The sequence below is a fragment of the Vibrio sp. Vb0349 genome (assembly GCF_033338975.1).
On record NZ_JAWOTS010000002.1, the window covers coordinates 1 to 115343 of the forward strand.

Here is a 115343-nt window from a genome sequence, read left to right on the forward strand (position 1 = left end):
CTTTAAAATACAAAACGCCCGATGAAGTACATCGAGCGTTTTAGTTAAAAAGTGTCAACCCATATCAGGACGGGTCATTCAAGATAATACTAGTTTGCTTCAACCATTGGTGTTTGGCCGACAGTATCACGCAACCTTTGCCAAATACTGCCCAAGTACTCATGCCAATAAAGCTCTGTTTGTTCTAAGTAACGCGCTTTAGGTGAGTATTTATCCCAAGGTTGACTGATTTCGCTAATAGCTAAGAAGTTGGTCGGAGCTGGGATTGGTTTAATGCCTGCTGCGTTGAACTCATACAATGCACGGCTCATGTGACTCGCAGAAGTGACTAACACAATCTCCTTTTGTTGAACGAATGCAGCCGCTTGACGCGCCTCTTCCCACGTATCTTTCGCATCTTCTAATAAAATGATATCGGATTTCGCGACTCCCAACGCAAGGGCAACGTTCGCCATCATTCGCGCGTGGCTAATTTCAGATCCGCCAGCATAGCCGGATAAGATTAATTTCGCGCCTGGATACATTCTTAAAATACGAATGCCCTCAGTTAAGCGCATTAATGCTGCACGGCTTAACTGCGAGGTGGGTGGAATTTCGTCATCGATAACATGACCATTCCCTAAAACCATCACGTAGTCGATGGTGCCAGAAACTGGCAAAAAGGCTTTATGCTCTCGCTCTAACGGCATAAGAAGCTTGGTTGAAACAGGTTGGAAGGCAACAAGAAAAATGCCAACAAAAGAGAATAGAACAACGAAGCAGCCAGTTTTACGTTTTGTAGTAAAACTAATGAGAGCAAGACCCAACAAGCCTATCAGCAGCAATGCCGGAAGGGGCATAAGCATGGCTGACACTACTTTTTTCAGCTCAAACATACATAAATAGTCCGAAAAAACATCAATTGATAATAAAAATGAGGGTATCCCTCTTTATTCCTGCTTTCCTTGTGCCAGAATAGCGGCACAATCCGTTATGATAACTCAGCAGAAGTGACAGAAGACCGCAATTTCGACGATATCGCCCACAAATTTGCAAAAAATATTTACGGCTCCGATAAAGGGGAGATCCGCCAAATCATTGTGTGGGAAGATTTTCTACAGATTCTAAGTGAATTAGATGCTGACCAGCAACCCCTAGAAGTGTTAGACGCTGGTGGTGGTTTGGCACAAATGTCGCAAAAGCTTGCTAAGCTCGGACATCGAATCGCTTTATGTGATCTATCTTCGGAAATGCTGCAGTTGGCTAAGCAGGATATTGAAAAAAACGGTTTGCTTGAGCAGTATCGCCTGATTCATTCGCCTGTCCAATCCATCGGTGAACATATGGATGGACGGGTCGATCTGGTTATGTTCCACGCTGTGATGGAGTGGCTGGTTGATCCTAAGGTCGCACTTGACACAGTTCTAGAACAAGTAAAACCGGGAGGCATCGCATCAGTCATGTTCTACAACCACCACGGTTTAGTCTATAAAAACGTGGTTTGTGGCAACATTCCTCATATATTAGACGGCATGCCTCACCGAAAAAGATTTAAACTACAGCCGCAAAAAGGCTTAAAACCTGAAGAAGTCTACCAGTGGATAGAAAATTCAGGTTTTAATATTTGTGGCAAATCTGGTATTCGCTCATTTAGTGATTACATAGGCAATATGGAATACATGGGTGATTACGAGTTTGAAGATGTGTTGGCGCTAGAAAAACAACTTTGTCGACAAGAGCCATACCTCTCATTAGGCCGCTACATTCATGTGTGGGCTAAAAAGAACGATAAACAGGAATAACAATGAGTGAGATGACTCTCAATGCTGCAGAGCAACCAATCGATGAGCTGGTTGGCTGGGTTAAGCAGCACGATTTCTCGTTGAACCTGACCACAGAGCGATTGGCATTTTTGATAGCCATTGCCGTACTGAGTAATGAAAGGTTCGATGAAGAACTGGGTGAAGGTGAACTGCATGATGCATTTGCCATCGTCACTCGACTATTTGATGAGACCGGCGAAGCCTCCGCTTTTCGTGCGAACAATGCGATCAACGAGATGGTTAAGCAGCGTCTTATGAGCCGTTTTGTCAGTGAGATTACTGACGGAGCGAGCATTTACCGCTTGTCGCCATTAGCGATAGGAATAACCGACTACTACGTGCGTCATCGTGAGTTCTCAAAACTGCGTCTATCTATCCAGCTATCCATGGTAGCGGATGAAATGGCGAAAGCGATTGAGGCAGCACAAAAAGGTGGCACACCGGGTCACTGGAAGAAAAACGTATACGGTGTTTTAAAATATTCTGTAGGCGAAATTTTCGATCAAATTGACCTCAACCAACGTGTTATGGATGAGCAGCAACAGTCAGTGAAACAACAGATTGCTGACCTGCTTAACAAAGACTGGCGCGAAGCGATCAACAACTGTGAAGCACTTCTGTCAGAAACATCAAGCACGTTGCGTGAACTTCAAGATACGCTGCAAGCCGCCAGTGATGAACTGCAAACTCAGATCCTCGATATTCAAGAAATTGTTTACGGTGACCCTGAGCTTGAGTTCATCGAAGAAGCCTTGTTTGGTCTGCAAATGAAGCTGGACCGAATCACAAGCTGGGGCCAGCAAGCGATCGACCTTTGGATTGGTTACGACCGACACGTACACAAGTTTATCCGTACTGCAATCGATATGGATAAGAACCGTGCGTTTAGCTCGCGTCTGCGTCAATCCGTCAAAGATTACTTCGATGCGCCTTGGTATCTGACTTATGCAGATGCGGAGAGGCTTTCTGACCTTCGTGATGAGGCCCTAGTACTGCGTGATGACGAGGTCACGGGTCAAGTTCCGATGGAAGTAGAATACGAAGAGTTTCAACAAGTCAATGATGAGCTGTCTGAGCGAATTGGTGACATGCTAAAAGCGCATAAAGATCAAGGCACACCAATCGATTTGAGTGTGGTACTGCGAGATTACCTTGCACAGCACCCTTACACTCATCATTTTGATTTAGCTCGCATTATCGTCGATCAAGCTGTACGTCTAGGGTATTCAGAATCGGATTACCAAGCGATTCAACCAGACTGGAAAGCAATCAACGAATTTGGGGCAAAGGTACAAGCGAATGTCATCGACCGATACTAATGAATACATGTCAGAGAATCTGGCAAAAGCAATTTCTAACCCTCTGTTCCCAGCGCTAGACAGCATGCTTCGAGCAGGGCGTCATATCTCAAGTGAAGATCTAGACAACCACGCGTTGCTGTCGGATTTCGAACTCGAGCTTTCTTCTTTCTACCAACGCTACAACACCGAATTAGTGAAAGCGCCAGAAGGTTTCTTCTATCTTCGTCCTCGTTCAACGTCTCTGATTGGCCGTAGTGTTCTTTCTGAACTGGATATGCTGGTGGGTAAGGTACTGTGTTTCCTTTATCTAAGCCCAGAGCGTCTTGCGCACGAAGGCATCTTCACTAACCAAGAGCTGTACGACGAACTGCTTGCTCTAGCAGATGAAAACAAGCTGATGAAGCTAGTGACGAACCGTGCGACTGGTTCTGACCTTGATAAAGAAAAGCTGTTTGAAAAAGTACGTACGTCACTTCGTCGTCTGCGCCGCCTAGGCATGATCATCAACATCGGTGAAACCGGTAAATTCAGCATCAGTGAAGCGGTATTCCGCTTTGGTGCCGATGTACGTATTGGCGATGACATACGTGAAGCGCAGCTTCGTCTAATCCGTGATGGTGAAGCAGTAGTGCACACCAAAGAGCCAAGCCAAGGCAGCTTATTGTCTGAAGAAGATCAAGACGACCAAGCCCAAGAAGAAACAACAGAAGAGGGTGAAGCATGAGCATGATTGAACGCGGTAAATACCAATCGCTGACCATGGTCAATTGGAACGGCTTCTTTGCCCGTACGTTTGACATCGATGGTCTGGTCACCACGCTATCAGGTGGTAACGGTGCAGGTAAATCAACTACAATGGCGGCGTTCATCACCGCATTGATTCCTGACCAAACGCTACTGCACTTCCGTAACACAACCGAAGCAGGCAGCAGCCAATCGTCTCGCGACAAAGGTTTGTACGGTAAGCTACAGCCGGGCGCATGTTATGCGGCGTTGGATGTGGTGAACTCACGTAACCAACGCCTATTGTTTGCAGTAAAACTGCAGCAAGTTGCGGGTCGTGATAAGAAAGTAGACATCAAACCGTTTGTTATCCAAGGTCTTCCAAGCCATGTGAAACCAACGGATATTTTGGTTGAAAGCGTATCTGCGACTCAAGCTCGTGTACGTCAAATCAACGAAGTAAAAGAATCGATCGCGGAATTTGAAGGCGTTCAGTTCAAAGCGTTCTCTTCTATCGTGGATTACCACGCACAAATGTTTGAATTCGGTGTGATTCCGAAGAAACTGCGTAACTCTGGTGACCGTTCTAAATTCTACCGCCTGATCGAAGCATCGCTTTACGGTGGTATCTCAAGTGCGATTACCCGTTCGCTACGTGACTACCTTCTGCCACAAAACGGCGGCGTGAAGAAAGCGTTCCAAGATATGGAATCGGCGCTGCGTGAAAACCGCATGACGCTAGAAGCGATCAAAACTACGCAAGCAGACCGTGACTTGTTCAAACACTTGATCACAGAGTCGACTAACTACGTGGCAGCGGACTATATGCGCCATGCTAACGAGCGTCGTAAAAAACTAGAACAGACATTGTCTTTGCGTTCAGAGTTATTTGGTTCTCGCGAGACCTTGATTGAGCAAAACAATCTGCTTAATCGCGTTCAAGAAGAGCTGGAACTGTTGATCGAGTCGGAATCGGCGCTAGAGCAAGATTACCAAGCGGCTTCGGATCACTTGCAACTGGTGCAAAACGCGCTGCGTCAGCAAGAGAAGATCGAACGCTACCAAGAAGATCTTGAAGAGCTGAGCGAGCGTCTTGAAGAACAAATGATGGTAGTGGAAGAAGCGCAAGAACGCGTGATTATGGCTGAAGAGCAAGCTACCGTTGCAGAAGAAGAGGTGGATAGCCTTAAGACGCAACTTGCTGATTACCAGCAAGCTCTTGACGTTCAGCAAACTCGCGCCCTTCAATATCAACAAGCAGTTCAAGCGCTGGAGAAAGCGAAGAAGCTACTTGGCGACGACAGCCTAACGGCGGAATCGGCTCAAGCGCTTGTCTCTGAGCTTAAGAGCAAAGAATCAGAAAACACCAATGCGTTGCTATCGGTTAAGCACAAACTGGACATGTCTTCTGCAGCGGCAGAGCAGTTTGAAACCGCGCTTAAACTGGTACAAAGCATCGTTGGTCAAGTTGAGCGCAAAGACGCGTCTGAACATGCGAAAACTGCAATTGCGAAAGCGCGTGAGTCACAACAAATTGCACAAAACGAACAGCAATGGCGAGCACAACACCGTGATCTCGAACGCAGCCTTAACCAGCAGCGTCAAGCACGTGAACTGGTTGCTGAGTACAAAAAGCAATATCACGTTGAACTAACCGATGAGATTACGTTTGAACAAGAACGTGAACGTCATGCGACGCAAATCGAATCACTAGAGATAGCTCAAGAAGAAGTTCGTGATCAGCGTGGTGAACAGCGCCGTCTAGAGCAAAACGCGGTGGCAGAAATCAGTAAGCTTGAAGCAATAGCACCAGCTTGGATTGCGGCGAACGATGCGCTAGAGAAACTGAGAGAGCAGAGCGGTGAAGAGCTTGAGGATCGCCATGCGGTAATGAACCACATGCAAGTTGTCCTTGAACAAGAAAGGGAGCTGTCTTTAGCTAAAGATAAGCTTGCTGAGCGCCGTAGCCAGCTAGACTCTGAGATTGAGCGTCTTGCTTCTCCTGGTGGTTCAAATGACCCTCGCCTGAAAGGTTTGGCAGATACGCTGGGCGGTGTATTGCTGTCTGAGATCTACGATGACATCACGATTGATGACGCGCCTTACTTCAGTGCGATGTACGGTCCGGCTCGTCACGCTATCGTTGTTTCTGACTTGTCAGGCATCGAAGAGAAACTGGTAGAGCTAGACGACTGTCCAGAAGACTTGTACATCATTGAAGGTGACATCGATGCCTTTGATGACAGCTCGTTCGATGCAGAAGAGTTAGAGGGCGCGGTTTGCGTTCGTATGAACGATCGCCAAATGCGTTACTCTCGCTTGCCTGAGATCCCATTGTTTGGCCGTGCGGCACGTGAGCAGCGTCTAGAGTTGCTGCGTAACGAACGAGAAGAAGTGGTAGAGAAACACGCAAAAGCGGCGTTTGATTCTCAGAAAATGCAGCGCTTGTACCAAGCGTTTAACCTATTTGTGTCTAACCACATTCAGGTTGCTTTTGACGCCGATCCAGAACAAGCACTGGCAACTATTCGTGATAAGCGTAACCAAATTGCTCGCGTGCTGGCGGATCTGGATGCGAAAGAGCAACAACAACGTTCTCAGCTTCAAACCAGCAAGCAAGCGTTGTCTTCTCTGGACAAGCTAGCGTCACACATGGTGCTTGTTGAAGATGAGTCATTGCAAGCGCGTTTTGATGAGCTAGAAGAGAAAATCGCTCAGCTTGCAGAGGCGAAGAACTTCTTAAGCAACCATGCAAAAGCCGTCGCGCAATTAGAGAATATTGCGTCTGCGCTTGATGCTGACCCAGAGCAATTCGATGCACTAGAAGCAGAATACAAAGCGGCAGACGAGCGGCTACAAGATCTTAAGAAGCAAATCTTTGCACTCTCGGATCTCGTTGAACGTCGTCACTACTTCGCTTACTCAGATTCAGTAGACCTACTGAACAAGAGTAGCGAACTGAGTGAGCAGCTAAAAGCTAAACTGGTTCAAGCTGAACAAATGCGTACACGCTCTCGTGAAGAGTTGAAACAGTCGCAAGGTCAAATGAACCAATACAACCAAGTATTGGCATCATTGAAGAGTTCACACCAAGCGAAACTGGAAACGGTTCAAGAGTTCAAACAAGAACTTCAAGAGTTTGGCGTGAACGCGGACGAAGGTGCAGAAGAACGTGCAATGCGTCGTCGTGACGAACTGCACGAGCGTCTACACACGTCTCGCAGTCGTAAGAGCGAATACGAGCGCACGATCACCTCTACTGAACTAGAGATGAAAGGCTTGGCGAAACGCCTGAAGAAAGTTCAGAAAGAATATGTTGAGTTGCGTACCTTCGTGGTTGCAGCGAAAGCTGGCTGGTGTTCAGTACTTCGTTTAGCGCGTGAGAACGATGTTGAGCGTCGTCTACACAAGCGTGAACTGGCTTACATGTCTGCGGATGAGCTGCGTTCTATGTCTGATAAATCATTGGGGGCGCTGCGTCTAGCGGTTGCGAACAATGACGACCTGCGTGATGCGCTGCGTCTATCAGAAGATAACGCACGTCCAGAGCGTAAAGTTCTGTTCTATATTGCTGTATACCAACATCTTCGCGAGCGCATTCGTCAGGATATCATCCGTACTGATGATCCAGTTGAAGCGATCGAAGAGATGGAAGTTGAGCTAGCGCGTCTAACGGAAGAGCTAACCCAACGTGAAAACCGCTTAGCGATCAGCTCTGAGTCAGTAGCGAGCATCATTAAGAAGACGATTCAGCGTGAGCAAAATCGTATTCGTATGCTGAACCAAGGCCTGTCGAATATTTCGTTCGGTCAGGTGAAGGGCGTACGTCTGAACGTGAAGATCCGCGAAAGTCACGAAGTGCTACTGAACGGTCTAGCGACACAGCAAGAGCAGCACAAAGACCTGTTTGAATCGACTCGCTTTACTTTCTCCGAAGCAATGGCGAAGCTGTTCCAACGTGTGAACCCACATATTGATATGGGTCAACGTTCTCCTCAGGTTCTGGGTGAAGAGCTACTGGATTACCGTAACTACCTAGAGCTAAGTGTAGAAGTGAACCGTGGTACAGATGGTTGGCTACAGGCTGAGTCTGGCGCACTATCAACAGGTGAAGCGATCGGTACTGGTCAGTCAATCCTTCTTATGGTTGTTCAAAGCTGGGAAGAAGAGTCTCGTCGTCTACGCAGCAAAGACATTGTGCCTTGTCGTCTGCTCTTCTTGGATGAAGCCGCGCGTCTGGATGCGAAATCGATCGCGACATTGTTCGAATTGTGTGACCGTCTGGATATGCAGCTTCTCATCGCGGCACCTGAAAACATCAGCCCAGAGAAAGGTACGACCTACAAACTGGTGCGTAAGGTGTTTAAAGACCACGAGCACGTACACGTAGTTGGTCTGCGTGGTTTTGGTCAAACGGATAAGCCTAAGACTGAAGCGCAAGAGATGATTGAAGAGTTTGAATCGTAAACTCCGAATCTAATAAAACGCCCGCAATGAACGCGGGCGTTTTTGTATCTATTTACGAGGTAGGCTTCGAACAACATAAGACAAGCCGAGACTGTAGGACGGCAGTCTCGGCTTATCAGCGGAACTTCACGAGGAAGCGACGTTTATTCCTCTGGAATATCGTCCCTGACTTCGATCATTTCAGCAAGCTCTTCGAGTGCTTGGACAGAAAGCTCAGACAAGCGTTGTAGGTGTTGGTCTAAGCTCTCTTGTTCTTCAAGCTCTGGTTCATCATTATTTGTTTCTTTTATTAGCATTTCCCAACCTCTCAAGTTGAGTAAGGGGAGCTCTCATCATACTCAAAAGGCAAAGTAGAAAAGAAACGATCTATGTTGATTTTGTTAGCTCGATCATTGATTCAACTTATATATGAGAAGGATGTGTTTAATAAGGAGAGTAAGTGCAAGGTTTTTGGATGCGGGAACAAAAACGCCAGTAATCATGACAATTACTGGCGAGTAATAACGAACATTATGTCGGAGGGTTAGAACAACGGCTTCACACCGAACTGCTCTGCCGCGTAAGCGACGCGTTCAATCGGTTTTGGATACTCAGCAGGTGTGCCAAGGCTCTCTATGTGTTTCAAACGAGGAAGTAAGCCTGCACCATTAGCGATTTGGATTGCCAGACCAGGGCGAGCGTTAAGCTCTAAAACCATAGGTCCTTCATCTTTATCCAGCACCATATCCGTACCCATGTATCCCAAACCTGTCATTTCCCAGGCACTTGACGCAAGCTCCAGCAAGCGCTCCCAATGCGGTACTTGAAGGGTCGAAAGGTCTTTACCTGTATCAGGGTGATGAGTCACTGGATGATCGAACTGCACCGCTCTGACGGCTTTACCTGTCGCGATGTCAATGCCTACTCCTACCGCACCTTGGTGAAGGTTTGCTTTGCCGTCGGAAGCCGCTGTAGAGCAGCGCATCATCGCCATAACTGGATAACCTTTAAATACGATGATCCGAACATCTGGTACGCCTTCATAACTGAAGCCATCAAAACAGTCATCAAACTTGATTAAGTTTTCAACCACAGCAACGTCATTTTTACCACCAAGAGAGAAAAGGCCAGCAAGCGCATTACTAATGTGACGCTCGACCTCATCCCTACCAATTGTAGAGCCGGAGGGTTTGGTATATACCCCGTTTTTATGAGACGTAACAACCAGAATGCCTTTACCGCCACTACCTTGTGCAGGTTTGATCACAAAACCAGGCCAGTTCTCAACCATTTTGTGGATAGTCTTAACTTCAGCTTGGTTATGAATGACACCGATCAGGGCAGGAACTGTTGCTCCTGCTGCCTGTGCAATAATTTTGGTCTTTAGCTTGTCATCGACAAGTGGGTATTTAGAACGATCATTGTAACGGCCAATATAGCTGTGGTTACGCTTGTTCATCCCCATAATGCCTTTATGGCGAAGCTTAGACGGCGAAGTAAAACTTTCGAACATCGTTTAGTCCTCCGCTAGTGGTTTGAAGCGTCGTAGCTCAGTGAGGCGGTAACCTGTGTAAGTACCTAGTAATAGAATACCGGCCAGAACAATCAACTGTAGACCAATGAAGTTAAAGGTTAAGTGTTGAATGTATGAGTTCGTCATTGCAAGGTAAACTAATACCGCTGTCAGCAATGAACCACCACCTTGCAGGGCAACTTCCTTCGCACCTTCTTCTTCCCATAGGATTGACATACGTTCAATCGTCCAAGACAAGATGATCATAGGGAAGAAGGTAATTGTTAGGCCTTCCGTTAAGCCCATCTTAAACGCAACAACGGTGAACACCGAGATGATCATAATAACGGTAATAATGACCGCAGATATCCTTGCTACCAGCAATAAGTTCAACCTAGACAAATAGCTTCGAATAATCAGGCCTGTACCTACAATTAGCAAGAAACCGACAATACCCGTTAATAGTTGAGTTTGAACAAAAGCAACGGCAATCAACACAGGCATGAAGGTACCGGATGTTTTCAGGCCGATAATCACACGCAAGAACACAACGATCAGAGCACCAATAGGGATGAGCATGATGGTTTTGAACATCGCTTGCTCTTCCAAAGGTAGGCTATGAATTGAAATATTCAGTAATCCATCTGCTTCTATTTTGTTGTTTGTAGCTTGTTGTGGTGTCATTTCTTGCTTAATCATCGAGAAATGCACTTGGCTATTTTTACCACCAACAAGGTCAAGTAAGGATACGTTTGATTCATCCCACACTAACAAGTTGGGTTTCACTGCTTTTTGTTCGGATTTTGGCGAAAACAGTACCCAATCTTTACCTGACCAAACCTGAACCATTGGTTGAATTGTTTGGCGTCGACGACCATCTTCTAGTTCGATAACACCGACGGTTTTGCTCTGTATACCTGCGGTAAGCAAAATATTATGCAGTGCATCAGTACGGCTGAAATCGTTCAGTAGTAGCGACGAGTTTTGGCTATCTGGGTCATTAAGCGCTTTGATAAGCTCACGAGTAAACGTCACATTATCGGCTGAGCGACTCATCGCACGTTCGATAAGGGCATTTGCCGCTGCTGCTTGTGGTGCTGATAGCGTTGGTGGCGTAATGTCTTCCGTTGGCGGTAAAGGAGTGACTTTAGCCTGAGGGTCTACTAAGAACTGGGCTTTGTAGTATATGGTTTGTGGCCCTTGAGCTTGGCGAATTGACCATTCTGCACGACGGCCTGAATCGTCATTGATGTAGGAAACGCCATAACCTGATGAGGAAGCAGATTCACCGATAAGTGTGTAACCACTTTGTGTATGAGGTGCTGCAAGTGACGCTTTTACTTCGTTGCCGTTAGCATTGAACTCAATACGAGCTTCTACATCCCATACCTGGCGAGTTTCGCCTGGCGTCCAAGGCACGCCGTAGTTTTCATGTCTGAAAACACTCAGAGCAATGCCCGCAATCACCAATAAGATGATAGAAAGGTAAAACGGTATTTTTGACGTCATAATCTACCTTATTATTTTTTATCTTCGTCCGTTTGGATATAGGTACGACTTACATCGACAAGTGCTATGTCGCGCATAAATTCTCTACCCAGTAAAATAGGATGGTTCATATGTGAGCGATCTGCCAACGTAAATTGCGCTTTTTCATGAATTTTTCCAACGCGCACCCAAAGTTCTACCACAGCGCGGCGTTCTAACTCTTCACTGGTAACCTGGCGGATTTTGACGTAGCGAATGACAGGAGCTTCGATCCAAGTACTTTTCTCTTCTTCGGATTTACTGGTGTCTGCTAAGTGGAATCGGACCCATTTTTTGCCATTTCTTTCGAACTCTTCAATATCAACGGCATTTAAAGACGACGTCGCGGCACCAGTGTCGATACGTGCATCAAAAGTTTGCTTAATCGACTCTACAGTGACCTTTTCGATAGAGCCAAGGACAATATCGTGAGTTGGGGTTGGTTCCACAGGAGCGGGAGATTGGACAATAATCGGCTCTTTCGGTTTTTTTACTTCTGCCATTGCTTCATCGCGAAATGTAAGAAGTTCAACCTGTAGTTTATCGACTTGTTCTTCAAGGCTGTCGATATAGTCCGATTGGTTGCTGAGCTGTAGCTCTAGGTTGGTAATGCGATTATTGACATTCGCTTCTGAATTTTGAATCGCCGCTAACGTTTCTTGGTGGTACTGTTCGCCTTTGGTTAGTGAGCATCCAGATAGTAAGGCGATGGCAACAATCGGGGTCAATCGTAATAACATTGAAAACCTTGGGATTGGATTAAGTTGTTTATTTTTTAGGAGTTTAGCTTATATCGATAAAGCCTCACAAGTAAGAATGTTTCTCTATTACTTATTGTTTGAGGAATAGTGATGAAAAGCCAAAAATCAAGGACATAAAAGCGCATCCTTATTTAGAGCGTGCTTATATTTTGACGTGAAAAATGGATTCAAAAAACAAACTCGCTCATTACGAGGAAAGAGGGTAATGTCTTAACTCGTAAAATGAGTTAAGACAATGTCAGGAATCTCAGCGAATTATGATTTGCGAGCGACAAGAACCGCTCGGCGAGGGGCAGGGTAGCCTTCTACAGTCTTGCTTGGGTCGTTCGGATCTAAGTAGTCAGGTAGAGAGTTATGCGTCATCCAATCTGTGGTACGTTGTTCATCTACGGATGTGATGTTTTCATCAACGATACGAACATCTTCAAAACCGACCAATTCTAACCACACTTTTAGGGCTTTTGCTGAAGGGAAGAAATAGACATTACGCATTTGCGCGTAACGAGAAGTCGGGACCAATACTGCATTCTCATCACCTTCAATCACGAGTGTTTCCAATACGAGTTCACCACCAGATACCAATTGATCTTTTAGTTGCACTAAATGATCGAGAGGCGAGCGGCGATGGTAAAGCACGCCCATGCTGAATACCGTATCGAACGCTTCTAACTTAGGTAGTTGTTCAATGCCCAATGGCAGTAGGTGTGCACGTTGGTCATCGCCCATTAGTTTACGAATTGCTTCGAACTGAATCAGGAACAGGTGAGATGGATCGATACCGACAGTTAAGCGTGCACCTTCGCCTAGCATGCGCCACATGTGGTAGCCGTTACCACAACCTACATCGAGTACGCTGCGATTCTTTAATGGTGAAATATGCGGAAGCACGCGGTCCCATTTCCAATCACTGCGCCACTCAGTATCAATATGGATGCCGTGTACGTGGTATGGGCCTTTGCGCCAAGGATGGAATGTACGAAGTAAGCTTTCTAGCTTTTTAAGTTCCCCTTGAGGCATCGGCTCATTGTTTGAAATCGTGACAGAATCAACAATGTCGATGTTGTCCGGTCTACCCGCTGGGATTTTGTTCAGGGCTTTCAACCAGCGACCAAAGTCACCGTGCTCTGCATTTTGCCAATCCGTTAGCTGTTGTGGAAGCACATTAAGCCAAGGTTGAAGACGGGTGTCTTGGGCAATCAATTGGTAGAAATTTGCAAAGTTAAACATAGTTAGTTAATCGCTGAGTTGATGGGTATAAATTATTAACAAAAGCCGAAATCGGTATGGTTCAGGCTTTGTATGCATGGTCTATTTAATCGCGAACATGGAGCCGAAGTTAAAGCATTGGAACCAAACATCGTAGCTAGAAAAGCCAATTTTAGCGAAACGCTCTTTATGTTCTTTCTTTGAATCTGGGCGCATTACGTTTTCTATCGCGCTGCGCTTTTGGCTGATTTCTAGTTCGCTATAACCATTCGCACGTTTAAAGTCGTGGTGAAGGTCAATTAACAGTTCGTTCGACACTTCATCTTCGAAGACGAACTTCTCCGATAGAATCAAAATGCCGCCTGGACGCAGGCCTGCGTAAATTTTCTCGAGCAAGGAGTAACGATCTTCTGGAGAGAGGAATTGCAAAGTGAAGTTCAACACCACCACTGACGCGTTTCCAATTTCGATATTGCGAATGTCTGCTTCTACTACATCCACAGGAGTGTCACTGCGGTAAGCGTTGACGTGAAGTTTACAACGCTCAACCATCGCAGGAGAGTTGTCCACTGCGATGATTTGGCAACCTTCTTGTTTGATATGGCGACGCATAGACAATGTTGCAGCACCCAAAGAACAGCCAAGGTCATAGATGTTTGAGTGAGGTTTTACAAAACGCTCTGCCAGCATACCGATTGCAGAAATGATATTGCTGTAACCCGGTACCGATCGTTGAATCATGTCAGGAAATACTTCCGCTACGCGTTCATCGAACGTGAAATCCCCAATTTTATCGATTGGAGCCGAAAAAATAGTATCTGGATTGCTCTTAGGGTTCATAACTAAGTCTCTGCATACAAGCCGCCTGAAAATGTCAGGCACCAAAAAAGGCGCGTATTTTATGGGAATTTCGCGCCTCTGTCATGTGTTGCGTTAGAACATCTGTAACTGCGAGTTGCCATCGTCAGCAGGGAAAGGCGCTAACTCAGGGATCGTGATACGCTTTTGTATGTCTTTATATAGGTTTGCGGCCAACTCTGGCGCAATTATATTGTCTGCAGTATGGATCATGACATATGGCTGCTTACCTTCGGCAATCCATTGTGGCAACTTGCTGAGCCATGGTTTAAAAAACTCGTAGTTTTGCTGTTCTTCTGGATGACCAATAAAGCGAATCAAAGGGTGTGAAGCGGTAGCAATGGCGTGAACAGGGACTCGTGGTTTTTTCATTTGTGCATCAATAATCGCCTCATTGTCGGGCTTAGCGGCAAAGACTGGGCGGCTATCCATAATAATGCGGTCAATATTATTCTCTACTAACCATTGGTTAAGTGCTCGCTCTTCTTCGCCTTTGGAGAAAAATGCCATATGGCGAACCTCAACACCGAGAGGGAAGCTAGGTGGAAAGCTCGCACAGAACTTTTTCAGTCGATCAAGGTGCTCAGGACCAAATGCGGCTGGTAATTGAATTGTCCATTGGCCCACACGGTCATGCAAAGGCTCCATGACCTTCATGAAGTCTCTCAGTTGTTCGCTGCAACCTCTTAGCATTTGCTCATGAGTGATGGCTTTAGGAAGTTTGAAAGTAAAGCGAAAATCATCGTGGGTTGCGGCTCTCCAGTTTTGCACTGTATTGAGCGTCGGTGTGGCATAAAATGTCGTGTTGCCTTCCACGGTATGAAACACTTGCGCATACCTTTCTAAACGTTCAGCGGGCTTTGTCCCGCTGCCGTAAAAACTTTGTTGCCATTGATTGTGCGACCACATCGTCAATCCAAGTCGAAGAGGTAAGTTATCCATTATTCTTTACTGCTTGCTACTCGTGTGAATACTTTACGAGAGTTTTGCTGAAATAGGTAATTTCACGCTATAATCCTCCCCAATTTTTTCGCTTTGGTGCGCTTTTGAACATTTGTTGTACTAAAAAGCACCAGTGAATGATAAAACACACGTAATTGTATGTTGAGTAGTCGATTTTCGTGGACATTCAGCGTATAACTGAATCTTTACTCTGCTTAGCAATGAGGCTGACAGAGCGTAGTTAACAACATTTGAGAGATTGGGAATTTCATTATGCGTACCCATTACTGTGGTCACCTGAACAAGTCCCTTGCAGGACAAACTGTAGAACTTTGCGGCTGGGTTAACCGTCGTCGTGATTTAGGCGGTCTTATTTTTATTGATATGCGAGATCGCGAAGGTATCGTTCAGGTAGTTGTTGATCCAGATATGGCGGATGCGTATGAAGTGGCGAACACACTTCGTAATGAATTCTGTATCAAACTAACGGGTGAAGTGCGCGTTCGCCCAGAGAGCCAAGCAAACAAAGACATGGCAACAGGTGAAGTCGAGATCCTTGCGAAAGGTCTTGAAATCATCAACCGTTCTGATGTTCTGCCTCTAGATTTCAACCAAAAGAACTCTGAAGAGCAACGCCTGAAGTACCGTTACCTAGATCTACGTCGTCCTGAAATGAGCGACCGCATCAAGCTACGCGCTAAAGCGTCTAGCTTTGTTCGTCGTTTCCTAGATGACAACGGCTTCCTAGACATCGAAACGCCAGTACTAACAAAAGCGACTCCAGAAGGCGCTCGTGACTACCTAGTACCTAGCCGTGTTCACAAAGGCAGCTTCTACGCGCTTCCTCAGTCTCCACAGCTATTCAAACAACTTCTAATGATGTCTGGTTTTGACCGTTACTACCAAATCGTTAAGTGTTTCCGTGATGAAGACTTGCGTGCTGACCGTCAACCAGAATTCACTCAGATCGATATCGAAACGTCATTCATGACGGCTGACCAAGTTCGTGCAACGACTGAGAAAATGGTTCGTGAAATGTGGCAAGAGCTACTAAACGTTGACCTAGGTGAATTCCCAGTAATGCCGTTCAGCGAAGCGATTCGTCGTTTCGGTTCGGACAAGCCAGACCTACGTAACCCACTGGAACTAGTAGACGTTGCTGACCTAGTGAAAGACGTTGAGTTCAAAGTATTCTCAGGTCCAGCAAACGACGAAAAAGGCCGCGTTGCCGTTATTCGCGTTCCAGGTGGCGCTTCTCTGACTCGTAAGCAAATTGATGGCTACGGTGAATTCGTTGGCATCTACGGTGCGAAAGGTCTAGCTTGGATGAAGGTTAATGACCGTGCAGCGGGCATGGAAGGTATCCAATCTCCAGTCGCTAAGTTCCTAAATGAAGACGTGATCAACGGCATTCTAGATCGTACTCAAGCGGAATCTGGTGACATTATCCTATTTGGCGCTGATAAAGCGGGCATCGTTGCAGAAGCAATGGGTGCGCTACGTTTGAAACTAGGTAAAGACCTAGAGCTAACGGATGAGTCTGCATGGGCTCCACTATGGGTTGTTGACTTTCCAATGTTCGAAGAAGATGACGAAGGCAACCTACACGCGATGCACCACCCATTCACATCGCCTCTAGGTGTGACTGCAGAAGAGCTAAAATCAAACCCTGCTGCGGCAAATTCTAACGCTTACGATATGGTTCTAAATGGCTACGAAGTGGGCGGCGGCTCTGTTCGTATCCACAACGCAGATATGCAAGAAGCCGTATTTGATATTCTAGGTATCACACCTGAAGAGCAACAGCTTAAGTTCGGCTTCCTGCTTGATGCGCTGAAATTCGGTACGCCTCCACATGCTGGTCTTGCATTTGGTCTAGACCGTCTAGTAATGCTGCTATGTGGCACAGAGAACATCCGTGATGTTATCGCGTTCCCTAAAACAACAGCAGCGGCGTGTCTACTAACAGACGCACCAAGTATTGCGAACCCAGCAGCGCTAGAAGAGCTAGCAATCGCAGTGACTGCAGCGAAAGAAAAAGACGTAGAATAAGCGCACAACATTTGAAGAAAACTCCCGCAACTGCGGGAGTTTTTGTTTAAATAAACCCAAGAAACTTCCAAAGCAATTTCCCAAGCAACGCTTTTAGAACATGTTTTGTTATTAAGCGTCAAAATACATTAAAAGGTGAATTATGGCTGGTCATAGTAAATGGGCGAATATTCGTCACCGTAAAGCAGCGCAAGATGCGAAGCGCGGCAAAATCTTTACTAAATTAATCCGTGAAATCGTTGTTGCGGCAAAAGAGGGGGGCGGTGAGCCAGAAAATAACCCACGTTTGCGAGCCGCAATTGATAAAGCACTGTCTAACAACATGACACGTGACACTGTCAATCGCGCTGTCAGCCGAGGTGCTGGTGGTGAAGGCGACGACAACATGGAAACCGTGATCTATGAAGGTTATGGTCCAGGTGGTACGGCGGTCATGGTCGAATGTATGACGGATAACCGAAATCGTACGGTATCTGGCGTACGCCATGCATTCTCAAAGTCAGGCGGTAATCTGGGGACGGATGGTAGCGTCAACTATCTTTTCGACAAGAAAGGCGTGATTTCATATGGCCCAGGTTTAGATGAGGATGCGGTAATGGAAGTAGCATTAGAAAGTGGTGCTGATGACATTGAAACGGCAGAAGATGGCTCGATTGATGTCTACACGGCCCCAGGCGATTTTGGACTCGTAAAAGATGCTCTTGATGCCGCAGGGTTTGAGGCAGAGAACGCTGAGGTGTCGCTGATCCCATCTACGAAAGCAGATTTGGACGCGGATACTGCGCCAAAACTACTTCGTTTGATTGACGCTTTGGAAGATCTGGACGACGTTCAAGAGGTTTATCACAATGGTGATATCTCTGACGACGTTGCGGCTACGCTAGATTAAACTCAAGGTGTCGGGAGCGGTATTTGCTCCGAAGTTAGCAAGTAATAATAAAAAGACTGAGGCCGAATTAGGCCTCATTTTTAGGAACATTCATGTCAATTATTTTGGGCATTGACCCAGGTTCGCGCATTACCGGCTATGGGGTCATTCGTCAAAATGGACGCCACTTGCAATACCTTGGTAGTGGCTGCATTCGTACTTCAGAAAAAGAACTTCCGGGTCGGCTTAAACAGATTTATGCAGGCGTCACGGAAATCATTACCCAGTTTCAACCGGACGTTTTCGCGATCGAGCAAGTGTTTATGGCCAAAAACGCGGATTCAGCGCTAAAACTTGGCCAAGCTCGTGGCAGTGCAATTGTTGCTGCGGTGAATGCGGAGTTGCCGGTATTTGAATATGCGGCTCGTCTTATTAAGCAAGCTGTCGTCGGCACTGGTGGCGCGGACAAAGCGCAAGTTCAGCATATGGTTCAGCAGATGCTTAAATTGCCCGCCAAGCCTCAAGCGGATGCAGCCGATGCTTTAGGTGTGGCGATTTGTCATGCCAATACTAACAAGACTCTCGTTGCGTTAGCGGGCAAAGCAACCAGTGCCAGAAAAGGGCGCTACCGTTAAAATTAACTGGATGTCTATCCAGTTCTTTATTATCCTGTCGCAAATTCATTTCCAAAGAGTATTTATAGTGATTGGACGTCTTCGTGGCATACTGATTGAAAAGCAACCACCTGAAGTATTAATTGAAGTTAATGGCATTGGCTATGAAGTCCAGATGCCAATGAGCTGTTTTTACGAACTGCCAAATGTTGGCGAAGAAGCCATTATTTATACTCACTTTGTTGTCCGTGAAGATGCGCAATTGCTATACGGTTTCAACACGGTAAAAGAACGAGCACTTTTCCGTGAAGTGATCAAAGCCAATGGCGTTGGTCCTAAACTCGGTCTTGGTATTCTCTCTGGTATGACAGCAACGCAATTCGTTACTTGTGTGGAACATGAAGACGTTTCTACGCTGGTTAAGCTTCCAGGCGTTGGCAAGAAAACCGCAGAGCGATTGGTTGTTGAAATGAAAGACCGCTTGAAAGGGTGGGGCGCTGGCGATCTATTTACACCATTTACGGATGCTGCTCCTGCGGATTCTGGTGCGACATCCAACAACGCGGAAGAAGAAGCAATCAGTGCGCTTCTAGCTCTAGGTTACAAGCCGACTCAAGCGTCGAAAGTGGTATCTCAGATCGCTAAACCGGACATGAGCAGTGAGCAAATGATCCGTGAAGCTCTAAAATCAATGGTGTAACGCTGGTTGCACAGTGAACATTTGTTCAAGATAACTCATTCTCTAAGGTTAATGCCAATCGCTTAACGATGTTTTTTTGTGTCATTCCAGCGAGCCTGGCGAGACTGGGAATCTAATAGCAGCACGCTGAGCGGTTAATGAAACAATTTGACCATAAATCGCTCGGATAGAAGATCCTGTATCACGCTCCTTCGTCGCTGTACAGGATGACGAGATATAGAAATATGCCACTTGCTGTTAAACGAGCGGCATTATTCTCTCAGGTAACCATTTTTCAAGGTAAAAAGATGATTGAAGCCGATCGTTTAATCGCGCCAGAAAACCCTGCCTTTCGTGATGAAGATGTCATTGATCGTGCTATTCGGCCAAAAAAATTAGCGGATTACCAAGGTCAGGACCATGTCCGTGACCAAATGGAGATCTTCATTAAAGCTGCTCAGTTACGTAGCGAAGCACTTGATCACCTTTTGATTTTTGGTCCCCCAGGTTTGGGTAAAACCACACTTGCGAACATCGTTGCCAATGAAATGGAAGTGAACATTCGCACTACTTCAGGCCCTGTACTTGAGAAAGCAGGCGATTTGGCCGCGCTGTTAACCAACCTCGAAGAAAACGATGTGTTGTTCATCGATGAGATTCACCGCTTGAGCCCGATGGTTGAAGAGGTGCTGTATCCGGCGATGGAAGATTATCAACTGGATATTATGATCGGTGAAGGTCCGGCCGCTCGTTCTATTAAGATCGATTTACCACCGTTTACGTTAATTGGTGCGACGACCCGAGCGGGCTCTTTGACGTCACCATTGCGCGATCGCTTTGGTATTACTCAGCGCCTTGAGTTTTATAAGATAAAAGACCTCCAAGATATTGTGCAGCGAAGCGCGGATTGTTTAGGTTTATCAATGGAACCTGAAGGTGCATTGGAAGTGGCAAGACGTGCGCGTGGTACACCACGTATTGCTAACCGTTTGCTACGCCGTGTTCGTGATTATGCGGAAGTAAAAGGCAATGGTCACATTTGTGCCGATGTTGCCGATAAGGCGTTGAATATGCTTGATGTGGACGCCGAAGGCTTCGATTACATGGACCGTAAGCTACTACTCGCGATTATGGAAAAATTTGGTGGTGGTCCTGTCGGGCTCGACAACATGGCAGCGGCGATAGGTGAAGAAAAGGACACTATTGAAGACGTTCTTGAACCTTATCTTATTCAGCAAGGTTATTTACAACGCACTCCGCGTGGAAGAATCGCGACAGATCGTGCGTATTTGCATTTCGGAATTGAAAAATAAGATTCCCTCGCTGGGCCTTTGTTGCCCAGCGCTTCATTAAAGTTGACCAAACTCACATTTTTTGAATTTTTTCTCATACTGGTTTAGTAAGTAAAAAGCATTGATTGTTAACTCGATGTTTGCTTGCAACTGGTTAATTTCTCTCCTGATTACTCTCTCTTAACATCCGTATCCAATACTGGTTGATCTAGATCAATGTGATGGATTTTTGTGCAAATTCCGCGCATAAACATTGATGTATATCAAAGCGCGTTACGGCTATAAACCTTTTGAAACAATCTGTTTTTACAAGTAATATTAGCCCCAGCTATATTAGCTGATGCTTAACAATTAACTAACCAATGAAGCACATTTTTGCAACAATGAGTTGTGATAATTCAACATTTTTCAAGTGTAAATAACACCTGAATATGGATTGCAATATGTAGAGAGTGTCATTCAGCCGACACATAGGAGTTACCATGATTGACGTAGTTGATCTATCGCGGTTGCAGTTTGCACTGACAGCGATGTATCACTTCCTATTCGTACCATTGACCCTTGGTATGGCCTTCCTTCTGGCCATTATGGAATCGATGTACGTAATGACGAACAAGCAAATCTATAAGGACATGACCAAGTTCTGGGGTAAGCTATTCGGTATTAACTTTGCACTTGGTGTGGCGACAGGCCTTACCATGGAGTTCCAGTTTGGTACGAACTGGTCTTACTACTCCCACTATGTAGGTGATATCTTCGGTGCACCGCTAGCGATCGAAGCACTTGTCGCATTCTTCCTGGAGTCAACTTTTGTTGGTCTATTCTTCTTCGGGTGGGATCGTCTATCTAAACGCCAACACTTAGCGGTTACCTGGCTTGTGGCACTAGGCTCTAACTTCTCTGCTCTTTGGATTCTTATCGCAAACGGCTGGATGCAAAACCCAGTAGGCGCAGATTTCAACTTCGAAACCATGCGAATGGAAATGGTGAGCTTCTCTGAGGTTGTACTAAACCCAGTTGCTCAGGTTAAGTTCGTGCATACGGTTGCTTCTGGTTACACTTGTGGCGCAATGTTTATTCTAGGCATCAGTTCATACTACCTATTAAAAGGTCGTGACATTGCGTTTGCTCGTCGTTCGTTTGCTATTGCTGCTTCTTTCGGTATTGCAGCTATCTTATCTACCATCGTTCTTGGTGACGAATCTGGCTACGAGCTTGGTGAAGTTCAAAAAGTGAAACTCGCTGCAATTGAAGCAGAGTGGCACACTGAACCTGCACCTGCCGCATTTACGTTATTTGGTGTTCCTAACCAGGAAACGATGCATACCGATTACGCAATTAAGATCCCTTACGTAATGGGTATTATCGCGACACGTTCTTTTGATGAGCAAGTAACAGGTCTTCGTGATTTACGTGATGAACACGTCGATCGTATTCGTGACGGCATGTACGCTTATGAACTTCTAGAGAAGCTTCGTGCGGGCGACAAGTCAGAAGAAAACATGACTGCGTTTGATGAAGTGAAAGGTGACCTAGGTTACGGTCTACTTCTAAAACGCTACACAGACAATGTTGTTGATGCAACAGAAGAGCAAATCCAAGCTGCTGCGGACGACTCAATCCCAACAGTATGGCCGCTATTCTGGTCATTCCGTATCATGGTTGCTTGTGGCTTCATCATGTTGTTTGTCTTTGGTGCGGCGTTTATCCAAACGTGTCGTCAGAAGATTGAACAGAAACAATGGATTCTAAAAGCTGCACTATTTAGCATTCCACTACCTTGGATTGCAATTGAAGCGGGTTGGTTCGTCGCTGAGTACGGCCGTCAGCCTTGGGCTGTAGGTGAAATTCTACCAGTGCATGTTGCAGCTTCTGCGCTAACTGCAGGTGAAATCTGGACTTCACTCTTCGCAATTCTGGCGCTATACACGGTATTCCTGATTGCAGAAGTTTACCTAATGTTGAAATTCGCTCGTAAAGGCCCAAGTAGCCTGAAAACGGGTCGCTACCACTTCGAGCAAAATGCTGACTCTGTTGAAGACAAAGTTAGTCGCCAAGTAGAAGCGTAAGGTAAGGAGATAACAAGATGTTTGATTACGAAATCTTGCGACTCATCTGGTGGGTACTAATCGGTGTTCTACTAGTTGGTTTTGCAGTAACAGACGGCTTCGATATGGGTGTAGGCGCGCTTGTACCTATCATCGGTAAAAACGACACGCAACGCCGTGTCATGATTAACTCAATTGCTCCTCACTGGGATGGTAACCAAGTTTGGCTTATCACTGCTGGTGGTGCACTGTTCGCAGCTTGGCCTTTGGTTTACGCAACGTCATTTTCAGGCTTCTACTTAGCGATGATTTTGACACTAGCAGCGCTATGGCTTCGTCCTCTGGGCCTAGACTACCGCTCTAAAATCGAAGATCAAAAATGGCGCAATACCTGGGATATCTGTATCTCAATCAGTGGTTTTGTTCCGCCAATCATCTTTGGTGTAGCGTTTGGCAACCTTCTACAAGGTGTACCATTCCAATTGAGTGAGTTCTTGATGCCAACATACCATGGCTCATTCTTTGGTCTACTAAACCCATTTGCACTGTTGTGTGGTCTAGTAAGCTTGTTCATGATTTTGATGCAAGGTTCTACTTGGCTACAAATGAAAACAACAGGCGAAGTGCATGTGCGTGCGCGCAACGTTTCTCAGTTGGCTGGTTTACTGACGGTTGCTGCGTTTGTAGCGGCTGGTTTCTGGATCCAAAATATCGATGGCTACGTCATTGTTGGCGGTATCGACACTAACGCTGCTTCTAACCCTCTAAACAAAGAGGTTATCCGTGAAGCTGGTGCGTGGATGAAGAACTTTGAAAACTACCCACTACTATGGGCTGCTCCTGTACTAGGTGTTGCAATGCCGCTTCTCGCTGTATTGGCATCTCGTCTTGAAAAATGTGCGATTTCGTTCATTACTTCAAGCTTGGGTGTTGCTGGTGTTATCTTTACTGCAGGTTTTGCGATGTTCCCATTCATCATGCCTTCAGACTTAATGCCAAGCCACAGCTTAACAATGTGGGATGCAACGTCATCTGAGCTGACTCTGAACCTAATGACAGGCGTTGCGTTTGTTATGGTGCCAATCATCCTTGGTTACACATCTTGGACTTACTACAAGATGTTTGGTCGCCTTGATGACCAGTACATTGAAGACAACAAAAACTCACTTTACTAAGGAGCATTTACTATGTGGTATTTCGCATGGATTCTAGGTGTACTACTTGCTTGTGCATTCGGTATCATCAACGCTCTTTGGCTAGAGCACTCAGAAATGATGGATAAAGACAGTGAGTAACCTCGCTGATAAGGTAGCGAAACTTCACGCACCAATGGATAAGACTCTGCTACGAGTCTTATCTCTCATCCTTGGCTTTATGCACGTAGGATTGGTGATGTGGGACCCTGAAGCTTACCATCAAGCAATTGGTGGTTTTAACTCAATCATCGCACCAGCACTGATTTGGTCTGTATGTTCAAGCATGGTGTATGGGGTGGGCTTCAAGCCAAGAAACTGGTACTGGCAAGTTTTGTTTAGTCCTTATTTCTCGTTAGCTATCTTAATTTATCTAACGGCACTTTATTTCATTTAGGCTGAAATATGCTGTAATAAAGTCGGTTGCTAAATCACCGAATAAAAGCTAGGTATCTCGCCTAGCTTTTATTTTTTCTACAAATTTCAAAAATATTTCCTTAGCTCGGTACCAATTGCTGTCGCTTCAGTTATAGTAATTACTTTAAAGAATTGAATATATTGGTACTCCCTTGCAAGGCACATCAAATCTCTTTCACTGGCCGATCACTGTGTACTATGAAGACACTGATGCGGGCGGTGTTGTATATCATTCTAATTATCTAAAATTCTTTGAGCGCGCACGGACAGAGATGTTACGTGCTAAAGGCATTTCTCAACATGTGTTACTGGAACAAAATATCGGCTTTGTTGTCCGACACATGGATATCGATTTCAACCAAGGCGCTAGGCTGGACGAGCATCTGACAGTCGTAACCCGAGTGTCAGAAATAAAACGTGCTTCTCTGCAATTCTGTCAAGAGTTGGTCAATGATCAAGGCAAGATATTGTGCAAGGCCTCGGTTAAGGTAGCATGTATCGATAATAAGAAAATGAAACCAATAGCTATTCCAACCTTTATAAATTCGGAGCTAACAAATAGTGACTGCTGATATTTCCATTTTAGATCTCTTTCTTCAGGCCAGTCTGTTGGTAAAGCTTGTGATGCTGACGTTGCTTGGCATGTCAATTGTGTCATGGGCAATGATCATCAAGCGCAGCAAAGTGCTTTCTCAAGCATCAAAAAATGCAGAGCAGTTTGAAGACAAATTTTGGTCGGGTACTGATCTTTCTCAGCTTTACCAAAAAGTAAAAGCGCGTAAAGACGAAATTGAAGGCACAGAAGAAATCTTCTACGCAGGTTTTACAGAGTTTGCTCGCCTACGTAAGAGCAACGCAAATTCACCAGCTTACATCATGGAAGGCACTGGCCGCGCAATGCGCGTTGCTGTTTCTCGTGAAGTAGATGAGCTAGAAACAAGCTTACCGTTTTTGGCAACAGTCGGCTCTATAAGCCCTTATATCGGCCTATTTGGTACCGTTTGGGGCATCATGCACGCCTTTATTGCGCTGGGTGAAGTAAAGCAAGCTACGCTGTCTATGGTTGCACCGGGTATCGCCGAAGCACTTATCGCGACAGCGATGGGTCTATTTGCGGCTATTCCGGCAGTAATGGCGTACAACCGCCTAAGCAATAAAGTGAGTAAACTAGAGCACACTTACGCAACATTTTCTGAAGAATTCCACAGCATCCTTCATCGTCAAGCGATGGCTGGCCGAGACAGCGCGGATAAGGAATAAAGCATGGCGGGTTATCAACCTAAAAAGCGAAAAATGACAGCGGAGATCAACGTTGTTCCGTATATCGACGTAATGCTCGTACTGTTGATCATTTTTATGGCGACCGCTCCATTTGTGACTCAAGGCGTCGACGTTGATCTTCCGAAAACATCGACCGCAGAATCTATGCAAGACCTTGCTGGCGAGACTGACAGTAGCTTTATTATCATCGAAATTGATAGCGAGGGTAATTTAGGCCTAAGCGTAAATGATGAAGAAGTTCAGCGAGGTTTGTCGTTGCAAGATGTTATTGTGCGAGTGAAAGCGGAGCGAGAGGTTAAGCCGGATTCACCAGTTGCGGTAGGTGGCGACGCGGCAACACCATATGCCGATGTTGTTCTATTGCTAGATGAACTAAGTCGAGCTGGTATCCCTAAGGTAGGTCTAATGACCGATATCAGGGAATAGACATCAATTATCTATGAAAGATCACAAGAAGAAACCCAACCAATACGCCAAACCGATAGCAATATCGGTTGGTTTGCATGCAATTCTAGTTGCAGCCCTGCTTTGGGGGACGGACTTCAACATGTCTAAACCAGAGCCTACAGGGCAAATGGTTCAAGCTGTTGTCATCGATCCAAAACTTGTGCAGCAACAAGCGAAAGAAATTCGCCAGCAACGCGAAAAGGCAGCGAAAAAAGAACAAGAGCGTCTTGATAAACTGAGACGCGAAGCAGAGCAGCTAGAAAAAAACCGCAAAGCTGAAGAAGAGCAAATTCGCAAGTTGAAAGAGCAGCAAGCGAAAGATGCTCAAGCGGCACGAGAAGCAGAAGCTGCACGTAAGAAAAAAGAGCAAGAGCGCAAGCAGGAAGAAGAACGTGTTCGCAAAGAAAAAGAGCGAGCTGCTAAGCTAGAAAAAGAGCGCAAGGCAAAAGAAGAAGCCGTGCGTAAAGCTGAGCAGGAGCGTTTAGCAAAAGAAGCGGCTATAGCAAAAGCTGAGCAAGAACGTTTAGCTCGTGAAAAAGCAGCAAAAGAAGCGGAAGAAAAAGCACGTCGTGAGCGTGAAGCTGCTGAAAAAGCTGAACAAGAGCGCATTGCAAAAGAGAAAGCGGCAAAAGAGGCAGCGGAGCGAGAGCGTAAAGCGAGAGAAGCAGCTGAGCGTGCCGAGCGTGAGCGTAAAGCTCAAGAAGCCGCGTTAGATGATATTTTTGCGGGTCTCGAGAGTGAGTCAGAACAGAATCAGCAAGCGAAAAATCAACATGTGCAATCTGAAGTTGACCGCTATGGTGCAATTTACAAACAATTGATAGAGAGTCGTATCATTAAGGACGATTATCTTGTGGGAAAGTCGTGTAGGCTTAATGTGAAGCTAGTTCCAACTGGGACTGATGGTATTGTGAGTAATGTTACTGTGTTAAACGGTGACTCTCGTCTTTGTAGTGCAGCCAAAAGTGCAGTAGCCCAAGTTGGCAACTTTCCGATGCCTAAAGATAGAGATGTTATTGATAAAGTTAGAGATATCAACTTAACCGTTGAATACTAGAATAAGGAATAAGACGTGATTAGACGCCTTTTACTAGGAATGTTTGTACTGTTTAGCAGTATGACAAATGTGGCGAATGCCGCATTAGAGTTGGTCATTACCGATGGTATTGATTCAGCACGACCAATTGCTGTTGTTCCGTTTAAGTGGGAGGGCACACAAGCGCTTCCAACGGATGTTTCTGCTGTTATCGCCTCGGATTTACAACGTAGTGGTAAATTCAGCCCAGTTCCAACGAGCAAAATGCCACAAACACCGTTCAGTGAATCAGAAGTTAATTTTGATGCTTGGACCAATTTAGGTGTGGATGCGCTATTGACTGGTTCAATCAAGCAAAACGACCAAGGTGACTACGTTATCAACTATCAACTTGTTGATATTGTGCGTGGTCAGTTAACAGGTGGGAAGAGTAAGGCGCTTGGTAGTGACGGTGAATTAGTCCTGTCAAAAGATCATGTGCTGTTCAATAAAGTAGCCACTGTTCAAGGGCCTCGTATGCGTGAGTACGCTCACCGTATCTCTGATTTGGTGTATGAGCAGTTAACTGGCGACCGTGGCGCTTTCATGACTCGTATCGCATATGTGGTAGTGAACGATAAAGACCGTTTCCCTTACCAACTTCGAGTCGCTGATTACGATGGCTACAATGAGCGTCTGGTTTTACGCTCTAAACAACCATTAATGTCACCAGCGTGGTCCCCCGATGGTAAAAAGCTTGCATATGTTAGCTTCCAAAATGGCCAAGCAGAAATCTTCATCATGAACATCTACACCGGTGAACGTGAGAAAATTACTTCATACCCACGTCACAATGGTGCGCCAAGATTTTCGCCAGATGGCAATAAGTTAGCGATTGTTCTTTCTAAAACAGGCTCGCTTCATGTTTATACGTTTGACCTTAACACTCGTAAGCTGACGCAAATTACGCGTGGCAGATCAAATAATACGGAACCGTTCTGGCATCCGGATGGAAAATCGTTGATTTTTACATCGGATAGGGGTGGTAAACCACAGATTTATCAAGTAAATTTGGGCAGCGGTTCTATTGACCGTTTGACTTGGCAAGGCAGCCAAAATTTGGGTGGTCAGATTACTCCTGATGGGCGATTCCTAGTTATGGTGAACCGCAGCAACGCAGGATTTAATTTGGCGAAACAAGATTTGGAAACTGGTGCTCTTCAAGTCTTAACTAAGACCTTGCTTGATGAGTCTCCTAGTATTGCCCCAAACGGTGGCATGGTTGTGTATAGCTCGATTTACAACAAGAAAAACGTACTATCGATGGTGTCAATTGATGGTCGATTCAAAGCTAGATTACCGGCAACAAATGGGCGTGTTCGAGCGCCTGCATGGTCACCGTTTTTGTAGTAATAAGTTTGATTAATAAAGGAAAATAAGATGCAACTGAACAAGGTTCTAAAAGGGCTACTAATCGCGCTTCCTGTAATGGCTGTTACAGCGTGTAGTTCAAGCGACGACGCTGCTTCTAACACTGGTGCAGCAACAAACAACAATGGCGCAGTGGAAACAACAGTAGCTACGCCAATTGATCAAAGCGGTCAGTTGACAGAGCAAGAGCTAAAAGAGCAAGCGCTACGTGAAACTCAAACAATCTACTTTGCTTTTGACAACTCAACAATTGCAGCAGATTACGAAGAGATGCTAGCGGCTCACGCTTCTTACCTAAGCAAGAACCCAGCACTTAACGTAACTATCGAAGGTCACGCTGATGAGCGTGGTACTCCTGAGTACAACATCGCTCTAGGTGAGCGTCGTGCACAAGCAGTAGCGAACTACCTACAAGCACTAGGTGTTCAAGCTGACCAAATCTCAATCGTTAGCTACGGTGAAGAGAAGCCACTTCTTCTAGGTCAATCAGATGAAGTTTACGCTAAAAACCGTCGCGCGGTTCTAGTATACTAATTCGAGGTAATCCTCATGTTCAGTAACACTAAGCGCGCTGTTGCGCTTACGTTACTGGCAAGTGCAGCGAACTTTGCGTTCGCTGCACCAGCTCCAGTATCCGATCTCAACAGCACATCATCCGTCTCTAAGAGCCGTTCATCTGAAACGGAAGTAGAGCGTCTAGAGCGCTTGCTACAAAACCGCAATCGCGTTCAGCTCCAAATGCAACAGCAAATTGACCAAATGTCACAAGAGATCAGTGAATTACGTGGTCAATTAGAGCGAAATAGCTACGAAATGAAGCAAATGTTGCAACGTCAACGAGAGTTGTTTGTCGAGCTGGATCGTGTTCGTGGAGAGATAAAATCCGCGCCTGCGCAAGAAGCGAAACCGGCTAAAACAGGTGGTCAGTACACACCAAATGTTGATGAGCAAACGGCATACCAAAATGCAGTCGACCTCATCCTCAAGAAACGTGACTACACTGGCGCAATTGCAGCGTTCCAGCAGTTCCAGAAAGATTATCCTGATTCTACATATTCAGCGAATTCTCACTACTGGCTAGGTCAGTTGTACTTCGCTAAAAAGCAGGATGAGGATGCAGTGAAAAGTTTTGCCGCTGTGGTGTCTTACAAAGACTCCAATAAGCGAGCCGATGCGTTGCTTAAATTAGGCGAAATCGCTGAGCGTAATAACAATGCAGCTCAAGCGAAAAAGTACTACCAACAAGTGGTTGATGAATACCCAGGTAGTGCATCTGCAAAACTTGCCAGCTCTAAGCTGTAAGACGTTATGTTTTGAAAAGGAAGCTTCGGCTTCCTTTTTCTTTTCCATTTTCTGTTGGTGCAGAACGGCTAAGTCGATAGCAATGATGCAGAGCCTCTGACCTTGTATTGCACCGAATTTCGCTACTCGGAAATGCTACCTGTAACAAAGATATACGGCTAGACCGCTAGAAATCCCCGCGACAAGTTGGTTTTTGAAAATTAACGAGGTTACAATACTCGGATTAAAGGAAGTTGCGTAGAGCAAGAGCAATGAGCCATATATTAGATAAAATCGACACTGTTTACCCATTCCCACCGAAACCAGTTCCATTAAGCGAAGAAGAAAAAGCATCTTACATTGAGCGTATTAAAAAGTTACTCAAAGAAAAAGATGCGGTACTTATCGCGCACTATTATACCGACCCTGAGATTCAAGCCCTAGCTGAAGACACTGGCGGGTTTGTTGGTGACTCGTTGGAAATGGCGAAGTTTGGTAATCGTCACCCTGCAAGTACATTGATTATTGGTGGTGTTCGCTTTATGGGCGAGTCGGCCAAAATTCTGACACCAGAAAAGCGCATTCTAATGCCAACGTTGGAAGCGGAATGTTCGCTCGACCTTGGCTGTCCTGCGGATAAGTTCAGCGAGTTTTGTGATGCTCACCCTGATCATACGGTTGTAGTTTACGCAAATACTTCAGCAGCGGTTAAAGCCCGTGCCGACTGGGTCGTTACATCGAGCATTGCGCTTGAAATCGTGGAACACTTAGACGCTGAAGATAAGCCAATTATTTGGGGACCAGACCGTCACCTAGGATCGTACATCGCTAACAAAACTGGCGCAGATATGCTGCTTTGGCAGGGTGAGTGTGTGGTTCATGATGAGTTCTCTGCTGATGCGCTACGAAAAATGAAGAGCGTGTATCCAGATGCGGCTATTTTGGTTCACCCTGAGTCACCAGCAAGCGTCGTAGAACTTGCCGATGCCGTTGGATCAACGAGTCAGCTGATCAAAGCAGCGAAAGAGCTTCCTCACAAACAAATGATCGTTGCGACAGACAAAGGTATTTTCTTTAAAATGCAGCAACTAGTGCCAGAAAAAGAACTTATCGAAGCACCAACCGCAGGTGCAGGCGCAACATGCCGCAGCTGTGCACACTGTCCTTGGATGGCAATGAACGGTTTGAAAGCAATTGAGAAAGCGCTTAGTGAAGGTGGTAAAGAGCACGAGATTTTTGTTGACGAAGAACTGCGTGTTAAATCCCTTATACCACTTAACCGCATGCTAGATTTTGCTGAGCAGCTAAATATGCAAGTGAAAGGTAATGCTTAAAAAGTAGGCGTAACTGAAAGTAAATCTCAAAAACCAGTCGAATATGGCTGGTTTTTTTGTGTCTTACTATCAATGAGTTACTATTGATGCAATCAATGAATATCGAGGTCATAAATTTATGGCGGTGTGGTTAGTAGTTAAAAAGTGGCTTAGTTCACACCTTTTTAAATTGAGCAACCGAAGCCTTCTCATCTTTAGTGGCTTATATGTGAGCCTTTCATGGTGGCTGCTGGTTCTCGCTGGTGAAACAGCATTAACAGACAGTTTCGCTAACTTTATCTATTACCTCATGGTTACGGCGAGTACGGTGGGTTATGGCGACCATTCTCCAGTAACAGATTTGGGTAAATGGGTTGTCGTACTATTTGTAATCCCCGGCGGTTTGAGCTTATTCGCCGCATTATTGGGGCGTGTCGCTGGAGCCGCGATGGACTATTGGCGAGCGGGTATTTTAGGAAAACGGAGAGTAAGAGTGGAAAACCATATTGTATTGTTGGGCTGGAATGGATCGAGGACGATGCACCTTATTCGCATGTTACAACATGAAGAAGAGGGAAAGCGTCCGATTGTTTTATGCAGCCGTTCAGAAATAGAGAACCCGTTACCTGGCGAAATCAGTTTTATCAAAGTGACCAGTTATACCGATTCGCAAGAAATGAAAAACGCCAATATTGCCGAAGCCGCTTGCATTATTGTGGATAATCTCTCGGACGACATTACCTTGTCAGCCGCTCTATACTGCGCATCTGTAAACCCTTCCGCTCATTTGGTCGCTTACTTTAAAGATGAAGCGCTAGGCCGACTTCTAAGTCAGCATTGCCCGAAAGCGGAATGCATACCTGCTGTTGGCGCAGAAATGTTGGCAAAAGCGGCGGTTGACCCGGGCTCAAGTGCGCTTCATCAGGAGCTTTTGGCTTCAACACGAGGTATGACGCAATACTCAGTTATTTATCCCGAGGGTCAGTCTGCCACCACTATTGAGAATCTCTTCGTTTTTCTCAAAAGACGCCATCATGCCACGCTGATTGCTTTTGATATTGGCGATGGTATTCAACTCAACCCAGATTTAGATGCTGAAGTACCCGCGAGTACCAAGCTGTTTTACATTGCAGATGAACGTATTGAAGATTTTGCCTGGAAAGAAATGAACAAGGAACAATAATGCACATGATTGCCGGCCTGTTAGCAGGCTTCCCAAACTTTTTACTCTATTTCTCTGTTTCTATTATTTTTGTATTGGCGTTTAAGTTCATCTACGTCAAGTTGACGCCATACGATGAGTGGCATCTGATCAAAGAAAAACAAAATACAGCAGCAGCGATTGCGCTAAGTGGGGCCTTCCTTGGTTATTGTCTCGCGATTTCGGGGGCGGCAAAAAACTCGGTCAATATCGTCGATTTTATGGTGTGGGGCGTTGTTGCAATGCTTGCTCAAATTATCGCATTTGCAATTGTACGCTTTATTTTACTTCCGAAAGTGGCAGAGCGTATCGAAAAAGATGAACTGCCAGCCGGTATTGTATTAGCCGCAGTTTCTGTTTCGGTCGGCGTATTGAATGCCGCTTGCATGACTTACTAGGAGGAACGATGAAGCGGAGTTCTAACGTTAAACGTTCTTCCATGGACAAAAGCTTAAAGCTTGGGAAAATTCTTCCCTTTGCTGCCTTTGGTGGTATTTTCTTCTTTGCTACGTACGAGTCAAAAACAGAAGGGTACATTTTTTCTGATGCTGATGAGTGTAAATCTAACTCGCCTGAGTTTAGTGAACAGTGTGACATTGCATACCAAGAAGCTTTAGCTCGTGCCGAACAAAATGCCCCTCGCTACCGCAGCGAGTTCGAATGCGAGAATGATTTCTACGAGGATGATTGTTACTACAGTTCCAGTTCCCGAGCTTATGTACCTAACTTTGGCGGTTTTTTTTACAGTCGCTCATTAAGCGGGTTGAAAGGTTATAACAAGAGCTATTACTCAGAGCCGATGTACCGTTATAAATCCAAATTCTATAATGGAGCAGGGCAATTCTTTGGCTCCTACCGAAATCAGCCGACCAAAGTTGCGACGAATAGCCTTAATAAACGTGGTGGCGGCACCATTGGCAGGGCGATGTCTCGAGGCGGGTTTGGTAAAGCGGTGTCGGTCAGTCGAGGCGGTTAAAAAGCACTATGTTTCGACGAGAAATACAAGAGCGCGAAAACTGGCGTGAATTAGCACGCCAGTTTGGTTTTGGTTTCCATACCATGTATGACCAACCGTATTGGGATGAGAGTGCTTACTATCAATTCACGCTGGAGCAAATTGAGCGCGATATAGAAGCGCCCACTGAAGAGCTGCATCAGATGTGCCTGGCTATTGTGGATGAAGTCGTTCGGAGTGAGCGGTTGCTGACGCAATGTGCGATCCCTGAATCTATGTGGGAGCAGGTCGCTTCTTCATGGAGACGAAGCGAACCTTCGCTTTATTCGCGGCTGGATTTCGCGTACAACGGGACCTCGCCAGCAAAATTACTGGAAAACAATGCGGATACGCCAACCAGCTTGTTTGAAACTGGCTTTTGGCAGTGGGTGTGGCTAGAAGATGTTGTAAATAAAGGTCGAGTTCACCAGAGCGCGGATCAATTCAATATTCTTCAAGACTTTTTGATCGAGCGCTTTGCCGAAATAGCAAAATACCAACCAGGACAAACACTTCACTTTAGCTGCTGCAAGTACACTGAAGAAGATAAAGGGACTGTCCAGTATTTAGAGGATTGCGCGCGAGAGGCAGGGTTAGCAACGGCATTCGTGCATGTCGAAGATATTGGAGTTACGGAAGATGGTCTGTTTGTGGATGCTGACGACAGAGCGATTCGTTGGATGTTTAAGCTTTACCCTTGGGAGTTTATGTTTGAAGAGGAATATGCGAAGTACTTAGCGACTGCGAACGTAAACTGGTTAGAACCGATGTGGAAGTCGATTCTATCCAATAAAGCACTTTTACCGTTATTGTGGGAGCGCTTTCCTAATCACCCGAACCTTTTGCCCGCTTATTTTGCTAACGATTCAAAAGCGAACACTATGAGAGATTATGTCATCAAGCCACTATTTTCTCGAGAGGGCGCGAACATCGAGATCGTCATCGATGGAAAACGTTTTGTTAAAACGTCAGGGCCTTATGAATCTAAATTCAATATCGTCCAGCAATACCATCCACTACCTAAGTTTGGGCACAACCATACGTTAATTGGCAGTTGGTTGGTCAATGATAGAGCTGCCGGTATTTCGATTAGGGAAGACAGTAGCTTAGTGACTCAAGATATGGCGCGGTATATTCCACATGTAATTTTAACATGATCAAAAAAGCTCTCCATTTGGAGAGCTTTTTGTCTATTCAGCCGTTCAATCTTGATGGTCGACAGCGTTGCGTCTATTGTTCTTCAGCTAATGCAACACCGCGCTGGGTAAGACCACATAACATCACTGGCATTGCATTGAAGATCTCTTCAAACTGCTCTAAGCCTTCCATACCTTGTTCGGCCAATGTTTCAATGGTTGTTTCTGGGTCGTAAAGCATAGTAAGAGAAAGTAAAACACCACCGAGTAGGGCATTATCTTCGCTATCCTCAGGCATCAACGTTTCCCAGTCATCACGCGCAAGTTGCCAGCCTTGTAATACACCTTCACAGAAATCGCGAGCCTGACTTGTTACAATGTCTTGCTCATCTAGCGCGCACCCTGCAGGCCACTGCCAAGTGCCTTCTAGGAGAGCGGGACGAGTTTGGTTCCACATTTGTACAATCTCGTCAATGTACTGCTCTAGTTGTTCACCGTCAGTAAATGGCGCTGTTTCTTCTCCACCCCATAAGAATGGCAACCACTCTTGAGGCATTAATACGTTTGGCGCTGCAGCCATCGCTGTTACAAAGCCTTGAGTTTTTGCTAGGTTTAGTAGTTTACCGTCAAGTTCTGGGAGAGAAAGGATGTCTTGTAGTTTCAAAATAGAATACCATTTGTTAATGGGCTGGTTGATTGCGCTCATCTTACCAATCAATTAGTGATAAATCGATATTAGGGAATGATTCACACATCTATGGAAATTCGCTCATCACTTAGAAAAAAAAGCATTCTCGCCCTAACACTTTACCTGTGCTTCTTTATCGCCACTATCGGTTCTGTCGCCTATTTGGTTGTTGAGCCACCGGTTAGACAAAAGCTAGAGCAAAACCTAGAGTTACGTACCCAACTCCTGGCTCTTGAGATAAAAGAGCCCCTCCTCAGTTCTACAGGTGTATTGAGCAGCTTAGTAGGGCTAGCCCAAGGGACTGAAAATATTCAATCTCTCAACACAATAATTCCACATATACTTCAATTGAGTGACAAGATGCTTGTTAGTGGTGGCGTATGGCCTAAACCCGAACTAAAAGTAGAACAATGGAGATATAAAAGTCTATTCTTCAATAAAAACAGTGATAGTGGTATTGACCAAATTCACTCCTACAATAACCCCGAATCTGGCGGTTATGATAATGAAGCCTGGTATGTCGCTGCCGCCGATGCTCCGGTAGGTTCTGTTAGTTGGTCTACGGTTTACATCGATACCTTTACTCAGGTCCAGATGATTACCGCGTCTTCTCCGTACTACCAAAACGGTCGATTCGCTGGAGTTGTAACGGTAGACCTATCACTTGATGCACTTTTTCAGTTTATTCGAGAGCACACGAACCAGCATTCTTTGGGGGTAGTGGTTCGCGATGCTGACTCAAACGTGATTATTGAACACAACTTTCAACTGACGGACGAAATTTATGTCAGCGAGCTTGATTTCGGAGAGTTCGATTGGCGCATGGAAGTTGTCAACGCAAAAGCTAAAGTCGCCGATCAAGTGTTTGAACAAGTGATGAGCGTTGAGGGGAGGATCATTCCATTTTTGCTCTTGTGTGTCTTGGTCGGTTACTACTTACTGAATCGCTATATTGTTGAACCAATTGTTCGCATTGCCGCTAAGATTGATGACTCGAAAACTGGTGGGATCATAGATATTGACTACGATAGCGATGACGAAATCGGACAGCTTATCGAGAAGTTCAATGAAAAGACGATCTATTTAGAGCAGGAGAGAATAAAAGCTCAGGCTTCGACAAACGCTAAAACGGCATTCTTAGCCACATTGTCCCACGAGATTCGCACACCAATGAACGGTGTACTAGGAACTGCCCAGATACTGTTAAAAACACCACTTACCGATGAGCAGCGTAAGCACCTGAGAACACTTTATGATTCAGGTGATCACATGATGACATTACTCAATGAGATTTTAGATTACTCAAAAATTGAACAAGGGCATGTTGAGTTTGAAAATAAGCCTTTCCCAATTGAGTCGATTATCGGCAGTATCAAGAGTGTTTATCAAACGCTATGTGCAGAAAAAGGTCTTCGCTTTAGAGTAGTCTCGCATTTACCAACGGGTCGTTGGTACAACAATGACAAAGCCCGTTTGCGTCAAGTACTGTTCAATCTACTCAATAACGCTGTTAAGTTCACCGATCGTGGCATCGTAGAGGTAGAGCTAGCCGAGAAATCGAGTAAGGCTGGCACCAAGCTGATACTAAAGGTAAAAGATACAGGGATTGGTATTTCAAAAGAGGCACAAAAACGCATTTTTCGTCCTTTTGAGCAAGCAGAGTCATCAACGACTAGACGGTTTGGTGGTACAGGGCTTGGTTTAGCAATAGTCAAAGAAATCGCGGAACATATGGGTGGGCAAGTGGTTGTAGAGAGTCAGGAGGACGCTGGAACGACTTTTACTGTCGAAATTGCCCTTACACCTTGCAAGCCGGGTAAAGTAGAGTCAATCAATACACATAAATTGAACTGTAAAGGGTTGAAAGCACTCATTGTTGAAGACAACCGAACAAATGCGATCATTATGGAAACTTTCCTCCGAGCCAAGGGCTTTGAGTGCACAAGTGTCGAAAATGGTCAGCTTGCAGTCGATGAGGTTGCGATCAAACCATTTGATTTGATACTGATGGATAATCATATGCCTGTTCTAGATGGCGTTGGGGCCATATCAGCCATTCGAGCAATGAGTTCACCTGCTAAGTCGGTACTGATTTTTGGCTGTACAGCGGATGTGTTCAAAGAAACACAAGAGCGTATGATTAATGTAGGAGCAGACCACATAATAGCGAAACCAATAGTGGAGTCTGAATTAAATGATGCACTGTATCTTCATGCGACACAGTTATATCAGTACCAATCGGACTTTGATGGAAATGCAGCAGATAGCTTTAATGCTGAAAAGTGGTTACTCAACTTCTATGTCGCTCTAGATAATGGACATCTTAATGAAGCACTTGAGGCTATTTCAGCGATCATTGCGGAGGCTCCCCTTGAACTCAGTGGCGACGTTTCTTCAGTCGCCGAACGGATAAGAAGTAACTTAAAGCGTCAGCAATCCCCGGACCAAGATGATATCGATACATTAACGATTTTGCTGGCCTCACCATAACTGAATCAATATGGCGCAACTGTGAATTGTTCTTACTATTCATACGTCATCCAGCGTCGTCACAAACTCTTCTAACCTGCAATGAACAGGCTTGCAGTTTTACTTTTACGAGTAAAGCAGCAAGACCTTCTACTGTGATTATATCGGTAATACTCTGAATTTTCGCAGCTTGGTAGCATAAGCTATAGGAGTGACTGTTTACAGTCCGAGTTTTGTTCTAACTTTACGTCAAAATAATTATCGTAACCCCTTTTCATGTAAGTGAAATCCGTGTTTTTGTACCATTTTTACGTGATTTTAGGCGTTTTTACTCGCCATTGGTGAAAAAAACTACTTTTACTTTAAAAGTTGGTTATAAATTTACAACTTAATTTTAAATACAGAACCATAAGCTAGTTTTTGTGTGCTCTAATTGCATTATTAACTGGCTTGGTGTCTTTTTAGTGGTTAATAGTTTTATTATTTTTATTAATTGCAGTGTTTGATTTTAAGGGTTTTGTAAATGAAGTCTCGTGGACCATTTTGTATTCGTCACGCCGCAGCGGATACCTTTGCTATGGTTGTTTTTTGCTTTATCACAGGGATGATTGTCGAGATTTTGATTTCAGGGATGACATTTGAGCAATCTCTAGCATCGCGTACGCTATCGATTCCAGTGAATATCGCCATTGCTTGGCCGTATGGGGTTTTTCGTGATTGGGTGCTGCATCAAGGTAGTAAGGTGTCACCGTCTTCCTTTATGAAAAACATCTCTGATCTGGTCGCTTATGTACTATTTCAATCTCCAGTTTATGCGGGTATCTTATTCGCAGTTGGCGCGTCTACAGATCAAATTGTGACCGCAGTGGCAAGTAACGCTGTTATTTCTTGTGGCATGGGTGTGTTGTATGGGTACTTCTTGGACATGTGCCGCCGTTGGTTCCGTGTTCCCGGTTATTCTCAAAGCATGTAAATGCCCCAGTTTTGCTCAATTTAGTTACTTAGTGAGCAATCGATTCGAAAAGGGCGCTTTTTTTTATGTTTAGCCTTGACCATCAGGCACATAATCATTAAATTAGCGCCTCGTTAGCCAATGATGCTAACCAAAATTTGATTCGGTGAGTTGTCCGAGTGGCTGAAGGAGCACGCCTGGAAAGTGTGTATACGGCAACGTATCGAGAGTTCGAATCTCTCACTCACCGCCACATTCTAAAAGGTCTGATTTATCAGGCCTTTTTTCGTATCTACACTAAAGTAATGCGTCATTGAAAGTACATAAGAGTACTCAGAGTGCAAACGCAACTCTATCTACAAGCCAACTGTTCACATCTCACCTCGATATAACGCCAAAATTGAAGAAGCTATACAGAGGCAGCCATAATCTGATTGGTGCGGGTTAGCACATCCGCTTTAATCTAGAATTTAGCACCCATATCACATGAGGTATGAATACGGCCACAAGAATGAACATAGTGCTACTAGATGCTAAGCAAAACAGCCATGAACACGAATACAACAGCAATCATACCAAAGAGATCTGTGTTTGGATTGAGGTCATCAGGGTTAAATTTTTCAATGCTTTGCGTCGTTTTGCATCTTATCTTCATGTTCTTGTCCTTATTTCATGTACTATTTCAACAGCAACATAACATGCAATTGAGTGTTCACAAGTCATAAAAAGCATAAGTATACTTGAACCTCATTGAGCGCAAAAAAATACTCAAAGCGTTTTAAAGTGGCGGTCTACCTTTTGTAACATCAAATGTTCTTTCTGTTTTTGTGCCTGTATCGCTATTTTGAGAAACGGTTATCTCGTTCTAGTTAGGAACAAACTACTGGCTGCCGCTACATTCTCTCAGCGTCCCCACTCAGTCGCTTTGGGTAGATACTTTAGTCGTGAGTACTGCAAAAAAACGCCGCATGAGCAGCGGCGCTTTGTTGAGGAATTACCTTTCCTACTTGTAGCTAAGTTCTGTCGCTTTGCCTTTGAAGATCCGGTATACCACAAAGGTGTAAAGCAATATCACCGGCATAACAATCATCACACCGTAGCCCACGATTATTAATGTCGCAGGTGAGGAGGCCGCTTGTTGTGCGGTCATCAACCCCGGCACAACTTCTGGGAAGAAGCTGTACGCAAGACCTAGAAAGCTCAACGCGAAAATGACGGTGACACCAAAGAAAGGCCAGCGCACACCCAGATCATTCACCATTGGAACCTGACGCAAATAGCGATCAACGAGGAAGATGGTCGCCAACACAATCAATGGGACTGGGGCAAGCAACAAGACTTCTGGGAAGCTGAACCAACGCAAGGCAACTTGTTGATTTACAATAGGGTTTACAACACTCACTACCAAGATACCCAGAGCCGCCAACCAACCAGCACGGCGAGACCAACGCGCCGAGCGTATTTGCAAATCACCTTCCGTTTTCAGTACCAACCATGCGCCACCGATGTAAACGTACGCCGCTGTTACACAAAGTGCGCTTAACCATGCAAAGCCAAATGCTTCGGTTGATTGCTCAAACCCCATGATGTAACGACCCACCATGTAACCTTGGGTTAGTGCGGTGACTAGAGAGCCAATTCGGAAGCACCAATCCCAATGAGGTTTATGATCCGAGTTCGCTTTGGCTCGGAAATCGAATGCCACGCCACGCATTATCAGTGCGATAAGCATGATGGCGGTCGGTATATAGAGCTCCGTTAAAATCAAACTGTGAGCGGTAGGAAAGGCAATCAACAAAATACCAACGGCTAACACCAACCACGTTTCGTTCGCGTCCCAGAAAGGGCCGATAGAGGCTATCATTCGGTCACGTTGCGCTTCATTATCACTCGGTAAAAGGATACCGACGCCAAGATCGTAGCCGTCGAGCACGGCATACATAAAGACCGAGAAGCCAAGCAGCAGAAGATAAATTTCTGGTAGATAGTCGAGCATGATTAGGCCTCTTGTTGTGTCAGTGGGACTTCATGGGCTGCAACGTCTTTGCGCGCCAAATAGAATAGGGTATGGATGTACGCAACCAGCAATGCAGCATAAATGGCTAAGTACATAATGAGCGAAGTCATCACGCTACTGCTCGCAACCGTGGTGACGGCTTCGGATGTTCGCAATACACCGCTGACCAACCAAGGTTGTCGACCAATCTCAGTAACATACCAACCCGCCAGTGTGGCTATCCAACCAGAGAACGTCATGGCTAATACTGTGTATAGGTAAGGTTTAGGTAGCGCTTTTTTGCGTGCTAGCTTCACCGCGCCATACCAGCTAACCAGCAGCATAAGGACACCTACACCAACCATCACGCGGAAACCAAAGAACAAGGGCTTCACTGGCGGGTGGTCAGGCGCAAACTCGTTAAGTCCCTGGATTTCCCCGTCTAAGTCATGCGTAAGAATCAAACTCGCCAACTTAGGGATGCCCACTTCAAAATCATTGCTGCGAGTTTCTTCATTTGGCATCGCAAATAGTAGAAGAGGTGCGCCTTGCTCGGTCTCCCACACGCCTTCCATCGCTGCGATTTTTGCAGGTTGATGTTCAAGCGTGTTTAACCCGTGAAGGTCACCGACAAAGATTTGAATTGGGATGAATCCAGCCGCCGCGAACAGCGCGACTTTTAGGCCAAGTTTGGCTGAGCGGTGATCTGGCTTTTTCATTATTTGATAAGCTGAGATACCCGCAATCAAGAAGCTGGCAGTCAGCGCCGATGCTAATAGCGTGTGCAGAAGACGGTAAGGTAAAGAAGGATTGAAAATAACTTCCTTCCAACTGGTTACATGTACAATTCCGTCAATCACTTCATAGCCACTTGGTGTGTGCATCCAGCTGTTAAGCACCAGAATCCAAAATGCGGACATACTTGTCCCAACAGCAACCAGAACGGTGGCGAGAGTATGAACCCATTCCGGTACTCGTCCTCGTCCAAAAAGCATTACACCCAGGAAGGTGGCTTCCATAAAGAAGGCGGTCATCACTTCGTATCCGAGCAATGGTCCAGCTACGTTTCCGACTCGTTCCATAAAGCCTGGCCAGTTGGTACCAAACTGGAAACTCATCGTAATGCCGGATACCACACCCAAGGCGAAAGTGAGAGCGAATATCTTGACCCAGAAGTAATAAACATCGAGCCATACGGGGGCTTGTGTGCGGTTATATCGCCACTTGAAAAACACCAACATCCATGCCAACGCGATGGTGATGGTCGGGAAGAGAATGTGAAAGCTGATATTGGCCGCGAACTGGATCCGCGACAGCATGAGGGTATCTAACATCTTGGTTCCTCAAAAACGTGCCATACTAAAAATCGTGTCTATCTGTAATTTAGTTACGAAAAGTCGGGCAGTTTGGATTCATGTATCGAGAAATACAGGTGATTCTGTTTTCTTCTAACCATGATTTATATCAACTAAGACAAAGAAAGGAGTGTAGGAAATTGTCTCAAAATGCCACTAATAGTCGCGAGAAGTGAGTAAAAGAAAGCAAATGTAACTGAAGGAGCATGGATTAAGATTAGTTCGAATTATCCTTATGATGGTTTCGATAATCCTGAAATAAAATTACAGAAACAATATTTTTAGTAAGGAAATTTGCCTTGCCTTCACTTTGAACCTCCATACTATTTATACACTAGTCATGTCGAGATCGTCTCAAACACAGCAAACTTACTGGCAGTTAAGGTGGGAAACTTTAGCTAATTGATAAACTTAAAATTGCACTGCTAATGACATGTGCATCATAAGTTCGTTAGCACTCGACCAGAAGTGCGATAGGCTACATTTTTATACTAGCGAACGATTTGGCGCTAGGTAATTCGGTTTTCACTAGATCAACAAGTCGACTGCGGACCATTTTCGATTCCTGATGAGTTTCAATCCAAACTGACACTTACTTTTCAGCAAGTGTGCTAGTGTCTTTCTTGTTATTTATTAAATAATTAATAAATGCCGATCTGGTAAAGAGAGTTGTGGACAGCTATCTCGAGCAGTAGACTGGCGCTAGCCAGAGAGTCTGACTTTGAGGGGGGCATTCTACATGAACTTTGGATTCTGCCACCGCAAAGCTGATATTGAATTTGATGGAGATGGATAATGAACGACAGTTGGGCTAATTTCTTTCCTTACTTTGCTGGAGCTTTTAAGCTTATTGTATTAGGGATAGGAGCCTACTTAGCCATTAAATGGCATTTTGACGAAGAGCGAAGGGTAAGAGAAGCGGAAGGTGTAGTGTTTGATAACCCAAGTCTCATGAAAAAGTTTGCGAAGACGCTAACTCTGCCATTCCTTTTGTGTCTTCTAGTTCTTCTTGTTATATATGCTACCAACTGGTTCATGTACTGACGGCTTTATTGTTTGTTGTAGTAAAGTTGAATGCTGCCACCTCTGAGAGTCGAGCCGTAGTTGAAGTTAACGCCTATGCCGAAATTGTCCAACCAATCAAAGGGCTTTGGTGCATAAAATAGCCATCCTATAGAAGCTTCGTAGTAATGCGGACTTCCAAGTTCGTCGCTTAAATCATGCGAAAGGTCGACTCTTTTAATCCCAGTAAATAAAGCTTGCTCACCGTGATAAATATTGTAGTAACCGGTGATTTCATTAGATAGGTACCAACCTTTAGGGTTGCCTATATTGCCGTTATTTGCGCTTCCCCAGCTGTGCCCAATGAATGAATTCAATGTCGAACTGGCATGCCATTTCCCCCAACTTGTGGGAGACGTGTATTTGGCTTTAATGGATGGTTGAACTATTGCCGCCCATGCTGAAACGTTAACGGCACGGCCGTCTAGGATTCTTCCAATGATGGATGAAAGTTTATTATCGGTAGAGAATGAGTTTTCATAACGCATAAGGTGAGTCGTCGTTCTGGTGCTAAGGGTGACGTTTTCACTTGCTTTGTATAGATACCCATAACCAATCGATGCACCGTATGTCCTTTCCTTGAGAAGATCCTTACTTGTGCCGAATAGTTTGAGATCATTCTCTGTTTGTATCGTAAATGCCTTAAACGACAGCTCATGTAAGTCCTCGCTGCCCTCTATGTCAAAGTTAGTCGTGTAAGGGAGAACATATACGGATTTGCTTCGACGTTCATTGATTGACTCGTCAGTCCCGAACTCTGGGTTGGCGGTATCAAATAATGCATTCGGATCAAAGTCGCCAATACCAAACGCAATTGCGTCAGTGTCGGACAGCAAAACCGCGATAGAAAAACGTTGTTGGAGAAGGTTGCTAATTTCCTTATCTAGTGGATCCGCTTGAGCTGTGTTAGGAAGAGAGAGTAGGAGAGCGAGCGAAACGACTCGCCACTCCACTGAGGCGAAGTTGGGTTGGAACATTTTGGCTCTTTCAAATGGTTCATGCATGGAGTTTTTGGACGTACCGGTACGCTAACATTAGTTTAATCGTTGAATGGTCGGTGTAACTTTGAGAAATCTATGTTTTCTCATATTGATATGAAAAAGTTCCTTAAACGAGTTTAGCTTCAATGTGTATGCTGCACCAGATTTGTTTAGCAACATCATTCTTTTCTGAAGATGTAGCAAGACTTTGTGACTAGGTTGCATTATTTTCTTTAATGCGTCTCTTGAGAGGAAAATAGCAAACTTTTTTATTGCCTTGGCGCTCAAGAAAATCTGAATCGTTCACTGTGCTACTGGTTAACTTCGAAAACTTGTAAGCATCCTGTCTGCCAACATCACGACTAACATCATCAAGGAGTACCCTTAAATACGTCAGATAAACAATGGTTTTTTTGAGCTTTAGAAGAAATGTTCGGACCTTTGCATATTCCGCGGTGGTGCTCAATCCAAGAACTGTGTTTTGTATGTGTTCTCAGTAAATCATTGAGTCGATCTATTCTTCAAAATGTGGTCCCTTTTAATTCACTTTCTGTTACATATTTTTCGTTTTGAAAGAGCATTTTAATTTGCATCTTTTGAAAAGATCTCTTTGTTAAATTTTGTATAAAATCAACTAATTGTTGAAATTAGAACCCTTGTCAAAAAGTCATTAGATTTCATGTTGAATAGCCTCTTTTACCTAATAGTATACTCTATTTGTTTGATATAATTTCCGGCAGTTTGTATACCATAAATAAAGAGAGTCTATTCATGTTCCAGAACTTAACGATCAAGCAGAAGATAGTGATCCCGCTGTCATTGATTATTGGATTGTTTATTGTGAGCTCTGTATTAAACGTTATGACAAGTTGGAAGCAATCTGAATTGAGTGAGACACTCAACGAAGAGATCGTGCCGAACTTATTAACGATTGAGGATGCTTATCGCGATCTTTACCAAGCAACATCTGCAATCCAAGGTGTTGCACTTTCTGATACTCAAAACGATATTGATCATCACATCGGTGAATACAAAGACAACGCCTACAAAGCACTGCCACGTATGGAACAAATGATTGAGCTATCACAAGCCGGTGTGACGCCTTCTACACATGGTAATGAAGTTCGAACGCTTGTCTCTTTGGGTGAAAAGTGGTTAGCAAGTTATGAGGCGATGCTACGTTTACCTCAATCTCAATGGCGTGGTTACTACAATGAGCACAAACATACCTTTGAAGACCAATTTATCGAGGTTAGAGCGCAGCTTAACGTTGTAAAAGATGCAATAGAAGAAAAGCAAAGCCAATTGAAGGACGAAATATCAGCGGCTGCAACAAGAGCAGAACTCATTCTTGAGGCTGGCATTGTGATTGTTATTTTTGCCGCTATCGCGATGGCTTTTTTGTTGTTACAAACGGTTGTGAAGCCTATCAATGATATTAAAAATGCGATGACAGAAATTGCGTCCGGTGAAGGTGATCTAAGTCAGCGAATCGATGTAAAAACACAAGACGAAATTGGCAATTTAGCAGACGCATTTAACCAGTTTGTGTCCAAAATTCAAGTGACAGTCGCTCAGGTAATTGAAAGCTCAAATACCTTACGTAACGAAATGGCAAATCTTAGCTCGTTGACCACGACCATCGCGAACTCGACCGTTTCTCAGCAAAAAGATAGCGAGGCGGTAGCGGCGGCAGTGCATGAAATGCAAGTCACCAGCAGAAATGTAAGCGATAGCGCTAACGAAGCTGCGGTTGCGAGCCAAACAGCTAATGATGAACTTACCAATACCAATGTTATTTTGGATCAAACGGTTAGCTCAATTCGTAGCCTCGCAAGTGAAATCGAAAGCGCAAGCCACGTCATTAACACATTGGATCATGATGTGAGTAACATTGCGTCCGTACTGGATGTAATTCGTGGTATTGCCGAGCAAACAAACTTATTAGCGCTTAACGCAGCCATTGAAGCGGCTCGCGCTGGAGAGCAAGGGCGAGGCTTTGCTGTGGTAGCGGACGAGGTTCGTTCTTTAGCCAGTCGTACGCAGCAGAGTACGGGAGAAATCCAAACCATGATTGAAAAGCTACAATCTGGTGCAGGACAAGCTGTAGAAGTGATGCGCGGTAGCCAAAATAGCAGTGATGAAACGATCAAGTCCGCTGGCCGAGCGAGTGAATCCCTTTCTGAAATCTTGAACGCGATTTCACGTATGAACGAGATGAATACACACATTGCAACGGCTGCGAGCCAGCAAAGTACAGTAAGTGACGAAGTAAATAGCAACGTACAAGGCATTGCAGACAGTAGCACTTCAATTGTGGAAATCGTAAACCAAGCGCAAGCTTCTTTAGCCATGTTGTCAGAGCAAACTCAACGTTTAGATCATCAGGTCAGTCAGTTCAAAGTATAAGCTTGAGAACAGCAATCTCACTGACGAAATAACCCGCTTCTTAGCGGGTTATTTTTTAGATAAGTGGCGAACCTGACTTGTGAAATTTCGACTACATTTACATTCCTTTCTCACTTTAGTTCGTATATCAGAGTGGGCAAATAACCCTAGACAGTGGTAACAAACTCTGTACAGCATGATGATGCTTTTATCATCACTTTTGCTGCTTTTTAACCATTGCAATTGCACACAGGAAAATGTGATTTCCAACCCAAAATCTTCAAATTTGAGAACTTCATAACACCTTTACCATAAACGTTTTTCGTAAGCGTATAGAACTGTAAATTTTGTTGTATGTACAACACTGGGTATTTATCATCCTAATTAATTTGTTCTGGATATACATCCTTTAGTCATTATTAAGTCATTCTAGAAGCTTTTAATAAGGAATCTTGAAGGCTTGTCGGTAGATAAGAGAGAAAAATTCATGAGACGTAAAACCACGCTATCTCTGCTGATTGCGTCGAGCCTTTTTGTGGTTGGATGTCAACCTAGCGAAGAAGGATCGAGCCAAGGTGGTGGTCCTGCGCCCGCAACCGAAGTAGAAGTGTTAACAGTGCAGCCAACGCGCCAAGCATTGACAGTAGAGCTGCCGGGTCGTAGCCGAGCATTCAAAGAAGCAGAAGTTCGTCCGCAAGTTACTGGCATTATTTCGGAACGAAATTTTGTTGAAGGTGGATTTGTTGAACAAGGACAGTCGCTATATCAAATTGATGATTCGTCATTTCAGGCTGATTTGCTGAGCGCTGAAGCGGAATTAATCCGTGCGCAAGCTGCGGCAGAGTCGACCTATGCCACGGTGAAGCGTTACAGAACCTTGATCACCAAAAAATCCATCAGCCAACAAGACTTGGATGAAGCAGAAGCGGCATACAAAGAAGCGAAAGCGCAGGTCCTAGTCGCAAAAGCCAAGATCAACACAGCAAAAATCAACTTAGATTATACGCAAGTCAAAGCTCCGATTAGCGGGGTGATCGGTAAATCGAGTGTGACAGCGGGTGCGTTGGTTACGGCTAACCAAGCTGCCAAATTAGCGACCATTCAGCAGCTTGACCCTATCAATGTTGATATTGTGCAATCATCCGCGCAACTGCTGCGTTTGAAAGCATCACTCTCCCAAGGCCATATGCAAGAAGATGACTCTGCGCAAGTTACATTGATGCTTGAAGATGGCAGCACTTACGAACACAAAGGCACAATGAAATTTACTGAGGTCAATGTGAACGAAAGTACGGGCAGCGTGACGCTTCGTGCCGAATTCCCAAACCCTGACGGTTTGTTGCTACCTGGAATGTTTGTTCGTGCGACGGTCATTACTGGTGTCGACCCTGATGCGATTCTAATACCACAAAATACGGTATCTCGTGATGCGACAGGTAAAGCGACAGTGATGACGGTTAATGGCGAGAACAAAGTGGAAGCGAAACCAGTGAAGACTGCCGAAGCGATCAATAGCCAATGGCGCATTATTGATGGTTTGAACGCGGGTGATAAAGTCATTACCGCCGGTTTACAAAAGGTAGGGCCAGGCAGTTCGGTAACTATCCAAAACGGTGAACAGGAGTAATTATGGCACGATTTTTTATCGATCGTCCGGTATTTGCTTGGGTTCTCGCGATTCTAACGATGTTGGCGGGGGTAATGTCATTATTCAATTTACCCGTCTCGCAATACCCAACGATTTCTCCGACGACGATCACCATCAGTGCTCGCTATCCAGGTGCATCAGCAAAAACCGTTGAAGACTCGGTAACGCAAGTTATCGAGCAAAACATGACGGGATTAGATTACCTTCGCTACCTATCATCGAGCAGTGATGCATTTGGTAATGCGACAATTACCCTGACGTTTGATAGCGAAGCTGATCCTGATATCGCGCAAGTACAGGTGCAGAACAAACTGCAATTGGCATTGACTTCATTGCCGATGGAGGTACAAAACCAAGGTATTGTCGTAAATAAATCCAATACGGCATTTCTCATGGTTGTCGCAGTTTATTCTGAAGATCCAGACTTTACAGAAAACGATATCGGCGACTTTGTTGTAACGAATATTCAAGACCCGATAAGTCGTGTAACTGGTGTCGGACAAGTGCAGGCGTTTGGTGCGCAGTATGCGATGCGAGTTTGGCTGGATCCATTTAAGCTTACGCAATTCAACTTGACCGCAATCGATGTAGCGAACGCGATCAGTGAACAGAACGCGCAAGTTTCTTCAGGTCAACTTGGTGCAGCACCTGCGCAGGAAGGCCAGTTGTTGAATGCAACGATTTCGTCTGCAAGTCGTTTGAGCAGTGTGGAAGAGTTCCAAGACATCATTCTTAAGTCTGACGCCAGTGGTTCTAATGTTTATTTGAAAGATGTTGCTCGTGTTGAACGTGGTGCAGAAAGTTATGATATTCGAGGCCAATATAATGGCTTCCCAGCGTCGGGGTTAGGTATTTCATTAGGTACTGGCGCAAACGCGCTTGAGACAGCCAATGCGGTAAAAGAGCGCTTAGACCAACTGAGTGCTACGTTCCCAGAAGGGTTGCAGATTGCTTACCCATTTGAAACGACGCCATTCGTCAAAGCCTCGATTCAAGAAGTGGTTAAAACGCTATTAGAAGCCATTCTTCTTGTGTTCTTAATCATGTATCTGTTCTTGCAGAACTTCCGTGCGACGATCATTCCAACGATCGCAGTGCCTGTCGTACTGCTCGGCACCTTCGCTATTTTGTACGCGACTGGATTTAGCGTAAACACGTTAACCATGTTCGCGATGGTTCTGGCTATCGGTTTGTTGGTGGACGATGCCATCGTTGTGGTGGAAAACGTCGAGCGTGTGATGCATGAGGATGGGTTAGAGCCCAAAGAAGCGACCAAAAAATCGATGGGACAGATCACTGGTGCCCTGATTGGTGTCGGTTTGACGCTTTCAGCGGTATTCGTCCCTATGGCGTTTATGTCTGGTTCTACCGGGGTTATTTACCGTCAGTTTTCAATAACTATTGTGGCGGCTATGACGCTTTCCGTTTTGGTTGCGATAATTCTGACTCCAGCATTGTGTGCTACGTTGCTGAAAAAAGGCGATGCTGAGCTTCTAGAGAAGAAAGGCTTCTTTGGCTGGTTTAACCGCAAGTTTGATGCGATGACAGCAGGCTATGAAACCGGCGTTGCCAAACTTCTAAAACGCACAGGTCGCATGTTGGTTGTATTTTTGGCAATGAGTGCAGGTGCTGGCTGGTTATTTATGAACCTTCCAACGTCATTTTTGCCAGATGAAGACCAAGGCACAGTATTCTCAATGGCTATTTTGCCGCCTAACTCAACACAAGAACAGACGGAAAAAACACTTGAGAAAATGCGTGACTTTTACCTAGTAGACGAAAAAGACAATGTAAAGTCAGTCTTCTCCGTTGCTGGATTTAGTTTCGCAGGCCAAGGCCAAAACATGGGGATGGCATTTATCGGTCTGAAAGATTGGTCTGAGCGTGAAGCGCCTGGCGCCGATGCCGCTTCCATTACTGGTCGAGCGATGGGGTACTTCTCTACCATTAAAGAAGCTTTGGTGTTTGCGTTCGCCCCTCCAGCGATTCAAGAGCTAGGTAACTCGACAGGTTTCGATTTCTATCTCCAAGACTCGTTGAATAAAGGGCACGATGCATTAGTTGCGGCTCAAGGGCAACTTCTGGGCATGGCAGCACAAAACCCGAAACTTGTCGGTGTTCGTCCAAACGGTCAGGCAGATGCGCCAATGTACAAAGTTAACATTGACCACGTCAAACTTCGTGCTTTGGATGTCAGTATCAATGACGTAAACCAAATCCTGTCAGCTGCATGGGGCGGGGCTTACATTAACGATTATATTGATCGCGGTCGTGTGAAGAAAGTGATGGTGCAAAGTGATGCGGAATACCGCATGCAGCCAAAAGACTTCGATTCATGGTACGTACGCAACGCTAAAGGAGAGATGGTGCCTTTCTCTGCTTTTGCGAGTGGCGAGTGGACCTATGGCTCTCCTCTTTTGCAGCGCTTTGATGGTTTGCCAGCAATGAATATTCAAGGCGGTGCAGCTCCTGGTGTAAGTACTGGTGAAGCCATGGAAGAAATTGAAGCAATGGTAGAAAAGCTACCAGAAGGTTTCACGGTGAACTGGAATGGTATTTCGTATGAAGAGCGCCTTTCCGGAAACCAAGCGCCGATGCTATATGCGCTATCTATCCTCGTCGTATTCTTAGTTCTCGCCGCTTTGTATGAAAGTTGGTCAGTACCTTTCGCCGTGGTGTTAGTTGTGCCTCTTGGTGTGCTTGGTGCTGTGCTCGCGGTAATGACGCGAAGTATGGACAACGATGTGTTCTTCCAGGTGAGCTTATTAACGACGGTCGGCTTGGCAACCAAAAACGCCATTCTGATTGTTGAGTTTGCAAAGGACTACTATGAGAAAGGCGCTGGGCTTATCGAAGCAACCTTACATGCTGTTCGCGTTCGTCTGCGCCCAATTATCATGACATCGCTTGCTTTTGGTTTGGGTGTGGTACCACTTGCTATCAGTTCAGGTGTGGGATCGGCAGGTCAAAACGCAGTAGGTACCGGCGTACTTGGTGGCATGATCAGTGCCACGATATTGGGTATATTCTTCGTCCCAATCTTCTTTGTAGTGGTTGAGCGATTGTTTGATCGACGTGCGAGAAAAGAGTCGGAGGCAGAGTTGTCTGAGACCAGCACTAAACCCACTCAGCAAAGCGAGTAGGACTTGCTTGTTTTAACTGAGTTATACTAGTGATAATAAACACGATTAAAGGGCGCTTCGGCGCTCTTTATTTTATGTTTTCACTTGGTGGTTACCGTCTATGACGCGAGCCTGAAAGACGGCGTGTTGTGTGCAGTATCAGCACAGCCTTTTCGGCCGAATGAAAGCCTAAAGAAGAAAAACGACGATGAAAGATCAGAAAATTTCCCCAATTTCCGTTTTGGATCAAAGCCCTATGTTTGTCTGCGGTGTGATGCAGCGCATGTACCGCAATCGTGCCCAAGCCGAGCTGTCTCGGCAAAATTTGATGACACTAGAAATGGCAAGTGCACTGGCCGCTTTAGAAGAATTTCAACCTATGAGCCAGCAAGCGTTGGCTGATGCGGTTCGAACTGAGCGAAGTGTAGCAAAGCGGATGGTGGACAATCTGGAAAAGAGAGGGTTTGTTCAAGTTTCTAAAAGTAAATCGAATCAGCGCCTTAAAATGCTAAGCATGACAAAAGAGGGAGCAAATGCTTTAAAGCAAGTTCATCAAATCATGACGAATTTACAGAAAGAGTTTTTTTCTTGTTTGTCGGAATCTGAAGCGAGTGAATTTTTTCGTCTGGTAAGAAAGCTCACTTTTGCGAATCACGACCAGTAACTGACATCAATGCCGTTTAGCGTCTTTATTTTATCGCGGACCAATTATATTAAGCTGTAGAACTTAAGAAATAGGATGCCCAACGTACAGGTCACGGTAGAAAGCACCGTAGTGAGTGCGATGATATTTGCAGCTAACGTGGCATTGCCTCCCATGGAACGCGCCATGACATAGCTGGCAGCAGCGACTGGAGAGGCGTTCATAAAGAAAAGAATACCTAGCTCAATTCCTCGAAACCCTACTAAGTAAGCTCCCATGGTGATGATGACTGGCGCTACGATGAGCTTGTAACTGCTCGCAAACCAAGATGGACCTTTCTCTTTTCTCATCAAGCTAAAGTCAAGTGAGCCGCCCGTACACAACAGCGCCAAAGGCAATGTCATTTTGGACAAGTAGTCTCCTGCGTCAATAACCACATTCGGTACTGGAATAGCGAGTAAATAAAAAGCCATTCCTAGAACAATGGAGATTATGAGCGGATTCCTAGTCAGTGTTCGGCCCATCATCTTTGCTGCTTGCGAGGCAGACGTTGCCCCCTTGGGCGATAAGCAAATTACCGCTTGGACGTTATAAATAAATGTGGTGACCGCGACATAGAGCGCTGCTAGCGCCACACCTTGAGAACCATACGCATTGGCAACGTAAGCGATGCCAATAATACCTGTATTTGCTCGGAACCCACCTTGGATAAGAACGCCTTGGTCAGGCGATGCTTTGAACAGAAGTTTGACGGAAAGGTAGGTGAAAATGAAAAACGAAATACTAGCGATGACGCCGAAATTGACAAATCCACTTGCCGCGGAAAAGTCGTGTTCTGAAGCCACAATGCTGACAAATAACATTGCAGGCAAGGTAACTTGAAACACCAGTTTAGAGCCTACTTCGATAAAATTATCGTTGATTAGACCAAAGCGCTTAAAAAGAACGCCAAGTACCAACATCAAACAGATAGGTCCGGTTATCGACAAAGAGAATTGCAACTGATGTAAAACAGCTTCCATGTAAGTATCCGCAGCAAAAGAAAAAAGTGTTCCTGTTGCCTATTAAGCCACAAACCCGGAGGGTAGGATAGTAACGTGATGAAATTTTCTTCTGTTGTAGGTTCCGGAGTCATTTACACTCCAAGTTATGGACGAGGTCCCAATTTAACAAAGCGGTACTGGTCCTACGTGCGATATGTTGGTTAACTCGTTGTCGTGATGCATCCACATGCGTATTAGATGTGAGGGCTGGTCATCGTAGTTATGGATAGGAGTTCATCAATGAAAAGGAAACACAACAAAACTGTACTGTGTGCGTTTGTCTCTGGTTCGGTATTTGGTGCGGTTTTGGTCATTGCGATGTCTTTACCAATGTAATCCTCTTAATTGGCTGTTGGAACACTCACACTAATTCAGTACAAAACAGATTGAGTTCTGCGGTGTGTGCTGTTAGTTTAAAAAACATGAAAATACACGTTCGCCCTTCATTAACAACCTTCTCTTGGTGGCGCTCTAAATAGAGCGGCGCGGAATACTTACATTCTTAAGCTGCTGGATGGTAGCTAAGAGTGTTTGATCTTTTTATCTCCAGTAGCGATCTATTAAATACTTGGAGACAAATATGAATAGCCATAAAAATACATCTCAGCGTGAAATTATACTTACCGGAGATCGAGCAACAGGTCCATTACACCTCGGGCACTATATTGGTTCATTGCAACAACGAGTCAAATTGCAAACGGAGCACGAGCAAACGATCTTGGTTGCGGACATGCAAGGGCTGACGGATAACGCGCATAACCCATCAAAGGTATCCTCTAATATTCTCAATGTCGTTGCAGATTATTTGGCTGTTGGTATCAACCCCGCTCAAACTACGATCACGTTGCAGTCTCAAATTCCAGCGTTAGCCGAGTTGACAATGTATTACAGTAATCTTGTTTCTATCGCACGATTAGAGCGAAACCCCACGGTTAAAAATGAGATTCAAAGTAAAGGCTTTGAACGCTCTATTCCCGCAGGCTTTTTAACGTATCCAATTTCTCAAGCTGCTGATATTACGGGGTTTCATGCGACGCTAGTACCAGTGGGTGATGACCAGCTGCCGATGTTAGAGCAAACTAATGAAATCGTGAGAAAAATAAACCACCTGGGTGGGAAAGAGGTTCTTAGGGAATGCCGTCCATTACTTAGCGATGCACCTCGTTTGCCGAGTACTGACGGTAAAAATAAGATGTCTAAAAGCATGGGGAACGCAATCAACTTAGGCGCCTCCGAAAAGGAGATTTCCGCGGCAGTGAAATCTATGTATACCGATCCCAATCATCTGAAAATTGAGGACCCTGGCCAAGTCGAAGGGAATATTGTATTCATCTACCTCGATGCTTTTCATCCTGATAAAAATTATGTAGAACAGCTAAAAGACCATTATCGACGAGGTGGATTAGGTGATGGTTTGACCAAGAAAGTGTTAGAAGAATGCTTACAAGAGATGCTTCGCCCTATTCGAGAAAAGCGCGCTATGTATTTGAATGATAAAGCGCAGCTGATTGATATTTTAAAACAAGGTAGTGAGCGTTCTCGCGAGAAAACCGAAAAAGTGCTATTTGATGTGAAAGATGTATTTGGTTTAAATTTGTTCTGAATTAAAAGTAGAGAGTTGAACATAAGGCACGACGGCTGGTTAGCAACGTGCCTTTTTAAGTTCCCAGTCAGTCAAAGCGCATTATTAAGAAGAAAAAAATTCACGACGAAAATCCGCGACTTCTTGTTGGTAATAGCTTTGCCATTCCGGTTCTGACAAATGTGAATGGCTAGAGGCTCTTTGCGTTCTTAGTTTGGACTCAAGTTGCTGTAATGCTTGTTGATAATCTTTGACTCGTTTTTTTTGCTCTGTAATTTGCTGCCGACGAGCATGAATGTTTTTACTTTCTTCTTTCGTTAAGTAAGTTCGTTCTAGCTCTGCGATGAGCGCCAAGCGATCTGGTAGGCTTATACTATTAGGAATCAGGGTGACCGCACGCTCATATTTTTCCTGGTCGCTTGTTAGCCCGATAGCACCTGCATGTTCTTGCCAGTCAATGGTGAGTTGCTCGAAAGCTCGCAAAAAGTTATCTGGGCTTTGAGTGTCCAGCTTTTGGGCTTCTAAGTTGAAATCGTACAGCGCGAACTCATCCGCGAAAACAACATCAGCCAATTCTCCCCAGATGCGTCTTGCTTCGTTCTTCAGCTGTGCAATACGCGACGCCAGTGATTGCTGCTCATCAAATAACAAATTTCCTACACTCTCTTGCCATTGGCTGCTGAGCTGAGGGTAGTTCGCCAAAAGCTGGAATCGAGCTGAAGATAAATGCGCCTCAAACAAGGCGACCTGCTCTTCACAACTACGGTCCAACATACACTCTTGCCAAAACGTCTCAAGTTCAGCGACAAGTTTCCTGCCTTTGAGTTGAGTTAATCGCTCAGTCGTTATTTGAACTGTGGAAGGGAGCTTAGTTGTTTGTGGTGAAGTATCTGTATCGGGCACGATGCTGCTTGTTTGTGGTGAGGTACTGGAGACACTCTGATTTTTTGTCTTAGGGGAAGGAGAGGAAGCGAGCTCTTTTTTTTGAACATCGTGATTGAAAGTTAAAAATATCATGCCCGCCATAATGGCGGACATGATTATCAAAGCGATTTTCTTCATGGCTTGATTGTTGCGCTTACTGGGAAATGGTCAGAAAGGTTGTAGTGTTTCCATAAACTCTCTGCGGTTGTGCGGGGCACGTCTACACGGTTGTCATTGAATGATTTCACCCCGTACTCACTACTCACCATAACATAGTCAAGGTATTCCACGTTTTCGCCACCTGATAACGCTTCACCTGCGAAGTTATTGATACGGGGATCAAAGGTTGACTCCGTGTAACCAGAGTAGTGAGGCTCTATGGCACTTAAGTTAGCGATCATTTGTTGGTAGTCACCAGGGAACTTTCTTTTGTTTACGTTAAAGTCGCCGCTGTATACCACAGTTTCGCTTGAAGGAATGTTAAGAGATTGGGCGAGTGTGCGGATTTGTTTGAACTGGCGCTGACGATACTCACGGGCGGTGTCTGTATCGAAAGATGCGGTATGGGTAGCAAACACATGGTAAGCCTGACCACCTTTAATTATTTCCGCATAATTTACGCCTTTATCGGCAAAGCAGTCTGTACCAGAGCAATCGGGAAAGACATATTGCGCTTCATTCACGATAGGGTAGCGACTAACTATGATTACGCCACCATCATGAATATTAACGCCTTCTTTATCTAACATCTTTGTTTGGTAAGGATATTCCTTGGCTAACTCACGTAAGAATGCATCACGGCCGCTGGCAAACACCTCTTGCAGCGCCAAAACATCGTAACCTTTTACATGTTGAGGAATCAGTTCGTAACGATCTCCAATGTGCGATGCAATAGCCGTCAACGCCCAGATGTTATAAGTCATCAACTTAAGGTTTTGTTCTTCGTTGTCGACAGACTCCGCTACCTTGCTTGGCGTGATGGTGTAGTAAAGATCATCATATCGAGCGGTACTGTCTGACTTAAATGCCAGTTCGGTTTCTCTCGTACCAAAAGCGTTAGTGTTGGCACGATGAATGTTACGATCATCTTTGAGAGATAACTCGACATCGGCTGCGGATAAGCCGTATTCAATGGTCGAATTGTACCAATGGCCTTCCATTATTTGATTGAGTGTTATGCTTTCACCTTCGGGGCTAGAAACCACAGTTTCAAAACGGTAAGTTTGATTTGATTTCACGCCCTCCCAGCGGTTGAAGCTTAATACAGATTTAGTTTCCCACGGACCAAGTACCTGCACATGTTGTTGCCACTCTTCTCCGTATTGAAGCAAATCACTGCCTTCATGTTTTACTTGAATAGTTAACGGTTGATCAGAGTTATTCGTTAGGTAAACGTCGGTATCTGCAATGCAGGGTAACGCTATCAAGCTACTTAATAAAAGGCTCCACTGCGAAAATTTCATCTTATTTTTCCATCATTTGAACTAGAGCAATCATTCTTGTTTATAAATGTTACTTGCACGTTAAATATGGATGACATCTAAGCCAGCGCTGAAAATTGTTATCAGAATGTGATCTTTATTCAATGGTTAGGATGGGGGTATTGAGTGTGTGGCCGTTGAAGCGGTGGAAAAATAATACCAACAGTCAACGAATTGCATTCACTGCAATCAAGCTGTCATCTTTGCTCTATAAGTTGTGCGGCGTCATTCATCTAGCCATATGGCTAGAACTCAAATTGATAGATGGAGCACCATGGCTAGAGCAGTAAATCCAACCGATGAAACCATCATTAAATTGTTACAAGAGCAAGGTCTGATTAGAAGTGAAGCAGAAGCGCGTTTAAAGAAAGAGGTGTACCGCTTGCAGCCTAATGAGATAGCAAAAGTAAAAAATTATGCCCAGCATTTTGGGATAAACGCGAAAGAAAAGCTCATCGATGAGATCTTGGATCTGCGCCGAGAAGCGCTCATGAAAAGATGTAGACACAATACGGAGCATGCGAGCCTATCTCTAAAATAGCTTGTGATAAAACTATCAATTACTGGTCAAGATTTGATCTCTCAAGCCGATGTATATAAGAGCGTTCAATGATATCGAGCGCAAAAAACAGTGTGTTTTAGAGGTTAAGCTTTCACTTAAGTGAGAGGTTTGGAAAGGCTGCGGGGAGAAAGTGCATGCGTATTAAAGACTTAAGTGTCGTAAAGAAAATATCGGTTAGTTATTTAACCGTTTTTGCCGTGTTTGGTTTAGTGTCAGTAATGTTGGTGCAAGGTTTGTTAACACTGAATAAAGACATCTCAGTGTTAACAGATAAAAGTTTACCTTCTGTTGCGATTTTGAAAGGTATCCAAGTTGATATTACTAAAGTGCGTAAAGATGAGTTCTCTTTATTGCCAAACGCAAATCACCCCAAAATTGGTGAGTGGTTAAAAGGCCTCGACCAATGGCGTTCTGATGTGCAGGCTGGTATTGCAGAATACGAAAAGCTCGACCTTAATAAGCGTGAAACGCAGTCTTTTAGCGTTTTTAAAGAAACTTGGAATCAATACATCAAAGAAACGAAGACTTACAACGCACTGCTAAGCCAAGGTGATGCTGAAAGTGCAAATGATGTGATTTTATCGAGTTTCGATACCTACTCAAAAGCGTTGAGCAGCTTGGATGATACCCTCGCGTTGAACGATGAGTTGGTGAATTTGATTGGTGAAGAAGTACAAAGTGAAGCGGCATTTACACAATACAGCGCTGCTGTTGGTGCGCTCGTCGTCGCATTGGTCATGGTAATGTCTGCCATGTTGCTTTCTCGAGTCATTTGCGGGCCTGTTGATCGAGCATTGGAATTCGCTTCCAAAATCGCCAAGGGTCAATTGAATAATCAAATCGACGAAAGTGAATTGAGCAAAGACGAGTTAGGAACGTTGCTTAAAGAGCTTGTCGGTATGCAAACAAACTTACATTCGCTGGTTTCTGAGATTAATGACTCAACGATTCAGCTAACGGCAGCAGTAGAGGAAGTGAGTGCTATTTCTTCTCAGACCGCCTCTGGTATGCAAAATCAACAAATTGAACTTAGCTCGGTGGCTTCTGCGATGACAGAGATGCAAGCTGCTGTAAGTGAAGTGGCACAAAATACCGAAGTTGGCGCAACCTCTGCTTATTCGGCTGCGGAAGTGGCAAAGCAAGGAACGGCGACGTTACAACAAACTATCGCAGTAATTGAGCGTGTATCACATACGATCCAAGAATCAGATGAACTGGCACGTGAGCTTGAATCGAGCTCAAACAATATCAATGTGGTCGTCGATGTGATCCGCGGGATTGCCGAGCAAACAAACTTGTTAGCACTGAACGCCGCAATTGAAGCCGCTCGGGCTGGTGAACAAGGACGTGGGTTTGCTGTTGTGGCAGATGAGGTTCGTTCTCTGGCGCAACGCACTCAAGACTCCACTTCACAAATTGTGGAAATTGTTAATCAGCTACAAGAGAGCAGCAGTAAAATAGGGCATTCAAGCCGTGATTGTCAGGAGGGTATTTCTCAGTGTGTTGAGCAAGTTAATGATGCTGATAGCCAGATAAAAGAAATTGAACATTCTGTCGATAACATAGCGCAAATGAGCACACAAATCGCAACGGCGTGCAGTGAGCAGAATTCTGTATCCGAAGAGCTGAATCGCAGTGTGGAGCATATTAATAGTGCTTCAACAGAGATGGCTGAGGGAGCTTCACAAACGGCTGTGGCTTGTCAGCAGATTAGTAGCCTAGCGCACAACTTGAAAACTCGAATAGGTTCATTCCAGCTCTAGCTGTTGTGTTTCAGCTTTATTCCTAACCTCATTGCTACAATAAATAAGCCGGACGAAATGTCCGGCTTATTTATTCTCTGTCTATATAAGTTCAGAGTATGCTCAACCTTGGGAGAATATGCTCGCTAGGCTGGAATACCACTGTGAAACTTAAAATCTGTATCTGGCGTAGAAATTAAATCTGCCTCTATACGTCCAAAGTAGGCGATGCGCTCGCTGATATCTTTGCCTGCGATTTGCTCCGCTAATACAAGATAATCCTGGTAATGGCGTGCTTCAGAACGTAATAAAGAAATGTAGAACTTTGCGATATCGTCATCCATATGTGGTGCTAGTTTGGCAAAACGCTCACAAGATCGGGCTTCGATGTACGCACCAATGATGAGTTTATCGATCAGCGTTTCCGGCTCATGAGTCTTCATATGCGAAATCAGTCCTTTAGCATAGCGACTTGCTGGAATATTTTTATACTCAATTCCACGACTTTCCATGATCTCTAAAACTTGATAAAAGTGGTGTAACTCCTCTTTTATCAAAAGCACCATCTTATCGATCAAATCTTGGCTGTATGGTGAGTCGGACTTAGCCATGATTGACTTAGAAATATTGCTCTTGCCTTTTAAAGTTTCCAATGAGCCTACGTTACGGTAAGCAAAATCTTCGTAGGGCTTAAACCAGTCAAGTAGAGCATGTGAACTGGATTGGTCAACGGCATACTTACGAATTAAAAACATGGCAGATTGGCCAGCTTTTAGTTCGCACAGTAGGTGGTCTAACAAAATGGTTTGAAGGTTCTCTGGTTTCTTTGCTTCCTCTACCCATTCATCAGGTGTACTGCATTGCAGAAATTGGTTAATGGGAGCAAGAAGATCTTGATAGGCGTCTAGATTCATCATTTTAGTTTTAGTACTTCACATTTTTATTGGGCATATCCGTTGTCTTGCGGATAGAAAAAAGGCTGCAATTGCAGCCTTTCTTGACCTGAAGTGAATGTTACCACTTTTTCTTCTCGCCGAAGAGTGCTTCCATGTCATTGTCACGCTCTTTGTCAGCAATCTGCTGCATTTCGGCATCGCTTTTATCTTGGCGCTTTTTATCTAAGTCACCCAACATCTCTTCAAGCTTTTGTTTCGCTTGAATAGAATAAGGATCGCTCTTAGTGCTCAAAGCATCGATACCTTTACGCAGCAGTTGAAGCGCGGTGCCTGGTTGGCCACGAGCGATAGAGTCGTTTGCTCTTTTGATGACATTTTCAATGTTGATGCGAATTTGCATCGTTTCCAAGCGCGCATTTTCAGTGACGTAAGTCTGGGTATCCAATCGGCCTTTGTTGTGCTCGTTACGGATAGTGTCGCGAAGTCGTTTAACCAGCTTAAGCATGACGATAGCTTGTTTATCACTACTCGGCATCTTGAAAGTGGTACTCTCGCCAGTAGGACCATTCTCTTTTAGCTGCGTAATCTGCTGCTTCATATTTTCGATACGTTGAGCAAGTTGCTTGTTCTTCGGGTCCAGCTCATGCATGCTCTCTAGCGCGTCAAGAATACGATTGTTTAGACACAGCAACAGCTCTTTACTAAAAGGGATATGGTGTGCATGACCAATCAACTCTTCAGTACCATCTATCAAGGCTACATATCGCGCTGATTCCTGCCTTTTTGCGGTTTCAACTTTAACCTTATATTGCAACATAATGTTATAGCCTAGGATTAACACCAGTAGGATGGCTACCAAAGCGATTATTAAACCAATATTCATATCTTTGCGTCTGCTTTACTTTTCTGCGGCTAGCGTTAAAGAATACATGAATCTTATCTTACTCGGCACCTTATTTGTTTGATTATTTTGTCTCTCCCACGTTTTAGTTACTGATAGAAGTCACATCATAGAACTTCGGTCATTTATTGGCTCAACTTTGTGCATATTGTTTCTTGCTTGAAGATTATTAGTATGTGATTGAGGTATAAGTTAGAAATTGCTGTTCATTTCGATTTGAACGCGTTATAACTAATTATTATATCGCTCGCTTGAGTGGCCAATAAACTCTCTCATGAATAAGTAAGGGATTACGATGAAACTGCAGCAGCTGAAGTATATTGTTGAGGTTGTAAACCATAATCTGAATGTATCTGCAACGGCGGAAAGCTTATATACCTCTCAGCCAGGTATCAGTAAACAGGTTCGGTTGCTGGAAGACGAGTTAGGCATTCAGATTTTTGAACGTAGCGGTAAGCACTTAACGCAAGTGACGCCAGCTGGAGAAGAAATTGTACGTATCTCTCAAGAAATTCTCGCTCGTGTAGAAAGTATCAAAGCGGTGGCTGGAGAGCACACCCATCCAGAAATGGGGACGCTGAATATCACCACGACACATACGCAGGCTCGTTATGCACTGCCAGATGTCATCAAAGGTTTTACTTCTCGTTATCCAAAAGTGTCGTTACACATGCACCAAGGTACACCATCACAAATGTCTGAGGCGATAGCTAAAGGCACAGCGAATTTTGCGATTGCGACAGAAGCTCTTCACTTATATCAAGATGCCATCATGCTGCCTTGTTATCACTGGAATCGTTCAATAGTTGTGCCTAAAGACCACCCACTAGCGAAGAAATACAAAGTAACGATCAGTGATCTTGCCGCTTACCCATTAGTCACTTACGTGTTCGGTTTTACTGGCCGTTCAGAGCTGGATACAGCATTCAACCGCGAAGGTTTAACCCCGCGAGTGGTGTTCACTGCAACTGATGCAGACGTCATTAAAACTTACGTTCGTATGGGTATTGGTGTGGGTGTGATTGCAAGCATGGCTGTGGATGAAGAGCAGGACGGTGACTTGGTTGCAATAGATGCGAGCCATTTGTTTGGCGCGAGCACCACGAGCATCGGCTTCCGCCGTGGTACATTCTTACGCTCTTACATGTTCGATTTTATGGAGCGTTTTGCACCGCACTTAACGCGTCCAGTGGTTGAGCAGGCGATTTCGTTGAAGTCTAATGCAGAAATCGAAGAGATGTTTAAAGACATCGAGCTTCCGGTGAGATAACACTTCATTGATGTTTCGATTCCCTCTACAATGCGCTCGTTGTAGGGGGTAGCTATGAAAACGCAATTTCAATTTATTAATGACTGCTTAATCGAAAACCAATCTTTGTGGCGATTCGAGCCTTTTAAAAGCAGCATTCACACGTCATTACCTTGGCAGGAGCAACATCCTCGACTGTGCCAATGGCTAGCGTCTCTTACTCCCTCTCAAATCGAAGAATACAAAGCAGCACCAGAACTCGCGTTAAAAGCACTTAGTCCGTTTTTGCCTGAGCTTGAACAACTCGCAGAACTGACTCATTTAGAGCTTTTGTCGTTAAACGGCTTGGAACTCGCTCGTGGTTTAGATAACGGTATTCCGGGACGTAAGTTGGAGCAAATTAGCTCGATGGGTGAAGCTGCAATTCAACAACACTGTGGCGAAGAATGGCTAGAATGGTGCTCAGGTAAAGGTTACTTGGGGCGAATCCTGACCGCGCAAACCGATCAGCCTGTAACCAGCTTTGAATACCAACAAGCACTGTGCGATTCGGGACAACAAGCAGCCAATGAACATCATTGGAAGATGACGTTTATTCAAGGCGACGCGTTTGATAGCAAAGCGAAAGCCGTGTTTAAGCCAACGCAACACGCAGTAGCACTGCATGCATGCGGTGACCTTCACGTTCGTCTAATGCAGTACGGCAGTGAAAATGGGATTGCTGCGATGACCATATCACCTTGTTGTTACCACTTGATTCAGTCGGAACAATACCAGCCGATGTCGGAATCGGGCAGGGCTTCTTCTCTCTCATTGTCTAAGCAAGAACTGCGTATCCCATTACAACAAACGGTGACGGGAGGAGAGCGCGTGCGTCGTCATCGTCAGCAGGAAATGATGTTTCGTCTTGGGTTTGATTTGATCACGCGACAAGCTTTGGGAATGGCAGAGTATCAGCCTGTGCCGAGTATCCGTAAGTCGCAATTAAGTGATGGTTTTGAATCGTTCTGTCGCTGGGCAGCGGAGCAAAAAGGCATTGTTCTTCCTCAAGAAATCGATTTCTCTCATTTTGAAAAGTTAAGCGAACAACGCTTCTGGCAAATGGAGAGAATGAGCTTAGTGCAACTTGTTTTTCAACGTCCGTTGGAGATCTGGCTCGCATTAGACAAAGTGCTTTATCTTGAAGAACGTGGTTACCGTGTTAGATTGTCAGAGTTTTGCCCTAAATCGGTCACGCCTAGAAATATTTTAATTTGTGCATATAAGATTTAGTTATTCTTTATAGCCAAACGCTCTATATGAAAAAGCCCACTTATGAGTGGGCTTTTGTAAACAAAACGTGACAAATTATGTTTTATTTTGTCATTAATTAAACATAGCGATAGCTTGAGTTGGTTCAACGTATTCCAAGTCAAAGCTTTCTGCTACTTCTTTACACGTTACTTTTCCGTGAATAACGTTTAGACCTTCAAGGAAGCCTTTATCTTCTAGAAGTGCTTCGCGGTAGCCTTTATTTGCTAACTTCACGATGTATGGAAGTGTAGCGTTGTTGAGTGCAAATGTTGAAGTGCGAGCAACTGCGCCAGGCATATTTGCTACACAGTAGTGAACCACTTCATCAACGATGTAAGTTGGATCTGCGTGAGTTGTCGCGTGCGAAGTTTCGAAACAACCGCCTTGGTCAATTGCCACGTCAACCACTGCCGCACCAGGCTTCATCTTAGCAATGTGCTCTTTAGTGACCAGTTTAGGTGCTGCTGCGCCAGGAATTAGAACGGCACCGATAACTAGGTCCGCTTCTAGAACATGCTTCTCGATAGCGTCTTCAGTAGAATAAACCACTTTTGCGCGACCTTGGAATTCTTCGTCAAGCTTACGAAGTGTGTCTACGTTACGGTCTAGAATAGTGACGTCAGCGCGAAGGCCAACCGCCATACGAGCAGCGTTTGCACCAACAACGCCACCACCAACGATAACGACTTTTGCAGGTTCAACACCAGGTACGCCGCCTAGGAGTAGACCACGACCGCCGTGCGATTTTTCCAACGTTTGCGCGCCAGCTTGGATAGACATCCGACCTGCCACTTCTGACATTGGTGCTAACAGTGGCAAACGACCCATATTATCTGTTACAGTCTCATAGGCTATACAGACAGCTTTGCTCTTGATTAGCTCATCAGTTTGTGGAAAATCTGGTGCTAGGTGTAAATAAGTAAATAAAATTTGCCCTTCGCGGAGCATTGCTCTCTCTACTGCTTGGGGTTCTTTTACTTTTACAATCATGTCTGCTTGCGCAAATACGTCAGCAGCATGAGGGAGAATGGATGCGCCGACAGCGATGTAATCATCGTCTGAAAAACCAATGCCGGCACCTGCATTGGTCTCAACTAAAACTTGGTGACCATGTGAGATGAGTTCTCTCACGCTAGCTGGGATCATACCAACACGATATTCGTGATTCTTGATTTCCTTAGGTACGCCAATGATCATCCTGTATCCTCTTTCTATAATGGTTGTATTAACTGTTAGTAGGGTGTTATTGTCGAATTAATAACTAGTATAGTTATAGATTTGTAAAATTTGGCACCAAATATTAAAAAGTTGTAGTATATTTTTTTGCAAGGAAGTAATAAGGTGGAATAAAAAATGGCAGACAACTATAAAAAGCCGTCCAAGGAACTAGACCGTATCGACCGCAACATTCTTAATGAGCTGCAGAAAGACGGTCGTATTTCAAACGTTGAGCTTTCAAAACGTGTGGGACTTTCTCCAACGCCATGTTTGGAGCGTGTACGTCGCTTAGAGCGTCAGGGTTATATCACAGGGTATACTGCATTATTGAATCCGCAGTTCCTGGATGCATCACTATTAGTATTCGTTGAGATTACGCTAAACCGTGGTGCGCCGGATGTGTTTGAGCAGTTTAACTCAGCTGTTCAAAAGCTAGACGACATACAAGAGTGTCATCTTGTTTCAGGTGACTTTGACTATCTTCTTAAAACCCGTGTATCAGATATGGGTGCTTACCGCCGACTATTGGGCGATACGTTACTACGTCTACCTGGCGTAAATGACACTCGCACATACGTTGTTATGGAAGAAGTGAAACAATCTAACCAGCTTGTGATCAAAACTCGTTAATTTCTTGCAAAGAAAGCGGTATATGCTTCCGCTTTCGCCAGAGAGTAATTGGGTTTTTCTCCTTGATATGGTTAAATCAATTTACCGAGCGGCTTGATGCCGCTCGGAATGTTTTGCAATTTCCTATTTCATTTCCATATTCAAGTTGATTTATGTTCAAAGAGAACGCAAAGAAAGTCGAAACCATTATCAAAACCAGTGAAGAGCCCCAGTCTTCACGCTTAAATGGCTTCCAACGCTTAAAAGAGTGCTGCTTTATCGTTGGCGTTCTTAGCTCGGTATTGCTTGCGGTTGCACTATTTACCTTCAGTCCGGCCGATCCTTCTTGGTCCCAAACCGCATGGGGAGGGGATATCGATAATGCTGGTGGCCTTTTCGGCGCTTGGCTAGCCGATACTCTATTTTTCACATTTGGCTCTCTCGCTTACCCAATCCCTTTCTTGCTAGCGGCGGCTGCATGGGTGATTTGCCGTAAACGAGGAGAAGATGAGCCCATTGATTTCATGCTATGGGGTACAAGGCTGCTCGGTCTGGTCGTCCTTATTATGACCAGTTGCGGTCTTGCCGATATTAATTTTGATGACATTTGGTATTTTTCATCCGGAGGTGTGGTCGGGGATGTGTTGTCTAGTCTCGCTTTACCTACATTGAATGTACTCGGTACCACATTGGTATTGCTGTTCTTGTGGGGAGCGGGCTTTACGCTCTTCACTGGCATCTCATGGCTTAACATCGTGGAATGGCTTGGTGATCGTGCGTTAGCACTAATTGCCGCGCTTGCAAATAAGGCAAGAGGTTCAGAGCAGGAAGTTTTAGAACCTCAGCTTGATGAGTTTGTAGAAGACAAAGTCTCTACGCCTAAACACAATGTAGACCATGAAATTGATGATGAGCCGCTTCCTCATTTAACGGCGTACGATGTCGATGAACCGAAAGAGCCGGCGCCAGCGCATGAGTATCCTATTTATATGCCGCAAGCGAAACCTGATAAGCCTGCGGAACAGGCGATGGTAGAACCGACGCCACCACAACGCAAGGCTACGGTTAATGCTGCGCCAGTTTATTCTGAACCTGAGCCTCAAATACAACCTATCCATACGGTTAACACGGATAACGTTGATCCGCTCTTGGAACGCACCAAGCAACTGAATGTTACGATAGAAGAGCTTGAAGCAGCGGCGCAACAAGCAGATGACTGGGGAACTGAAGAGCAGGCAGCCCCATCATTTGCAGACACTTACTCTTCCTATGTAGAGCAACATACAGCTACAGAAGAACCGATCAGTGTTGAACCAGATTATGCGCAGTACGAACAATTTGAAGCAGAGCAAGTACAGCAGCCAAGTATTGAGCATCCTGTACATGAAGAGCCTGCAATTGATTCTGCTGTATTAGATAGCATCACGGCGCAAACAGAGTCGAGCCAACATATTGAGCCTACGATCTCTGACTTTGATGTGTTAGATGATGAAGACGAAGTGGAGTCTCAGCCTGCGCAGCAAGTACAGCCAACAACGCCTCATCAGCAAGCAGCAACACCTTCAACAACATTTGAACCTGCTCCTCAAAAAGTGGAAGTAGAAGAGGTCCAAGACAACGACCAAGACGTTACCGCATTCCAAGATATGGTTTCCAATGCACAAGCCAAAGTCGCTGCAACACAGAACCCATTTTTGGTACAGAAAGAAGAAAACTTGCCAGTTCCGGAAGAGCCACTCCCAACGCTCGAGTTGCTTTATCATCCAGAAAAACGTGAAAACTTTATCGACCGTGATGCGCTAGAGCAGGTCGCTCGATTGGTAGAGAGCAAACTCGCTGACTACAAAATCAAAGCCGATGTGGTTGGTATTTATCCTGGTCCAGTGATCACTCGTTTTGAGCTTGATTTGGCGCCGGGGGTGAAAGTAAGTCGTATTTCTGGTCTTTCAACTGACTTAGCGCGTGCATTGTCTGCGATGGCGGTACGTGTTGTGGAAGTAATCCCTGGCAAGCCTTACATCGGTTTGGAACTGCCAAATATGAGTCGTCAGACGGTCTATTTATCTGATGTCATCAGTAGCCCTCAGTTTGAGCAAGCAACGTCACCAACAACGGTTGTGTTAGGTCAAGACATTGCGGGCGAAGCTGTGGTGGCAGATCTTGCGAAGATGCCTCACGTGTTAGTAGCAGGTACAACAGGTTCTGGTAAGTCGGTGGGTGTGAACGTGATGATTTTGAGCATGCTGTATAAAGCAGGTCCAGAAGATGTACGCTTCATCATGATTGACCCGAAAATGCTAGAGCTTTCTATTTATGAAGGTATCCCTCATCTTCTTTCTGAAGTTGTGACTGATATGAAAGACGCATCAAACGCTCTACGTTGGTGTGTGGGCGAGATGGAACGTCGTTACAAATTGATGTCGGCATTAGGTGTACGTAATGTGAAGGGCTTCAACGAAAAATTGAAGATGGCAGCAGAAGCGGGCCACCCAATCCATGACCCGTTCTGGCAGGAAGGCGACAGCATGGATACTGAACCGCCATTGCTAGAAAAGCTGCCTTACATCGTCGTTGTTGTTGACGAATTTGCTGACCTGATGATGGTGGTAGGTAAGAAAGTTGAAGAACTGATTGCTCGCTTGGCGCAAAAAGCGCGTGCGGCAGGTATTCACTTAATTCTTGCGACTCAGCGTCCATCGGTTGACGTTATTACCGGTCTAATTAAAGCGAACATTCCAACTCGTGTTGCGTTTACGGTATCGACTAAAACGGACTCTCGTACAATCCTAGATCAAGGCGGCGCAGAATCACTACTTGGTATGGGTGATATGTTGTATCTACCGCCGGGATCAAGTCATACAACTCGTGTTCACGGTGCATTTGCATCAGATGATGATGTTCATGCTGTTGTAAACAACTGGAAAGCGCGTGGTAAACCGAACTACATTGAAGAGATCATCAGTGGAGATCAAACTCCAGAAAGTCTATTGCCAGGTGAGCAAATGGAAGCGGATGAAGATGTAGACCCGCTCTTCGATCAAGTTGTTGAGCACGTGGTTCAATCACGTCGAGGTTCGGTTTCCGGTGTTCAGCGCCGATTTAAGATAGGTTACAACCGTGCCGCCCGTATTGTAGAGCAGCTTGAAGCGCAGGGCATCGTAAGTGCTCCGGGTCATAATGGTAACCGTGAAGTACTGGCACCTGCGCCACCAAAAGATTAATGAACTTGTGTTACTCACCTCAGTCCAACTGAGGTGAGTGGTTCTAATAATAGGTATCTGAATGAAAAAACTATTTTCAGCGAAACTTTTCTCCGCGCTTGTTTTAAGCTTTTCCCTCTTCTCTACTGCACACGCAGCATCTCCTAAAGATGAATTAAACAAACGCCTTTCTATGAATGATGGCTTTAGTGCAGATTTCTCTCAGCAGGTTATCAGCCCTGAAGGCGAAACGGTTATGGAAGGAGAAGGTACGGTTGAAATTGCCCGCCCAAGCCTGTTCCGTTGGAGTACAACATTTCCTGATGAGAACCTACTGGTCTCTGACGGTAAGACATTGTGGTACTACAGTCCATTCATCGAGCAAGTGAGTATCTACTGGCAAGAGCAAGCAACAGAGCAAACGCCATTTGTTTTGCTAACGCGTAACCGAGCAAGTGATTGGAATAACTACAAAATATCTCAAAAAGGTGACCAGTTCACTCTCATTCCTACCGCAGTAGACTCCACACAAGGTCAATTCCAGATTAATATTGATGCCAAAGGTGTCGTGAAAGGCTTCAACGTGGTTGAGCAAGACGGTCAAAAAGGTTTGTTCACCTTTAACAACGTGAAGCTGGGTAAACCAAAAGCAGACAGATTCACATTCACAATTCCAAAAGGTGTGGAAGTGGATGACCAAAGGAATTAATTGGTTGTGAGTAATTACACATTAGATTTCTCGGGGGACGAAGATTTTCGTCCCCTTGCTGCTCGTATGAGACCGGAAACAATCGAGCAATACATTGGACAGCAGCACATTTTAGGCCTTGGTAAGCCACTGCGCCGTGCGCTAGAGGCGGGTCACATTCACTCTATGATCCTTTGGGGACCACCAGGCACAGGCAAAACGACATTAGCGGAAGTGGCTGCAAACTATGCCAATGCTGAAGTAGAGCGCGTGTCTGCCGTGACGTCTGGTGTGAAAGAAATTCGTGCTGCAATCGAGAAAGCACGTGAGAACAAAATGGCGGGCCGCCGCACCATCTTATTTGTGGATGAGGTGCATCGCTTCAACAAATCTCAACAAGATGCGTTTTTACCGCATATCGAAGATGGCACGGTTACCTTTATTGGTGCGACGACAGAAAACCCATCGTTTGAGTTAAACAACGCATTGCTGTCACGTGCACGTGTCTACAAGCTAACGTCTCTCGATAAAGATGAAATCTCACTGGCGCTGAATCAAGCGATCAGTGACAAAGAGCGTGGCTTGGGCAATACACCCGCACATTTCGCTGATAACGTATTAGACCGCCTAGCAGAACTGGTCAACGGTGATGCTCGCATGTCTCTCAATTATCTTGAGCTGCTCTACGACATGGCAGAAGACAATGCGCAAGGTGAAAAAGAGATCACGCTTAAGTTGCTTGCGGAAGTAGCAGGGGAGAAAGTCTCTCGCTTTGATAACAAAGGTGATATCTGGTACGACTTAATCTCTGCGGTCCACAAATCCATTCGTGGTTCAAACCCGGATGCGGCGCTTTACTGGGCTGCACGTATGATTGCAGCGGGATGTGATCCTCTTTACATTGCCCGTCGATTACTTGCGATAGCATCGGAAGATGTCGGCAATGCGGACCCTAGAGCCATGCAAGTGGCACTCTCCGCGTGGGACTGTTTTACGCGCGTTGGTCCAGCAGAAGGTGAACGTGCGATTGCACAGGCGATCGTGTACTTAGCGTGTGCGCCAAAAAGTAATGCGGTATACGTGGCGTGGAAACAAGCGCTCACAGACGCTCATAACTTACCTGAATATGAAGTGCCGCATCACCTTCGAAATGCACCAACCAGTTTGATGAAAGACATGGGTTACGGTGCAGAGTATCGTTATGCTCACGATGAGCCTGGCGCTTACGCTGCGGGTGAGCAATATTTGCCACCTGAAATGGGCGATCGTAGGTACTATCAGCCGACAAATCGTGGTCTAGAGACCAAAATCGGCGAAAAGTTAGATTACTTGGCTACTTTAGACGCAAATAGCCCACAAAAGCGCTATGAAAAGTAGGCGTTTTTGGATACATTTGTGCAGTAAATTTTTTTAACGCGTACGCTTGGAAAGTGCGCGTGATTTCACAACAAAAAGCATAGGATTAACAATGCTGGATTCTAAATTACTTCGTACAGAGCTGGATGAAACAGCTGCTAAACTGGCGCGTCGTGGCTTTAAGCTAGACGTAGATACTATTCGTAAACTTGAAGAACAACGTAAGTCCATTCAAGTAGAAGTAGAAAATTTACAATCCACGCGTAACTCCATCTCCAAGCAAATCGGCCAAAAAATGGCGGCTGGCGACAAAGAAGGCGCAGAAGAGATCAAGAAACAAATCGGTACGCTAGGTAGCGATCTTGATGCGAAGAAAGTTGAACTTGAGCAAGTAATGGCTCAACTAGACGAATTCACGCTTTCTGTACCAAACATCCCAGCAGACGAAGTGCCAGATGGCAAAGATGAAAACGACAACGTTGAAATCTCTCGTTGGGGTGAGCCAAAGTCTTACGACTTCGAACTGAAAGATCACGTTGACCTAGGCGAAATGGGCGACGGTCTAGACTTCGCAAGTGCAGTTAAGATCACTGGCGCACGTTTCATCGTGATGAAAGGCCAATTCGCTCGTCTACACCGTGCAATCGCTCAGTTTATGCTAGATCTTCACACTGAAGAGCACGGCTACACAGAAATGTACGTACCTTACCTAGTAAACTCTGACAGCCTATTCGGTACTGGTCAGCTTCCTAAGTTCGGTAAAGACCTTTTCCACACAGAGCCTCTAGCGGAAAAAGTAAACGACGAAGAGCCACGTAAACTGTCTCTAATCCCTACTGCAGAAGTACCTGTAACGAACCTAGTTCGTGACACGATTTCTGACGAAGCGGATCTACCAATTAAGATGACAGCTCACACTCCATGTTTCCGTTCAGAAGCAGGTTCTTACGGTCGTGATACTCGTGGTCTGATTCGTATGCACCAGTTCGACAAAGTTGAGCTGGTACAAATCACTAAGCCAGAAGATTCAATGAACGCACTAGAAGAGCTAACAGGTCACGCTGAGAAAGTTCTACAACTTCTTGAGCTTCCTTACCGTAAAGTGGTTCTATGTACAGGTGACATGGGCTTTGGCGCTCGTAAGACTTACGACCTAGAAGTTTGGGTTCCCGCCCAAGAAACTTACCGTGAAATCTCTTCATGTTCTAACATGTGGGACTTCCAAGCTCGTCGTATGCAAGCGCGTTTCCGTCGTAAAGGCGAGAAGAAACCTGAGCTTGTACACACGCTAAACGGTTCTGGTCTAGCTGTAGGTCGTACAATGGTTGCTATCCTAGAAAACAACCAAGAAGCAGACGGCCGCATTGCAATCCCTACAGTACTTCAGAAGTACATGGCGGGAGCAACGCACATCGGTTAATTCATTAACCACTAGAACATCAAAACCCAGCCTCTGTGCTGGGTTTTTTGTTATCTGCGTCGAGTGAAAATACGTTGTTATGTAAATATTGGATGAGGTATTGCATAGTTGACCTAAATTATTGAAAACAATTCTTAATGATATTTTTCTAAGCTTTATTGGGCATGACAATCTCCTCCAAAATTTAAAAAGGAGGCACTTTCATGGCTTCAATAAGAATAAGCGGCTCTGTTGGCTTGGGGGGTAAAAATGTGGATGTTGATATTCGTACGGTACAAAGGTCTATTAACCAATTGCTTGGTTCTTTAAAGGGAGTAAAGGAGCTTAAAGTGGATGGGAAACTAGGCTCTAGACCGGAAAACTCCAAGACTGTCGCCGCAATTAAAGCTTTTCAGAAAAACCTTGTTGGGATGGCTCGTCCAGATGGAAGGATAGATGTGAATGGAAGAAGCCATCGTAAGCTAAATGAGTATTTAAAACGAACACCTGAGACTGCGGTGGCATATACGTTACCCTTGGTTGGCTCAAGAGATGCGTTGACGGACTTGGATTATAGCAAAGTAGCTGAAACTCTTGGATGCGAAGTCGCTGCTATTAAAGCTGTAGCTGAAGTTGAGAGCCGAGGAAAAGCCTACTTTAGCAATGGTAAGCCAAAGATTTTGTTTGAGGCTCATATATTTTCGAGACTCACTTCAAGAGCCTACGATAACAGTCATCCAAGTATTTCAAGTCGGCATTGGAATCGAAGTCTGTACGTTGGTGGTATCTCAGAATACGTACGTTTAAATAAAGCGATTGAACTAAATTCAAATGCAGCAATCCGCTCCGCATCTTGGGGACGTTTCCAAATTATGGGCTTTAATTTCAAGTTAGCTGGTCATGTTACCGCTGAATCCTTTGTTAAAGCTGTATTCGAGTCGGAGAAGAAACAACTTGAGGCTTTTGTTACGTTTATCCAAAAGTCTGGCTTAGGTGAACATATAAGAGATAAAAATTGGGCTGCCTTTGCTCGTGGTTACAATGGTTCTGAGTATCAGAAAAATCAATACGACGTCAAATTAGAAAAGGCTTACAAAAAATATGCTTCGATTAAAAATGCTGCGTAACATTTCTTTGCTTGGACTTATTTTTAGTTCATCTGCTTGTGCTTCCAGCCACACTAATACTGCGCTATTTAAGTGTGATGTTTCACATCCTAACCGTCTAGAAATATCAATAGAAAATATAAACAGTCAGGTTCTACTGTCGGAGCTTAATTTAGGGGGGAGCAGTATTGAAAGAACCTTAGTTATAAAGGACTTTAAATTAGACCAGTATCATCGAGCGTTGGTAGATGAGAAGTCACTGGAATTTAGTATTGGTGAGCGCGTCATATTAGTCAGTGAGTACTTTAGCGAGGAGTTTGGTGAGGTAGAGAAGATACTCAGTGTTACTTTGAGAGAGCCTGAGCAAACGCAGTACTTTGAATGTGAGGAAGGGAGTATGAGTAACCTTGCATTGCTTTTCCATGAGAGTGCCGAATAATCGATTACAGAGTAATTATTACTAAAACGTAATAGTGTTTTCAAATTTACCCTAATTATCTTGTTATTTGTAATCGATATAATCATCCACCTTACCACGGTAAGTAGATTTTCTCATTCAAGTAACGAGGAGGGCTTATGGCCGTAGGGTGGGCCAATGACGATAGCGTCAGCCAACAAATTCAAAACACAATAGACGACGAGATTTCCCGTGTTCGTGGCAGTATCGCAAGGGGTGAAAGCGCCCATTATTGCGATGAGTGTGGTGATGAGATCCCAGAAGCACGTCGTTTTGCTATGAAAGGCGTTCGTTTGTGTATCGAATGTCAGTCAACAATCGAATTGGTGTATCAACGCCAAGCATTGTTCAATAGACGAGCGAGTAAAGACAGTCAACTTCGATAACTTTACTGCTCTAATAAATAACGAGACGGTTTGAGTCTCATACTCAAACCGTTTTCATGTTCAATTGAACTATGAAGCGAAGCAGTCTTTACGTTGTAACGCAGCATCAATCGCATTCACTAACTTTTCAATATCTTCTGGCTTGCTGATGAACGGCGGCATCATATAAATCAGTTTGCCAAATGGACGAATCCACACTCCGTGTTCAACAAACAAGGCTTGGATGGTTTCCATATTCACAGGGCGATACGTCTCCACTACGCCAATGGCACCTAACCAACGGGTGTTTTTTACCAACTCGTGTTCTTCAAGTTTTGGCAGTAACTCAGAAAACAACGCTTCGATTTGTTGGGTTTGCTGTTGCCAGTTACCTTGTTCAATCAATTCCAAACTTGCAGTGGCAACAGCGCAGGCAAGTGGGTTACCCATAAAGGTTGGGCCGTGCATAAAACAGCCTGCATCACCACCACAAACGGTGTCTGCTACGTGTTTGCTCGCCAGGGTCGCAGAGAGGGTCATGTAGCCGCCAGTGAGTGCTTTCCCGACACACAGAATGTCTGGTTGAATGTCTGCATGTTCGCAGGCAAACAACTTACCGGTACGACCAAATCCGGTAGCGATCTCATCTGCAATCAATAACAAGCCGTATTTGTCGCAAAGCCTACGCACGCCTTTGAGAAATTCTGGATGGTAGATGCGCATGCCGCCTGCGCCTTGAACAATAGGTTCTAGGATCACCGCAGCCAGTTCTTGATGGTGCGTATCAATCTTATGCTCGAAGTCAGTAAGAGCTTCTGGATCCCATTCATCCCAATAACCACAAGTTGGGGACTCCGCAAAGATATGTTCAGGTAAAAAGCCTTTGTAGAGAGAGTGCATTGAGTTGTCAGGATCGGTAACCGACATCGCCGCAAACGTATCGCCGTGATAACCGTGTCGCAAAGTAAGAAACTTCGGTCGGCGTTCGCCTTTTGCATGCCAATATTGCAGTGCCATTTTTAAGCTGACTTCTACGGCAACGGAGCCTGAATCGGCAAGGAATACATGTTCAAGATTACTTGGGGCTAGGGATAGCAACTTCTTACACAAACTGATTGCTGGCTGGTGGGTAATCCCGCCAAACATCACGTGAGAGACCTGATCGATTTGCTGGTGAGCGGCTTGATTTAAGTGCGGATGGTTATAGCCGTGGATCGTCGACCACCAAGAAGACATGCCATCGACCAGCTCAGTACCGTCTTCCAATTTAATATGAACACCATTTGCCGATGCCACTGGGTAGCAGGTCAGAGGTGTCAATGTCGAAGTGTAAGGATGCCAGATATGCTGGCGGTCGAAGGCGAGATCCATGTGCGATTCCAATAATAATTGAGGTTAAAAAACAGACAGGTGTAAACTTTGCTCTTTTGCGTTGTGTTGACAGTTTATCGAGACTCAGTAGACTGTCAACACAACAACAAAAGTGACTAAAGGAATACACGTGGAAGTTCGTCATAACTGGACGCATGCTGAAGTGCGCGATCTCATGGAAAAACCATTCATGGATCTCCTATTCGAAGCGCAGCTTGTACATCGTCAATATCAACAAACCAACCATGTTCAAGTAAGCACGCTTCTGTCGATTAAGACAGGTGCTTGTCCAGAAGATTGTAAGTACTGTCCTCAGAGTGCTCGTTACACCACAGACATCGAGAAAGAGCGTCTGATGGAAGTAGAACGCGTACTCGATGCTGCGCAAAAAGCCAAAAATGCTGGTTCTACTCGATTCTGTATGGGCGCAGCATGGAAAAATCCAAAAGAGCGTGACATGCCGCATTTGACCGACATGATCAAAGGCGTGAAGGGCATGGGTTTAGAAACGTGTATGACATTAGGCATGTTGACACCAGATCAAGCAAAACAACTGGCAACCGCAGGTTTGGATTACTACAACCACAACCTAGATACGTCTCCTGAATTTTACGGCAACATCATTACCACACGTACTTATCAAGACCGTTTAGATACTTTGTCTCATGTTCGTGATGCTGGCATGAAGATCTGTTCCGGTGGCATCATCGGTATGGGTGAAAGTGCTAACGACCGAGCAGGTTTGTTGGTTGAATTAGCTAACTTGCCAGTGCATCCTGAAAGTGTGCCAATCAACATGCTGGTTAAGGTGAAAGGCACACCACTGGAAGAGGTGGACGATGTTGAGCCATTCGATTTCATTCGCTTGATTGCGATTGCGCGCATCATGATGCCTCAATCAGCGGTTCGTCTATCGGCTGGCCGTGAAAACATGAACGAACAAATGCAAGCGCTGTGTTTTATGGCGGGTGCAAACTCCGTTTTCTATGGCTGCAAGCTTCTGACCACGCCAAACCCTTCTGAAGACAAAGACATGATGTTGTTCAATAAGCTCGGCATTAACAGCCAAGAGGTGTCTCAAAAGCCTGATGAAATCGAAGAAAACGAGTTACTCGATCGCGTCGTAGAGCGCGTTGCTGCCCGTCCGACAAAAGACGACCTTTTCTACGATGCCAGCGTTTAAATCTCGTATCGAGTCCGCTCTTGCTAAGCGTAAAACGCAAGGGTTGAATCGTTCTATGAATGTGGTGTTTGCCGGTAACCAGTCCGTTTTGGAGCACGAAGGCAAGCGCTACATTAATTTCTCAAGTAATGATTATTTGGGCTTGGCCAATGATCAAGCGCTCGTTCGTGCGTGGCAGCAAGGTTTAAGCGTATACGGCAGTGGCAGTGGAGCATCGCCAATGGTCACTGGCTTTAGTGCAGCACACAGCAATTTAGAAGCCGCACTAACTGAATGGTTGGGCTACGACAGAGCAATTCTGTTTGGTTCTGGATTCAGTGCTAATCAAGCCTTGTTGTTCACCTTGTTAGAAAAAACAGACGTATTGATCCAAGACCGTTTGAATCATGCTTCATTGATAGAAGCGGGGGCGTTGTCACCAGCTAAGATGAAGCGCTTCAAACACAATGACATCGAGCACCTAAAGTCGCTGATTAATAGCGAAGACAACCATCTAGTTGTGACGGAAGGGGTATTCAGCATGGACGGTGACTGCGCGCCGCTCAGCGATATAGCTGAAGCCACTCGCAGTCATGATGCTTGGTTTGCTGTCGATGACGCTCATGGAATTGGTGTTCTCGGTCAATCCGGTGGTGGTTCTTGCGAGTTGGCAACGGTTAAGCCTGAGTTATTGGTCGTTACCTTCGGTAAAGCGTTTGGTATGTCTGGCGCGGCTATTTTATGTGACCACGCAACGGGGGACTTTTTAACTCAATTTGCTCGTCACCATGTGTATTCCACGGCGATACCACCAGCACAAGCGTATGCGTTGACTCATGCAGTCTCGATGGTTCAAGAGCAGTCTTGGCGACGTGAAAAGCTCTCTGAGCTTAGTGAAGTGTATCGAGATAGCCTTAGCGACCTTGAGGGGTTTGTTGAGACTCAAACTTCGATTAAGCCCTTTTTGATTGGTGAATCTGAATTGGCTTTGCGAGTAGCAGGTGCTTGTCGCCAAAACGGTATTTGGGTGACTGCTATTCGCCCTCCGACGGTGCCTAAAGGAACGTCTCGTCTTCGAATCACACTCACTGCCAATCACACTAATGAACAAGTTAAAACGCTTTCAATGGCATTGAAGCAAGCATTAGGAGCGCTGTAATGGATAATGCAACTACCGCATTAGCGCAAACGCTCGCGTTAGAGAGTTTCCATCAAGATAAAGACGCGATTGCCTCTTCGTTTGGTAAAGCAGCAGAAACATACGATAAACATGCGGCTTTTCAACGTGATGTCGGGCATCAGCTGCTTGATAAACTTCCTGAAAACTTGACGGGAAAACGTGTATTGGATTTAGGTTGTGGCACGGGTTATTTCTCCCAATTACTTCAACAACGCGGTGCGGAAGTAGTCTGCGGCGATATCTCTCAAGCCATGTTAGATAAAGCAGAGCAGCGTTGTGGTGCAGTACGAATGCATTACCAAGTTGCTGATGCTGAAAACTTACCATTTGACGATGATAGCTTCGATTACGTGTTTTCAAGTTTAGCGCTGCAATGGTGTACAGATTTAAGTTACCCACTAAAAGAAGTGCGCCGCGTGCTAAAAAATGGTGGGAAAGCGTGGTTCTCTACACTGGTTGATGGATCACTGTATGAGCTGCGTGCATCATGGGAAAAAATTGATGCATATCAACACGTCAATAACTTTCTAACGCTCAATCAGGTAAAAATTGCGTTAGCGCAATCTCGATGTGACAGCCATCAACTAGACTTGACCACCATCACAGTTTGGTACGACTCTGCATTTTCAGTTATGCGTGACCTCAAAGGTATAGGTGCAAATCACGTAAGCGGGCGCTCACACGGTTTAACTAGTCGCGAGACTTTGTTAAAAGTTGAGCATGCGTACCAAGCGTTTAAAAACGATCAAGGTCTTCTACCTGCAAGTTATCAGGTTTGTTTTGGAGTAATACATCTATGATTGATGCTTTTTTTATTGCTGGTACGGATACTGATGTTGGAAAGACGGTAGCGTCTAAAGCCATTTTGCAAGCGATCGCAGCAAAAGGACTAAACACTATTGGTTATAAGCCAGTGGCAGCAGGGAGTGACAAGACTGAAGCGGGATGGCGTAACTCTGATGCTTTACACTTACAAGACGCCGCAACACTCGATGTGGCCTATGATGATGTGAACCCATACGCTTTAGAGTTGCCTGCTTCTCCCCACATTGCAGCGAAGCATGAACATGTCGAAATAAGTTACGATGTTCTGAGTCAAAAACTGGCTCAACATAAGCAGCAAGCCGATGTTGTTCTCGTTGAAGGTGCTGGAGGCTGGCGTGTGCCAGTATCCGATACGGACTGTTTATCTACATGGGTAAAAGAAGAGCAGTTACCTGTTGTACTGGTGGTTGGCATTAAATTAGGCTGTTTGAGCCACGCTTTACTCACAGCGGAGAGTATTAAAGCGGATGGTTTGAATCTTGTTGGCTGGGTGGCAAACCGCGTCAACCCAGGCACAGAGCACTACGCTGACATTATCGAGATGCTAGAAGCACGTATCGATGCACCTAAGCTTGGGGAAATTCCATATATTCCAAGTGCTAAACGCAAAGAGCTAGGCAAGTACATTAATGTAGAGCCGTTGCTAAACACTGACTAATGGTGTTTAGGATAAAAGACTAAAAAACCCAAAGGGCTGCGCAATGCAGCCCTTTCTTGTTGGTGTAACCTAAAAAGTCAGATTACTTATCTTGGCTGAGCCCCATCAATGCCTGTTGTGTTTCTGCAACACGCTGAGACATATGATGATCGGTTGAAATACCAAGTTGTTGCTTTGCCTCGTCCTCTGAGATGCCTAGGTGACAACGTAGTAAATCAATAGCCATTTGATAGTCGTTAGTTTCTACCATGGTTTTTCCCTCAATACATGGAGTTTTTGAGCTCACCCAATGCACTTTTTGCAATGTACTTAGAGTGGCTCTGTTTTGTTCATCTCATTCGAATTTAGCATGTCCATGTGGCCGCACAATAAGACCAAAGTCTATAGCAGAGCTAACGTACTATTTTTGGTCTATTAAAAAATTTCTAGCTAAGTTGCTAAGAGGTGATAGATTTAACACCAAGATCATCTATCAATAGATGATGAGTAGCTCAGAGCTTATTTCATCATTTTGATAAATGTATATGAACGGAGGTTCCTGCTCCTACCAAAGCATGTTTTGAAATCGCTTGAATCAAATATTTCAGTCCCGAAAACAAATGTTGCAATTTATTGCTTAACCTTGTTTTTATCGCGGATAGACTATATCTATAACGCACGGAACATGAAAATCAACGGAATTGGCTTTTATAGCGATTACCATTTGTTCCTTATAACAATCCGTTTTAAAAAAACGATAAGCTTCCTCGGAGAAAAGTAATGAAGCGAATTATGTTATTCCTAGCAACTAACCTAGCTGTCGTGCTAGTGCTTAGTGTTGTTCTGAATATTGTTTACGCTGTAACTGGAATGCAACCAGGCAGTCTGTCAGGTTTACTTGTAATGGCTGCTGTATTTGGTTTTGGTGGCGCATTTATTTCGTTGATGATGTCAAAGGGTATGGCGCTACGCTCGGTTGGTGGTATGGTCATTGAAAGCCCGCGCAACGAAACGGAGCATTGGTTAGTCGAAACTGTGGGTCGTCAAGCTCAACAAGTGGGTATTGGTATGCCAACGGTGGCTATTTATGATTCACCAGATATCAATGCATTTGCGACAGGTGCAAAGCGAGATGACTCTCTTGTCGCAGTTTCTACTGGTCTTTTACACAATATGACTCGTGATGAGGCAGAGGCAGTACTTGCACACGAAGTGAGCCATATTGCAAATGGTGATATGGTCACGATGACGTTGATGCAAGGTGTCGTGAACACGTTTGTTATCTTCCTATCACGCTTTATTGCCAATATCGTGGCATCGAACGATGATGAAGAAGGCCAAGGTACAAATATGATGGTTTATTTTGGCGTATCCATGGTGCTTGAACTGGTATTTGGTTTCCTAGCTAGCTTCTTGACTATGTGGTACAGCCGTCATCGCGAATTCCACGCGGACGCAGGTGCAGCGCGCCTCGTTGGCAAAGAAAAAATGATTGCGGCTCTAGAGCGTTTGAAGGTGAGTCATGAATCTCAACTGGATGGCACCATGATGGCATTTGGTATCAACGGTAAGCAGTCGCTGACTGAGCTACTAATGAGCCACCCTCCGCTAGATAAACGTATTGCAGCGTTGCGAGGCCAGCAATACTAACTGTGTCTACTTAAATAATTGTTAATCTGCTGAAAAGGCTTGGTTTTGACCAAGCCTTTTTTTTCGCCGATTGATCGCGTGCGAACTTCATCACGTACTACTTACAGAAATAAAGTTATACAAAATTATTTTTGTACAACTTTGGTGGAATGAACTATCTTGTACATATAATAATTTTGTACAACTTAATGGGCGTGTAGGAGTAAAAAATGGACATACAGTCTGTTGGCAATATCTATCAAAAGCTCAACAAAGCGAACTTACATCTGCTTAAGGATATATATCACCAAGATGTAGTATTTGAGGACGCAGCGCATCGTTTAGAAGGATGGCCAGCACTTTCGGATTATTTCACCTCATTATATGCCAACGTCATCAGTTGTGATTTTGTAATCCATGAGCATCAACAAGTTGGAGATACAGGCTTCCTAACTTGGACAATGGACCTTCAGCATCCCAAACTTCAGAAGGGTGCGCCTATTCTCGTCAATGGTGTTTCGCACCTCAAATTTAGCGAAGGTCAGGTCATTTATCACCGAGACTATTTTGATCTCGGAGAGATGCTCTATGAGCATTTACCGTTACTTGGTTCAGTCGTTAAAACCATCAAGCAGAGGTTAGGACAATGAACAACACCATCTTAATCACAGGCGCCACCTCCGGAATAGGAAGACAGCTTGCCCTAGATTACGCGAACTCAGAATGGAATGTGATTGCTTGTGGTCGGAATCAAGATGTTCTTGCAGAACTGGAGGCAGTTTCTTCCAAAATTCATACATTGCAGTTTGATGTGACAAATTATGAGGAAACTCAGCAGGCGCTCTCTAACTTGCCCTTTACGCCAAACACATGGGTTTTTAACGCAGGCGATTGTGAGTACATGGATGAGGGAGTGGTCGACGCGAAACTCATGGCGCGTGTGATGAACGTAAATGTTGTCGGTGTTGCCAACTGCGTTGAAGGCTGCCAAGTACATTTAGAGAGAGGGCACCGCATTGTTATTGTTGGCTCTATCGCATCAGAAGTGGCACTGCCTCGTGCAGAAGCTTACGGCGCATCCAAAGCGGCAGTCAGTTATTTTGCACGCACGCTCGCCGTCGACTTGAAAAAGAAAGGGATCAAAGTGGTAACGGTGTTTCCTGGTTTTGTTGAAACGCCGTTGACTGACAAAAACGACTTCGAAATGCCAATGATCATTTCTACTCAGCAAGCGTCGGACTCTATCAGGAAGCAGTTAGCCGCCAACAAGACCTATATCTATTTCCCGGCGAGATTTACCAGTATTTTACGTTTTATCTCGTTACTTCCATACAGTTGGCAAGCTCGCCTAACTGCTAAACTCGTATCATAAGAAGGAATAAAAATGAAAACAGCAGGAAGAAAGAAGATAGCGATTGTGGGAACGGGAATCTCTGGCCTTACTTGTGGTTATTACTTGCATAAAGAACATGATGTAACGCTGTTTGAAGCGAACGATTACATCGGTGGCCATACTGCAACCGTTGATGTGAGCCTTGATGGTAAAGAATACGCGATAGATACTGGGTTCATCGTCTATAACGACCGTACGTACCCTAATTTCATTAAAATGATGAGCGAGATTGGCGTTGAAGGTCTGCCGACTCAAATGAGCTTCAGTGTCAGAAATGATGGGAACGGACTAGAGTACAACGGCCACACAGTGTCGACATTGTTTGCTCAAAAACGTAACTGGGCAAACCCTAAATTTTATCGATTTATCTTCGAGATACTTCGTTTCAATAAACTTGCCAAGCGCTTCGCTAGCGAGCAGTCCACGCACTCTCAGACGTTAGGTGAGTTCCTTGACGAACACAAATTCAGTGCTTTCTTTACCGATAACTACATTTTACCGATGGGTGCTGCGATTTGGTCGTCGACTTTAGCTGACATGCGCGCATTCCCTCTTATGTTCTTCTTACGTTTCTTCCTCAACCACGGTCTGCTAGATGTGACTAACCGACCACAATGGTATGTGATTAAAGGTGGTTCACGTTCATACATTCCACCATTGACCAAAGGCTTTGCCGAGAATATTCGTCTTAATAGTCCTGTCGAAAAAGTGGTTCGCAACGAAAAAGGGGTTGGCGTTCAAGTTCGCGGAGAAACGCATTGGTTTGATGACGTTATCTTTGCTTGTCACAGTGATCAAGCAATGAGAATGCTAGAGGATATCAGCCCAATTGAGCAGGAAATCTTGGGGGATATGACATACCAAGCAAATGAAGTTGTTCTTCATACCGACTCTGCCGTACTACCAAAACGTAAGGCAGCATGGGCATCATGGAACTACCTATTGGAAGGCAGTGAGGAGGAACAGCAACGCCTCCCTTCGCTCACTTATAACATGAACATTCTTCAGCATATTCAATCAGAACACACGTTTTGTGTAACGTTGAATAGTACTGAGCAAATTAACTCAAATAAAGTCTTGCGTTCGTTCACTTATCATCATCCAGTATTCACCACTGAGTCTATTGCAGCGCAGCAGCGCAAAAATGAGATACAGGGTAAACAAAGTACCTGGTTCTGCGGCGCTTATTGGTACAACGGTTTTCATGAAGATGGCGTGCGTAGCGCGCTTGATGTTGTGAAAGAACTAGAAGAAAAGTACCGCGAACAAAATGTGGTTCCTTTCGAAAAAGGCGCAGCGTGATATGGATAGCCAAATGAACAGCCGATTGTTTATAGGCAACGTTCGTCACCGTCGATTCACGCCTGTGAATCATGAGTTGAACTACTCTTTATTTATGCCCGCCATCGATGTAGACGAGATCGATGCTTTAGAGAAAAAAGTATGGGGTTTTGGTTCGCGTTGGTGGCATTGGGCTCGCTTTAAGCGCAGTGATTACATTGGTGAAGGTAGCGTCAAGTCGGCAGTGCACAGCAAAATTGAAGAACTGACAGGTGTTCGCTGTACCGGCAAGGTAATCGCAGTCTGTCACTTGCGTTATCTAGGACTTTATTTCAGTCCCGTTAATTTCTACTACGTTTATAACACGGAAGGAGAATGGAAGTATCTCCTCGCAGAGGTGAGTAACACTCCTTGGAATGAACGACATTACTACGTGGTGTCAGCAGATAAAGAAGAAGAAAAGTTTGGTTGGGAACAAGATAAAGCATTCCATGTTTCACCATTCAACCCGATTGACCAACTCTACCGCTGGAGAATTAAACCTTTGACAGACAAGTTGAATATTCATCTTGAATGTCACAAAGGAGAGAAACACTTTGATGCCACCATGGTTATGAAAGCCAAGCCACTTTCAAGCAAAACCTTATTGAGGTGTTTGATCGTTACACCAATACAAACGGTAAAAGTAATGGTTGGTATTTATTGGCACGCATTAAAACTTTGGGTGAAAGGCGCACCTTTTTATTCTCATCCTAAATATTCAACGCATGAAGAAATAGAAGCCGATACTGAAAAAACAGACAAAAAAAATAAAAAGCACAAGGAGAATTCTGCATGTTAAATACTAGTTCTATGACATTGCCGCGTAAATTGACGACAACGCAAAAAGCGGCTCGCGGAGTTATTTTTCAATGTCTGCAAAAAATGGAAATCGGCTGCTTAACAGTTATTGAAAGTTTTAAGACGGAAACGACAGAGCGAAGCGAGCGTTTTAGTGCGCCAAATGGGGAGTACAGTGGTCAACCTGTTGTCGCTACTATAGAGGTAAAACATCCAGGCTTTTATTCACGGACCTTGCAGGGCGGCAGTATTGCTGCTGGTGAGGCTTATATGGATGGGTGGTGGGATAGCCCCGATTTAACCTCATTAATGAAACTGATGGCCCTTAACATGCGTGCTCTAGATAAACTCGAAGAGCAAGGCAGTTGGTTGACTAAAATACTGTACAAGTTCAGTCATTGGTCAAACAGAAACTCTGAAGAGAACTCACGTAAAAATATCCATGCGCATTACGACTTGGGTAACAACCTATACGAAGCGTTCCTTGATACCAATATGCTGTACTCGTCGGCGCTTTACAATCATGCGGATGACTCTCTAGAGCAGGCTCAAATCAACAAAATGGATCGTCTATGTCAGCAACTTGAGCTGAAATCTACCGATCATGTTGTTGAAATTGGCACTGGGTGGGGCGCTATGGCGATTTACATGGCTGAACAATACGGTTGTCAGGTCACCACAACAACGATATCTGAAGAGCAACACGCGTACGCGGAGCAAAAAATCAAAGAGCGTGGCTTAGAAGACAAAATCACTCTACTCAAAGAAGATTACCGAAACCTAACCGGCACTTATGACAAGCTCGTTTCTATTGAAATGATTGAAGCTGTGGGCAAACAATTCCTGCCTTCGTACATTAAGGTCTGTGAGTCTTTATTGAAGTCTGGTGGCTTGATGGCGATTCAAGCGATTACGATTGCCGATCAGCGTTACGATTACTACAGTAACAACGTCGACTTTATCCAAAAGTACATTTTCCCGGGTGGTTTTTTACCGTCGGTAACCTCACTAACCCAAGCAACAACAAAGTACAGTGACTTAGTGACGCGAGACTTGTTCGATATTGGTTTGGACTACGCCAAGACGCTGAACGAATGGCACCTTCGTTTTAATCGAGCAGAGAATGAAGTGCGCTCGTTTGGCTACGACGACCGCTTTGTGCGTATGTGGCGCTACTATTTGAGCTACTGTGAAGGTGGCTTTTTGGCTCGCACGATCAGTGCAGTTCACATGACGTTTCAACGCCCGTAGTTCGTTATGAAGGTATTTCTTGCTTCGACATGGTTCCAACTCTGCTGGTTTGCAGCGGTGCTTGGAACCTATCAATGGCAATGGGTCACGTTATTCCTTACTTTGGCAACCCTACTATATTGTCTGAAAAGCGATGTATCTTCGCTCAAAAGTATTGGTGTGATCGTCACGAGCGGGCTCGTGCTTGATACGCTCAATCAACAACTCTCGGTCTTTGTCTTTCCAACCCCATGGCTGCCAGTCTGGTTATTATGCTTGTGGGTTTTGTTTTCTTGGTATGCCTATCAACTTAAGTCAATTTTGTACCGTTTCCCAAAAACCTACGTATCAATAGTAGGCGGACTCGGAGGAACAGTGAGCTACTTTGCTGGCTATAAGCTCCAAGCCGTTGAATTTGGATTTAGCACTGGCGCTACACTGGCAATGTTGTTTGTCGAATGGTGCGTCATGATGCTCTTGATACTCAAGGTGTACGGAAATGAAAAGCTTGAAGAGAGTTTTAACTCAGAGACTGACTAGGTTGCTTGCGTTGGTAATAGTAACTGGTTCTTTTGCTCTGCAAGCTCAACCCGTTGGAAACAGCGAAGCTGCTAGCCACATTGCTAATTGGAAGGGATGGAAAACTGTTGGAGAAGCCCAACTTACCTGGTTCATCTTCGATATTTATCACTCAAGATTAAAAGCGCCTGATGGAAAGTTCGTCGTAAGCGATGACATATCGCCACATCCCCTTGCGTTGGAAATTAATTACAAGAGAGACATCAGTAAGCAACAGCTGCTTGATGTGACGGATGAGCAGTGGGCGAAATTGGGTTTTACTGACTCATATCGAAAAACTTGGATCAGCGAGCTCGATCGTATGTTTCCTGATATTCAAAAAGGTGACGAGCTTACTTATCTAACAGATGGAAAATCTGGTCAGCTGTTTTATAAGCAGGTTGGGGACGTGCAAGTAAAGAACGTTGGCATCATTGAAGACGAACGAATGAACGATGCATTTTTAGCTATATGGTTATCACCCAACACAGAATTTCCGAAACTCCGAAAACAATTGATAGGGCAGGTTAGATAGTGTTTAAACGAATTTGTAAATCAGCGACTTTAGTGGCAGCTGTTTTTCTTTCGGCATGTTCCGCAGACATTGATAATTACCGCTTTTCTACACCGACTTTTGACGTATTCGGTTATTTCGAAGGCGACATAAAGGCGTGGGGGATGGTGCAAGATTATACCGAACAGCAAACCCGTCGCTTTGAAGTCGATATAGTGGGTACTGTAGAAGGTGATACGCTGACGCTGGTGGAAGACTTCGTGTTTGATGACGGAGAGGTGGACCAGCGAATTTGGGTTATCACTAGATTAGAAGACGGTAGTTATGAAGGTAAGGCAGACGATATTATAGGTGTAGCAACAGGGGAAGAGCAGGGCAATGCGCTACAGTGGCAATATGACTTTGAGCTACAAATGGAGGATTCATCAGTGACGGTTGCTTTTGATGATTGGCTTTATCGTCAGGATGACAGACACGTTTTCAATCTAACGAAAATAAAAAAGTTTGGTGTGGAAGTAGGAACAATAACCTTGTTCTTCCAAAAGCAGCCATAACAAATGGGGCTGATCTTCAATTAATAATCCATTCCATATAACTAAAATTATTTTCTCCCGACCTAACTCTCCTAACTAAAAAAGGTTGACGCTTTCGCGTCAACCTTTTAAGTATCTGGTCGTTACAGGAGTATTACAGCTTATCTGTCAGCTCGATTGCTTGACCGATATAGTTCGCTGGTGTCATCTCTTTCAGACGTGCTTTCTCGTGCTCAGGAAGCTCAAGACCGTCGATGAAGTTACGCATTGCTTCGCCGTCAACACGCTTACCACGAGTTAGCTCTTTTAGCTTCTCGTATGGCTTCTCGATGCCGTAACGACGCATTACCGTTTGTACTGGCTCTGCTAGTACTTCCCAGTTCTTGTCTAGTTCAGCAAGAAGCGCTTCACGGTTTACTTCTAGCTTGCTGATGCCTTTAAGCGTAGAAGTGTAAGCGATGATAGCGTAGCCAACACCAACACCAAGGTTACGTAGAACCGTTGAGTCAGTTAGGTCACGTTGCCAACGAGAGATAGGCAGTTTCTGTGCTAGGTGGCCGAATACAGCGTTCGCAAGACCTAGGTTACCTTCTGAGTTTTCAAAGTCGATTGGGTTAACTTTGTGAGGCATTGTTGAAGAACCGATCTCACCAGCAATAGTTTTTTGCTTGAAGTGGCCTAGTGCAATGTAACCCCAAACGTCACGGTCGAAGTCAATCAGGATAGTGTTGAAACGAGCGATAGCGTCGAACAGCTCAGCGATGTAATCGTGCGGTTCGATTTGAGTTGTGTAAGGGTTCCAAGTTACGCCTAGAGACTCTGTGATGAATTCTTCAGAGAACTTGTGCCAATCTAGCTCTGGGTAAGCAGAAAGGTGTGCATTGTAGTTACCTACTGCACCGTTGATTTTCGCTAGGATCTCAACGTTTTCGATTTGCTTGAATTGACGCTCCATACGGTACGCCACGTTTGCCATTTCTTTACCCATAGTAGATGGAGAAGCAGGCTGACCGTGTGTACGAGATAGAAGAGGAATGTCGCGGTATTCCTCTGCTAGTGCTTTGATAGCGTCGATTAGGTTACGGATTTCTGGAAGAATCACGTTCTCACGAGCTTCTTTAAGCATTAGAGCGTGTGATGTGTTGTTGATGTCTTCAGAAGTACATGCGAAGTGGAAGAACTCGTTTACTGCGTGCAGTTCAGGAACGTCTGCTACTTTCTCTTTTAGGAAGTACTCAACCGCTTTTACGTCGTGGTTAGTTGTACGCTCGATCTCTTTGATACGGCGTGCATCTTCTTCAGAGAAGTTTGCAGCAAGGTCGTCTAGGAATTGGTTTGCTTCTGCGCTAAACGCTGGCACTTCTGCAATTTCAGCAGTAGCAGCAAGCTTTTGTAGCCAGCGGATTTCAACGATAGTACGGTACTTTAGTAGACCGTATTCACTGAAAATTTCGCGTAACGCAATTGTCTTGCTTCCGTAACGGCCGTCTACTGGTGAAACAGCAGTCAATGCTGACAGTTCCATGATGTTCTCCTGAATTGGGTTTCTAAATTTCGTGAGCTTTATACCAATAACTGTGGCAATTGTCACGAATATTGCGCAAACGTTTGCGCGAGATTTGTTTTAGTCGAAAAAAATGAGCTCGCGATAAACGCGAGCTGCTTATTTGATATTTTACTACAGACGAGCAAGAAGGATTTGTGCTTGCTCTACCATCTTCTTGCGACCGAAGATTAGGTGGCGACGCTTACCACCAACTTGACGCCAAAGAACTGCACTACGAATGCCAGATAACAACAGCGCACGAACTTTGTGTTGGCTTGCCGTCTGCTGCAGTACAGATGGCGTGCCCGTTACTTGAATGCGTGGGCCAATAGGGCTAACGACATCCAGATAGATGCTCGCTAAATTGCTGATCATTTGATCGTCTAGTAGCTCAAAGTGCTCTGACTGACGCTTGGCCATTTGAATACGATCGCCAAGCTGAGACATAGCATCGTTACGAGAGCTTAACTTACGTTCTAACGCCATTAAACTAATAATGTAACGAGTAATTTCACTGCCTGATGGTGTGCTATCAATCCCTTTAACCAAGCATTCTAGGCCGAGCTTTAGATCGGCTTCGCGACCGAATACGCCAACTGTGTTAGCAGGGTTCGTGCTCAAAATAGCGTTGATTGATGTTTCAAAAGCATCTTGATCACAATGTCCGTTTCTCGCTACCTGTTGAACTAAAGCAACAGCTTGGCAAATCCCAGCGAAAGCGATAGTACGGTCATAAAGTGTATTCGCCACGTAACGACTCCTAAGCTTGAGAATATTTAATGCGTTGCTCGATGATGCCGCCACCTAGGCACACGTCACCTTTGTAGAACACTGCTGATTGACCTGGAGTTACAGCAATTTGTGGCTCGTCAAAGATAACTTTAATGTTTTCATCATCGATAGGGATGATTGTACAAGGAATATCTTCCTGACGGTAACGAGTTTTCACTGTGCACTTCATAACATCGCGAATTGGCTCACGATCTACCCAGTGAAGTTGTGATGCAAGTAGACCTTCTGATTTCAACATTGGATGGTCTTTACCTTGAACGGCAATCAAAACGTTACGTTCTAGATCTTTCTCACCAACGAACCATGGGTCCTCGTTACCACCGCCGCCTTTACGGCCACCGATGTGTAGACCTTTACGCTGACCAAGTGTGTGGTACATCAGGCCTTGATGTTGACCAATCACTTCGCCTTCAGGTGTTTCGATGTTGCCTGGTTGAGCTGGAAGGTAGCGACCTAGGAATTCTGTAAACTTGCGTTCGCCGATGAAACAAATACCCGTAGAGTCTTTCTTCTTCGCCGTGATTAGATCTTGCTCTTCCGCGATGCGGCGTACTTCTGGCTTCTCTAGGTCACCAACAGGGAATAGGCTACGCGCAATTTGCTCGTTGCTTAATGTGTACAGGAAGTAGCTTTGATCTTTGTTGCCATCTAGACCACGTAGCATCTGTGGTTTTTCACCGTTTTCTGGGAAAGAGCGACGCACATAGTGGCCCATTGCAATGTAATCAGCATCAAGTACTTCATCAGCGAATTCTAGGAATGCTTTGAACTTGATTTCTTTGTTACAAAGAATGTCAGGGTTCGGAGTACGGCCAGCTTTGTATTCAGCAAGGAAGTACTCAAATACGTTATCCCAGTATTCGGCAGCAAAGTTGATAGTGTGTAGGTGGATGCCTAGCTTGTCACATACTGCCTGAGCGTCAGCAAGATCTTCTGCCGCTGTACAATATTCTTCGTTGTCATCTTCTTCCCAGTTCTTCATGAAAAGGCCTTCTACTTGGTAGCCTTGCTGCTTTAGAAGATACGCGGAAACAGATGAATCAACGCCGCCGGACATACCGACGATGACTTTCTTTTGACTGTTATCAGACATTACTAAACACCACTTAAATAAACGGGATGCAGATTCTATCAGAATCCACAGACCGGTGACAGATCCGAGATCGAAATCACAATTCGTTTCGCTGGATTTTTCTTCAACAAAGATTCGAACGAGTAATTTCGCAAGTATAGAAGAGGTATATATGGCATAGTTGGCCAAAATCCAAGAGGAAACACCAAATGACAGAAGAAAACCAATTTATGCAAGAAAGTGAGTTGATTGAAATTGTTGAAAATCAGCTCGAAGATGGTAACCCGCTTAAAGTAAAAGAAACCCTTATGCGTTTAATGATGACTGGCACACCACGTGAAGATGCGGTTGCGATGATGGCATGTGCGATGTCAATTGAGATTTTTGATGTGATGAAGAATGAAGGTGAGTTCAACCTAAAGCGTTATAGCGAGCACCTTGAGCAACTACCAGATCTCAGCTTTATGGAAGGTGAATAAGCCACCTAAAAGAAAAAAGTAGTCAGCAAACGTTTGCTATAATCGCTTTTATTGCTGCTTTATTATTAGCGGTATAGAATCCGCTCTCCTTTTCATCCCCTTACTCAGACTGACAATATGAAATTTCCTGGACAACGCAAATCGAAGCACTATTTTCCTGTTCATGCTCGTGACCCGCTGGTGAGCCAAGCACAAGAAAGCAAGAAGATGACGCGCACTCACATCATTGGTATTGACCAAACCTTGGTTGATATTGAAGCAAAAGTTACAACGGATGTGATTGAAAAGTACGGTCTGAGTAAAGGTCACTCTCTGGTTATCGATGACGAAAGAGCAGAAGAGTTATACCAGCAACTGAAAGAAGAGAACTTGATTACCAATGAGTATGCGGGCGGTACAATTGGTAACACGCTACATAACTACTCCGTGCTAGCGGATGACCGCTCCACACTACTTGGAGTGATGAGCCAGGATATTAAGATTGGCAGCTACGGTTACCGTTATCTTTGTAATACATCAAGCCGCATGGATTTGAACTACCTACAAGGTGTAGATGGTGCAATTGGCCGTTGCTTTGCTCTTATCACAGAAGACGGTGAACGTACTTTTGCTATCAGCGAAGGGCAAATGAACCAACTCCATCCTGATAGCATTCCAGAGAAAATCTTTAAAAATGCATCAGCACTTGTACTGACGTCATATCTAGTACGTTGCAAAGACGGCGACCCAATGCCGGAAGCAACAATGAAAGCGATTGAGTACGCGAAAAAGAATGATGTGCCTGTTGTTCTGACTCTAGGCACAAAGTTTGTTATTCAAGATGATCCTAAATATTGGCAAGAATTCATTCGAGATAACGTTTCTGTCGTTGCGATGAATGAAGATGAAGCAGAAGCTCTGACAGGGGAATCTGATCCACTTGCTGCGTCTGACAAAACATTGGAGTGGGCTGATCTAGTATTGTGCACGGCGGGTCCTGTAGGTCTATTTATGGCTGGGTATACGGAAGATAGCGCGAAGCGCGAAACTTCTTTGCCATTACTTCCAGGGTCAATTGCTGAATTTAATCGTTATGAATTTAGTCGTCCGGCGAAAAAAGACTCATGCGAGACGCCAATAAAAGTGTACTCGCATATCTCGCCATATATGGGTGGCCCAGAAAAAATTAAGAATACAAATGGCGCAGGTGATGCCGCGTTATCTGCTGTTCTTCATGATATGGCAGCAAATAAATACCATAAAGAAAATGTGCCTAATTCAAGCAAGCACAGTAACGAGTATTTAACTTACTCTTCTTTTTCTCAAGTCTGCAAATACGCAAACCGCGCGAGCTACGAAGTTCTCGTGCAACATTCACCACGATTGTCGCGCGGACTTCCTGAGCGAGAAGATAGCCTAGAAGAAGCATACTGGGAACGTTAATACGAAGCAGTTTAATTAACTATTCTGTAACTAAAGTAAAAGGCACATTAAGAAATGTGCCTTTTTTATTTGTAATGGTTTAAATAAAAAAGGCTCCCTATGGGAGCCTTTTAAAAATAGCACGGATCTAGATTAGGAACTCATCCAGAGATTTACCTGCATCAAGTTGCTCTTGAATCGCCGAAGGTGTACGACCTTGGCCAGTCCAAGTTTTCTCATTACCGTTTGAATCTGTGTATTTGTATTTAGCAGGGCGAGGTGCGCGCTTCGCTTTGCCTTTCGTCTTAGTTTCGCCAGATAGCGCAGTAATAAGTGCTTCTACGTCAATACCGTCTTGAGCGATTTTCTCAGCAATCTCTGCAAGCTTAGCTTCTTGCTCTGCTTGTGCTGCGCGTTCTGCTTCTTCTGCTTCACGACGCTCATCTACGACAGTAGTGAGTTTATCTAGAGCTTCTTCCAATTGTTCTAGAGTCAGCTCACGAGAAAATGCACGAAGGCTACGGATATTTAGAAGGGTTTTAGTCAGCTCTGACATAACGATTCCTATTAAAAGGTTAATGTGTTGGGCACTTTTTATCGTTACGATTAAATAATGCCAATCTATAAATAAACAAAGAGTCCTTATATTTAACTTTATCTTTTCCTTATGTGCAAATGCTAAATCAAGATTTTGTTTAAATTTGACTATTTTTTAAAGCAATTAATATTATTACACTCGAAATAAATCATTATTAGATGAGAACTAAAATCAACAATCATTATTGTATAGAGAGAGTGACAGCTTGGTTTTTTATAAAAAAATTTGAGTTATTACTTAAAAATATGAAGCATCCATCTTTAATGCTGTGTCATATATCCTTAATTTATTGATATAAGATAAACCATGATATTTCTAAGGTAGTAATAATGTTTCATAAATAACATGATTGATGTGATTTCAGTTGCACAAAACTTATGGAAGTAGGCAAGGTTTATAAATTATCTCAGTCATTATTTATTTGTTTAATTTAGTTTGATGTGTTGCATTGACTCTCATCATAAGTACAATGGCTGCCACCTGATGCAATATTGCAGACAATTTGTTGTTAATTTGTACAGTTAGTGGTTAATTGTTTGTTGTTGCCGTAGAGGCGCGGTCTCGAAGAGTAGCTATTATTGGGGTGATGCCAATGAATAATAGTGGAAGGCGAAGATTGCCGAAGTAAGTAACTCATCAAAGTTACTTGCTGGGGTTGTATCTGAAAGGAACAACACTGCCATAGTATATATTCACATTAAACTATGGAGCGCTACTGTAGGGTTGGGTGGAGTGTTCGCTTCCCTGTCGCTAAGTTCAACATGAGCACGTATCGTATGCTACGTGACTTGTCTGCAGTAGATCTCTAGCCAAACTTTGGTTTTTGAAGATCATGAATTTAATAGATTTTTCTAGTTCTCCTGTTTCATTGTTGCCACCTATTGTCGCTTTGACTTTGGCGATTTTGACTCGACGTGTATTAGTTTCCTTGGGTGTAGGTATCGTGCTAGGTGCGGTGCTACTTAATAGCTGGTCTATCAGCGACACCGCAGGTTACGTCAGTTCTCAAGTTTCTTCTGTCTTTATTGAAGATGGCGGAATTAACACTTGGAACATGAGCATTGTTGGTTTCCTAATCTTATTAGGTATGACAACAGCTTTATTAACGCTATCTGGCGGTACTCGTGCTTTTGCTGAATGGGCACAATCTCGAGTGAAGAGTAAACGCGGCTCCAAACTTCTTGCCGCCTTTTTAGGCGTATTCATTTTTGTCGATGATTACTTTAATAGCCTTGCTGTTGGTGCGATCTCTCGCCCAGTAACCGATCGCTTTTATGTGTCTCGCGCTAAGCTTGCGTACATTCTAGACTCAACCGCTGCTCCAATGTGTGTAATTATGCCTGCTTCTAGCTGGGGGGCTTACATTATTACTATTATTGGCGGGATCTTAGTCTCACATGGGATCACAGAGTATTCGGCTCTTGGCGCATATGTTCGTCTTATCCCAATGAACTTCTACGCCGTTTTTGCGCTGCTAATGGTGTTCGCTGTTGCGTGGTTTGGTCTTGATATTGGTAAAATGCGTGAGCATGAGATCTCTGCATCGCAAGGTCGTGGCTTTGATAAAGATAAAGAAAATGACTCGCAAGAAGCGCATGACCTAAACGAAGAGCTAGATATCCGTGAAAGTGAAAAGGGTAAAGTGTCAGATTTGATACTTCCTATCGTAACGCTGATTATCGCGACTATCGCTTCAATGCTTTACACGGGTGGCCAAGCATTGGCTGCTGATGGTAAAGAATTTGCGCTTCTTGGTGCTTTTGAAAATACAGATGTAGGTACATCACTAATCTACGGTAGCTTGCTTGGCTTAGCAGTTGCACTGTTTACTGTTGTGAAGCAAGGTCTACCAATGGCTGAGATCACACGTACACTTTGGATTGGTGCTAAGTCTATGTTTGGTGCGATTCTAATCTTAGTATTTGCCTGGACCATTGGTTCTGTTATCGGTGATATGAAGACTGGTACTTACCTTTCGACAATGGCGCAGGGCAACATTAACCCGCACTGGCTACCAGTTATCCTATTCTTGTTGTCTGGCCTGATGGCGTTCTCAACAGGTACTTCATGGGGTACGTTCGGCATCATGCTTCCAATCGCTGGAGACATGGCTGGCGCAACAGACGTAGCGCTAATGCTACCGATGCTGAGTGCGGTTTTAGCTGGTGCGGTATTCGGTGACCATTGTTCACCAATCTCAGATACGACTATCCTGTCATCGACGGGTGCACGTTGTAACCACATTGATCACGTATCAACACAGCTACCTTATGCATTATCAGTCGCGCTTGTTTCATGCGTCGGCTTTATTGCCCTTGGTATGACTGCTTCAATTGCGTTTTCGTTCATTGCAGCGTCGATAACATTCGTTATCGTTTGCGCTATTTTGTCATGGCTTTCAAAGTCTAAAATAGCGTCTTGCCAGAGTGCGTAAGTTGTTTTGAATAGATTCGTTACAGAGGGAAGCTCCGCTAATTTAGCGGAGCTTTTTTTTAACGCGACTTAGGTGAGGGGGGCAATCGCGTTTTTGGGGATAAAAGTCTCGTGTTAAGAGCGAATTGTTTGTGTACCGAGCTCTCCTTGATGGGCTGTAATGGAAAAGCAATCCATCTTCTTCTTAGTTCTAAGCAAAGACTATGCCCATTTTAAGCTTTTGATTTTTAATACAGCAAAATACGCATGGTTGCGATGCAGAGTTAACTAAATGATATCTAAAGAGTTACCTGTTACACAGTGTTACGTTACACCTATACAGTATTTAAACATTTAAGTTGTATTTCTTTATTAATCGATAAAGCGTTGTTCTTGAAATGCCGAGGTGACGTGCAGCCGCACTCATATTGTGTTTATTTTCTTCGATAGCTTGCAGTAGGTAGTCGAGATCAATTTGGTCCACAGAAGGGAGCAATTGCCTCTCATTGTTATCAAGGCCCAAGTCGGCGACGAGAAGCGTGTGATCTTCACACATCACAATTGCTCGTTGGATGACATTACGCAGTTCTCTTACGTTGCCTGGCCAACGATGTTTGAGGAGCTTGGCTTTTACCTTATCAGACATTTTTTGTACCTGACCATGAGACAGATCTGCTAGGAAGTGTTCAGATAAAATAATAATGTCTTTTCCACGCTTTCTCAGTGGAGGGATAGTTAATGGCAATATATTAAGCCGATAGAATAGATCTTCACGAAATCCTCCTTGTACGACTTCATTTTTCAAATCCACGTGGCTTGCTGCAATGACCCTACAGTCCACGTCAATGAATTTATCCGCTCCGACTTTATGGATTTGTTTACTCTCCAAAAAGTGAAGGAGGTGGATTTGTAGGTCTGGTGGCATGTCACCAATTTCATCAAGAAATAGGGTGCCTTTATGTGCCTTTTGAATAAAACCTATACGCTCTGAGATTGCGCCTGTAAATGCTCCTTTTTCGTGGCCGAAAAGCTCGGATGCAATAAGACCACTTGGAATGGCTCCACAGTTGACTTCCACAAAAGGTGCTGAGTGTCTGTTCGACAATTGATGAATAAGGCGAGCGCAAAGACCTTTCCCAACACCAGTTTCACCCTGAATGAGGACTTCAGCATCACATTGAGCGTACTTTTGTATTGCAGTACGAAGTTCTTGGATACAGGCACTATTGCCGATCAACGGGTATAGTGCCGTATCGTCGAAATCTACAGCTTGTTTATTACTACCGTTACGCAGTTTCATTGTTAATCACTATTTTTTGCCCCGCTCTAATAATAGTTTTGAATGACTTGTCTCAAACGTGAGTTGCTGTCTCTTTATTGAGAAAAGTGTCAATTAATGGATTGGGTACGGTCTAAATAGTTGTTTTGGTGAATATTCATACTATTCTTCGTTTTCTTCGTCAGAGTAGAGCTGATTGGAGGTGTTCTTTCTACCAGAGTATTCAATATGGAAAAGAATTTAATTTCATTTAAATCAATATCTTGTGAAAAATATTTAGAAAATATTCAATTGAGTATTGAAAAATATAGAATCCTTAGTTAGTGTGGTTACTAACAAAGCAACTCAAAAAGAGCCTTAAATAAGTATGCGTAATTTTGTAATGAACATTCATCACCATCATCACCCAATCTAGTCTTTCGGGCGATGTACGCATACCCGGGAGGCAGGAAACTCCCGGAGGTAAAATCAAAGTAAAAGCAGATTTTAAACCCTCGGGAGACTTCAATCTCCCGAGGGTTTTTTAGTTTTATTAGTTTGAAAAATACTTAGATATCAAAATCTTGCATAGGGACAAAGCAATGCAAACACAACGTTTAAGAATCGCAATTCAGAAAAAAGGTCGTCTTAGCAAAGAGAGTCAAGCTCTACTAAAACAGTGCGGCGTAAAGTTCAACGTAATGGGCGAGCGTTTAGTTGTCCATTCTGAAAATATGCCAATTGATTTACTCTTGGTTCGTGACGACGACATCCCAGGTTTAATTATGGATGGCGTGGTTGACCTTGGCTTTATTGGCGAAAATGAGCTAGAAGAAGTTCGCCTTGACCGCAAAGCATTAGGTGAACCCTGCGAGTTTGTTCAGCTTCGTCGACTTGATTTTGGTGGCTGTCGTTTATCTATCGCAATCGACAAGGACGAAGAGTACAACGGTCCACAAGACTTAGCTGGCAAGCGTATTGCTACAACGTATCCTCAACTTCTAAAAGCGTACATGGATGAAGCCGGCGTTCCATTCTCTACATGTATGCTGACAGGCTCTGTAGAAGTTGCGCCTCGCGCGGGTCTCGCTGATGCTATCGCTGATTTGGTTTCTACAGGTGCAACACTGGAAGCGAACGGCCTTAAAGAAGCTGAAATTATCTTCAAATCAAAAGCGACATTGATTCAACGCACAGGTGAGTTCGACGCAGACAAAGTGGCGCTAATCGAAAAGCTGTTAACTCGCATGCAAGGCGTGCAGCAAGCGAAAGAATCTAAGTACATTATGCTTCACGCCCCAGCAGAGAAGTTAGATCAAATTAAAGCACTACTGCCAGGTGCTGAAGACCCAACTGTTCTTCCTCTTTCTGCAGATAAGCAGAAAATGGCTGTTCACTTAGTGAGTTCTGAAAACCTGTTCTGGGAAACAATGGAACAGCTGAAAGAGTTGGGCGCAAGTTCAATTCTCGTTCTACCAATTGAAAAAATGATGGAGTAAGCATCATGAGAACAGTCGTTTGGCAATCATTAAGTGAGAATCAGCAAGACTCTATTTTGGAGCGCCCTGCTATTGCAGAAGGTGCCAATATCACCACTGCTGTGGCCGAAGTTATTGCTAAAGTTCGAGAAGAAGGTGACTCTGCTCTTATTGAGCTGACCGAAAAGTTTGACCGTGTTAAGCCTGAATCCATTCGTGTTTCTTCTCAGGAAATTAAGGCAGCGTCAGAGCGTTTGTCAGAGTCAATGAAGAGCGCATTAGAGCAAGCTTACGCCAATATTTCTAAGTTCCACAAAGCGCAAAAGCCGCAACCGATCAAGGTGGAAACCCAGCCAGGTGTCCTTTGTGAACAAGTAACACGCCCAATTCAAAAAGTGGGTTTGTACATTCCGGGTGGCAGTGCGCCTTTGCCATCGACTGTTTTGATGCTCGGCGTTCCTGCAAAAATTGCAGGTTGTCGTAAAGTCGTTCTTTGTTCTCCACCGCCAATCGCTGATGAGATCCTTTATGTCGCGAAACTGTGTGGCATTGATGAAGTGTACAACGTCGGTGGTGGCCAAGCAGTTGCTGCAATGGCTTATGGCACCGAGACGGTATCGAAAGTAGATAAGATCTTTGGTCCGGGCAACGCTTACGTGACCGAAGCAAAACGACAGGTTAGCAATGATTTCCGCGGTGCTGCGATTGATATGCCAGCAGGGCCATCAGAAGTGTTAGTGATTGCAGATGAAACCGCAGATGCAGACTTTATCGCTGCGGATCTTTTGAGCCAAGCGGAACACGGTCCTGATTCTCAAGTGGTATTGGTGACTCCTTCTCCTGTGATTGCTGATCAAGTGACGGATGCGGTTCAACGTCAGCTTAAGGAGCTATCTCGTGCAGACATCGCAGAAAAGGCTCTGGCATCAAGCTTGATCATTATTTCCGAGTCGATGACGCAGTCAGTTTCTATTTCCAATTACTACGGTCCTGAGCACTTGATTGTTCAGACTAAGAACCCTCGTGAGCTTCTACCTCTACTTGATAATGCAGGCTCTATCTTCCTTGGGGATTGGTCGCCTGAATCTGCGGGAGATTACGCATCGGGGACTAACCACGTCCTTCCTACTTACGGTTACACACGTACTTATTCAAGCTTAGGTTTGGCGGATTTCTCTAAACGAATGACGGTTCAGGAGCTTTCTGCTGATGGTTTAAAGAACCTTGCACCAACGGTAGTCACGATGGCTGAAGCAGAAGGTCTGGACGCTCACAAACGTGCTGTTACTATCCGCGTAGAAAAATTAGCAAGTAAGAAAGAATAAGAGAGTAATGAGATGGAAAAGCTAGCGCGTAAACAAGTCCAACAGCTTACCCCTTATATGTCGGCTCGCCGAATCGGTGGTACGGGTGACGTATGGCTAAATGCCAACGAATCACCATTTAACAATGAATACAAAACAGACTTTGCTCGTCTTAATCGTTACAGCGAATGCCAACCGAAAGAACTGATTTCCGCTTACGCAGCGTATGCGGCTGTGAAACCAGAACAAACACTGACTTCTCGCGGCGCAGACGAAGGTATTGAGTTATTAATTCGTGCATTCTGTGAGCCGGGTGAAGATGCGATTCTTTACTGCCCACCAACTTACGGTATGTACGCCATCAGTGCAGAAACCATCGGTGTAGAGCGCAAAACCGTGCCGCTAACGTCAGATTGGCAACTAGACCTTGCTGGCATCGAAGCTAATCTGGATAACGTGAAGCTGGTTTTTGTATGTTCGCCAAACAACCCAACGGGTAATTTGGTTAAGCGTGAGGACATTGTGTCTCTGCTTGAGATGACAAAAGACCGTGCAATCGTGGTGATGGATGAAGCGTACATTGATTTTTGCCCTGAAGCATCAACGGTAGATTTACTGGCGCAATACCCGAATCTCGCAATTCTGCGCACTCTGTCGAAAGCTTTTGCGCTTGCAGGTCTGCGTTGTGGATTTACGCTTGCGAACGAAGAGCTGATTAATGTACTTCTTAAAGTTATCGCACCATATCCAGTACCGGTGCCAGTAGCAGAAATTGCCACTCAAGCGCTTTCTGAAGCAGGCCTAGCGCGAGCGAAGTTCCAAGTTCTCGATCTGAATGCAAACCGTGCCTACTTGCAAGTTGGTCTTTCAATGATTCCGGGTTTGGAAGTGTTTGAAGGGTGGGGGAACTACCTATTGGTGAAATTCCCAGATGGTGATGGGCTTTTCAAAGCCGCTTGGGAGATGGGAATTATTTTACGCAACTCGCCAATTGAGAACTGCGTACGTATCAGTGTGGGTAACCGTGACGAGTGCGAAAAAACACTTGGATTTATTAGAAACTACTACTCATAAGTAGAGAAAAAATTTATCGCTCTTGCTCAATAGCGGGAGCGCCAAAAGAATAGCAATAAGGAAGTTCGAGTGAGCAAACAACAAAAAATCCTTTTTATCGACCGTGATGGCACCTTAATTGTTGAGCCGCCAGTTGATTTTCAAGTAGACCGTTTAGATAAGCTAAAACTAGAGCCGTTTGTTATCCCAAGCCTGTTGTCGTTGCAGGATGCCGGATACCGCCTAGTGATGGTCACGAACCAAGATGGTTTGGGTACCGACAGCTACCCACAAGCAGACTTTGATGCTCCACACAACATGATGATGGAGATCTTTGAGTCTCAAGGTGTGAAGTTTGACGACGTGCTGATTTGTCCTCACTTTGATGAAGATAACTGCTCTTGCCGTAAGCCTAAATTGGGCTTGGTAAAAGAGTATCTACAAGGTGGCAAAGTTGATTTTCAAAACTCTGTTGTGATTGGTGATCGTCAAACCGATCTTCAACTTGCAGAAAATATGGCAATTCGTGGTATTCAATACAACCCAGAAACCATGGGTTGGAAACAGATCCTGAAAGATCTGACGGTGAAAGCTCGTGTTGCTGAAGTGATTCGTACCACAAAAGAAACGGACATCAAAGTTGCGGTTAATCTTGATGAGCAAGGCGGTAATGACATCTCAACGGGTCTTGGTTTCTTCGACCACATGTTGGATCAAATTGCGACGCACGGTGGATTCCAAATGGTGTGCAAAGTGGAAGGAGACCTTCACATCGATGATCACCACACAGTAGAAGATACCGCTCTTGCCTTGGGTCAGGCGTTGAAAGAAGCGCTGGGTGACAAGCGTGGTATTGGTCGCTTTGGTTTCAGCCTGCCAATGGATGAGTGTTTAGCACAATGTGCGCTAGACCTATCAGGTCGTCCCTACCTTAAGTTCGACGCGCAGTTTAGCCGTGAGCAAGTGGGTGATCTTTCAACAGAGATGGTGGTTCACTTCTTCCGTTCTCTGACTGACACCCTAGCGTGTACGCTGCACCTGTCTTCTGCGGGCAATAATGACCACCACATCATTGAAAGCTTGTTTAAAGCGTTTGGTCGTACTTTACGTCAAGCAATCAAAGTAGAAGGCACTGAGCTACCAAGTAGTAAAGGCGTGCTTTAAGGCTCACGTTAGCAAGGAGAAAAACAGTGACAGAACAGAAAGTTGTCATTATCGATACTGGCTGTGCCAACGTTTCTTCGGTGAAGTTTGCCATCGAACGCCTAGGTTATGACGTAACTATTTCAAAAGATCCACAAGTTGTATTGGCAGCTGACAAGCTATTTCTACCGGGAGTGGGGACTGCCAGTGAAGCGATGAAGAACCTAGAAGAGCGCGATCTTATCAGCTTGGTAAAACAGGTAGAAAAGCCTTTGCTAGGTATCTGTTTAGGCATGCAACTATTGGGCAAAGTGTCTCAAGAGAAAGGGCAGAAAGCAGATGAGTTGGTTGAGTGTCTTGGACTTTGTGATGGCGAAGTGAAGTTGCTACAAACCGGCGATTTACCGCTGCCGCATATGGGGTGGAATACAGTGTCTGCAAAAGCAGGTAACCCACTGTTCAAAGGCATTGAAGAAGGTGAGTACTTCTACTTTGTACACAGCTTTGCAATGCCTGTCGGGGATTACACGATTGCCGAGTGTGAATACGGCAACCCGTTCACAGCAGCAGTACAAAGTGGCAACTACTACGGTGTGCAATTCCACCCTGAGCGTTCTTCAAAAGCGGGCGCGAAGCTTATTCAAAACTTCTTAGAATTATAAAAGGGATTTAGTGTGATTATTCCAGCTCTTGATTTAATTGAAGGACAGGTGGTTCGCCTTTATCAAGGTGATTACGGTCAAGTTACCGAGTACAAAGTCGACCCAGCAGAGCAGTTTAATTTGTACCACCAAGCAGGTGCTAACTGGCTACACTTAGTGGATTTAACTGGCGCGAAAGACACGACAGCACGTCAACTTGATTTGATTGCAAAGCTATTAGCAAGTACGCCAGCGAACATCCAAATTGGTGGTGGAGTGCGTACAGAGCAGGACGTGATTGATCTGTTAGAAGCCGGTGCGCAGCGCGTTGTCGTTGGTTCTACAGCGGTAAAACAGCCAGAGCTTGTGAAAGGTTGGATGGAAAAATACGGTGCAGAGAAAATCGTTCTCGCGCTAGACATCAACATCGATCAAGACGGCACACGTAAGGTAGCGATCTCTGGTTGGCAAGAAGATTCAGGCGTGACTATCGAAGCTTTGGTCAACGATTATCTGACGGTAGGTCTACAGCATGTGCTTTGCACGGACATTTCTCGTGACGGTACGCTAGAAGGTTCAAACGTTGAGCTTTACGTCGACTTATGTAAACAGTACCCGCAAGTGCAGTTCCAATCTTCAGGTGGCATCGGTTCATTAGCGGATATCGAAGCACTAAAAGGCAGCGGTGTTGCTGGCGTGATTGTTGGTCGTGCATTGTTAGATGGTAAGTTCACAGCAGAGGAGGCGTTTGCATGTTGGCAAAGCGAATAATTCCATGTCTTGATGTTCGTGATGGACAAGTGGTGAAGGGCGTCCAGTTTCGCAACCACGAAATTATTGGTGACATCGTTCCTCTGGCGCAGCGTTATGCTGAAGAAGGCGCTGACGAGCTTGTGTTCTACGATATTACCGCTTCAAGTGATGGTCGTGTCGTCGATAAAAGTTGGGTCGCTCGCGTCGCAGAAGTGATTGATATCCCGTTCTGTGTGGCTGGTGGTATTAAATCAGCAGAAGACGCGGCGCGCATTCTTGAGTTTGGCGCAGACAAAGTGTCTATTAACTCACCTGCATTGGCTAACCCGCAACTGATTACTGACCTTGCTGATAAGTTTGGTGTGCAATGTATCGTCGTTGGTATCGATTCATACTACGACAAAGAGACAGGCAAGTATCAGGTTTACCAGTTTACTGGCGATGAAGAACGCACCAAAGCGACCCAATGGGAAACGCGTGATTGGGTGCAAGAAGTACAAAAACGCGGCGCTGGTGAAATCGTACTGAACATGATGAACCAAGACGGTGTGCGTAACGGCTACGACATCGAACAACTGAATATGGTGCGCGAAGTATGTAATGTACCGCTGATTGCATCGGGTGGCGCGGGTGCTATGGAGCACTTTGCGGAAGCATACCAAAAAGCCAATGTGGATGGCGCGCTTGCCGCATCGGTATTCCACAAACAAGTCATCAATATTGGTGAACTAAAGCAGTATTTGAAACAACAAGGCATTGAGGTACGACTATGAGTGTAAAAGCCGCCGAAGTAAGTTCGCTAGCTGAGCGAATCAACTGGGAAAAGGTGGATGGTCTGGTACCTGCCATCGTACAAGATTTCCAATCAAGCCAAGTGTTGATGATGGGTTACATGAACCAAGATGCGTTGGCAAAAACGGGCGAAACAGGTCAAGTGACGTTTTTCTCTCGTACCAAGCAACGTCTTTGGACGAAGGGGGAGACCTCTGGCAACGTATTGCAATTGGTGAACATGCAGCTCGATTGCGACAACGATACGCTACTGGTGAAAGTGAATCCCATTGGTCCTACGTGTCACTTGGGCAACACAACTTGCTGGGATGTGGACCCTCAAGAGGAGTCACAAATGGTGTGGCTTCATCAACTTGAGCAGCTATTGGCTGCCCGCAAGAGTGCCGACCCAGATTCCTCTTATACTGCCAGTCTTTATGCCCGTGGCACCAAGCGTATTTCGCAAAAAGTGGGCGAAGAAGGCGTTGAAGTCGCGCTTGCGGCGACGTCGGGCGATAAGGCGGAGCTAGTGTGTGAATCAGCAGACTTGATTTACCACTTGCTGGTATTGCTTCAAGACCAAGGCTTATCGATGAATGACGTAGTGAACAAACTGAAAGAGCGTCATAAATAAACCTGCTATAAATAAATGAAAGCCCCTATGCTCTCGAGCCTAGGGGCTTTTTTACTTTAGTGTTCTTGATTCGGGGGAAAACCCGGCAACAGTGCTAGTAGCGATTAGACTCTGAATCACACTCGTTCCTCGCTGTTCAGAATGACGGTATATTTTCTAATGGTACTTGCAGTAGAGTTATTTACTTCAAATAGGTACATATATTCACGTCACTCCAACGAACCTAGGTGAGGTCAAGAATCCAATTAAATCGAGCACAATAAGCTAGGTATGGATGCTTTACCCACAACACTTTTTAAACTTTTTACCGCTTCCACAGATACACGGGTCGTTGCGACCTACTTTTAGGCTACTCACTGGTTGGTTTAGGCGAGGATCTTGTTCTGGTTTTTCTTCTAGCTCTTCTTCTGGAAACGTGCCGTCAATGTAGTACCAAAGCCCATTTTCTTTTACAAAGCGAGAACGCTCTGTCATACAGTAGCGCTTGCCGTCTTCATCAAAATAAGCGCTAAATTCGACAAAGCCTTCATTGTCATTACTGCCAGCTTCTGTTTTTACAACTTCAAGTTTGCACCAATCGCTGTCGATAGATTGGGCAATGCCTTCACGTTGCTCTTCTGCATTACAGCTTGTGTGGTACGTGTTCACCACGTAATCGACTAGACCTAACACATGCGCACTGTAACGAGAGCGCATTAACTGCTCTGGAGTGGTGACGTCAGCATGGTTGTTGTGGGCAATTTCACAACACTGTTGGTAGGTGCGGTTAGATCCGCAAGGGCAAGAAGAAGCCATAAAATGAAATCTCGATTAATTAAGCGGTAAAAACAAACAACCTCACAATTGCGAGGCTGGAGGTGAGGCATTATAGCGATTTAGGGCGTTTGAGACAGCAGTTCTTGAGCCCACTCGGTAGATTGATTAAAAGCGTCCGCTAATTGAGGTTCGGTTAATTTAAGAACGGTGCAATATCGCTCGGCTAACTCCCAGTCCGCTTGTTCATAGGCGATCGTCATCGAAAGTAAGTGACCAAGTACGCCTTTTCGACTGGTTAATGCGAGTTTTATATCTTCGTCAACGGGGATATCTTCAATGACATCCGAGAGCGGTTGATCGAGCAAAGAGCCGAGTAAAGAAAACATGCCTGTCAAAAAAGCCTGCCCAGGGTCATACCTAGTGTTCATTTGACTAAGTAACAGTTCACACATTCGTGCACGCTGAATCGCTAAAGAGTAAAGAGAGTCAGGTTTATCTTCTTGAACGGACGCAATTGCAACTAAGGAAATAAAGCGTCGTAGTCGCTCTTCACCCAGATAAATAAGCGCCTGTCTGAACGATTTGATCTTAGTCGTTAATGTATATCCTGAATTTACGTAAGTAAGCAGCTTGTATGACAGCGTCACATCAATCGAAAACAGACGTTCAACCTCATTGAAGTCGATGGGCTTATCTGCAATCTCTTTACAAAGTTGGATGACGGTAAGAAACGCGGGGTTCAACCGTTTTTTCTGGATCATCTCAGGTTTGCTAAAAAAATACCCTTGAAAATAGTTAAAACCGGCTTCTAGAGCTTGCTCAAACTCTTCATAGGTCTCTACCTTTTCCGCAAGAAAGTCGATTTTAAATGGGCTCAACGCCTGAATAAAAATGGCAGCTTTCTTGATCGGCACAAGTCTAATATCAAACTTGATCATGGAAACGTATGGAAGAAAACGCTTCCAAGCTTTCGTCGGAACAAAATCATCCAGAGCAATTTTGTATCCGCACTCATGAAGGTGCTTGATGGCTTCTAACAGTTCTTCTGTCGGTTCGCAGTCTTCAAGGACTTCAATGACGAGAGATTCTTTAGGGAACAAAGTTGGGACCAAGTTCACCAAGCTTTGATGCGGAAAGTTAACAAAGCCAAGTTTGTTTCCTAATGTGTTGTAATGCGTCGACAAAAAATGATCGGATAGCAGTCGACTAGTAGCCAGCTCTGGTTCTACTTCAGGGAAGGTATTTTTAGGGCCGTCTCGAAAGAGGAGTTCGTAACCTATGGTTCGTTTTTCTCTATCCAGAATCGGTTGGCGAGCTACGTAAGAATACTTCAATTAGGTACTTCGTTCTGTTTAACTTAGTATTATGATAATAGCGATTTTTTACAAAATATCTACGACTTGAGCGTGAATCTTCTACACGCTCTACATGCTTAACGCAAATTCTGTATGAACGGTCTCGTTTGTAGGTCAAAACTATCAGAATTTACTTTTAAAACTGAGCCTTGCGTATACCAATCCCCTAAAACAATTCGGGTCTTTTTAACGCCATCGACGTCAAAAAAATGTGTGTTCGGGCGATGTGTGTGACCATGAATCATTAAGTTGACGCAGTTCTGAGACATCACTTTCTCGACCTCATTTTGGTTGACGTCCATGATATCTAATGACTTGCTCATTTTATCATCACGAATATCGGATTGAACTTTTGAGACAATTTTCTTCTTAATGAACCAAGGAATACGGTTAAACAACCATTGTAGCCATGGCTTGTGAACGGTTTTTCTAAACTCTTGGTATTTCACATCGTCAATGCAGAGCGTATCGCCATGTAGGATTACGGCTTTTTGACCATAAAGATCAATCGTGCAGACATCGTCGAGTAATGTCATACCGGTTTCTTTGCAAAAGCGTTTGCCGAGTAAAAAATCTCGATTGCCTTGGATGAAAAAAGTTGGCACACCCGCATCCGTCAGTGCTTTAAATTCTGCACGGATTTGGTCTGCAAAAGGGGTGTTGTCATCGTCACCAATCCAGAATTCAAACAGATCGCCGAGTACATAAAGTGCATCAGCTTTTGTTGCTTCTGTTCGCATGAACGTCACAAAACATTCCGTGATATCAGGACGTGATGGGGTAAGGTGAAGATCGGAAATAAATAATGTCGTCATAGAAATAAGGGGAAGCTATGCCTCCCCATTAACTTATCTTTTAAAAATAATTCCTAAGAATTACTCTTCAATTGTTGTACCAGTGATTACTACGTCTTCTAGAGGTACGTCTTGGTGCATGCCGTAAGAACCAGTGCTAACGCCTTTGATCTTATTTACGATGTCCATGCCTTCGATTACTTCACCGAACACACAGTAACCCCAACCATCTAGGCTTTCGCTACGGAAGTCTAGGAATGTGTTGTTGTTTACGTTGATGAAGAACTGAGAGCTTGCTGAATGCGGCTCCATAGTACGTGCCATAGCAAGTGTACCCACTTTGTTGCTAAGGCCATTGTTTGCTTCGTTCTTGATAGGTGCACGAGTCGCTTTTTCACGTAGACCAGACTCCATACCACCACCTTGGATCATGAAGCCGTCAATAACACGGTGGAAAAGCGTGTTGTCGTAGAAACCGTCGCGGCAGTACTGAAGGAAGTTTGCGCTTGTCTCTGGCGCTTTCTCTTCGTTTAGTTGAATCTTGATGTCACCAAAATTAGTGTGAAGGGTGATCATGCTACTTTCCTTTACTGTGTTGTGTTGAGCCCGAGATTCTAGCCTAAGTTCTAGTGCTTTAAAAACTCAGGAAGAGGAAATTCTTCGTTTTGTGCTTGAAGTTTAGCCGATTATCGTTTTATCGGTTAATTGCTATTACCTAACTAGGTTGGAGTTGATATACTCATCTTCTTTTATTCATTCACAATCATAGATAGAGATCATGTTAAAGATATATAACACACTCACAAGACAGAAAGAGGAATTCAAACCAATTACAGCTGGCAAAGTCGGTATGTATGTCTGTGGAGTTACCATCTACGATCTCTGTCACATTGGTCACGGTCGCACTTTCGTCTCTTTTGACGTTGTATCACGTTACCTTCGCTACTTGGGCTACGATCTGACGTTTGTACGTAACATCACAGATATCGACGATAAGATCATCAAACGTGCCGCAGAAAATGGTGAGTCTTGCGATTCATTGACTGAGCGTTTGATTGGTGAAATGCACGCTGATTTTGATGCGCTGAACATGAAACGTCCGGACGTTGAACCTCGTGCGACACAGTTTATTGCTGAAATCATCGAATTGGTTGAGAAGCTAATCGAGCGCGGTTTTGCATACGTTGCAGATAACGGTGACGTAATGTTTGAAGTAGGTAAATTCAACGAATACGGCAAGCTTTCTAAGCAAGACCTTGATCAGCTTCAAGCTGGCGCGCGCGTTGATATCGAAACAGCAAAACGCAGCCCTCTAGACTTTGTACTTTGGAAGATGTCAAAGCCGGGTGAACCAACGTGGGAGTCACCATGGGGTCCAGGTCGTCCAGGCTGGCACATTGAATGTTCTGCTATGAACTCTTCAATCCTAGGTAACCACTTCGACATTCACGGCGGTGGTTCTGACCTTCAGTTCCCACACCATGAAAATGAAATCGCGCAATCATGCTGTGCACACGATACACAATACGTGAACACATGGATGCACAGCGGCATGGTAATGGTAGACCGTGAGAAGATGTCTAAATCTCTAGGTAACTTCTTTACTATCCGTGACGTTCTTGGTCACTACGATGCTGAAACAGTGCGTTACTTCCTAATGTCTGGTCACTACCGTAGCCAGTTAAACTACAGCGAAGATAACCTAAACCAAGCACGTGCTTCGCTTGAGCGCCTGTACACATCTCTACGTGGTTTAGACCTAAACGCGGCGCCTGCTGGTGGTGAAGAATACGTATCTCGCTTCACTGCAGCGATGAACGATGACTTCAACACACCAGAAGCTTACTCAGTACTGTTCGACATGGCGCGAGAAGTTAACCGTCTGAAGACAGAAAACCTAGAGAAAGCGAGCGAACTCGGTGCGCTAATGCGTGAACTAGCTGACGTGATCGGTATTCTTCACCAAGATCCTGAAGCCTTCCTAAAAGGTGATGCGGGTAACGATGATGAAGTGGCTGAAATTGAAGCTCTGATCAAGCTGCGTAACGACTCTCGTGCTGCGAAAGATTGGGCGAATGCAGATATGGCTCGTGACAAGCTGACCGAAATGGGCATTGTTCTGGAAGATGGTCCAGAAGGCACAACGTGGCGTCGTAAGTAATTGAATTTTCATTTTTAAAGGGCTGATAATTCAGCCCTTTTATTTTCCATTTCCATAAATTAAAACTTTAACTTTAGGTAATGCTCTGTGGCTCAGATGTATTTCTATTACTCAGCAATGAATGCGGGTAAATCAACAACGCTTCTTCAATCCTCTTTCAACTATCAAGAACGCGGCATGACGCCAGTTATTTTTACGGCTGCGCTAGATGATCGTTTTGGTGTCGGTAAAGTGAGCTCTCGTATTGGTCTTCAATCTGACGCACATTTATTTCGTCAGGATACCAATTTGTATCAAGAGATCGCAGATCTGAATGAGGTTGAAAAACGTCACTGTATTCTTGTTGATGAGTGTCAGTTCTTGTCGAAAGAACAAGTTTATCAACTTACTGAAGTCGTTGATAAGTTGCATATCCCAGTATTGTGTTACGGCCTTCGCACCGATTTTCTAGGCGAACTTTTTGAAGGCAGTAAGTATCTATTATCTTGGGCAGACAAGCTGGTTGAGCTCAAAACAATCTGCCATTGCGGCCGCAAAGCGAATATGGTTATTCGTACCGATGAACACGGCGTGGCAATTAAAGAAGGCGATCAAGTTGCGATCGGCGGTAACGATAAGTATGTCTCCGTATGCCGCCAACATTACAAAGAAGCGCTCGGTAAATAAGCCGTATTGATACAGAAAAGCCACCGAACTTGGTGGCTTTTTGTTGTCGGTTAGAAAAAGTTAGACTAAGTCAAAACCAAACCGCTCGAGTAAAACCTGGTAAGAAGATTCGACTTGCTGAGGGATGTTCTGCTCGGTTTGAAATCCTTTCTCTGGATAGCTTTTTACGCGAGAGAAATCTTCCATTAGTGCTTCTAGCACCATCATTAATGGCATGTCTTCATTAATGTATTCAAAAAATGGAAGAGCCGCAGAGCTTACTTGGAGCTGAGTGTAGGGTGACTGCCACTGTTTTTCAAATGTCGCGATTGCTCTACGCTCCATAAACGGTTTTTGTACCAGAATAAACGAGGAACACTGTTTTCCTTCCTCTTTTAATCGTTGCTCAGTAAAGCGAACATTTTCTCCACTGTTTGTGGATTCAGTTTCGAGCAAAATTGCTTCACTTGGAACGCCCGACAACTTTGCAATCTCGGCAAAGGTTTCTGCCTCGCTTTTTTCAAACAGTCCATCTGTGAAGCGACCTTCACCCCCTGAAAATACAATCAAAGGTGCCAACTTTTGGTGGTAGAGCTTGGCAGCGTGCTCCGCTACACGCACATCATTACTGCACATCACAAACAAACAGTCCGCAGGCTTCAGTTCATGTTTAAGTTGCATGTAATCCCAAAGCGTTTCTATATGTCTATAGAGTCTCATAGCGCATCCAAAGTTGAATTGAAGTGAAATCGATAACCAAGTGAGAGTAGTTTGTCAGCAAGAATACGCTTGTCAGCTTGCTCTGTGACGGGTGGAAGAGGTATCTCACTTCCGATTTTGTTTATGGCAGCTTGGTAGAACTCAGCCTTGCTGACAGTATGAGGTGTCGTAACATTAATGACTTGGTTGCTTAAATTGCCTAAGGCAAATTTCGCAGCCGAGACAGCATCATCTTGATGAAGCATATTAGCTGGTGCTTTACGACTAACTTGTTGAAGCCTTGCTGCAAAGCGAGATGGGTGTCTATCTAGCCCGATTAATCCGCTACAACGTAGAATAACAAAGCTAATATTCGAGTCGATAACATGCTGCTCTGCTTGAAGCATAATACGTGCATTGTCAGAGAAATAAGGGCTTTCGGCTGCTAAAGAGATTGACGCGTCAGCTTCTTCCATATCGGAAGCAAGGTTAGGGTAAACCGTTGTAGAGCTGATCATGAGAAGTTTTTCAACGTTGTTTTGCTTAGCTGCGTTGGCAAGTATTTGCCATTGCTGTGCATATTCTTGACCGCGTCCTTTACGAAATCCTGGAGGAAAAGCACCGATAACGTGCGTAATTTGATGCTGTTTGAGCAGCTCATCTAGCCGTGCTGTGGCGTTCAATTGATTGAAATCGAACAATGCGGAGTGAGTTAATGAGGTGGGTAACTCTTTTAATCGAGTTTGGCTACGACGAGTGACGACAACATAGTGTCCATCTTTCATCAATGTTTCTGCTAGCGGAGTTCCGAGCCAGCCTGCACCTACGATCAATGTATTTGCCATTTGGGTCTTCCTACTTACTTATGTCTGCCCGAATAGGTTGAGCAGTTCTGCTTTAGCTTGTTGATGGAGGGGATCTGAATGCCATTTCTGGTGCTGAATAAGGTCAACATTGACTTGCCAAGCCAGTTTTGTGAAATCATCCCCAACTTTTTCTAATGTATTAGGTGAATACGCGACTAAATGCTGTGGTAGAAAGCACCAACCAAACCCTTTATTCGCCAATTCCAACAAAATATAGTAGTTATCAGCGTACCAGATATCTGGGCTAAATGCTTGATTGAGGCCACATGGCTCTGCACTTTTGGATCGTATGACCAATTGACGATGTTGTTTTAATTGATCAATGTGAGTGATTTTCTGCTTTGCTAAAGGATGTGTTGAAGAAACATAGACATCAAATGCAATATTGCCAAGATTGGTGAAATCGATGTGCCTTGGCATTTGTAAATCACTCAAAATAATCCCAGTCGTGGCGCGTTCCGACTTAACCAATTCAATGATATCAGGGCTTGATGCCGTTAAGCATTCAACTTGTAAGTGTGGAAAGCGTTGCTCTAACTTCTTTAGCACATCCGGCAAGCGAGTCAGAGGAATCCCTTCATCAATAGCTAAGACTAATTTGTTCGTTGGCGTGGAAAAGAGCTGTGATGCCCTATTGTTTAGGCGGTCGAGTTGGCTGATTGTTGCTTGTGCATAAGGTACGAGCGCGAGGCCATTCTCAGTTAATTTAGGGTACCTGCCTGATCGATCGAAAAGCTCAACGCCACAGTCGATCTCCATATTCATGATGTGCTGGCTCACTACAGATTGAGCTCGCCCCAGTTTTCTAGCTGCTCCTGAAAATGATCCTGCTTCTGATGTAGCAATGAAAGCTTGCAGTTGTTCGATGGTAAACATATCGCTTAAACCGATGGTATCTAACTTTTGGTTATCTAAATAATAGATAAAATTCTAAGCATTGAGTAGAACTATTTGGACAGAGAAATATGACTCGTAACGAACGAATTTTTCATGCAGTACTTTTTGAGTTAATCGCACTCGCGATTATTGTACCAGCGGCTTCATTGATCACTGGAAAGGGTTCTAGTGATCTCGCGTTGGTTGGGGTCGGGTTGAGCATGTATACCGTGATATGGAACTACATCTACAACTTGTATTTTGATAAGTGGTTTGGTGACAATCGAGCTGAGCGAAGTTTAGCGATGCGGCTTGGACACACTATTGGTTTCGAGGGAGGATTGATCTTTATCTCTCTACCTGTGATTGCCTGGTTCTTAGAAATTACGCTTCTTCAAGCTCTAATGCTGGAAGCCGGCTTCCTCGTTTTCTTCCTATTTTATGCCACTGGTTTTAACTGGTTGTATGACAAGGTTCAACCATTTAGCAAAATGAAAAAGCGATTATTGCCACAGGCATCGACAGGAAAAATATAGGACTAAAAAACGCCACCGAGTTCGGTGGCGTTTTTTGTTCAAATTACACAGACAAAACTCTTAAAATCTTATCTGCATGTTCTGCAACTTCAATGCCTTCGTCTGTTAGATAACCACCGTCAGGCTGTGTACAAAGTTGCTTCTTATATAGACGAGCAACGGCTGCCTGCATTTCTTCTGACGCGTCTGTATGAACTTTAATACCAGTTGCAGCACTACTTAGGTCGAACTGAAGAAGTAGATTCAATTCGGCGATATGTTCAGCTGAATATTTCATAAATGATTCCTTTGCGCTTTTTTTACCAAGCTAGTCTGAAAAGTAGCGTTGGGCAACATTCAACGACAAGAAGTGTTAAGTATGGCGCTATCAGGCTGATATAACGCAGGATCTTTGTTCGAAAGGTCGAATACTTGTTAAGTATCAATGATACTTACGGTAGCGAATGATAGGCGCTATTTATTTCTTTATCTCCCAATAACAACGATTTTAGTAAACACGCCAAATAGCACTTGAAAAAATAGGGAAATAGAGCGATTATCCGCGCCTCTTTAAATGTTTCTAAATGTTACACCAGAATGAACTTTAATCAGTTTGACTCACTATTACCGCCACAAGCTGCGGAACGCGCGGCTGAAGTGGGGGTAGGCAAAGCAACGAAAGCTCCAATCAAATCTTTTCTGCTCGCCATTTCTGCGGGGCTTCATATTGGTATTGCTTTCATCTTCTATACCACAGTAACGACAGGCGCAGGCGAGCTGCCTTGGGGCATTACACGACTCATTGGTGGTCTGGCATTTAGCCTTGGTTTGATTTTGGTGGTGGTTACTGGCGGCGAGCTTTTCACTAGCTCTGTGCTGACACTAGTTGCGCGTGCGAGTGGAAAAATCTCTTGGCAAGCACTTATCAAAAACTGGTTGGTGGTTTATTTTGGCAATATGGTTGGGGCCATTTTGCTCGTGGCCTGTATGCTAGTTACCAAGCAATATATGTTTGATCATGGCCAAGTTGGTCTCAACGCGATGGCGATCTCCCAACACAAATTACATCATGGTTTCTTTGCTGCTGTTGCGCTTGGCATCATGTGTAACGTATTAGTTTGTATTGCAGTTTGGATGACGTTTAGTGGGCGAACATTGACAGATAAAATAGCGGTCATGATTTTGCCTGTGGCTATGTTCGTGTCGGCAGGTTTTGAGCACTGTATTGCGAATATGTTCCAAGTACCTATGGCGATTGGTATTAAGTACTTTGCGCCAGAAGCGTTTTGGCAAATGACAGGGGCAGATATTGCAAACTACGCGGACTTAAACATGATGGGGTTCATCGTAAACAACCTAATTCCTGTTACGATAGGAAACATTATTGGTGGTGGCGTATTTGTTGGCATGTGGTATTGGATGATTTATCTACGCGATGAAGATAACCATTTGCGATAAGTTTAGAAGATCACAAGAAAGGCGAACCAGATGGTTCGCCTTTCTTTTTACTTGTCTCTGCAAGTGTCAAATAAGTCGAGTCATGCTAAATCAACTCTTCGTTGATGCCAAAATCGGTTGGGAGCCAATGAGAAGTTACTTCCTTTGGTTCTTGAACGAGCCAATCCAGAGGTGCATCGGACAGGAGTTCATCGTAATTTTCTTTGATCATTAAGACATCCATGTACGTCTCTCCAAGTTTGTGGTCACTGCCTTTACTTTAAAATTAGAACATGTCAGTCACGTGATCAATGCATGAAGATTAGATTGATCACTTATGTTGCTATGTTTCTGGTTGCGTATGGGTTTTGGGGGCTTATCCACATTTTCTGTGGATAACCTGTATCAAAGATCGTGCGTATCTAAACTTGCAAAGAAAATTTCATAAAATTAGAGGCTTATATCAAAAAGAATTCTGCCTGACTTTTCATCTGAAAGCGTCTTGATGAGTGCTCGAAGAATAGTTGAGTTATTCAGTTATAAGTACGTTCGACTTGGCAACACAAGTTGTTTAACGGGCTTTACCCACAAGCGCCAACTAACCGTGAGTTTTGGTCGATTCGGGTTGCTCGATTTTTATCTTGATTCGGCCTTCTTTGGTTTGTACCCAGCGCAATGTCATTTCTAACGTTATGGTTACGGAGGCACTCAACATAACGAAAATAGCCAGCATAATTACTAACTGGTATTTAATCGCAACCATCGGGCTCGCGCCACCTAGAATTTGACCGGTCATCATACCCGGTAAGGTAACCAGCCCTGTAGTGGCCATAGAAGCTAAAGTCGGGGCAAGGGACTTTCTAAGAGCCTCCTGAATGAAGGGGAAGGATGCGTAGCGAGGAGAGGCTCCAAGTGAGATTGCAGCCTCATATTCTGCTTGTCTCTGCTCAAAAGCCGTAAACAAATTCTGAAGAGCGATGATATTACTACTCAAGCTGTTACCCAATAACATACCAGCAAGTGGGATCATGTACTG

At 44.6% G+C, this 115343-nt stretch carries 109 protein-coding genes, 1 tRNA gene, 1 riboswitch and 1 other annotated feature (1 of these 112 running past the window's edge); of the genes, 74 read left to right on the forward strand and 36 right to left on the reverse strand.

Annotated features, from left to right (window positions below):
- Positions 1 to 89: 89 nt before the first annotated feature.
- On the reverse strand, positions 90 to 875 hold the full coding sequence (gene elyC, locus R7Q47_RS03300; protein ID WP_005387893.1) for an envelope biogenesis factor ElyC: 786 nt from the start codon (positions 873 to 875) through the stop codon (positions 90 to 92).
- A gap of 114 nt (positions 876 to 989) precedes the next feature.
- On the opposite strand from elyC, the gene cmoM reads away from it, so the two are divergent.
- From cmoM to mukB, 4 genes are read left to right on the forward strand one after another with little or no spacing between them, the layout of a single operon-like run.
- Positions 990 to 1781, forward strand: coding sequence for a tRNA uridine 5-oxyacetic acid(34) methyltransferase CmoM (gene cmoM / locus R7Q47_RS03305; RefSeq protein ID WP_206959246.1), 792 nt, complete (start codon positions 990 to 992; stop codon positions 1779 to 1781).
- Between the two features lie 2 nt (positions 1782 to 1783).
- On the forward strand, positions 1784 to 3121 hold the full coding sequence (gene mukF / locus R7Q47_RS03310) for a chromosome partition protein MukF (protein WP_017634722.1): 1338 nt from the start codon (positions 1784 to 1786) through the stop codon (positions 3119 to 3121).
- A complete protein-coding gene (gene mukE, locus R7Q47_RS03315; RefSeq protein ID WP_192947903.1) occupies positions 3102 to 3827 on the forward strand; it encodes a chromosome partition protein MukE in 726 nt (241 codons plus the stop codon). Before mukF ends, mukE begins: the two co-directional genes overlap by 20 nt.
- Before the next feature lie 2 nt (positions 3828 to 3829).
- Positions 3830 to 8293: a chromosome partition protein MukB gene (gene mukB, locus R7Q47_RS03320; RefSeq protein ID WP_248487613.1), complete on the forward strand. Its 4464-nt coding sequence runs from the start codon at positions 3830 to 3832 to the stop codon at positions 8291 to 8293.
- Between the two features lie 143 nt (positions 8294 to 8436).
- Here the strand turns inward: mukB and R7Q47_RS03325 are convergent, their stop codons facing one another.
- The 7 genes from R7Q47_RS03325 to R7Q47_RS03355 form a co-directional block, all read right to left on the reverse strand.
- Positions 8437 to 8589, reverse strand: coding sequence for a hypothetical protein (locus tag R7Q47_RS03325; RefSeq protein ID WP_005378381.1), 153 nt, complete (start codon positions 8587 to 8589; stop codon positions 8437 to 8439).
- A 227-nt stretch (positions 8590 to 8816) separates the two neighbouring features.
- Complete coding sequence (locus tag R7Q47_RS03330) at positions 8817 to 9785, reverse strand: alpha-L-glutamate ligase-like protein (protein ID WP_005378387.1); 969 nt, start codon at positions 9783 to 9785, stop codon at positions 8817 to 8819.
- Between the two features lie 3 nt (positions 9786 to 9788).
- Positions 9789 to 11294 (reverse strand): inactive transglutaminase family protein, encoded by a 1506-nt coding sequence (locus R7Q47_RS03335; RefSeq protein WP_005378389.1) that lies wholly within the window; start codon positions 11292 to 11294, stop codon positions 9789 to 9791.
- Between the two features lie 11 nt (positions 11295 to 11305).
- On the reverse strand, positions 11306 to 12052 hold the full coding sequence (locus R7Q47_RS03340) for an ATP-dependent zinc protease (RefSeq protein WP_005378391.1): 747 nt from the start codon (positions 12050 to 12052) through the stop codon (positions 11306 to 11308).
- Between the two features lie 276 nt (positions 12053 to 12328).
- Entirely contained in the window at positions 12329 to 13300 is a 972-nt protein-coding gene (cmoB, locus tag R7Q47_RS03345; RefSeq protein ID WP_005387902.1) for a tRNA 5-methoxyuridine(34)/uridine 5-oxyacetic acid(34) synthase CmoB, read from the reverse strand.
- An 81-nt stretch (positions 13301 to 13381) separates the two neighbouring features.
- Complete coding sequence (cmoA, locus tag R7Q47_RS03350) at positions 13382 to 14119, reverse strand: carboxy-S-adenosyl-L-methionine synthase CmoA (RefSeq protein ID WP_154204714.1); 738 nt, start codon at positions 14117 to 14119, stop codon at positions 13382 to 13384.
- Positions 14120 to 14212: 93 nt separating this feature from the next.
- A complete protein-coding gene (locus R7Q47_RS03355; protein WP_195723106.1) occupies positions 14213 to 15079 on the reverse strand; it encodes a DUF72 domain-containing protein in 867 nt (288 codons plus the stop codon).
- Positions 15080 to 15352: 273 nt separating this feature from the next.
- Here R7Q47_RS03355 and aspS point away from each other — a divergent pair, with 273 nt between their 5' ends.
- The 21 genes from aspS to R7Q47_RS03460 all read left to right on the forward strand — a co-directional run bounded on the left by aspS (position 15353) and on the right by R7Q47_RS03460 (position 34362).
- Positions 15353 to 17131 carry an aspartate--tRNA ligase gene (gene aspS / locus R7Q47_RS03360; protein ID WP_154204712.1) on the forward strand — a complete coding sequence of 593 codons (1779 nt, stop codon included), beginning with the start codon at positions 15353 to 15355 and terminating at the stop codon, positions 17129 to 17131.
- 142 nt (positions 17132 to 17273) lie between these two features.
- The gene (locus R7Q47_RS03365) at positions 17274 to 18020 is read left to right on the forward strand and encodes a YebC/PmpR family DNA-binding transcriptional regulator (protein WP_005378402.1); all 747 of its coding nucleotides are present in this window, start codon (positions 17274 to 17276) and stop codon (positions 18018 to 18020) included.
- A 92-nt stretch (positions 18021 to 18112) separates the two neighbouring features.
- Positions 18113 to 18634: a crossover junction endodeoxyribonuclease RuvC gene (gene ruvC, locus R7Q47_RS03370; RefSeq protein ID WP_005387909.1), complete on the forward strand. Its 522-nt coding sequence runs from the start codon at positions 18113 to 18115 to the stop codon at positions 18632 to 18634.
- 67 nt (positions 18635 to 18701) lie between these two features.
- The gene (ruvA, locus tag R7Q47_RS03375; RefSeq protein WP_005378313.1) at positions 18702 to 19313 is read left to right on the forward strand and encodes a Holliday junction branch migration protein RuvA; all 612 of its coding nucleotides are present in this window, start codon (positions 18702 to 18704) and stop codon (positions 19311 to 19313) included.
- A 287-nt stretch (positions 19314 to 19600) separates the two neighbouring features.
- Positions 19601 to 20605 carry a Holliday junction branch migration DNA helicase RuvB gene (ruvB, locus tag R7Q47_RS03380; protein ID WP_005378312.1) on the forward strand — a complete coding sequence of 335 codons (1005 nt, stop codon included), beginning with the start codon at positions 19601 to 19603 and terminating at the stop codon, positions 20603 to 20605.
- 461 nt (positions 20606 to 21066) lie between these two features.
- Positions 21067 to 22653: a cytochrome ubiquinol oxidase subunit I gene (gene cydA, locus R7Q47_RS03385; RefSeq protein ID WP_005378311.1), complete on the forward strand. Its 1587-nt coding sequence runs from the start codon at positions 21067 to 21069 to the stop codon at positions 22651 to 22653.
- A gap of 17 nt (positions 22654 to 22670) precedes the next feature.
- Positions 22671 to 23807 carry a cytochrome d ubiquinol oxidase subunit II gene (cydB, locus tag R7Q47_RS03390; RefSeq protein WP_318088637.1) on the forward strand — a complete coding sequence of 379 codons (1137 nt, stop codon included), beginning with the start codon at positions 22671 to 22673 and terminating at the stop codon, positions 23805 to 23807.
- Positions 23808 to 23819: 12 nt separating this feature from the next.
- Positions 23820 to 23927, forward strand: a complete 108-nt coding sequence (gene cydX / locus R7Q47_RS03395) for a cytochrome bd-I oxidase subunit CydX (protein WP_000270284.1) — start codon at positions 23820 to 23822, stop codon at positions 23925 to 23927.
- Positions 23920 to 24222 carry a cyd operon protein YbgE gene (ybgE, locus tag R7Q47_RS03400; protein WP_005378304.1) on the forward strand — a complete coding sequence of 101 codons (303 nt, stop codon included), beginning with the start codon at positions 23920 to 23922 and terminating at the stop codon, positions 24220 to 24222. The genes cydX and ybgE overlap by 8 nt, the downstream gene beginning before the upstream one ends.
- Positions 24223 to 24394: 172 nt before the next feature.
- Positions 24395 to 24814 (forward strand): tol-pal system-associated acyl-CoA thioesterase, encoded by a 420-nt coding sequence (gene ybgC / locus R7Q47_RS03405; protein ID WP_017820044.1) that lies wholly within the window; start codon positions 24395 to 24397, stop codon positions 24812 to 24814.
- The gene (gene tolQ, locus R7Q47_RS03410; RefSeq protein ID WP_005378301.1) at positions 24804 to 25502 is read left to right on the forward strand and encodes a protein TolQ; all 699 of its coding nucleotides are present in this window, start codon (positions 24804 to 24806) and stop codon (positions 25500 to 25502) included. Before ybgC ends, tolQ begins: the two co-directional genes overlap by 11 nt.
- A 3-nt stretch (positions 25503 to 25505) precedes the next feature.
- On the forward strand, positions 25506 to 25949 hold the full coding sequence (locus R7Q47_RS03415; RefSeq protein WP_005378298.1) for an ExbD/TolR family protein: 444 nt from the start codon (positions 25506 to 25508) through the stop codon (positions 25947 to 25949).
- Between the two features lie 13 nt (positions 25950 to 25962).
- A complete protein-coding gene (gene tolA / locus R7Q47_RS03420; RefSeq protein WP_053303231.1) occupies positions 25963 to 27027 on the forward strand; it encodes a cell envelope integrity protein TolA in 1065 nt (354 codons plus the stop codon).
- Positions 27028 to 27042: 15 nt separating this feature from the next.
- On the forward strand, positions 27043 to 28395 hold the full coding sequence (tolB, locus tag R7Q47_RS03425) for a Tol-Pal system beta propeller repeat protein TolB (RefSeq protein WP_005387925.1): 1353 nt from the start codon (positions 27043 to 27045) through the stop codon (positions 28393 to 28395).
- A 30-nt stretch (positions 28396 to 28425) separates the two neighbouring features.
- On the forward strand, positions 28426 to 28950 hold the full coding sequence (gene pal / locus R7Q47_RS03430) for a peptidoglycan-associated lipoprotein Pal (protein WP_005378293.1): 525 nt from the start codon (positions 28426 to 28428) through the stop codon (positions 28948 to 28950).
- Between the two features lie 15 nt (positions 28951 to 28965).
- Positions 28966 to 29718 carry a tol-pal system protein YbgF gene (ybgF, locus tag R7Q47_RS03435; RefSeq protein WP_005387926.1) on the forward strand — a complete coding sequence of 251 codons (753 nt, stop codon included), beginning with the start codon at positions 28966 to 28968 and terminating at the stop codon, positions 29716 to 29718.
- Positions 29719 to 29969: 251 nt separating this feature from the next.
- A complete protein-coding gene (gene nadA, locus R7Q47_RS03440) occupies positions 29970 to 31031 on the forward strand; it encodes a quinolinate synthase NadA (protein ID WP_017635054.1) in 1062 nt (353 codons plus the stop codon).
- Between the two features lie 118 nt (positions 31032 to 31149).
- Positions 31150 to 32193, forward strand: coding sequence for a potassium channel protein (locus tag R7Q47_RS03445; RefSeq protein ID WP_017635053.1), 1044 nt, complete (start codon positions 31150 to 31152; stop codon positions 32191 to 32193).
- Entirely contained in the window at positions 32193 to 32609 is a 417-nt protein-coding gene (locus R7Q47_RS03450) for a DUF350 domain-containing protein (protein ID WP_005378281.1), read from the forward strand. The genes R7Q47_RS03445 and R7Q47_RS03450 overlap by 1 nt, the downstream gene beginning before the upstream one ends.
- A gap of 8 nt (positions 32610 to 32617) precedes the next feature.
- Positions 32618 to 33187, forward strand: a complete 570-nt coding sequence (locus R7Q47_RS03455) for a DUF1190 domain-containing protein (RefSeq protein WP_025766906.1) — start codon at positions 32618 to 32620, stop codon at positions 33185 to 33187.
- Between the two features lie 8 nt (positions 33188 to 33195).
- A complete protein-coding gene (locus tag R7Q47_RS03460) occupies positions 33196 to 34362 on the forward strand; it encodes a glutathionylspermidine synthase family protein (RefSeq protein WP_042522104.1) in 1167 nt (388 codons plus the stop codon).
- A gap of 73 nt (positions 34363 to 34435) precedes the next feature.
- Here R7Q47_RS03460 and R7Q47_RS03465 read toward each other — a convergent pair whose 3' ends face one another.
- Positions 34436 to 35047, reverse strand: coding sequence for a YecA family protein (locus tag R7Q47_RS03465; RefSeq protein ID WP_005378278.1), 612 nt, complete (start codon positions 35045 to 35047; stop codon positions 34436 to 34438).
- A gap of 51 nt (positions 35048 to 35098) precedes the next feature.
- Between R7Q47_RS03465 and R7Q47_RS03470 the strand changes: the two genes are divergently transcribed.
- The 3 genes from R7Q47_RS03470 to R7Q47_RS03480 all read left to right on the forward strand — a co-directional run bounded on the left by R7Q47_RS03470 (position 35099) and on the right by R7Q47_RS03480 (position 38703).
- A complete protein-coding gene (locus R7Q47_RS03470) occupies positions 35099 to 37519 on the forward strand; it encodes a hybrid sensor histidine kinase/response regulator (protein ID WP_248487615.1) in 2421 nt (806 codons plus the stop codon).
- Positions 37520 to 38021: 502 nt separating this feature from the next.
- A complete protein-coding gene (locus tag R7Q47_RS03475) occupies positions 38022 to 38471 on the forward strand; it encodes an L-alanine exporter AlaE (RefSeq protein WP_005378276.1) in 450 nt (149 codons plus the stop codon).
- A 144-nt stretch (positions 38472 to 38615) separates the two neighbouring features.
- A tRNA-Ser gene (locus R7Q47_RS03480) sits at positions 38616 to 38703 on the forward strand.
- Between the two features lie 273 nt (positions 38704 to 38976).
- On the opposite strand, the gene R7Q47_RS03485 is transcribed toward R7Q47_RS03480, so the two are convergent.
- The 3 genes from R7Q47_RS03485 to R7Q47_RS03495 all read right to left on the reverse strand — a co-directional run bounded on the left by R7Q47_RS03485 (position 38977) and on the right by R7Q47_RS03495 (position 41780).
- Entirely contained in the window at positions 38977 to 39105 is a 129-nt protein-coding gene (locus tag R7Q47_RS03485; RefSeq protein ID WP_017635045.1) for a hypothetical protein, read from the reverse strand.
- Positions 39106 to 39453: 348 nt separating this feature from the next.
- Positions 39454 to 40446, reverse strand: coding sequence for a cytochrome d ubiquinol oxidase subunit II (locus R7Q47_RS03490; protein ID WP_182038207.1), 993 nt, complete (start codon positions 40444 to 40446; stop codon positions 39454 to 39456).
- Positions 40447 to 40448: 2 nt separating this feature from the next.
- The gene (locus R7Q47_RS03495; protein WP_005388402.1) at positions 40449 to 41780 is read right to left on the reverse strand and encodes a cytochrome ubiquinol oxidase subunit I; all 1332 of its coding nucleotides are present in this window, start codon (positions 41778 to 41780) and stop codon (positions 40449 to 40451) included.
- 816 nt (positions 41781 to 42596) lie between these two features.
- Here R7Q47_RS03495 and R7Q47_RS03500 point away from each other — a divergent pair.
- On the forward strand, positions 42597 to 42845 hold the full coding sequence (locus tag R7Q47_RS03500; RefSeq protein WP_064368010.1) for a hypothetical protein: 249 nt from the start codon (positions 42597 to 42599) through the stop codon (positions 42843 to 42845).
- 5 nt (positions 42846 to 42850) lie between these two features.
- On the opposite strand, the gene R7Q47_RS03505 is transcribed toward R7Q47_RS03500, so the two are convergent.
- Entirely contained in the window at positions 42851 to 43840 is a 990-nt protein-coding gene (locus R7Q47_RS03505) for a Solitary outer membrane autotransporter beta-barrel domain (protein WP_054576388.1), read from the reverse strand.
- A 774-nt stretch (positions 43841 to 44614) separates the two neighbouring features.
- Between R7Q47_RS03505 and R7Q47_RS03510 the strand changes: the two genes are divergently transcribed.
- The 4 genes from R7Q47_RS03510 (at position 44615) to R7Q47_RS03525 (ending at position 51665) form a co-directional block, all read left to right on the forward strand.
- Complete coding sequence (locus R7Q47_RS03510) at positions 44615 to 46252, forward strand: methyl-accepting chemotaxis protein (RefSeq protein WP_154204708.1); 1638 nt, start codon at positions 44615 to 44617, stop codon at positions 46250 to 46252.
- Between the two features lie 466 nt (positions 46253 to 46718).
- Complete coding sequence (locus R7Q47_RS03515) at positions 46719 to 47858, forward strand: efflux RND transporter periplasmic adaptor subunit (protein ID WP_053349487.1); 1140 nt, start codon at positions 46719 to 46721, stop codon at positions 47856 to 47858.
- A gap of 2 nt (positions 47859 to 47860) precedes the next feature.
- Complete coding sequence (locus tag R7Q47_RS03520; RefSeq protein ID WP_054576391.1) at positions 47861 to 51022, forward strand: efflux RND transporter permease subunit; 3162 nt, start codon at positions 47861 to 47863, stop codon at positions 51020 to 51022.
- A 187-nt stretch (positions 51023 to 51209) separates the two neighbouring features.
- Positions 51210 to 51665 carry a MarR family winged helix-turn-helix transcriptional regulator gene (locus tag R7Q47_RS03525; RefSeq protein ID WP_017635039.1) on the forward strand — a complete coding sequence of 152 codons (456 nt, stop codon included), beginning with the start codon at positions 51210 to 51212 and terminating at the stop codon, positions 51663 to 51665.
- Between the two features lie 44 nt (positions 51666 to 51709).
- Here the strand turns inward: R7Q47_RS03525 and R7Q47_RS03530 are convergent, their stop codons facing one another.
- Positions 51710 to 52666, reverse strand: a complete 957-nt coding sequence (locus R7Q47_RS03530) for an AEC family transporter (RefSeq protein WP_025766898.1) — start codon at positions 52664 to 52666, stop codon at positions 51710 to 51712.
- 601 nt (positions 52667 to 53267) lie between these two features.
- On the opposite strand from R7Q47_RS03530, the gene trpS reads away from it, so the two are divergent.
- Positions 53268 to 54290, forward strand: a complete 1023-nt coding sequence (trpS, locus tag R7Q47_RS03535; RefSeq protein WP_025766897.1) for a tryptophan--tRNA ligase — start codon at positions 53268 to 53270, stop codon at positions 54288 to 54290.
- A gap of 84 nt (positions 54291 to 54374) precedes the next feature.
- Here the strand turns inward: trpS and R7Q47_RS03540 are convergent, their stop codons facing one another.
- Both R7Q47_RS03540 and R7Q47_RS03545 read right to left on the reverse strand, forming a co-directional pair.
- Positions 54375 to 55331, reverse strand: coding sequence for an ATP-dependent dsDNA exonuclease (locus R7Q47_RS03540; RefSeq protein ID WP_154204707.1), 957 nt, complete (start codon positions 55329 to 55331; stop codon positions 54375 to 54377).
- Positions 55328 to 56656, reverse strand: a complete 1329-nt coding sequence (locus R7Q47_RS03545) for a sphingomyelin phosphodiesterase (protein WP_154204706.1) — start codon at positions 56654 to 56656, stop codon at positions 55328 to 55330. Before R7Q47_RS03545 ends, R7Q47_RS03540 begins: the two co-directional genes overlap by 4 nt.
- Before the next feature lie 292 nt (positions 56657 to 56948).
- On the opposite strand from R7Q47_RS03545, the gene R7Q47_RS03550 reads away from it, so the two are divergent.
- Together R7Q47_RS03550 and R7Q47_RS03555 are read left to right on the forward strand one after the other, a co-directional pair.
- Positions 56949 to 57215 (forward strand): hypothetical protein, encoded by a 267-nt coding sequence (locus R7Q47_RS03550; protein WP_017634954.1) that lies wholly within the window; start codon positions 56949 to 56951, stop codon positions 57213 to 57215.
- A 155-nt stretch (positions 57216 to 57370) separates the two neighbouring features.
- Positions 57371 to 58999, forward strand: coding sequence for a methyl-accepting chemotaxis protein (locus tag R7Q47_RS03555; RefSeq protein ID WP_005388969.1), 1629 nt, complete (start codon positions 57371 to 57373; stop codon positions 58997 to 58999).
- Between the two features lie 125 nt (positions 59000 to 59124).
- On the opposite strand, the gene miaE is transcribed toward R7Q47_RS03555, so the two are convergent.
- Together miaE and R7Q47_RS03565 are read right to left on the reverse strand one after the other, a co-directional pair.
- A complete protein-coding gene (gene miaE / locus R7Q47_RS03560) occupies positions 59125 to 59895 on the reverse strand; it encodes a tRNA isopentenyl-2-thiomethyl-A-37 hydroxylase MiaE (RefSeq protein ID WP_005388968.1) in 771 nt (256 codons plus the stop codon).
- A gap of 97 nt (positions 59896 to 59992) precedes the next feature.
- A complete protein-coding gene (locus R7Q47_RS03565; RefSeq protein WP_005378247.1) occupies positions 59993 to 60757 on the reverse strand; it encodes a hypothetical protein in 765 nt (254 codons plus the stop codon).
- A 313-nt stretch (positions 60758 to 61070) separates the two neighbouring features.
- Here R7Q47_RS03565 and cysB point away from each other — a divergent pair, with 313 nt between their 5' ends.
- Together cysB and R7Q47_RS03575 are read left to right on the forward strand one after the other, a co-directional pair.
- A complete protein-coding gene (cysB, locus tag R7Q47_RS03570; RefSeq protein ID WP_318088646.1) occupies positions 61071 to 62045 on the forward strand; it encodes an HTH-type transcriptional regulator CysB in 975 nt (324 codons plus the stop codon).
- Between the two features lie 54 nt (positions 62046 to 62099).
- A complete protein-coding gene (locus R7Q47_RS03575; protein WP_154204705.1) occupies positions 62100 to 63296 on the forward strand; it encodes a methyltransferase in 1197 nt (398 codons plus the stop codon).
- 93 nt (positions 63297 to 63389) lie between these two features.
- Here R7Q47_RS03575 and ald read toward each other — a convergent pair whose 3' ends face one another.
- Positions 63390 to 64514, reverse strand: a complete 1125-nt coding sequence (gene ald / locus R7Q47_RS03580) for an alanine dehydrogenase (RefSeq protein ID WP_005378241.1) — start codon at positions 64512 to 64514, stop codon at positions 63390 to 63392.
- Between the two features lie 156 nt (positions 64515 to 64670).
- On the opposite strand from ald, the gene lrp reads away from it, so the two are divergent.
- The 8 genes from lrp to R7Q47_RS03620 all read left to right on the forward strand — a co-directional run bounded on the left by lrp (position 64671) and on the right by R7Q47_RS03620 (position 73736).
- Positions 64671 to 65165: a leucine-responsive transcriptional regulator Lrp gene (lrp, locus tag R7Q47_RS03585; protein ID WP_005378234.1), complete on the forward strand. Its 495-nt coding sequence runs from the start codon at positions 64671 to 64673 to the stop codon at positions 65163 to 65165.
- Positions 65166 to 65317: 152 nt separating this feature from the next.
- On the forward strand, positions 65318 to 68365 hold the full coding sequence (locus tag R7Q47_RS03590) for a DNA translocase FtsK 4TM domain-containing protein (RefSeq protein WP_130546643.1): 3048 nt from the start codon (positions 65318 to 65320) through the stop codon (positions 68363 to 68365).
- A gap of 61 nt (positions 68366 to 68426) precedes the next feature.
- Positions 68427 to 69053, forward strand: coding sequence for an outer membrane lipoprotein chaperone LolA (lolA, locus tag R7Q47_RS03595; protein WP_005388103.1), 627 nt, complete (start codon positions 68427 to 68429; stop codon positions 69051 to 69053).
- Positions 69054 to 70409, forward strand: a complete 1356-nt coding sequence (locus R7Q47_RS03600; protein WP_246544199.1) for a replication-associated recombination protein A — start codon at positions 69054 to 69056, stop codon at positions 70407 to 70409.
- Positions 70410 to 70500: 91 nt separating this feature from the next.
- Complete coding sequence (serS, locus tag R7Q47_RS03605; protein WP_005378225.1) at positions 70501 to 71808, forward strand: serine--tRNA ligase; 1308 nt, start codon at positions 70501 to 70503, stop codon at positions 71806 to 71808.
- 203 nt (positions 71809 to 72011) lie between these two features.
- Entirely contained in the window at positions 72012 to 72914 is a 903-nt protein-coding gene (locus R7Q47_RS03610) for an N-acetylmuramidase domain-containing protein (protein ID WP_213893729.1), read from the forward strand.
- On the forward strand, positions 72904 to 73332 hold the full coding sequence (locus tag R7Q47_RS03615; protein WP_031812824.1) for a hypothetical protein: 429 nt from the start codon (positions 72904 to 72906) through the stop codon (positions 73330 to 73332). Before R7Q47_RS03610 ends, R7Q47_RS03615 begins: the two co-directional genes overlap by 11 nt.
- Positions 73333 to 73469: 137 nt before the next feature.
- Complete coding sequence (locus tag R7Q47_RS03620) at positions 73470 to 73736, forward strand: DksA/TraR family C4-type zinc finger protein (RefSeq protein WP_154204704.1); 267 nt, start codon at positions 73470 to 73472, stop codon at positions 73734 to 73736.
- Between the two features lie 69 nt (positions 73737 to 73805).
- Here the strand turns inward: R7Q47_RS03620 and bioA are convergent, their stop codons facing one another.
- Positions 73806 to 75086, reverse strand: coding sequence for an adenosylmethionine--8-amino-7-oxononanoate transaminase (gene bioA, locus R7Q47_RS03625; protein ID WP_054575124.1), 1281 nt, complete (start codon positions 75084 to 75086; stop codon positions 73806 to 73808).
- 130 nt (positions 75087 to 75216) lie between these two features.
- Between bioA and bioB the strand changes: the two genes are divergently transcribed.
- The 4 genes from bioB to bioD are packed head-to-tail and all read left to right on the forward strand — an operon-like array spanning position 75217 to position 78911.
- Positions 75217 to 76269, forward strand: coding sequence for a biotin synthase BioB (gene bioB, locus R7Q47_RS03630; protein WP_005378222.1), 1053 nt, complete (start codon positions 75217 to 75219; stop codon positions 76267 to 76269).
- The gene (gene bioF, locus R7Q47_RS03635) at positions 76256 to 77407 is read left to right on the forward strand and encodes an 8-amino-7-oxononanoate synthase (protein ID WP_195723105.1); all 1152 of its coding nucleotides are present in this window, start codon (positions 76256 to 76258) and stop codon (positions 77405 to 77407) included. The genes bioB and bioF overlap by 14 nt, the downstream gene beginning before the upstream one ends.
- Complete coding sequence (gene bioC, locus R7Q47_RS03640) at positions 77407 to 78228, forward strand: malonyl-ACP O-methyltransferase BioC (protein ID WP_005388087.1); 822 nt, start codon at positions 77407 to 77409, stop codon at positions 78226 to 78228. Before bioF ends, bioC begins: the two co-directional genes overlap by 1 nt.
- Positions 78225 to 78911 carry a dethiobiotin synthase gene (bioD, locus tag R7Q47_RS03645; protein ID WP_005378217.1) on the forward strand — a complete coding sequence of 229 codons (687 nt, stop codon included), beginning with the start codon at positions 78225 to 78227 and terminating at the stop codon, positions 78909 to 78911. Before bioC ends, bioD begins: the two co-directional genes overlap by 4 nt.
- Before the next feature lie 82 nt (positions 78912 to 78993).
- On the opposite strand, the gene R7Q47_RS03650 is transcribed toward bioD, so the two are convergent.
- Positions 78994 to 79161 carry a hypothetical protein gene (locus R7Q47_RS03650; protein WP_005378215.1) on the reverse strand — a complete coding sequence of 56 codons (168 nt, stop codon included), beginning with the start codon at positions 79159 to 79161 and terminating at the stop codon, positions 78994 to 78996.
- Positions 79162 to 79670: 509 nt separating this feature from the next.
- Here R7Q47_RS03650 and htpX point away from each other — a divergent pair.
- From htpX to R7Q47_RS03695, 9 genes are all read left to right on the forward strand, one after another.
- Positions 79671 to 80540, forward strand: a complete 870-nt coding sequence (htpX, locus tag R7Q47_RS03655; RefSeq protein WP_005388085.1) for a protease HtpX — start codon at positions 79671 to 79673, stop codon at positions 80538 to 80540.
- A gap of 209 nt (positions 80541 to 80749) precedes the next feature.
- Complete coding sequence (locus R7Q47_RS03660; protein WP_005378211.1) at positions 80750 to 81169, forward strand: nuclear transport factor 2 family protein; 420 nt, start codon at positions 80750 to 80752, stop codon at positions 81167 to 81169.
- Positions 81166 to 81891, forward strand: coding sequence for an SDR family oxidoreductase (locus tag R7Q47_RS03665; RefSeq protein ID WP_047100788.1), 726 nt, complete (start codon positions 81166 to 81168; stop codon positions 81889 to 81891). The genes R7Q47_RS03660 and R7Q47_RS03665 overlap by 4 nt, the downstream gene beginning before the upstream one ends.
- Before the next feature lie 12 nt (positions 81892 to 81903).
- The gene (locus tag R7Q47_RS03670; RefSeq protein ID WP_053349496.1) at positions 81904 to 83214 is read left to right on the forward strand and encodes an NAD(P)/FAD-dependent oxidoreductase; all 1311 of its coding nucleotides are present in this window, start codon (positions 81904 to 81906) and stop codon (positions 83212 to 83214) included.
- 1 nt (position 83215) lies between these two features.
- Positions 83216 to 84034, forward strand: a complete 819-nt coding sequence (locus R7Q47_RS03675) for a DUF1365 domain-containing protein (protein WP_154204701.1) — start codon at positions 83216 to 83218, stop codon at positions 84032 to 84034.
- Positions 84028 to 85284, forward strand: a complete 1257-nt coding sequence (locus R7Q47_RS03680; RefSeq protein WP_318088653.1) for a cyclopropane-fatty-acyl-phospholipid synthase family protein — start codon at positions 84028 to 84030, stop codon at positions 85282 to 85284. The genes R7Q47_RS03675 and R7Q47_RS03680 overlap by 7 nt, the downstream gene beginning before the upstream one ends.
- 6 nt (positions 85285 to 85290) lie before the next feature.
- Positions 85291 to 85803 (forward strand): DUF2878 domain-containing protein, encoded by a 513-nt coding sequence (locus R7Q47_RS03685; RefSeq protein WP_154204700.1) that lies wholly within the window; start codon positions 85291 to 85293, stop codon positions 85801 to 85803.
- On the forward strand, positions 85763 to 86356 hold the full coding sequence (locus R7Q47_RS03690; RefSeq protein ID WP_318088654.1) for a chalcone isomerase family protein: 594 nt from the start codon (positions 85763 to 85765) through the stop codon (positions 86354 to 86356). The genes R7Q47_RS03685 and R7Q47_RS03690 overlap by 41 nt, the downstream gene beginning before the upstream one ends.
- A complete protein-coding gene (locus R7Q47_RS03695) occupies positions 86356 to 86889 on the forward strand; it encodes a DUF3833 domain-containing protein (RefSeq protein ID WP_195723104.1) in 534 nt (177 codons plus the stop codon). The genes R7Q47_RS03690 and R7Q47_RS03695 overlap by 1 nt, the downstream gene beginning before the upstream one ends.
- A gap of 133 nt (positions 86890 to 87022) precedes the next feature.
- Here R7Q47_RS03695 and purB read toward each other — a convergent pair whose 3' ends face one another.
- The 3 genes from purB to mnmA form a co-directional block, all read right to left on the reverse strand.
- Positions 87023 to 88393, reverse strand: a complete 1371-nt coding sequence (gene purB, locus R7Q47_RS03700; RefSeq protein ID WP_154204698.1) for an adenylosuccinate lyase — start codon at positions 88391 to 88393, stop codon at positions 87023 to 87025.
- Between the two features lie 153 nt (positions 88394 to 88546).
- Positions 88547 to 89164: a high frequency lysogenization protein HflD gene (gene hflD, locus R7Q47_RS03705; protein ID WP_005378194.1), complete on the reverse strand. Its 618-nt coding sequence runs from the start codon at positions 89162 to 89164 to the stop codon at positions 88547 to 88549.
- A 10-nt stretch (positions 89165 to 89174) separates the two neighbouring features.
- Positions 89175 to 90299 (reverse strand): tRNA 2-thiouridine(34) synthase MnmA, encoded by a 1125-nt coding sequence (gene mnmA / locus R7Q47_RS03710; protein WP_005378192.1) that lies wholly within the window; start codon positions 90297 to 90299, stop codon positions 89175 to 89177.
- Between the two features lie 188 nt (positions 90300 to 90487).
- Between mnmA and R7Q47_RS03715 the strand changes: the two genes are divergently transcribed.
- Both R7Q47_RS03715 and R7Q47_RS03720 read left to right on the forward strand, forming a co-directional pair.
- Positions 90488 to 90757 carry a hypothetical protein gene (locus R7Q47_RS03715; protein ID WP_005378190.1) on the forward strand — a complete coding sequence of 90 codons (270 nt, stop codon included), beginning with the start codon at positions 90488 to 90490 and terminating at the stop codon, positions 90755 to 90757.
- A 117-nt stretch (positions 90758 to 90874) separates the two neighbouring features.
- Positions 90875 to 92179 (forward strand): inosine/guanosine kinase, encoded by a 1305-nt coding sequence (locus tag R7Q47_RS03720; RefSeq protein WP_005378187.1) that lies wholly within the window; start codon positions 90875 to 90877, stop codon positions 92177 to 92179.
- 127 nt (positions 92180 to 92306) lie between these two features.
- Here R7Q47_RS03720 and R7Q47_RS03725 read toward each other — a convergent pair whose 3' ends face one another.
- The gene (locus R7Q47_RS03725; protein WP_005378185.1) at positions 92307 to 92714 is read right to left on the reverse strand and encodes an H-NS family nucleoid-associated regulatory protein; all 408 of its coding nucleotides are present in this window, start codon (positions 92712 to 92714) and stop codon (positions 92307 to 92309) included.
- Positions 92715 to 93296: 582 nt separating this feature from the next.
- Positions 93297 to 93479: riboswitch (Lysine riboswitch) on the forward strand.
- 109 nt (positions 93480 to 93588) lie between these two features.
- Here R7Q47_RS03725 and tet(35) point away from each other — a divergent pair.
- Complete coding sequence (gene tet(35) / locus R7Q47_RS03730) at positions 93589 to 95190, forward strand: tetracycline efflux Na+/H+ antiporter family transporter Tet(35) (RefSeq protein WP_213871566.1); 1602 nt, start codon at positions 93589 to 93591, stop codon at positions 95188 to 95190.
- A gap of 324 nt (positions 95191 to 95514) precedes the next feature.
- On the opposite strand, the gene R7Q47_RS03735 is transcribed toward tet(35), so the two are convergent.
- On the reverse strand, positions 95515 to 96468 hold the full coding sequence (locus R7Q47_RS03735; RefSeq protein ID WP_005388056.1) for a sigma-54 interaction domain-containing protein: 954 nt from the start codon (positions 96466 to 96468) through the stop codon (positions 95515 to 95517).
- 369 nt (positions 96469 to 96837) lie between these two features.
- Positions 96838 to 96975: a sequence feature (His leader region), on the forward strand.
- Positions 96976 to 97028: 53 nt separating this feature from the next.
- On the opposite strand from R7Q47_RS03735, the gene hisG reads away from it, so the two are divergent.
- The 8 genes from hisG (at position 97029) to hisIE (ending at position 104203) form a co-directional block, all read left to right on the forward strand.
- The gene (gene hisG, locus R7Q47_RS03740) at positions 97029 to 97925 is read left to right on the forward strand and encodes an ATP phosphoribosyltransferase (RefSeq protein WP_005378180.1); all 897 of its coding nucleotides are present in this window, start codon (positions 97029 to 97031) and stop codon (positions 97923 to 97925) included.
- Positions 97926 to 97930: 5 nt separating this feature from the next.
- Positions 97931 to 99229, forward strand: coding sequence for a histidinol dehydrogenase (hisD, locus tag R7Q47_RS03745; protein ID WP_054575132.1), 1299 nt, complete (start codon positions 97931 to 97933; stop codon positions 99227 to 99229).
- 12 nt (positions 99230 to 99241) lie between these two features.
- Entirely contained in the window at positions 99242 to 100282 is a 1041-nt protein-coding gene (gene hisC, locus R7Q47_RS03750; RefSeq protein ID WP_248487492.1) for a histidinol-phosphate transaminase, read from the forward strand.
- A gap of 69 nt (positions 100283 to 100351) precedes the next feature.
- Positions 100352 to 101425, forward strand: a complete 1074-nt coding sequence (gene hisB / locus R7Q47_RS03755; protein WP_005427528.1) for a bifunctional histidinol-phosphatase/imidazoleglycerol-phosphate dehydratase HisB — start codon at positions 100352 to 100354, stop codon at positions 101423 to 101425.
- Between the two features lie 26 nt (positions 101426 to 101451).
- A complete protein-coding gene (hisH, locus tag R7Q47_RS03760; protein ID WP_005450758.1) occupies positions 101452 to 102066 on the forward strand; it encodes an imidazole glycerol phosphate synthase subunit HisH in 615 nt (204 codons plus the stop codon).
- Positions 102067 to 102078: 12 nt separating this feature from the next.
- Positions 102079 to 102816 (forward strand): 1-(5-phosphoribosyl)-5-[(5-phosphoribosylamino)methylideneamino]imidazole-4-carboxamide isomerase, encoded by a 738-nt coding sequence (gene hisA / locus R7Q47_RS03765; protein WP_009698177.1) that lies wholly within the window; start codon positions 102079 to 102081, stop codon positions 102814 to 102816.
- Positions 102798 to 103571: an imidazole glycerol phosphate synthase subunit HisF gene (gene hisF / locus R7Q47_RS03770; RefSeq protein WP_004749837.1), complete on the forward strand. Its 774-nt coding sequence runs from the start codon at positions 102798 to 102800 to the stop codon at positions 103569 to 103571. The genes hisA and hisF overlap by 19 nt, the downstream gene beginning before the upstream one ends.
- Positions 103568 to 104203, forward strand: coding sequence for a bifunctional phosphoribosyl-AMP cyclohydrolase/phosphoribosyl-ATP diphosphatase HisIE (gene hisIE, locus R7Q47_RS03775; protein ID WP_005389826.1), 636 nt, complete (start codon positions 103568 to 103570; stop codon positions 104201 to 104203). The genes hisF and hisIE overlap by 4 nt, the downstream gene beginning before the upstream one ends.
- 279 nt (positions 104204 to 104482) lie before the next feature.
- Here hisIE and R7Q47_RS03780 read toward each other — a convergent pair whose 3' ends face one another.
- The 4 genes from R7Q47_RS03780 to R7Q47_RS03795 all read right to left on the reverse strand — a co-directional run bounded on the left by R7Q47_RS03780 (position 104483) and on the right by R7Q47_RS03795 (position 107684).
- On the reverse strand, positions 104483 to 104998 hold the full coding sequence (locus R7Q47_RS03780; RefSeq protein ID WP_318088655.1) for a YchJ family protein: 516 nt from the start codon (positions 104996 to 104998) through the stop codon (positions 104483 to 104485).
- An 80-nt stretch (positions 104999 to 105078) separates the two neighbouring features.
- The gene (locus R7Q47_RS03785) at positions 105079 to 106293 is read right to left on the reverse strand and encodes an EAL and HDOD domain-containing protein (RefSeq protein ID WP_005378158.1); all 1215 of its coding nucleotides are present in this window, start codon (positions 106291 to 106293) and stop codon (positions 105079 to 105081) included.
- Positions 106294 to 106391: 98 nt separating this feature from the next.
- Complete coding sequence (lpxH, locus tag R7Q47_RS03790; protein ID WP_005389817.1) at positions 106392 to 107129, reverse strand: UDP-2,3-diacylglucosamine diphosphatase; 738 nt, start codon at positions 107127 to 107129, stop codon at positions 106392 to 106394.
- A gap of 60 nt (positions 107130 to 107189) precedes the next feature.
- Positions 107190 to 107684 carry a peptidylprolyl isomerase gene (locus R7Q47_RS03795; RefSeq protein WP_005378156.1) on the reverse strand — a complete coding sequence of 165 codons (495 nt, stop codon included), beginning with the start codon at positions 107682 to 107684 and terminating at the stop codon, positions 107190 to 107192.
- A gap of 202 nt (positions 107685 to 107886) precedes the next feature.
- Here R7Q47_RS03795 and cysS point away from each other — a divergent pair, with 202 nt between their 5' ends.
- Together cysS and R7Q47_RS03805 are read left to right on the forward strand one after the other, a co-directional pair.
- On the forward strand, positions 107887 to 109269 hold the full coding sequence (gene cysS / locus R7Q47_RS03800; protein WP_005378155.1) for a cysteine--tRNA ligase: 1383 nt from the start codon (positions 107887 to 107889) through the stop codon (positions 109267 to 109269).
- A gap of 87 nt (positions 109270 to 109356) precedes the next feature.
- Positions 109357 to 109935, forward strand: coding sequence for a thymidine kinase (locus R7Q47_RS03805; protein WP_042522050.1), 579 nt, complete (start codon positions 109357 to 109359; stop codon positions 109933 to 109935).
- Positions 109936 to 109995: 60 nt separating this feature from the next.
- Here the strand turns inward: R7Q47_RS03805 and R7Q47_RS03810 are convergent, their stop codons facing one another.
- From R7Q47_RS03810 to R7Q47_RS03820, 3 genes are read right to left on the reverse strand one after another with little or no spacing between them, the layout of a single operon-like run.
- Positions 109996 to 110634 carry a YdcF family protein gene (locus R7Q47_RS03810; RefSeq protein WP_137281858.1) on the reverse strand — a complete coding sequence of 213 codons (639 nt, stop codon included), beginning with the start codon at positions 110632 to 110634 and terminating at the stop codon, positions 109996 to 109998.
- Positions 110631 to 111458, reverse strand: coding sequence for an NAD-dependent epimerase/dehydratase family protein (locus R7Q47_RS03815; RefSeq protein WP_248487496.1), 828 nt, complete (start codon positions 111456 to 111458; stop codon positions 110631 to 110633). Before R7Q47_RS03815 ends, R7Q47_RS03810 begins: the two co-directional genes overlap by 4 nt.
- Positions 111459 to 111476: 18 nt before the next feature.
- Complete coding sequence (locus tag R7Q47_RS03820) at positions 111477 to 112355, reverse strand: LysR family transcriptional regulator (protein ID WP_137281859.1); 879 nt, start codon at positions 112353 to 112355, stop codon at positions 111477 to 111479.
- Positions 112356 to 112444: 89 nt separating this feature from the next.
- On the opposite strand from R7Q47_RS03820, the gene R7Q47_RS03825 reads away from it, so the two are divergent.
- Entirely contained in the window at positions 112445 to 112891 is a 447-nt protein-coding gene (locus tag R7Q47_RS03825) for a PACE efflux transporter (protein ID WP_042522041.1), read from the forward strand.
- A gap of 43 nt (positions 112892 to 112934) precedes the next feature.
- On the opposite strand, the gene R7Q47_RS03830 is transcribed toward R7Q47_RS03825, so the two are convergent.
- Complete coding sequence (locus tag R7Q47_RS03830; protein WP_005387662.1) at positions 112935 to 113168, reverse strand: TIGR02647 family protein; 234 nt, start codon at positions 113166 to 113168, stop codon at positions 112935 to 112937.
- Positions 113169 to 113467: 299 nt separating this feature from the next.
- Between R7Q47_RS03830 and focA the strand changes: the two genes are divergently transcribed.
- On the forward strand, positions 113468 to 114328 hold the full coding sequence (gene focA / locus R7Q47_RS03835; protein ID WP_005378146.1) for a formate transporter FocA: 861 nt from the start codon (positions 113468 to 113470) through the stop codon (positions 114326 to 114328).
- 85 nt (positions 114329 to 114413) lie between these two features.
- Here the strand turns inward: focA and R7Q47_RS03840 are convergent, their stop codons facing one another.
- Together R7Q47_RS03840 and R7Q47_RS03845 are read right to left on the reverse strand one after the other, a co-directional pair.
- The gene (locus R7Q47_RS03840; RefSeq protein ID WP_005378145.1) at positions 114414 to 114551 is read right to left on the reverse strand and encodes a hypothetical protein; all 138 of its coding nucleotides are present in this window, start codon (positions 114549 to 114551) and stop codon (positions 114414 to 114416) included.
- A gap of 354 nt (positions 114552 to 114905) precedes the next feature.
- Positions 114906 to 115343: the 3' portion of an ABC transporter permease gene (locus tag R7Q47_RS03845; RefSeq protein WP_017634681.1), read on the reverse strand. 375 nt of this gene lie beyond the right edge of the window; 438 of the gene's 813 nt are visible here — the last part of the coding sequence; the start codon falls outside the window, past its right edge; the stop codon is at positions 114906 to 114908.

Excerpts from the sequence above, each read along its gene's own strand:
- lolA (WP_005388103.1), top strand. The coding sequence starts at position 68,427 with ATGAAAAAACTATTTTCAGCGAAACTTTTCTCCGCGCTTGTTTTAAGC.
- cydB (WP_318088637.1), top strand. The coding sequence starts at position 22,671 with ATGTTTGATTACGAAATCTTGCGACTCATCTGGTGGGTACTAATCGGT.
- R7Q47_RS03530 (WP_025766898.1), bottom strand. The coding sequence starts at position 52,666 with ATGGAAGCTGTTTTACATCAGTTGCAATTCTCTTTGTCGATAACCGGA.
- R7Q47_RS03815 (WP_248487496.1), bottom strand. The coding sequence starts at position 111,458 with ATGGCAAATACATTGATCGTAGGTGCAGGCTGGCTCGGAACTCCGCTA.
- R7Q47_RS03505 (WP_054576388.1), bottom strand. The coding sequence starts at position 43,840 with ATGTTCCAACCCAACTTCGCCTCAGTGGAGTGGCGAGTCGTTTCGCTC.
- R7Q47_RS03500 (WP_064368010.1), top strand. The coding sequence starts at position 42,597 with ATGAACGACAGTTGGGCTAATTTCTTTCCTTACTTTGCTGGAGCTTTT.
- R7Q47_RS03735 (WP_005388056.1), bottom strand. The coding sequence starts at position 96,468 with ATGAAACTGCGTAACGGTAGTAATAAACAAGCTGTAGATTTCGACGAT.
- R7Q47_RS03540 (WP_154204707.1), bottom strand. The coding sequence starts at position 55,331 with ATGAAGAAAATCGCTTTGATAATCATGTCCGCCATTATGGCGGGCATG.
- R7Q47_RS03490 (WP_182038207.1), bottom strand. The coding sequence starts at position 40,446 with ATGCTCGACTATCTACCAGAAATTTATCTTCTGCTGCTTGGCTTCTCG.
- R7Q47_RS03340 (WP_005378391.1), bottom strand. The coding sequence starts at position 12,052 with ATGTTATTACGATTGACCCCGATTGTTGCCATCGCCTTACTATCTGGA.
- R7Q47_RS03450 (WP_005378281.1), top strand. The coding sequence starts at position 32,193 with ATGCACATGATTGCCGGCCTGTTAGCAGGCTTCCCAAACTTTTTACTC.
- cmoA (WP_154204714.1), bottom strand. The coding sequence starts at position 14,119 with ATGAACCCTAAGAGCAATCCAGATACTATTTTTTCGGCTCCAATCGAT.
- R7Q47_RS03545 (WP_154204706.1), bottom strand. The coding sequence starts at position 56,656 with ATGAAATTTTCGCAGTGGAGCCTTTTATTAAGTAGCTTGATAGCGTTA.
- miaE (WP_005388968.1), bottom strand. The coding sequence starts at position 59,895 with ATGATGAATCTAGACGCCTATCAAGATCTTCTTGCTCCCATTAACCAA.
- cydX (WP_000270284.1), top strand. The coding sequence starts at position 23,820 with ATGTGGTATTTCGCATGGATTCTAGGTGTACTACTTGCTTGTGCATTC.
- R7Q47_RS03830 (WP_005387662.1), bottom strand. The coding sequence starts at position 113,168 with ATGAAATATTCAGCTGAACATATCGCCGAATTGAATCTACTTCTTCAG.
- serS (WP_005378225.1), top strand. The coding sequence starts at position 70,501 with ATGCTGGATTCTAAATTACTTCGTACAGAGCTGGATGAAACAGCTGCT.
- R7Q47_RS03840 (WP_005378145.1), bottom strand. The coding sequence starts at position 114,551 with ATGGATGTCTTAATGATCAAAGAAAATTACGATGAACTCCTGTCCGAT.
- pal (WP_005378293.1), top strand. The coding sequence starts at position 28,426 with ATGCAACTGAACAAGGTTCTAAAAGGGCTACTAATCGCGCTTCCTGTA.
- R7Q47_RS03455 (WP_025766906.1), top strand. The coding sequence starts at position 32,618 with ATGAAGCGGAGTTCTAACGTTAAACGTTCTTCCATGGACAAAAGCTTA.
- bioC (WP_005388087.1), top strand. The coding sequence starts at position 77,407 with ATGGATAATGCAACTACCGCATTAGCGCAAACGCTCGCGTTAGAGAGT.
- R7Q47_RS03590 (WP_130546643.1), top strand. The coding sequence starts at position 65,318 with ATGTTCAAAGAGAACGCAAAGAAAGTCGAAACCATTATCAAAACCAGT.
- R7Q47_RS03780 (WP_318088655.1), bottom strand. The coding sequence starts at position 104,998 with ATGGCTTCTTCTTGCCCTTGCGGATCTAACCGCACCTACCAACAGTGT.
- R7Q47_RS03720 (WP_005378187.1), top strand. The coding sequence starts at position 90,875 with ATGAAATTTCCTGGACAACGCAAATCGAAGCACTATTTTCCTGTTCAT.
- bioD (WP_005378217.1), top strand. The coding sequence starts at position 78,225 with ATGATTGATGCTTTTTTTATTGCTGGTACGGATACTGATGTTGGAAAG.
- bioA (WP_054575124.1), bottom strand. The coding sequence starts at position 75,086 with ATGGATCTCGCCTTCGACCGCCAGCATATCTGGCATCCTTACACTTCG.
- R7Q47_RS03460 (WP_042522104.1), top strand. The coding sequence starts at position 33,196 with ATGTTTCGACGAGAAATACAAGAGCGCGAAAACTGGCGTGAATTAGCA.
- cysS (WP_005378155.1), top strand. The coding sequence starts at position 107,887 with ATGTTAAAGATATATAACACACTCACAAGACAGAAAGAGGAATTCAAA.
- focA (WP_005378146.1), top strand. The coding sequence starts at position 113,468 with ATGAACTTTAATCAGTTTGACTCACTATTACCGCCACAAGCTGCGGAA.
- R7Q47_RS03675 (WP_154204701.1), top strand. The coding sequence starts at position 83,216 with ATGGATAGCCAAATGAACAGCCGATTGTTTATAGGCAACGTTCGTCAC.
- htpX (WP_005388085.1), top strand. The coding sequence starts at position 79,671 with ATGAAGCGAATTATGTTATTCCTAGCAACTAACCTAGCTGTCGTGCTA.
- R7Q47_RS03565 (WP_005378247.1), bottom strand. The coding sequence starts at position 60,757 with ATGAATATTGGTTTAATAATCGCTTTGGTAGCCATCCTACTGGTGTTA.
- lrp (WP_005378234.1), top strand. The coding sequence starts at position 64,671 with ATGGCAGACAACTATAAAAAGCCGTCCAAGGAACTAGACCGTATCGAC.
- ybgF (WP_005387926.1), top strand. The coding sequence starts at position 28,966 with ATGTTCAGTAACACTAAGCGCGCTGTTGCGCTTACGTTACTGGCAAGT.
- R7Q47_RS03810 (WP_137281858.1), bottom strand. The coding sequence starts at position 110,634 with ATGAGACTCTATAGACATATAGAAACGCTTTGGGATTACATGCAACTT.
- hisC (WP_248487492.1), top strand. The coding sequence starts at position 99,242 with ATGGAAAAGCTAGCGCGTAAACAAGTCCAACAGCTTACCCCTTATATG.
- nadA (WP_017635054.1), top strand. The coding sequence starts at position 29,970 with ATGAGCCATATATTAGATAAAATCGACACTGTTTACCCATTCCCACCG.
- R7Q47_RS03355 (WP_195723106.1), bottom strand. The coding sequence starts at position 15,079 with ATGGATAACTTACCTCTTCGACTTGGATTGACGATGTGGTCGCACAAT.
- R7Q47_RS03610 (WP_213893729.1), top strand. The coding sequence starts at position 72,012 with ATGGCTTCAATAAGAATAAGCGGCTCTGTTGGCTTGGGGGGTAAAAAT.
- R7Q47_RS03690 (WP_318088654.1), top strand. The coding sequence starts at position 85,763 with ATGAAAAGCTTGAAGAGAGTTTTAACTCAGAGACTGACTAGGTTGCTT.
- R7Q47_RS03510 (WP_154204708.1), top strand. The coding sequence starts at position 44,615 with ATGTTCCAGAACTTAACGATCAAGCAGAAGATAGTGATCCCGCTGTCA.
- R7Q47_RS03725 (WP_005378185.1), bottom strand. The coding sequence starts at position 92,714 with ATGTCAGAGCTGACTAAAACCCTTCTAAATATCCGTAGCCTTCGTGCA.
- purB (WP_154204698.1), bottom strand. The coding sequence starts at position 88,393 with ATGGAACTGTCAGCATTGACTGCTGTTTCACCAGTAGACGGCCGTTAC.
- hisD (WP_054575132.1), top strand. The coding sequence starts at position 97,931 with ATGAGAACAGTCGTTTGGCAATCATTAAGTGAGAATCAGCAAGACTCT.
- R7Q47_RS03825 (WP_042522041.1), top strand. The coding sequence starts at position 112,445 with ATGACTCGTAACGAACGAATTTTTCATGCAGTACTTTTTGAGTTAATC.
- R7Q47_RS03820 (WP_137281859.1), bottom strand. The coding sequence starts at position 112,355 with ATGTTTACCATCGAACAACTGCAAGCTTTCATTGCTACATCAGAAGCA.
- R7Q47_RS03475 (WP_005378276.1), top strand. The coding sequence starts at position 38,022 with ATGAAGTCTCGTGGACCATTTTGTATTCGTCACGCCGCAGCGGATACC.
- cysB (WP_318088646.1), top strand. The coding sequence starts at position 61,071 with ATGAAACTGCAGCAGCTGAAGTATATTGTTGAGGTTGTAAACCATAAT.
- aspS (WP_154204712.1), top strand. The coding sequence starts at position 15,353 with ATGCGTACCCATTACTGTGGTCACCTGAACAAGTCCCTTGCAGGACAA.
- R7Q47_RS03325 (WP_005378381.1), bottom strand. The coding sequence starts at position 8,589 with ATGCTAATAAAAGAAACAAATAATGATGAACCAGAGCTTGAAGAACAA.
- R7Q47_RS03650 (WP_005378215.1), bottom strand. The coding sequence starts at position 79,161 with ATGGTAGAAACTAACGACTATCAAATGGCTATTGATTTACTACGTTGT.
- R7Q47_RS03665 (WP_047100788.1), top strand. The coding sequence starts at position 81,166 with ATGAACAACACCATCTTAATCACAGGCGCCACCTCCGGAATAGGAAGA.
- R7Q47_RS03550 (WP_017634954.1), top strand. The coding sequence starts at position 56,949 with ATGGCTAGAGCAGTAAATCCAACCGATGAAACCATCATTAAATTGTTA.
- R7Q47_RS03615 (WP_031812824.1), top strand. The coding sequence starts at position 72,904 with ATGCTGCGTAACATTTCTTTGCTTGGACTTATTTTTAGTTCATCTGCT.
- ald (WP_005378241.1), bottom strand. The coding sequence starts at position 64,514 with ATGATCATTGGCGTACCTAAGGAAATCAAGAATCACGAATATCGTGTT.
- R7Q47_RS03495 (WP_005388402.1), bottom strand. The coding sequence starts at position 41,780 with ATGTTAGATACCCTCATGCTGTCGCGGATCCAGTTCGCGGCCAATATC.
- R7Q47_RS03525 (WP_017635039.1), top strand. The coding sequence starts at position 51,210 with ATGAAAGATCAGAAAATTTCCCCAATTTCCGTTTTGGATCAAAGCCCT.
- R7Q47_RS03485 (WP_017635045.1), bottom strand. The coding sequence starts at position 39,105 with ATGAAGATAAGATGCAAAACGACGCAAAGCATTGAAAAATTTAACCCT.
- R7Q47_RS03670 (WP_053349496.1), top strand. The coding sequence starts at position 81,904 with ATGAAAACAGCAGGAAGAAAGAAGATAGCGATTGTGGGAACGGGAATC.
- cydA (WP_005378311.1), top strand. The coding sequence starts at position 21,067 with ATGATTGACGTAGTTGATCTATCGCGGTTGCAGTTTGCACTGACAGCG.
- mnmA (WP_005378192.1), bottom strand. The coding sequence starts at position 90,299 with ATGTCTGATAACAGTCAAAAGAAAGTCATCGTCGGTATGTCCGGCGGC.
- elyC (WP_005387893.1), bottom strand. The coding sequence starts at position 875 with ATGTTTGAGCTGAAAAAAGTAGTGTCAGCCATGCTTATGCCCCTTCCG.
- lpxH (WP_005389817.1), bottom strand. The coding sequence starts at position 107,129 with ATGACGACATTATTTATTTCCGATCTTCACCTTACCCCATCACGTCCT.
- R7Q47_RS03795 (WP_005378156.1), bottom strand. The coding sequence starts at position 107,684 with ATGATCACCCTTCACACTAATTTTGGTGACATCAAGATTCAACTAAAC.
- trpS (WP_025766897.1), top strand. The coding sequence starts at position 53,268 with ATGAATAGCCATAAAAATACATCTCAGCGTGAAATTATACTTACCGGA.
- R7Q47_RS03330 (WP_005378387.1), bottom strand. The coding sequence starts at position 9,785 with ATGTTCGAAAGTTTTACTTCGCCGTCTAAGCTTCGCCATAAAGGCATT.
- R7Q47_RS03470 (WP_248487615.1), top strand. The coding sequence starts at position 35,099 with ATGGAAATTCGCTCATCACTTAGAAAAAAAAGCATTCTCGCCCTAACA.
- hisG (WP_005378180.1), top strand. The coding sequence starts at position 97,029 with ATGCAAACACAACGTTTAAGAATCGCAATTCAGAAAAAAGGTCGTCTT.
- ruvB (WP_005378312.1), top strand. The coding sequence starts at position 19,601 with ATGATTGAAGCCGATCGTTTAATCGCGCCAGAAAACCCTGCCTTTCGT.
- R7Q47_RS03715 (WP_005378190.1), top strand. The coding sequence starts at position 90,488 with ATGACAGAAGAAAACCAATTTATGCAAGAAAGTGAGTTGATTGAAATT.
- tolA (WP_053303231.1), top strand. The coding sequence starts at position 25,963 with ATGAAAGATCACAAGAAGAAACCCAACCAATACGCCAAACCGATAGCA.
- R7Q47_RS03445 (WP_017635053.1), top strand. The coding sequence starts at position 31,150 with ATGGCGGTGTGGTTAGTAGTTAAAAAGTGGCTTAGTTCACACCTTTTT.
- mukF (WP_017634722.1), top strand. The coding sequence starts at position 1,784 with ATGAGTGAGATGACTCTCAATGCTGCAGAGCAACCAATCGATGAGCTG.
- R7Q47_RS03575 (WP_154204705.1), top strand. The coding sequence starts at position 62,100 with ATGAAAACGCAATTTCAATTTATTAATGACTGCTTAATCGAAAACCAA.
- R7Q47_RS03620 (WP_154204704.1), top strand. The coding sequence starts at position 73,470 with ATGGCCGTAGGGTGGGCCAATGACGATAGCGTCAGCCAACAAATTCAA.
- mukE (WP_192947903.1), top strand. The coding sequence starts at position 3,102 with ATGTCATCGACCGATACTAATGAATACATGTCAGAGAATCTGGCAAAA.
- R7Q47_RS03555 (WP_005388969.1), top strand. The coding sequence starts at position 57,371 with ATGCGTATTAAAGACTTAAGTGTCGTAAAGAAAATATCGGTTAGTTAT.
- R7Q47_RS03520 (WP_054576391.1), top strand. The coding sequence starts at position 47,861 with ATGGCACGATTTTTTATCGATCGTCCGGTATTTGCTTGGGTTCTCGCG.
- hisIE (WP_005389826.1), top strand. The coding sequence starts at position 103,568 with ATGAGTGTAAAAGCCGCCGAAGTAAGTTCGCTAGCTGAGCGAATCAAC.
- R7Q47_RS03515 (WP_053349487.1), top strand. The coding sequence starts at position 46,719 with ATGAGACGTAAAACCACGCTATCTCTGCTGATTGCGTCGAGCCTTTTT.
- R7Q47_RS03335 (WP_005378389.1), bottom strand. The coding sequence starts at position 11,294 with ATGACGTCAAAAATACCGTTTTACCTTTCTATCATCTTATTGGTGATT.
- mukB (WP_248487613.1), top strand. The coding sequence starts at position 3,830 with ATGATTGAACGCGGTAAATACCAATCGCTGACCATGGTCAATTGGAAC.
- hisF (WP_004749837.1), top strand. The coding sequence starts at position 102,798 with ATGTTGGCAAAGCGAATAATTCCATGTCTTGATGTTCGTGATGGACAA.
- R7Q47_RS03415 (WP_005378298.1), top strand. The coding sequence starts at position 25,506 with ATGGCGGGTTATCAACCTAAAAAGCGAAAAATGACAGCGGAGATCAAC.
- R7Q47_RS03365 (WP_005378402.1), top strand. The coding sequence starts at position 17,274 with ATGGCTGGTCATAGTAAATGGGCGAATATTCGTCACCGTAAAGCAGCG.
- R7Q47_RS03660 (WP_005378211.1), top strand. The coding sequence starts at position 80,750 with ATGGACATACAGTCTGTTGGCAATATCTATCAAAAGCTCAACAAAGCG.
- R7Q47_RS03465 (WP_005378278.1), bottom strand. The coding sequence starts at position 35,047 with ATGAGCGCAATCAACCAGCCCATTAACAAATGGTATTCTATTTTGAAA.
- R7Q47_RS03685 (WP_154204700.1), top strand. The coding sequence starts at position 85,291 with ATGAAGGTATTTCTTGCTTCGACATGGTTCCAACTCTGCTGGTTTGCA.
- R7Q47_RS03680 (WP_318088653.1), top strand. The coding sequence starts at position 84,028 with ATGTTAAATACTAGTTCTATGACATTGCCGCGTAAATTGACGACAACG.
- cmoB (WP_005387902.1), bottom strand. The coding sequence starts at position 13,300 with ATGTTTAACTTTGCAAATTTCTACCAATTGATTGCCCAAGACACCCGT.
- ruvC (WP_005387909.1), top strand. The coding sequence starts at position 18,113 with ATGTCAATTATTTTGGGCATTGACCCAGGTTCGCGCATTACCGGCTAT.
- bioF (WP_195723105.1), top strand. The coding sequence starts at position 76,256 with ATGCCAGCGTTTAAATCTCGTATCGAGTCCGCTCTTGCTAAGCGTAAA.